The 114,499-nt window shown below is 63.9% G+C and carries 102 protein-coding genes (2 of these 102 running past the window's edge); 45 read left to right on the forward strand and 57 right to left on the reverse strand.

From position 1 onward, the window contains the following. The 5 genes from DYZ14_RS04610 to DYZ14_RS04630 all read right to left on the reverse strand — a co-directional run. Positions 1-241: the beginning of a branched-chain amino acid ABC transporter permease gene (locus DYZ14_RS04610; RefSeq protein ID WP_232365440.1), read on the reverse strand. The gene continues 671 nt to the left of window position 1, outside the view; the window shows 241 of its 912 coding nt (coding positions 1-241); its start codon is at positions 239-241; its stop codon lies off the left edge, out of view. A gap of 91 nt (positions 242-332) precedes the next feature. Further along, a complete protein-coding gene (locus DYZ14_RS04615; RefSeq protein WP_154719603.1) occupies positions 333-1,220 on the reverse strand; it encodes a branched-chain amino acid ABC transporter permease in 888 nt (295 codons plus the stop codon). A 4-nt stretch (positions 1,221-1,224) separates the two neighbouring features. Next, entirely contained in the window at positions 1,225-1,926 is a 702-nt protein-coding gene (locus DYZ14_RS04620) for an ABC transporter ATP-binding protein (protein ID WP_115669877.1), read from the reverse strand. Further along, positions 1,926-2,705 (reverse strand): ABC transporter ATP-binding protein, encoded by a 780-nt coding sequence (locus DYZ14_RS04625; RefSeq protein WP_115669876.1) that lies wholly within the window; start codon positions 2,703-2,705, stop codon positions 1,926-1,928. The genes DYZ14_RS04620 and DYZ14_RS04625 overlap by 1 nt, the downstream gene beginning before the upstream one ends. 25 nt (positions 2,706-2,730) lie before the next feature. Then, positions 2,731-3,933, reverse strand: a complete 1,203-nt coding sequence (locus tag DYZ14_RS04630) for an ABC transporter substrate-binding protein (RefSeq protein ID WP_154719604.1) — start codon at positions 3,931-3,933, stop codon at positions 2,731-2,733. A gap of 169 nt (positions 3,934-4,102) precedes the next feature. Here DYZ14_RS04630 and DYZ14_RS04635 point away from each other — a divergent pair, with 169 nt between their 5' ends. Then, entirely contained in the window at positions 4,103-5,044 is a 942-nt protein-coding gene (locus tag DYZ14_RS04635) for a LysR family transcriptional regulator (protein WP_154719605.1), read from the forward strand. A gap of 4 nt (positions 5,045-5,048) precedes the next feature. Here the strand turns inward: DYZ14_RS04635 and scpA are convergent, their stop codons facing one another. The 6 genes from scpA to DYZ14_RS04665 all read right to left on the reverse strand — a co-directional run bounded on the left by scpA (position 5,049) and on the right by DYZ14_RS04665 (position 12,256). Beyond that, positions 5,049-7,184 carry a methylmalonyl-CoA mutase gene (gene scpA / locus DYZ14_RS04640; RefSeq protein WP_154719606.1) on the reverse strand — a complete coding sequence of 712 codons (2,136 nt, stop codon included), beginning with the start codon at positions 7,182-7,184 and terminating at the stop codon, positions 5,049-5,051. A gap of 245 nt (positions 7,185-7,429) precedes the next feature. Beyond that, positions 7,430-9,436, reverse strand: coding sequence for an acetyl-CoA carboxylase biotin carboxylase subunit (locus DYZ14_RS04645; RefSeq protein WP_154719607.1), 2,007 nt, complete (start codon positions 9,434-9,436; stop codon positions 7,430-7,432). Beyond that, positions 9,433-9,798 (reverse strand): hypothetical protein, encoded by a 366-nt coding sequence (locus tag DYZ14_RS04650; protein ID WP_445292268.1) that lies wholly within the window; start codon positions 9,796-9,798, stop codon positions 9,433-9,435. Before DYZ14_RS04650 ends, DYZ14_RS04645 begins: the two co-directional genes overlap by 4 nt. 22 nt (positions 9,799-9,820) lie before the next feature. After that, positions 9,821-10,198 (reverse strand): hypothetical protein, encoded by a 378-nt coding sequence (locus tag DYZ14_RS04655; protein ID WP_154719609.1) that lies wholly within the window; start codon positions 10,196-10,198, stop codon positions 9,821-9,823. A gap of 103 nt (positions 10,199-10,301) precedes the next feature. Next, positions 10,302-10,673 carry a hypothetical protein gene (locus tag DYZ14_RS04660; RefSeq protein ID WP_154719610.1) on the reverse strand — a complete coding sequence of 124 codons (372 nt, stop codon included), beginning with the start codon at positions 10,671-10,673 and terminating at the stop codon, positions 10,302-10,304. Positions 10,674-10,723: 50 nt separating this feature from the next. Beyond that, positions 10,724-12,256 carry an acyl-CoA carboxylase subunit beta gene (locus DYZ14_RS04665; RefSeq protein WP_154719611.1) on the reverse strand — a complete coding sequence of 511 codons (1,533 nt, stop codon included), beginning with the start codon at positions 12,254-12,256 and terminating at the stop codon, positions 10,724-10,726. A gap of 131 nt (positions 12,257-12,387) precedes the next feature. Here DYZ14_RS04665 and DYZ14_RS04670 point away from each other — a divergent pair, with 131 nt between their 5' ends. Further along, entirely contained in the window at positions 12,388-13,797 is a 1,410-nt protein-coding gene (locus DYZ14_RS04670; protein WP_154719612.1) for a helix-turn-helix domain-containing protein, read from the forward strand. 15 nt (positions 13,798-13,812) lie between these two features. On the opposite strand, the gene DYZ14_RS04675 is transcribed toward DYZ14_RS04670, so the two are convergent. The 4 genes from DYZ14_RS04675 to DYZ14_RS04690 all read right to left on the reverse strand — a co-directional run bounded on the left by DYZ14_RS04675 (position 13,813) and on the right by DYZ14_RS04690 (position 17,818). Continuing rightward, on the reverse strand, positions 13,813-14,886 hold the full coding sequence (locus tag DYZ14_RS04675; protein ID WP_154719613.1) for an enoyl-CoA hydratase/isomerase family protein: 1,074 nt from the start codon (positions 14,884-14,886) through the stop codon (positions 13,813-13,815). A gap of 10 nt (positions 14,887-14,896) precedes the next feature. Further along, the gene (locus DYZ14_RS04680) at positions 14,897-16,036 is read right to left on the reverse strand and encodes an acyl-CoA dehydrogenase family protein (RefSeq protein WP_154719614.1); all 1,140 of its coding nucleotides are present in this window, start codon (positions 16,034-16,036) and stop codon (positions 14,897-14,899) included. 453 nt (positions 16,037-16,489) lie between these two features. Then, positions 16,490-17,446: a D-2-hydroxyacid dehydrogenase gene (locus tag DYZ14_RS04685; RefSeq protein WP_154719615.1), complete on the reverse strand. Its 957-nt coding sequence runs from the start codon at positions 17,444-17,446 to the stop codon at positions 16,490-16,492. 174 nt (positions 17,447-17,620) lie between these two features. Then, positions 17,621-17,818 carry a CsbD family protein gene (locus DYZ14_RS04690; RefSeq protein WP_115669864.1) on the reverse strand — a complete coding sequence of 66 codons (198 nt, stop codon included), beginning with the start codon at positions 17,816-17,818 and terminating at the stop codon, positions 17,621-17,623. Between the two features lie 351 nt (positions 17,819-18,169). Between DYZ14_RS04690 and DYZ14_RS04695 the strand changes: the two genes are divergently transcribed. Together DYZ14_RS04695 and DYZ14_RS04700 are read left to right on the forward strand one after the other, a co-directional pair. Beyond that, the gene (locus DYZ14_RS04695) at positions 18,170-18,538 is read left to right on the forward strand and encodes a DUF883 family protein (protein WP_154719616.1); all 369 of its coding nucleotides are present in this window, start codon (positions 18,170-18,172) and stop codon (positions 18,536-18,538) included. 3 nt (positions 18,539-18,541) lie between these two features. After that, positions 18,542-18,988: a hypothetical protein gene (locus DYZ14_RS04700; RefSeq protein WP_154719617.1), complete on the forward strand. Its 447-nt coding sequence runs from the start codon at positions 18,542-18,544 to the stop codon at positions 18,986-18,988. A 96-nt stretch (positions 18,989-19,084) separates the two neighbouring features. Here the strand turns inward: DYZ14_RS04700 and DYZ14_RS24310 are convergent, their stop codons facing one another. Further along, entirely contained in the window at positions 19,085-19,273 is a 189-nt protein-coding gene (locus DYZ14_RS24310; RefSeq protein ID WP_154719618.1) for a NepR family anti-sigma factor, read from the reverse strand. 154 nt (positions 19,274-19,427) lie between these two features. Here DYZ14_RS24310 and DYZ14_RS04710 point away from each other — a divergent pair, with 154 nt between their 5' ends. The 5 genes from DYZ14_RS04710 (at position 19,428) to DYZ14_RS04730 (ending at position 23,114) form a co-directional block, all read left to right on the forward strand. Further along, entirely contained in the window at positions 19,428-20,222 is a 795-nt protein-coding gene (locus DYZ14_RS04710; protein WP_154719619.1) for a response regulator, read from the forward strand. 97 nt (positions 20,223-20,319) lie between these two features. Beyond that, the gene (locus tag DYZ14_RS04715) at positions 20,320-21,318 is read left to right on the forward strand and encodes a sensor histidine kinase (RefSeq protein WP_154719620.1); all 999 of its coding nucleotides are present in this window, start codon (positions 20,320-20,322) and stop codon (positions 21,316-21,318) included. Between the two features lie 124 nt (positions 21,319-21,442). Next, positions 21,443-22,501 (forward strand): zinc-binding metallopeptidase family protein, encoded by a 1,059-nt coding sequence (locus tag DYZ14_RS04720; protein ID WP_154719621.1) that lies wholly within the window; start codon positions 21,443-21,445, stop codon positions 22,499-22,501. 79 nt (positions 22,502-22,580) lie between these two features. Beyond that, positions 22,581-22,928, forward strand: a complete 348-nt coding sequence (locus tag DYZ14_RS04725; RefSeq protein WP_195949825.1) for a hypothetical protein — start codon at positions 22,581-22,583, stop codon at positions 22,926-22,928. Further along, positions 22,929-23,114 (forward strand): hypothetical protein, encoded by a 186-nt coding sequence (locus DYZ14_RS04730; protein WP_154719622.1) that lies wholly within the window; start codon positions 22,929-22,931, stop codon positions 23,112-23,114. It begins immediately after the preceding gene. Between the two features lie 168 nt (positions 23,115-23,282). Here DYZ14_RS04730 and DYZ14_RS04735 read toward each other — a convergent pair whose 3' ends face one another. Then, positions 23,283-23,450 carry a DUF1328 domain-containing protein gene (locus tag DYZ14_RS04735; RefSeq protein ID WP_028738513.1) on the reverse strand — a complete coding sequence of 56 codons (168 nt, stop codon included), beginning with the start codon at positions 23,448-23,450 and terminating at the stop codon, positions 23,283-23,285. Between the two features lie 246 nt (positions 23,451-23,696). On the opposite strand from DYZ14_RS04735, the gene DYZ14_RS04740 reads away from it, so the two are divergent. After that, the gene (locus tag DYZ14_RS04740; RefSeq protein ID WP_232365433.1) at positions 23,697-23,855 is read left to right on the forward strand and encodes a NepR family anti-sigma factor; all 159 of its coding nucleotides are present in this window, start codon (positions 23,697-23,699) and stop codon (positions 23,853-23,855) included. After that, positions 23,855-24,421, forward strand: coding sequence for an RNA polymerase sigma factor (locus DYZ14_RS04745; protein ID WP_154719624.1), 567 nt, complete (start codon positions 23,855-23,857; stop codon positions 24,419-24,421). Before DYZ14_RS04740 ends, DYZ14_RS04745 begins: the two co-directional genes overlap by 1 nt. A 3-nt stretch (positions 24,422-24,424) precedes the next feature. On the opposite strand, the gene DYZ14_RS04750 is transcribed toward DYZ14_RS04745, so the two are convergent. Next, positions 24,425-24,793 carry a hypothetical protein gene (locus tag DYZ14_RS04750; protein ID WP_154719625.1) on the reverse strand — a complete coding sequence of 123 codons (369 nt, stop codon included), beginning with the start codon at positions 24,791-24,793 and terminating at the stop codon, positions 24,425-24,427. Positions 24,794-24,914: 121 nt separating this feature from the next. On the opposite strand from DYZ14_RS04750, the gene DYZ14_RS04755 reads away from it, so the two are divergent. Beyond that, positions 24,915-25,670: a Crp/Fnr family transcriptional regulator gene (locus DYZ14_RS04755; RefSeq protein WP_154719626.1), complete on the forward strand. Its 756-nt coding sequence runs from the start codon at positions 24,915-24,917 to the stop codon at positions 25,668-25,670. Positions 25,671-25,767: 97 nt separating this feature from the next. Here the strand turns inward: DYZ14_RS04755 and DYZ14_RS04760 are convergent, their stop codons facing one another. Beyond that, complete coding sequence (locus DYZ14_RS04760) at positions 25,768-25,932, reverse strand: DUF1328 domain-containing protein (RefSeq protein WP_115669981.1); 165 nt, start codon at positions 25,930-25,932, stop codon at positions 25,768-25,770. Positions 25,933-26,180: 248 nt separating this feature from the next. Here DYZ14_RS04760 and DYZ14_RS04765 point away from each other — a divergent pair, with 248 nt between their 5' ends. Further along, positions 26,181-27,752, forward strand: coding sequence for a Re/Si-specific NAD(P)(+) transhydrogenase subunit alpha (locus DYZ14_RS04765; protein ID WP_154719627.1), 1,572 nt, complete (start codon positions 26,181-26,183; stop codon positions 27,750-27,752). A 16-nt stretch (positions 27,753-27,768) separates the two neighbouring features. Continuing rightward, positions 27,769-29,214 carry an NAD(P)(+) transhydrogenase (Re/Si-specific) subunit beta gene (locus DYZ14_RS04770; RefSeq protein WP_154719628.1) on the forward strand — a complete coding sequence of 482 codons (1,446 nt, stop codon included), beginning with the start codon at positions 27,769-27,771 and terminating at the stop codon, positions 29,212-29,214. Between the two features lie 136 nt (positions 29,215-29,350). On the opposite strand, the gene DYZ14_RS04775 is transcribed toward DYZ14_RS04770, so the two are convergent. The 8 genes from DYZ14_RS04775 to DYZ14_RS04810 all read right to left on the reverse strand — a co-directional run bounded on the left by DYZ14_RS04775 (position 29,351) and on the right by DYZ14_RS04810 (position 37,628). Beyond that, positions 29,351-30,037: a hypothetical protein gene (locus DYZ14_RS04775; protein WP_154719629.1), complete on the reverse strand. Its 687-nt coding sequence runs from the start codon at positions 30,035-30,037 to the stop codon at positions 29,351-29,353. 64 nt (positions 30,038-30,101) lie between these two features. Then, positions 30,102-30,785: a TetR/AcrR family transcriptional regulator gene (locus DYZ14_RS04780; protein WP_154719630.1), complete on the reverse strand. Its 684-nt coding sequence runs from the start codon at positions 30,783-30,785 to the stop codon at positions 30,102-30,104. Positions 30,786-30,792: 7 nt separating this feature from the next. Next, entirely contained in the window at positions 30,793-32,463 is a 1,671-nt protein-coding gene (locus DYZ14_RS04785; protein WP_154719631.1) for an amidohydrolase, read from the reverse strand. Between the two features lie 35 nt (positions 32,464-32,498). Next, positions 32,499-33,680, reverse strand: a complete 1,182-nt coding sequence (locus tag DYZ14_RS04790; RefSeq protein WP_154719632.1) for a serine hydrolase domain-containing protein — start codon at positions 33,678-33,680, stop codon at positions 32,499-32,501. A gap of 70 nt (positions 33,681-33,750) precedes the next feature. After that, on the reverse strand, positions 33,751-34,785 hold the full coding sequence (locus DYZ14_RS04795) for an ABC transporter substrate-binding protein (RefSeq protein ID WP_154719633.1): 1,035 nt from the start codon (positions 34,783-34,785) through the stop codon (positions 33,751-33,753). Between the two features lie 17 nt (positions 34,786-34,802). Continuing rightward, positions 34,803-35,612: an ABC transporter permease gene (locus DYZ14_RS04800; RefSeq protein WP_154719634.1), complete on the reverse strand. Its 810-nt coding sequence runs from the start codon at positions 35,610-35,612 to the stop codon at positions 34,803-34,805. Continuing rightward, complete coding sequence (locus DYZ14_RS04805) at positions 35,605-36,525, reverse strand: ABC transporter permease (protein ID WP_154719635.1); 921 nt, start codon at positions 36,523-36,525, stop codon at positions 35,605-35,607. The genes DYZ14_RS04800 and DYZ14_RS04805 overlap by 8 nt, the downstream gene beginning before the upstream one ends. A 5-nt stretch (positions 36,526-36,530) precedes the next feature. Next, a complete protein-coding gene (locus DYZ14_RS04810; RefSeq protein WP_154719636.1) occupies positions 36,531-37,628 on the reverse strand; it encodes an ABC transporter ATP-binding protein in 1,098 nt (365 codons plus the stop codon). 587 nt (positions 37,629-38,215) lie between these two features. On the opposite strand from DYZ14_RS04810, the gene DYZ14_RS04815 reads away from it, so the two are divergent. From DYZ14_RS04815 to DYZ14_RS04840, 6 genes are all read left to right on the forward strand, one after another. Next, positions 38,216-39,268: a dipeptidase gene (locus tag DYZ14_RS04815; protein ID WP_154719637.1), complete on the forward strand. Its 1,053-nt coding sequence runs from the start codon at positions 38,216-38,218 to the stop codon at positions 39,266-39,268. Between the two features lie 50 nt (positions 39,269-39,318). Further along, on the forward strand, positions 39,319-40,959 hold the full coding sequence (locus DYZ14_RS04820; protein WP_154719638.1) for an ABC transporter substrate-binding protein: 1,641 nt from the start codon (positions 39,319-39,321) through the stop codon (positions 40,957-40,959). Positions 40,960-41,027: 68 nt separating this feature from the next. After that, positions 41,028-42,032 (forward strand): ABC transporter permease, encoded by a 1,005-nt coding sequence (locus tag DYZ14_RS04825; protein WP_419178283.1) that lies wholly within the window; start codon positions 41,028-41,030, stop codon positions 42,030-42,032. Next, positions 42,029-42,961 (forward strand): ABC transporter permease, encoded by a 933-nt coding sequence (locus DYZ14_RS04830; protein WP_154719639.1) that lies wholly within the window; start codon positions 42,029-42,031, stop codon positions 42,959-42,961. The genes DYZ14_RS04825 and DYZ14_RS04830 overlap by 4 nt, the downstream gene beginning before the upstream one ends. Continuing rightward, the gene (locus DYZ14_RS04835) at positions 42,958-43,791 is read left to right on the forward strand and encodes an ABC transporter ATP-binding protein (protein WP_154719640.1); all 834 of its coding nucleotides are present in this window, start codon (positions 42,958-42,960) and stop codon (positions 43,789-43,791) included. Before DYZ14_RS04830 ends, DYZ14_RS04835 begins: the two co-directional genes overlap by 4 nt. Continuing rightward, the gene (locus DYZ14_RS04840; RefSeq protein WP_154719641.1) at positions 43,788-44,543 is read left to right on the forward strand and encodes an ABC transporter ATP-binding protein; all 756 of its coding nucleotides are present in this window, start codon (positions 43,788-43,790) and stop codon (positions 44,541-44,543) included. Before DYZ14_RS04835 ends, DYZ14_RS04840 begins: the two co-directional genes overlap by 4 nt. A 4-nt stretch (positions 44,544-44,547) precedes the next feature. Here the strand turns inward: DYZ14_RS04840 and DYZ14_RS04845 are convergent, their stop codons facing one another. The 6 genes from DYZ14_RS04845 to DYZ14_RS04870 form a co-directional block, all read right to left on the reverse strand. Beyond that, on the reverse strand, positions 44,548-45,732 hold the full coding sequence (locus DYZ14_RS04845) for an alpha-D-ribose 1-methylphosphonate 5-triphosphate diphosphatase (RefSeq protein WP_154719642.1): 1,185 nt from the start codon (positions 45,730-45,732) through the stop codon (positions 44,548-44,550). A 117-nt stretch (positions 45,733-45,849) separates the two neighbouring features. Then, positions 45,850-46,620: an enoyl-ACP reductase FabI gene (gene fabI, locus DYZ14_RS04850; protein ID WP_154719643.1), complete on the reverse strand. Its 771-nt coding sequence runs from the start codon at positions 46,618-46,620 to the stop codon at positions 45,850-45,852. 4 nt (positions 46,621-46,624) lie between these two features. Beyond that, positions 46,625-47,809, reverse strand: coding sequence for an acetate/propionate family kinase (locus DYZ14_RS04855; RefSeq protein WP_154719644.1), 1,185 nt, complete (start codon positions 47,807-47,809; stop codon positions 46,625-46,627). Then, on the reverse strand, positions 47,806-49,212 hold the full coding sequence (locus tag DYZ14_RS04860; protein ID WP_154719645.1) for a bifunctional enoyl-CoA hydratase/phosphate acetyltransferase: 1,407 nt from the start codon (positions 49,210-49,212) through the stop codon (positions 47,806-47,808). Before DYZ14_RS04860 ends, DYZ14_RS04855 begins: the two co-directional genes overlap by 4 nt. 7 nt (positions 49,213-49,219) lie before the next feature. Next, a complete protein-coding gene (locus DYZ14_RS04865) occupies positions 49,220-51,034 on the reverse strand; it encodes a PHA/PHB synthase family protein (RefSeq protein WP_445292271.1) in 1,815 nt (604 codons plus the stop codon). A 237-nt stretch (positions 51,035-51,271) separates the two neighbouring features. Beyond that, positions 51,272-52,267 carry a P1 family peptidase gene (locus DYZ14_RS04870; RefSeq protein WP_154719646.1) on the reverse strand — a complete coding sequence of 332 codons (996 nt, stop codon included), beginning with the start codon at positions 52,265-52,267 and terminating at the stop codon, positions 51,272-51,274. A gap of 557 nt (positions 52,268-52,824) precedes the next feature. Between DYZ14_RS04870 and DYZ14_RS04875 the strand changes: the two genes are divergently transcribed. From DYZ14_RS04875 to DYZ14_RS04885, 3 genes are all read left to right on the forward strand, one after another. Continuing rightward, positions 52,825-53,391, forward strand: coding sequence for a DJ-1/PfpI family protein (locus tag DYZ14_RS04875; protein ID WP_195949827.1), 567 nt, complete (start codon positions 52,825-52,827; stop codon positions 53,389-53,391). A 97-nt stretch (positions 53,392-53,488) separates the two neighbouring features. Then, positions 53,489-53,839, forward strand: coding sequence for a ribbon-helix-helix domain-containing protein (locus DYZ14_RS04880; RefSeq protein ID WP_154719647.1), 351 nt, complete (start codon positions 53,489-53,491; stop codon positions 53,837-53,839). A 162-nt stretch (positions 53,840-54,001) separates the two neighbouring features. Then, the gene (locus tag DYZ14_RS04885) at positions 54,002-55,333 is read left to right on the forward strand and encodes an NAD(P)/FAD-dependent oxidoreductase (RefSeq protein WP_154719648.1); all 1,332 of its coding nucleotides are present in this window, start codon (positions 54,002-54,004) and stop codon (positions 55,331-55,333) included. A 157-nt stretch (positions 55,334-55,490) separates the two neighbouring features. Here the strand turns inward: DYZ14_RS04885 and DYZ14_RS04890 are convergent, their stop codons facing one another. The 3 genes from DYZ14_RS04890 to DYZ14_RS04900 all read right to left on the reverse strand — a co-directional run bounded on the left by DYZ14_RS04890 (position 55,491) and on the right by DYZ14_RS04900 (position 59,182). Next, positions 55,491-56,399 (reverse strand): ABC transporter permease, encoded by a 909-nt coding sequence (locus DYZ14_RS04890; protein WP_154719649.1) that lies wholly within the window; start codon positions 56,397-56,399, stop codon positions 55,491-55,493. Next, positions 56,392-57,402, reverse strand: a complete 1,011-nt coding sequence (locus DYZ14_RS04895) for an ABC transporter permease (RefSeq protein ID WP_154719650.1) — start codon at positions 57,400-57,402, stop codon at positions 56,392-56,394. Before DYZ14_RS04895 ends, DYZ14_RS04890 begins: the two co-directional genes overlap by 8 nt. Positions 57,403-57,475: 73 nt before the next feature. Beyond that, positions 57,476-59,182, reverse strand: a complete 1,707-nt coding sequence (locus DYZ14_RS04900; RefSeq protein WP_154719651.1) for a peptide ABC transporter substrate-binding protein — start codon at positions 59,180-59,182, stop codon at positions 57,476-57,478. Between the two features lie 324 nt (positions 59,183-59,506). On the opposite strand from DYZ14_RS04900, the gene DYZ14_RS04905 reads away from it, so the two are divergent. The 4 genes from DYZ14_RS04905 to DYZ14_RS04920 all read left to right on the forward strand — a co-directional run bounded on the left by DYZ14_RS04905 (position 59,507) and on the right by DYZ14_RS04920 (position 64,268). Continuing rightward, positions 59,507-60,670, forward strand: coding sequence for a M20 aminoacylase family protein (locus tag DYZ14_RS04905; protein ID WP_154719652.1), 1,164 nt, complete (start codon positions 59,507-59,509; stop codon positions 60,668-60,670). A 57-nt stretch (positions 60,671-60,727) separates the two neighbouring features. Further along, a complete protein-coding gene (locus DYZ14_RS04910) occupies positions 60,728-62,563 on the forward strand; it encodes an ABC transporter ATP-binding protein (RefSeq protein ID WP_154719653.1) in 1,836 nt (611 codons plus the stop codon). Between the two features lie 162 nt (positions 62,564-62,725). Then, positions 62,726-63,385 carry an exopolysaccharide biosynthesis protein gene (locus tag DYZ14_RS04915; protein WP_154719654.1) on the forward strand — a complete coding sequence of 220 codons (660 nt, stop codon included), beginning with the start codon at positions 62,726-62,728 and terminating at the stop codon, positions 63,383-63,385. A 94-nt stretch (positions 63,386-63,479) separates the two neighbouring features. Further along, on the forward strand, positions 63,480-64,268 hold the full coding sequence (locus tag DYZ14_RS04920; protein ID WP_154719655.1) for a carbon-nitrogen hydrolase family protein: 789 nt from the start codon (positions 63,480-63,482) through the stop codon (positions 64,266-64,268). Between the two features lie 25 nt (positions 64,269-64,293). Here the strand turns inward: DYZ14_RS04920 and DYZ14_RS04925 are convergent, their stop codons facing one another. From DYZ14_RS04925 to DYZ14_RS04955, 7 genes are all read right to left on the reverse strand, one after another. Further along, a complete protein-coding gene (locus DYZ14_RS04925) occupies positions 64,294-67,236 on the reverse strand; it encodes a calcium-binding protein (protein ID WP_154719656.1) in 2,943 nt (980 codons plus the stop codon). A 466-nt stretch (positions 67,237-67,702) separates the two neighbouring features. Continuing rightward, positions 67,703-69,127, reverse strand: a complete 1,425-nt coding sequence (locus tag DYZ14_RS04930; RefSeq protein ID WP_154719657.1) for a gamma-aminobutyraldehyde dehydrogenase — start codon at positions 69,125-69,127, stop codon at positions 67,703-67,705. A 36-nt stretch (positions 69,128-69,163) separates the two neighbouring features. Continuing rightward, entirely contained in the window at positions 69,164-69,976 is an 813-nt protein-coding gene (locus DYZ14_RS04935; RefSeq protein WP_154719658.1) for an ABC transporter permease, read from the reverse strand. Next, positions 69,966-70,916, reverse strand: coding sequence for an ABC transporter permease (locus DYZ14_RS04940; protein ID WP_154719659.1), 951 nt, complete (start codon positions 70,914-70,916; stop codon positions 69,966-69,968). The genes DYZ14_RS04935 and DYZ14_RS04940 overlap by 11 nt, the downstream gene beginning before the upstream one ends. Further along, positions 70,913-71,902, reverse strand: a complete 990-nt coding sequence (locus tag DYZ14_RS04945; RefSeq protein WP_154719660.1) for an ABC transporter ATP-binding protein — start codon at positions 71,900-71,902, stop codon at positions 70,913-70,915. The genes DYZ14_RS04940 and DYZ14_RS04945 overlap by 4 nt, the downstream gene beginning before the upstream one ends. A gap of 358 nt (positions 71,903-72,260) precedes the next feature. Next, positions 72,261-73,418 (reverse strand): ABC transporter substrate-binding protein, encoded by a 1,158-nt coding sequence (locus DYZ14_RS04950; RefSeq protein ID WP_154719661.1) that lies wholly within the window; start codon positions 73,416-73,418, stop codon positions 72,261-72,263. A 286-nt stretch (positions 73,419-73,704) separates the two neighbouring features. Continuing rightward, positions 73,705-74,613: a LysR family transcriptional regulator gene (locus tag DYZ14_RS04955; RefSeq protein ID WP_154719662.1), complete on the reverse strand. Its 909-nt coding sequence runs from the start codon at positions 74,611-74,613 to the stop codon at positions 73,705-73,707. 197 nt (positions 74,614-74,810) lie between these two features. On the opposite strand from DYZ14_RS04955, the gene DYZ14_RS04960 reads away from it, so the two are divergent. Together DYZ14_RS04960 and DYZ14_RS04965 are read left to right on the forward strand one after the other, a co-directional pair. After that, complete coding sequence (locus DYZ14_RS04960) at positions 74,811-75,704, forward strand: DMT family transporter (RefSeq protein WP_154719794.1); 894 nt, start codon at positions 74,811-74,813, stop codon at positions 75,702-75,704. Between the two features lie 197 nt (positions 75,705-75,901). Then, positions 75,902-79,375, forward strand: coding sequence for an autotransporter domain-containing protein (locus DYZ14_RS04965; protein WP_154719663.1), 3,474 nt, complete (start codon positions 75,902-75,904; stop codon positions 79,373-79,375). 69 nt (positions 79,376-79,444) lie between these two features. On the opposite strand, the gene arsA is transcribed toward DYZ14_RS04965, so the two are convergent. The 5 genes from arsA to DYZ14_RS04990 form a co-directional block, all read right to left on the reverse strand. Next, positions 79,445-81,211 carry an arsenical pump-driving ATPase gene (gene arsA / locus DYZ14_RS04970; RefSeq protein ID WP_154719664.1) on the reverse strand — a complete coding sequence of 589 codons (1,767 nt, stop codon included), beginning with the start codon at positions 81,209-81,211 and terminating at the stop codon, positions 79,445-79,447. A gap of 84 nt (positions 81,212-81,295) precedes the next feature. After that, positions 81,296-82,156, reverse strand: a complete 861-nt coding sequence (locus DYZ14_RS04975) for a metal ABC transporter permease (RefSeq protein WP_154719665.1) — start codon at positions 82,154-82,156, stop codon at positions 81,296-81,298. After that, positions 82,153-83,013 carry a metal ABC transporter permease gene (locus DYZ14_RS04980; RefSeq protein WP_154719666.1) on the reverse strand — a complete coding sequence of 287 codons (861 nt, stop codon included), beginning with the start codon at positions 83,011-83,013 and terminating at the stop codon, positions 82,153-82,155. Before DYZ14_RS04980 ends, DYZ14_RS04975 begins: the two co-directional genes overlap by 4 nt. Further along, positions 82,994-83,887: a manganese/iron ABC transporter ATP-binding protein gene (locus DYZ14_RS04985; protein ID WP_154719667.1), complete on the reverse strand. Its 894-nt coding sequence runs from the start codon at positions 83,885-83,887 to the stop codon at positions 82,994-82,996. The genes DYZ14_RS04980 and DYZ14_RS04985 overlap by 20 nt, the downstream gene beginning before the upstream one ends. Before the next feature lie 2 nt (positions 83,888-83,889). Further along, on the reverse strand, positions 83,890-84,777 hold the full coding sequence (locus tag DYZ14_RS04990) for a metal ABC transporter substrate-binding protein (protein WP_154719668.1): 888 nt from the start codon (positions 84,775-84,777) through the stop codon (positions 83,890-83,892). 241 nt (positions 84,778-85,018) lie between these two features. Here DYZ14_RS04990 and DYZ14_RS24100 point away from each other — a divergent pair, with 241 nt between their 5' ends. Continuing rightward, a complete protein-coding gene (locus DYZ14_RS24100; protein ID WP_195949829.1) occupies positions 85,019-86,329 on the forward strand; it encodes a hypothetical protein in 1,311 nt (436 codons plus the stop codon). 82 nt (positions 86,330-86,411) lie between these two features. Here DYZ14_RS24100 and lysS read toward each other — a convergent pair whose 3' ends face one another. The 5 genes from lysS to DYZ14_RS05020 form a co-directional block, all read right to left on the reverse strand. After that, on the reverse strand, positions 86,412-87,911 hold the full coding sequence (gene lysS / locus DYZ14_RS05000) for a lysine--tRNA ligase (RefSeq protein WP_154719669.1): 1,500 nt from the start codon (positions 87,909-87,911) through the stop codon (positions 86,412-86,414). Positions 87,912-88,155: 244 nt separating this feature from the next. Beyond that, a complete protein-coding gene (gltX, locus tag DYZ14_RS05005; protein WP_154719670.1) occupies positions 88,156-89,613 on the reverse strand; it encodes a glutamate--tRNA ligase in 1,458 nt (485 codons plus the stop codon). A 533-nt stretch (positions 89,614-90,146) separates the two neighbouring features. Then, positions 90,147-91,922: an SLC13 family permease gene (locus DYZ14_RS05010; protein WP_154719671.1), complete on the reverse strand. Its 1,776-nt coding sequence runs from the start codon at positions 91,920-91,922 to the stop codon at positions 90,147-90,149. Positions 91,923-92,086: 164 nt separating this feature from the next. Continuing rightward, positions 92,087-92,845 (reverse strand): TerC family protein, encoded by a 759-nt coding sequence (locus DYZ14_RS05015; protein ID WP_154719672.1) that lies wholly within the window; start codon positions 92,843-92,845, stop codon positions 92,087-92,089. Positions 92,846-92,955: 110 nt separating this feature from the next. Further along, a complete protein-coding gene (locus DYZ14_RS05020; protein ID WP_154719673.1) occupies positions 92,956-93,657 on the reverse strand; it encodes a TetR/AcrR family transcriptional regulator in 702 nt (233 codons plus the stop codon). Positions 93,658-93,801: 144 nt separating this feature from the next. On the opposite strand from DYZ14_RS05020, the gene DYZ14_RS05025 reads away from it, so the two are divergent. From DYZ14_RS05025 to xylA, 5 genes are all read left to right on the forward strand, one after another. Next, positions 93,802-95,013: an HlyD family secretion protein gene (locus DYZ14_RS05025; protein WP_154719674.1), complete on the forward strand. Its 1,212-nt coding sequence runs from the start codon at positions 93,802-93,804 to the stop codon at positions 95,011-95,013. Between the two features lie 25 nt (positions 95,014-95,038). Then, entirely contained in the window at positions 95,039-96,628 is a 1,590-nt protein-coding gene (locus tag DYZ14_RS05030; RefSeq protein WP_154719675.1) for a DHA2 family efflux MFS transporter permease subunit, read from the forward strand. A gap of 165 nt (positions 96,629-96,793) precedes the next feature. Further along, entirely contained in the window at positions 96,794-97,819 is a 1,026-nt protein-coding gene (locus DYZ14_RS05035; protein WP_154719676.1) for a LacI family DNA-binding transcriptional regulator, read from the forward strand. 23 nt (positions 97,820-97,842) lie between these two features. Next, complete coding sequence (gene xylB / locus DYZ14_RS05040) at positions 97,843-99,297, forward strand: xylulokinase (RefSeq protein ID WP_154719677.1); 1,455 nt, start codon at positions 97,843-97,845, stop codon at positions 99,295-99,297. 166 nt (positions 99,298-99,463) lie between these two features. After that, positions 99,464-100,774, forward strand: coding sequence for a xylose isomerase (xylA, locus tag DYZ14_RS05045; protein WP_154719678.1), 1,311 nt, complete (start codon positions 99,464-99,466; stop codon positions 100,772-100,774). Between the two features lie 69 nt (positions 100,775-100,843). Here the strand turns inward: xylA and DYZ14_RS05050 are convergent, their stop codons facing one another. Further along, positions 100,844-101,863, reverse strand: a complete 1,020-nt coding sequence (locus tag DYZ14_RS05050) for a LacI family DNA-binding transcriptional regulator (protein WP_154719679.1) — start codon at positions 101,861-101,863, stop codon at positions 100,844-100,846. Between the two features lie 179 nt (positions 101,864-102,042). Between DYZ14_RS05050 and DYZ14_RS05055 the strand changes: the two genes are divergently transcribed. The 6 genes from DYZ14_RS05055 (at position 102,043) to DYZ14_RS05080 (ending at position 109,780) form a co-directional block, all read left to right on the forward strand. After that, positions 102,043-103,569: a sugar ABC transporter ATP-binding protein gene (locus DYZ14_RS05055; RefSeq protein WP_154719680.1), complete on the forward strand. Its 1,527-nt coding sequence runs from the start codon at positions 102,043-102,045 to the stop codon at positions 103,567-103,569. 106 nt (positions 103,570-103,675) lie between these two features. Continuing rightward, positions 103,676-104,686: an ABC transporter permease gene (locus DYZ14_RS05060; protein WP_154719681.1), complete on the forward strand. Its 1,011-nt coding sequence runs from the start codon at positions 103,676-103,678 to the stop codon at positions 104,684-104,686. 69 nt (positions 104,687-104,755) lie between these two features. Continuing rightward, complete coding sequence (locus tag DYZ14_RS05065; protein ID WP_154719682.1) at positions 104,756-105,709, forward strand: substrate-binding domain-containing protein; 954 nt, start codon at positions 104,756-104,758, stop codon at positions 105,707-105,709. A 142-nt stretch (positions 105,710-105,851) separates the two neighbouring features. Further along, complete coding sequence (locus tag DYZ14_RS05070; RefSeq protein ID WP_154719683.1) at positions 105,852-106,904, forward strand: sugar phosphate isomerase/epimerase family protein; 1,053 nt, start codon at positions 105,852-105,854, stop codon at positions 106,902-106,904. Between the two features lie 164 nt (positions 106,905-107,068). Continuing rightward, complete coding sequence (locus tag DYZ14_RS05075) at positions 107,069-108,238, forward strand: Gfo/Idh/MocA family protein (RefSeq protein WP_154719684.1); 1,170 nt, start codon at positions 107,069-107,071, stop codon at positions 108,236-108,238. Between the two features lie 168 nt (positions 108,239-108,406). Then, complete coding sequence (locus tag DYZ14_RS05080) at positions 108,407-109,780, forward strand: GH1 family beta-glucosidase (RefSeq protein ID WP_154719685.1); 1,374 nt, start codon at positions 108,407-108,409, stop codon at positions 109,778-109,780. Positions 109,781-109,825: 45 nt separating this feature from the next. Here the strand turns inward: DYZ14_RS05080 and DYZ14_RS05085 are convergent, their stop codons facing one another. After that, positions 109,826-110,224 carry a winged helix-turn-helix transcriptional regulator gene (locus DYZ14_RS05085; protein WP_154719686.1) on the reverse strand — a complete coding sequence of 133 codons (399 nt, stop codon included), beginning with the start codon at positions 110,222-110,224 and terminating at the stop codon, positions 109,826-109,828. 162 nt (positions 110,225-110,386) lie between these two features. Here DYZ14_RS05085 and DYZ14_RS05090 point away from each other — a divergent pair, with 162 nt between their 5' ends. From DYZ14_RS05090 to DYZ14_RS05105, 4 genes are all read left to right on the forward strand, one after another. Further along, positions 110,387-111,019 (forward strand): NAD(P)H-dependent oxidoreductase, encoded by a 633-nt coding sequence (locus DYZ14_RS05090; RefSeq protein WP_154719687.1) that lies wholly within the window; start codon positions 110,387-110,389, stop codon positions 111,017-111,019. Positions 111,020-111,485: 466 nt separating this feature from the next. Then, positions 111,486-112,526, forward strand: a complete 1,041-nt coding sequence (locus DYZ14_RS05095) for a methionine ABC transporter ATP-binding protein (protein ID WP_154719795.1) — start codon at positions 111,486-111,488, stop codon at positions 112,524-112,526. Continuing rightward, positions 112,516-113,184 carry a methionine ABC transporter permease gene (locus DYZ14_RS05100; RefSeq protein ID WP_154719688.1) on the forward strand — a complete coding sequence of 223 codons (669 nt, stop codon included), beginning with the start codon at positions 112,516-112,518 and terminating at the stop codon, positions 113,182-113,184. Before DYZ14_RS05095 ends, DYZ14_RS05100 begins: the two co-directional genes overlap by 11 nt. Before the next feature lie 43 nt (positions 113,185-113,227). Continuing rightward, positions 113,228-114,004: a MetQ/NlpA family ABC transporter substrate-binding protein gene (locus tag DYZ14_RS05105; protein ID WP_154719689.1), complete on the forward strand. Its 777-nt coding sequence runs from the start codon at positions 113,228-113,230 to the stop codon at positions 114,002-114,004. Between the two features lie 235 nt (positions 114,005-114,239). Here the strand turns inward: DYZ14_RS05105 and DYZ14_RS05110 are convergent, their stop codons facing one another. Continuing rightward, positions 114,240-114,476 carry a hypothetical protein gene (locus DYZ14_RS05110; RefSeq protein WP_154719690.1) on the reverse strand — a complete coding sequence of 79 codons (237 nt, stop codon included), beginning with the start codon at positions 114,474-114,476 and terminating at the stop codon, positions 114,240-114,242. Positions 114,477-114,487: 11 nt separating this feature from the next. Further along, positions 114,488-114,499, reverse strand: the 3' portion of a protein-coding gene (gene trhO / locus DYZ14_RS05115; protein ID WP_154719691.1) for an oxygen-dependent tRNA uridine(34) hydroxylase TrhO. 933 nt of this gene lie beyond the right edge of the window; 12 of the gene's 945 nt are visible here — the last part of the coding sequence; its start codon lies beyond the right edge, outside the window — the gene reads right to left on this strand; its stop codon occupies positions 114,488-114,490.

A 114,499-nucleotide genomic window follows, 5' to 3' on the forward strand; every position in this document is an offset into this window, starting at 1 on the left:
CGAGCACGGCCGCGCCGGCCATGCCGATCAGGATGCCGACCTCTGGCGGGACGCCCCACTCCTTGACCGCATGGGCGGTGAAGTAGGCCGCGCCGCCGAAGAATGCGGCATGGCCGAAGGACAGGAGGCCGGTATAGCCGAGCAGCAGGTTGAAGGCGCTGGCGAAGAGGGCGAAGCACAGAAGCTTCATCACGAAGATCGGATAGACGAGGAAGGGCGCCGCCAGCAGCAGGGCCAGCATGACGGCGAGCAGGCCGTAGCGCAGCAGAGAGGCCTGCGGATGGGCGGAGACGGTGTTGGCGTCCGAAACGGCGGGTGCGTGGTGGGACATGTCAGACATCCTTCCCGAACAGGCCTGCCGGACGCAGGATCAGTACGATTGCCATGATGACGAAGATCACGATGTTGGAGGCTTCCGGGTAGAAGACCTTGGTCAAACCCTCGGCAATGCCGAGCATGTAGCCGGTGACGATCGCGCCCATGATCGAGCCCATGCCGCCCACGACGACGACGGCGAAGACGACGATGATGATATTCGTCCCCATCAGCGGCGAGACCTGGTAGATCGGGGCTGCGAGCACGCCGGCAAAGGCGGCAAGGGCGGCGCCGAGCGCATAGGTCAGCGTCAGCAGCAGCGGCACGTTGATGCCGAAGGACTGGACGAGGACTGGGTTCTCGGTCGCGGCGCGCAGATAGGAACCAAGCTTGGTCTTCTCGATCAGCAGCCAGGTGGCCAGGCAGGCGAGCATGGAGAGCACCACGACCCAGCCGCGATAGATCGGCAGCACCATGAAGCCGAGGTTGACGGCGCCCTGAAGCTGCGATGGCGCAGGATAGGGCTGGCCGGAGGCACCGAAGAAATAGCGGAACGTGCCCTCGATCGTCAGCGCCAGGCCGAAGGTGAAGAGCAGGCCGTAGAGATGGTCGAGCTTGTAGAGCCTCGACAGCATGGTCCGTTCGATCGCCGCCGAGACCAGGCCGACGATGATCGGCGAAGCAACCAGCGCCACCCAGTAGCTGGCACCGCCCTTGGTCAGGAGCAGCAGGGCGACGAAGGCGCCGAGCATGTACTGCGCGCCATGGGCGAAGTTGATGACGCGCAACAGGCCGAAGATGACCGCCAGGCCAAGGCTGAGCAGCGCATAGAACGAGCCGTTGATCAAGCCGATGAGAAGCTGGCCCAGGAAGGCGTGCAGGGGAATTCCGAAAATCATCATCATGGTGTCAGACCCCCAGAACCTTGTTGAGCATATCCATGCGCTCGGGCAGAAGGCCAACCGGGAATTCGGCGACCATCTGGCCGTGATCCATGAGGTAGAAGCGGTCGGCGATCTTGGAGGCGAAGCGGAAGTTCTGTTCGACGAGCACGACGGTCATGCCGCGCTCCTTGAGCTTGACCAGGACTTCGCCGATGCGCTGGATGATGACCGGAGCGAGACCCTCGGTCGGCTCGTCGAGCAGCAGGCAGCGGGCGCCGGTGCGCAGAATGCGGGCCATGGCGAGCATCTGCTGTTCGCCGCCGGACAGTTTGGTGCCCGGGCTGTTGCGGCGCTCCTCAAGATTGGGAAAGAGCTCGTAGATTTCTTCGAGGCTCATCCCGCCCTTGGCGACCACCGGCGGCAGCATCAGGTTTTCCTCGACCGAAAGCGTGGCGAAGATGCCGCGCTCTTCCGGCACGAAGCCGAGGCCGGCGCGGGCCGACTTGTGCAGCGGGACCGACATCATGTCCTGGCCGGCGAAGGTGATTTCGCCCGAGCGCTTGCGCAGGATGCCCATGATGGTCCTGAGCGTGGTGGTCTTTCCCATGCCGTTGCGGCCGAGGATGCAGATCATTTCGCCTTCATTGACGTAGAGATCGACGCCATGAAGAACGTGGCTTTCGCCATACCAGGCCTGGAGCCCGGCGACGTTGAGAAGCGGTGCCATTAGTCCTCCGTGCCCATATAGGCGGTGCGCACCCGCGGATCCTGGCTGACGGTGGCGTAGTCGCCTTCGGCGATGATCTCGCCGCGCTGCAGGACGGTGACGTGGTGGCAGATGTCGGCGACGACCGAGAGATTGTGTTCGACCATCAGCACGGCGCGATGACGGGCGACTTCGCGGATGATGTCGGCGACCATGCGGACGTCTTCCTGGCCCATGCCGGCCATCGGCTCGTCGAGCAGCAGGACTTCCGGGTCGAGGGCCAGCGTCGTGGCGATTTCCAGCACGCGCTTGCGGCCATAGGACAGGTCGGCGGCGCGGGTGTCGCGATAGGGGGTGAGCCCCAGTTCGTCGATCAGGACCTCCGCCCGGCCGTTGAGGCGGTCGAGCGAAGAGAGCGGCAGCCAGAACTGTATGGCCAGTTCATTCGGCCGCTGGAGGGCGACGCGGACGTTTTCGAGCACGGTCAGGTGCGGAAAGACGGCCGAAATCTGGAACGACCGCACCATGCCCATGCGCGCGATCTTGTCGGGCTTGGTGTTGGTGATGTCGGTGCCGAGAAGGGTGATCTTTCCCCGGGTGGGCTGCAGGAACTTGGTCAGGAGGTTGAACACCGTCGTCTTGCCGGCGCCGTTCGGCCCGATCAGGGCATGGATACGGGCGTGGTGGACGTCGAGATCGACATTGTTCACGGCGGTGAAGCCGAAGAAATCCTTGCCAAGGCCGCGGGCGGAAAGGACCACCCGCGGCTCGTCCTGCTGGTGCACAGGATCATTGCTCATTTATCTGTCCGCGTTCTTCGGTTGCTTACTTGACCAGGGGGCAGCCGGACTTGGCCGGGTCCATGAAAGCCACGTCGCCGGGGATGGTCGACAGGACGTTGTAATAGTCCCAAGCGACATCGCTTTCGCCCGGCTTCTTCACTTCCATCAGGTAGACGTCGTGGATCATGCGGCCGTTGGCGGCGACCTTGCCGCCCTTGGCGAAGACGTCGTTGATCGGCAGTTCATGAAGCTTGGCGGAAACCGCTTCCGTTTCGTCGGTACCTGCAGCTTCGACGGCCTTCAGGTAGGAGGTGACGGCGGAATAGGTGCCGGCATGGACCATGTTCGGCATGGCGCCGGTGCGCTCGAAGAAGCGCTTGCCGAAGGCGCGGCTTTCGTCGTCGCGATTCCAGTAGAAGGCTTCGGTGAGCGTCAGCCCTTGCGCGGCTTCAAGGCCGATGCCGTGGACTTCGGCAAGCGTGAAGAGAAGCGCCGCCATGCGCTGGCCGCCGGCGACGATGCCGAATTCAGCTGCCTGCTTGATGGCGTTCTGGGTGTCCATGCCGGCATTGGCAAGGCCGATGACCTTGGCGCCCGACGACTGGGCCTGCAGGAGGAACGAGGAATAGTCGGTGGTCGCCAGCGGATGGCGCACGGCGCCGAGCACCTTGCCTCCCTTTTCCTTGACGAAGTTGCCGGTGTTTTCTTCCAGCGAGTAGCCGAAGGCATAGTCGGCGGTCAGGAAGAACCAGCTGTCGCCGCCCTGTTCGACCATGGCGCCGCCGGTGCCGACGGCAAGGGCGTAGGTGTCGTAGGCCCAGTGGAAGCCGTAAGGGGTGCACTGCTTGCCGGTCAGTTCGGTCGAAGCGGCACCGGTGTTGATGGTGATCTTCTTCTTCTCGTTGGACAGCGCCTGGACTGCGAGACCGACCGACGAAGTGGTCAGTTCCATGATGGTGTCGACCTGTTCGGTGTCATACCACTGGCGGGCGATGTTGGACGCGATGTCGGGCTTGTTCTGGTGGTCGGCGGTGACCACTTCGACCGGAACGCCGAGCACCTTGCCGCCGTAATCCTCGACGGCCATCTTGGCGGCCTCGTAGGAGAACTTGCCGCCGAAGTCGGCATAGACGCCGGACTGATCGTTCAGGATGCCGATCTTCACTTTGCCGTCGGACGGCTCGGCGAAGGCCGCCGTGCTCGATGCCAGAACCATGGCCATGGACGCGATGAGCTTGTTGCGCATTTGATCTCCTCCCAGAGTGCAGGTCGCGAACCTGTTCAAAATTGACCAGCTGTCCTCCTCAGAGCAGCATGTCAGGGAGGCATGATCCCGGAAAGCTCCCGTTGACGCAAGCGGAGTTCCTGACTAAATGCAAACAGGCTCTGTTCATTTTTGAACAGACGGGGGCTGCATGAGCAATTTCAATTTCACCTGGGACGACCTGCAATTCTTCCTCGCCGTGGCGAGGACGGGACAGTTGTCGACCGCCGCACGACAGCTTCGTTCGAGCCATGCGACGGTCTCGCGGCGGATCGACCGGCTGGAGTTCGCGCTGAAGGTCAAGCTGTTCGAGCGCAATCCGCGCGGCTACGTGTTGACCGTCATGGGCCAGCGCTTCGTCGAAACGGCGGAGAAGATCGAGCAGGAGACGGAGCGGTTGCAGGCGGATCTCGCGGGCGGGCCGACGGCGCAGCGCGGGGTGGTGCGGCTGTCGGCGCCGGAGGGGTTTTCGAACTTCTTCTTCACGCACATGTTACCGGATTTCACCACTCGGCACCCGAACGTCTCGCTCGAACTGGTGACGATCCAGCAGATCATGGCCTTGTCACGCAAGGAGGCCGACGTCGCAGTGGTCCTCGATCCGCCGAAGGGCGGGCCCTACTTTACCGAGAAGCTCACCGACTATCACCTGAAGATCTATGCGACGCGCGATTACATCGCCAGGCGCGGCGCGCCGAAGAACCGCGACGAACTGCTGGAACATGCCTTCATCGGCTATATCCAGGACATGATCTTCGCGCCGGGACTGGATTATCTGGGCGACATCCATCCGCGCATCCGGCCGCACTTCCAGAGTTCCAGCATCTTCGCCCAGCTGACCGCGACCCGCAGCGGGCTGGGGCTCTGCGTGCTGCCGATCTTCATTGCCGAGCGCTATCCGGAATTACAGGTGGTGCTGGAAGACGAGATCGACCTCTGCCGCCATTACTGGATCGCCTGCCATCACGATCTGAGGCAGGTGGCGCGAGTGCGGACCGTGATCGAATTCCTGCGCGGCGTGGTCAGCGGCCAGGCGGAAGCCTTCACCGGACGCCCCGCCGTCGGGCGTCCGGTCATCGGAGCGGTGGGCTGACGCCTCAGGCGTTGCGCAGGCGCCCCTCGATCAGGTCGAGTACGGTGCGGGCCGCTTCCATGACATTGGTGCCGGGGCCGAAGACGGCCGAGACGCCGTGCTGCATCAAGTAGTCGTAGTCCTGGCGCGGAATGACCCCGCCGACGACGACGATCACGTCCTTGGCGCCCTTGGCTTTCAGCGCCTCGACCAGCTGCGGGGCGAGCGTCTTGTGGCCGGCGGCGAGCGAGGACATGCCGACGACCTGAACCTTCTCCGCGACCGCGAGATCGGCGGCCTCGTCCGGGGTCTGGAACAGCGGACCGGCGACGACCTCGAAGCCGATGTCGCCAAAGGCCGAGGCGATTACCTTGGCACCGCGGTCGTGGCCGTCCTGGCCGAGCTTGGCGACCATGATGCGTGGCTTGCCGGCCTTCTTCGCATAATCGTTCAGGCGGCCGGACAGCATCTGCATTTCCGGATCGCCTTCATAGGCCTTGCCGTAGATGTCGTGCACGACGATGGGGGTCGCGGCATGGTCGCCATAGACGGCGCGCATGGCGTCGGAGATCTCGCCGACGGTGGCGCGGGCCCGGGCAGCCTCGACGGCGGCTTCCAGGAGATTGCCCTGGCCGGTGCGGGCATAATCGGTGATGCGGGCGAGCGCAGTCTCCACCGCCTTGGGGTCTCGCTGGCGGCGGGTCTGCTCGATGCGCTTGATCTGCGAAGTACGCACGGCGGTATTGTCGATGTCGAGGATGTCGATCGGGTCTTCGTTTTCCAGCCGGAACTTGTTGACGCCGACAATGACTTCCTCGCCCTTGTCGACGGCGGCCTGGCGACGGGTCGCGGCCTCCTCGATCAGGCGCTTGGGCAGGCCGGCGTCGACGGCCTTGGTCATGCCGCCCATGGCTTCGACTTCCTCGATCAGGGCCCAGGCCTTTTCCGCCAGCTCATTGGTCAGGCTTTCGACATAGTAGGAGCCGGCGAGCGGGTCGACGACCTTGGTGACGCCTGTTTCGTTCTGCAGGATGAGCTGGGTATTGCGGGCAATGCGGGCGGAGAAATCGGTCGGCAGCGCGATGGCTTCGTCGAGCGCATTGGTATGCAGCGACTGGGTGCCGCCGAGCGCCGCCGACAGTGCCTCATAGGCGGTGCGGATGACGTTGTTGTAGGGATCTTGTTCCTGCAGCGAGACGCCGGAGGTCTGACAGTGGGTGCGCAGCATCAGGGACGATGCCTTCTTAGGCTCGAATTCCTGCATGATGCGGGTCCACAGCAGGCGCGCGGCGCGAAGCTTGGCGGCCTCCATAAAGAAGTTCATGCCGATGGCGAAGAAGAAGGAGAGGCGGCCGGCGAACTCGTCGACGTTGAGGCCCTTTGCAAGCGCGGCGCGCACATATTCGCGGCCGTCGGCGAGCGTAAAGGCGAGCTCCTGCACCAGCGTCGCGCCGGCTTCCTGCATGTGGTAGCCGGAAATCGAGATGGAGTTGAACTTCGGCATTTCCTTCGCCGTGTACTCGATGATGTCGGCGATGATGCGCATCGAGGGGGCCGGCGGGTAGATATAGGTGTTGCGGACCATGAACTCCTTGAGGATGTCGTTCTGGATGGTGCCGGAAAGCTTGTCGCGCGAAACGCCCTGTTCCTCGCCGGTGACGATGAAATTGGCGAGGATCGGGATGACCGCGCCGTTCATGGTCATCGAGACGGAGATGTCCTGAAGCGGGATGCCGTCGAACAGGATCTTCATGTCCTCGACGCTGTCGATCGCCACGCCCGCCTTGCCGACATCGCCGACGACGCGGGGATGGTCGCTGTCATAGCCGCGATGGGTGGCGAGGTCGAAGGCAACCGAGACGCCCTGCTGGCCGGCGGCGAGCGCCTTGCGGTAGAAGGCGTTGCTCTCTTCCGCCGTGGAGAAGCCGGCATATTGGCGGATGGTCCAGGGACGGCCGGCATACATGGTGGCGCGCGGACCGCGGACGAAGGGGGCAAAGCCTGGCAGAGAGCCGAGATGGTCGATGCCGGCGAGGTCGTCCGCCGTGTAGAGCGGCTTGACGTCGATGCCTTCCGGCGTGTGCCAGGTCAGCGTGTCGGCCGGACGCTTCAGTTCCTTCTCGGCCAGTGCTTCCCAGTCCTTGATGGTCTTTTCGGTCATCCGGTTTTCTCCCTGCTCCGTGTGGGCTGTGCGCCGACGGCTAGTGTTACTTTTTGCCCCTCACCCTGCCCTCTCCCCGCGGGCGGGGAGAGGGTGGCGCAAGCCTTGTCGCTTCGGCCTTCTCCCCGTTCACGGGGAGAAGGTGCCGGCAGGCGGATGAGGGGCGAAGCACGGTGCCCGTGGCCCCCTCATCGCCTCGCATTCGCTCGGCACTTCTCCCCGCGGGGGAGAAGTGGACGGGACGGTTATTCGAACTCCATGATCAGGCCGTCGACGGCGAGGCTTTCGCCGGCCTTGACGGCGATCTTCTTCACCACGCTGCGCTTCTCGGCCTTCAGGATGTTTTCCATCTTCATCGCTTCGACGGTGGCGAGCGCCTGGCCGGCTTCGACCTGGTCGCCTTCCTTGACGGCGACCGAGGTGATGACGCCCGGCATCGGGCAGAGCAGCATCTTGGAAGTATCCGGGGGCAGCTTTTCCGGCATCAGCTTGGCGAGTTGTGCGACGCGCGGCGACCGCACGCGGGCGGTGACGTCCATGCCGCGCCAACGCAGGCGAATGGCCGGGCCGAGCAGATTGATCTTCACGCCGACGGCCTCGCCGTCGACATGGAAGACCGAATGCAGCTGGCCGGGTTGCCAGCCGCCGGTGACGGCGCACTTGCCGTCGTCGGCGAAGGCCACGGCCATGCCGTCGACGCCGGTGGACAGCGTGACCGGGAATTCATGGCCGGCGAGCGTGACGACCCAGTCGCGGCCGACCTTGCGCTGGTGATTGCCGATCGTGCCGGAAATTGCGACGGCGCGCTCCTGCAGCGTCTGATTGATGACGGCAGCGATGGCGGCGAGCTTGCGGGCGGAGGCTTCGTCCGGGGCGACGCCGGTGAAGCCGTCCTTGAACTCCTCGGCGATATAGGCGGTGGTGATCTTGCCGGAGCGGAAACGCTCCTGCTGCATCACGGCCGAGAGGAAGGGCAGGTTGTGGCCGATGCCTTCGACCTCGAAATTGTCGAGTGCCTTCGACATGGCGTCGATCGCGGAAAGACGATCCGGCGCCCAGGTGCAGAGCTTGGCGATCATCGGGTCGTAGTACATCGAGATCTCGCCGCCGTCATAGACGCCGGTATCGTTACGCACGATCGTGCCGTCGTCCTGAACACCCTCGACCGGGGGGTGATAGCGGGTGAGGCGGCCGATCGACGGCAGGAAGTTGCGGTAGGGATCTTCGGCATAGAGGCGGCTTTCGATCGCCCAGCCGTTGAGCTTGACGTCGTCCTGGCCGAAGGACAGCTTTTCGCCCGAGGCGACGCGGATCATCTGCTCGACGAGATCGAGGCCGGTGATGAGTTCGGTGACCGGGTGTTCGACCTGCAGGCGGGTGTTCATCTCCAGGAAGTAGAACTTGTTCTGCTTGCCATCGACGATGAATTCGACCGTGCCGGCGGAGTGGTAGCCGACGGCCTTGGCGAGCGCGACGGCCTGCTCGCCCATGGCCTTGCGGGTGGCGGGGTCGAGGAAGGGCGAGGGGGCCTCCTCGATGACCTTCTGGTTGCGGCGCTGGATCGAGCATTCTCGTTCGCCGAGATAGAGCACCGTGCCGTGCTTGTCGCCGAGCACCTGGATCTCGATATGGCGCGGTTCGGTGACGAACTTCTCGATGAAGATGCGGTCGTCGCCGAAGGAATTCTTGGCCTCGTTGCGCGACGACTGGAAGCCTTCGCGGGCCTCCTCGGCGTTCCAGGCGATGCGCATGCCCTTGCCGCCGCCGCCGGCCGACGCCTTGATCATCACCGGATAGCCGATCTGGTCGGAGATCTTCACGGCTTCGTCGGCGTCCTCGATCAGGCCCATATGGCCGGGAACGGTGGAGACGCCGGCTTCGGCAGCGAGCTTCTTCGAGGTGATCTTGTCGCCCATCGCCTGGATGGCATTGACCGGCGGGCCGACGAAGGTGATGCCGGCATTGGCCAGCGCATCGGCGAACACGGCGTTTTCCGAGAGGAAGCCGTAGCCGGGATGGACCGCGTCGGCGCCGGTCTTGGCGATCGCCTCGAGGATCTTCTCGATGACGATATAGGACTGGTTGGACGGCGCCGGACCGATATGAACGGCCTCGTCGGCCATCTTGACGTGCAGCGCGTCGCGATCGGCGTCGGAATAGACGGCGACCGTCTTGATGCCCATCTTCCTAGCGGTCTTGATGACGCGGCAGGCGATTTCGCCACGGTTGGCGATCAGAAGTTTCTTGATCATGGCTTTCCGGCTTCCATTGTGTCTTCGAAGGCTTGCGGGAAGTTCTTCCGCGCCAGGCTTGCATTGAGTTTCAGCAGGGCGAAATACGAGGCGGGGTCGAAGGCCCGTTCCGCCGGCAGCACTTCGCGCCCGAACAAGCGGCAGAGCCGTTCGCCATCCAGGTTTCCGCGCTGGAACGGTTCCGTGCCGAAATGGCGCCAGAGCGCCTGGACGAATTCGATGTCGGCGAGCGCCACGGACTTGTCCATGGTGCGGTGGCGCGGCCAGGCGGTCAGTGGCGTGACCTTGGGGTTGGCCCTTCGGATGGTGAATTGCCATTGGGTGCCGAGCAGTCCGGCCGGAAAGCCTTGATGCTTGGGCATGAGGGGTTCCTTGGCCATGGCATCAGACCTCGAACACGTCTTCGAAGGATTCGGGGAAGCTCTTGCGGGCCACCCGTTCGTCGATGCGCAGCAGGGCCTGATAGGAGGTCGGGTCGAACGGACTTTCCGCCGGCACGACCTCGCGGCCGAACAGGAGGTTGAGCCGCCCGGCGTCGAGATTGCCGCGCTCGAAGGGTTCGTTGCCGAAGTGATGCCAGAGCGCATGCAGGAAGGCGGCGTCGACCTTCTGCTCGATCGTGTTGGGGCGGGCGAGCCGCTGCAGGGGCTTGAGCGGCGTCGCGCCCTTCTCATTGACGCGCCGGATGGTGAAATGATGACCATGGCCGGGCAGGCCCGACGGAAAGCCGCGATGCTTGGTCATTTCGGGGGGCTTGGCCATTAGGTACCCTTTAGGCCCGGTTCGGCATCGAAAGGCACGGCTGTCATAACGATGGCCCTCCAGACAATCTGGTCGAGGTTGGATTTGCGATTCTTGAACTCATTCAGCCGTTCTCGTCTATTCGCAGCATGAGTGCCTCCGCACGACTCATGTCAATTCTGAACTCGGCACTTGCATCGGTATCCGTGTGGGTGCCGCATACTATCAAGATGTCGTCACACCAGAGACGGTTCAGACCTCCCGCATCCAAATTCCATCTGCGAAATACAGTCCCCGGATACAGTGAAATCAGTTGCCGGAGAAAATATACGTCGCGACGACGTTCATCGGTGTCGTTGTCGTTGATCGGGTTCTTTGCATATTGCTTGCCATTTCTCGGCGGAACTGGAGTTGTCGACCTTGTTCGAGTCGTCAGCTTTGTTCTGGATCCTAAGCCCTTGTCGGCAGGAATGAACTCCGGAATTCGATGGCGCACTTGATCGGTCTCCTACATCGAATGGCAACTCGTGGTGATCCCAGTTCCCCTTACAACGGGATCGTGTCGTGCTTCTTCCAGTGCGTGCCGACCTGCTTGTTCCTGAGCGAGGCAAAAGCGCGGGCGATGCGGCGGCGCGAGGAATGCGGCATGATCACCTCGTCGACGAAGCCGCGCTCGGCGGCCTTGAACGGGTTGGCGAAGTTGACTTCGTATTCCCTCGTGCGCTCGGCGATCTTTTCCGCGTCGCCGAGTTCGGAACGGTAGAGGATCTCGGTCGCGCCCTTGGCGCCCATGACGGCGATCTCGGCGGTCGGCCAGGCATAGTTGATGTCGGCGCCGATATGCTTGGAGGCCATGACGTCATAGGCGCCGCCATAGGCCTTGCGGGTGATGAGCGTGACCATCGGCACGGTCGCCTGCGAATAGGCGAACAGCAGCTTGGCGCCGTGCTTGATGACGCCGCCATATTCCTGCGCCGTGCCGGGCAGGAAGCCAGGGACGTCGACCAGCGTCAGGATCGGGATGTTGAAGGCGTCGCAGAAGCGGACGAAACGGGCGGCCTTGCGCGAACTGTCGATATCGAGGCAGCCGGCCAGCACCATCGGCTGGTTGGCGACGACGCCGACCGTCTGGCCTTCCATGCGGATGAAGCCGGTGATGATGTTGCGGGCAAAGGCCTCCTGGATCTCGAAGAAATCGCCCTCGTCGGCCAGCGCGTAGATCAGCTCCTTCATGTCGTAGGGCTTGTTGGAGCTGTCCGGGATCAGCGTGTCGAGGCGGTTCTCGATGCGGGCCGGGTCGTCGTGGAAGGGGCGGACGGGCGGCTTTTCGCGGTTGTTGAGCGGCAGGAAGTCGAACAGCAGGCGGACCTGCTCCAGCGCCTCGATATCGTTCTCATAGGCGCCGTCGGCGACGGAGGATTTCTTCGTGTGGGTCGAGGCGCCGCCGAGTTCCTCGGCCGTGACGATCTCGTTGGTAACGGTCTTCACCACGTCGGGGCCGGTGACGAACATGTAGGATGAATCGCGCACCATGAAGATGAAGTCGGTCATGGCGGGTGAATAGACAGCACCACCGGCACAGGGGCCCATGATGACGGAGATCTGCGGCACGACGCCCGAGGCATCGACATTGCGCTTGAAAACGTCGGCATAGCCGGCGAGCGAGGCGACACCTTCCTGAATGCGGGCGCCGCCGGAATCGTTGAGGCCGATCACCGGAGCGCCGTTCTTCAGCGCCATGTCCATGATCTTGCAGATCTTCTGCGCATGGGTCTCGGACAGCGAGCCGCCGAGCACGGTGAAGTCCTGGGAGAAGACATAGACCTGGCGGCCGTTGATCGTACCCCAGCCGGTGACGACACCGTCGCCGGCGACCTTCTGCTCGGCCATGCCGAAGTCGGTGCAGCGATGCGTCACGTACATGTCGTATTCTTCGAACGAGCCCTCGTCGAGCAGGACTTCAATGCGCTCGCGCGCCGTCAGCTTGCCCTTGGCATGCTGGGCGTCGATGCGGCGCTGGCCTCCGCCGAGATGGGCCTCGGCGCGGCGCGCCTCAAGCTGGTCCAGAATCTGTAGCATGCTTCCTCCCGACAAAATGCAAGGCGCCTCTGTGATTTGTGCCCTTAAACGTGAGGGCTTGCAAAGAAAATGATTGAACAGGTGCAATTGTGGATTTATGAATTTGCAAACAGCGAAATGCGAAATTGCAAATGGCGATCGGCAAGCTTTTCATCGGGCGCAAGGTGCGCGAAATCCGCCAGGCGGGCCATGCCACGCAGGCCCAGTTTGCCGACAAGATCGGCATTTCCACCAGCTATCTCAACCAGATCGAGAACAACCAGCGGCCGGTCTCGGCCTCGGTGCTGCTGGCGCTGGCGGAAAAGTTCGGCATCGACATTACTGAACTTTCGTCGGGTCAGAACGATCGGCTTTTGTCGGCGCTGTCGGAGGCGCTGAGTGACCCCTTGTTCGAGACCTATTCGCCGAGCCTGCAGGAACTGAAGCTCGTCACCCAGAACGCGCCGGGGCTGGCGCATGCGCTGATCACCTGCCACCAGGCCTATCGCCGCAACAGCGAGCAGCTGGTGAGCTATGACGACCGGTTCGGGGCCGCCCCTTCGAACGAGACCACCTCCTATGACGAGGTGCGCGACTTCTTCCACTTCGTCGACAATTATATCCACGACATCGACATCCTGGCGGAAAGCCTCGCCGGCCAGCTGAAGCTCGGGGAGGGGGAGAACTATGCGGCGCTTGCCGGCTTCCTCGAGAACCGCCACGGGGTGCGCGTGGTGCGCGGCGATGCGGGAGAGGAGGCGATCCGCCGCTTCGACCCGGCAAGCCGCATCCTGACGCTCTCGCGTTACGCTTCGGCGCCGACGCGCGATTTCCAGATCGCCATCCAGGTGGCCCAGCTCCATGCCCGCGACACGATCGAGCAGGTGCTCAAGCAGGCGGGCTTCCGCACCGAGGAGGCCGTCGAGGTCTGTCGCATCGGCTTGCACAACTATTTCGCCGGCGCGCTGATCCTGCCCTATCGCAGCTTCCACCAGGCGGCGCGCGAGCTGCGCCACGACATCGAGCTTCTCGCCGCCCGCTTCGGTGCCTCGCTGGAACAGGTCTGTCACCGGCTGTCGACGCTGCAGCGGCCGGGGCTGAAGGGCGTACCGATCTTCTTTGCCCGCATCGACCGCGCCGGCAACATCACCAAGCGGCACAGTGCGGCGCGGCTGCAGTTCGCCCGTTTCGGCGCGGCCTGTCCCTTGTGGAACGCGCACCAGGCCTTCGAGGCGCCGGGGCGGATCATCCGCCAGCTGGCCGAGACGCCGGACGGGGTGCGCTATCTCTGTCTCGCCATGCAGGTCAACAAGGGCACGCTCGGCTTTCGCGCCGCCCAGCCGCGCTATGCCTTGGCGCTCGGCTGCGAGATCTCCTATGCCGATCAGTTCGTCTATGCTGACGATCTCGACCTCTCCAACCGCGCCGCCTTCGACCCGATCGGCATCTCCTGCCGGATCTGCGAAAGGGTCAAATGCACGAGCCGCGCAGTCCCGCCGCTGAAGCGCAAGCTCGTGGTGGACCACAGCGTGCGGAACGCGACGCCTTACGAGATCGAGTGAGGGGGAATACCCTTTTTACCCGAACAGCGGCTGCGGATGGGGCGCGAAAAACGCTTCGACGATGTCCGGGCCGACCGCATCGAGCGTGGCCGGGGACCATTGCGGGTTGCGGTCCTTGTCGATGATGGCGGCGCGGATGCCCTCGTAGAAATCCGGAGTCTTCAACGTTTGCGCGGTCGCGGAAAATTCGCGGGCGAGGCAGGTTTCGAGATCCGGTGAGGCCCGGCCGGCGCGCAGCAGCGCCAGCGTCACCTTGAGGCTGGTCGGGGACTTGGTCAGCATGGTCGCCTTGGCCTTCGCCGCGAAGTCGCTTTCCTCGGCGTCGAGTGCGGCAAGAATCTGCTCGACGCTGTCGAAGGCGAAGCAGCGGTCGATCAGGGCGCGGTTCGCGGCAAACTGTCCCTCCGGCGCCTCCGCTGCGAAGTTCGCGATCAAGTCGGTCACGGCTTGGGCGTCCACGCCAGCGGGCAGGGCGGAGAGGCGTTCCGCAAGGTTCGTCAGGTCCGTGGCAGGAATGAAAACGTCGGCAAAGCCGGCGGCGATGGCGTCGGCCGGACCGATCGGCTCGCCGGTCAGGCCCATATAGGTGCCGAGTTCGCCCGGGGCGTGGGACAGAAGCCAGGTTGCGCCGACATCGGGGAAGAAGCCGATGCCGGTTTCCGGCATGGCGAGCTTCGTCGTATCTGTGGCGATGCGGTGGCTGGCATGGCCGGACAAGCCCACGCCGCCGCCCATGGTGATGCCGTCCATGATGACGACGTAAGGTTTCGGATAGCGGCCGATGCGGCCGTTGAGCCGGTATTCCTCCCGCAGGAATTCTTGCGCGTCCCGACTGCCGGCGCGGCCGCTCTCGTAGAGCATTCGGATGTCGCCGCCGGCGCAGAAGCCGCGCTCGCCTTCGCCGGTGACGAGGACCGCGGCGATCGACGCATCGGTCTCGAAGGTGTCGAGCGCCGTCTCGATCTGGCGGATCATCTCGCGCGACAGGCTGTTGATGACACGGGGGCGGTTCAGCGCGATCAGGCCGAGCGCGCCGGTTCGGCCGGTCAGCACCTCCTCGCCGGTGAGGTCCGTCGTCAGGTATCTCATGGTTCTCTCCTTAAGCGCCGATCACCGAGCGGGCGACGATCACCCGCATGATCTCGTTGGTACCTTCGAGGATCTGGTGGACGCGCAGGTCGCGGACGATCTTCTCGATGCCGTATTCGGCGAGATAGCCATAGCCGCCATGCAACTGCAAGGCGCGGTTGGCGACATCGAAGCAGCGATCGGTGACCAGACGCTTGGCCATGGCGCAGAGCGTCGTGGCGTTGGGCGCCTTGTCGTCCAGCGCGCTTGCGGCGCGCCAAAGGAAGGTGCGGGCCGATTCCAGGTCGGTCGCCATGTCGGCAAGTTCGAACTGCAGCGCCTGGAATTCGGCGATCGGGCGGCCGAAGGCCTTGCGGTCCTTCATGTAGGCGACCGCCTTGTCGAAGGCGAATTGCGCGCCGCCGAGCGAGGCGGCTGCAATGTTGAGGCGTCCGCCGTCGAGCCCGGACATGGCGATCCTGAAGCCGTCGCCCTCGGCACCGAGCCGGTTTTCGGCGGCAACGCGCACGCCGTCCATCATCACGGCGCGGGTCGGCTGGGCGTTCCAGCCCATCTTCTTTTCGTTGGCGCCGAAGGTCAGGCCCTTGGCGTCTCCGGGAACGAGAAAGGCGGAAATGCCCTTCGGGCCGTCTTCGCCGGTGCGGGCCATGACGAGATAGAGGGCGCTGGCGCCCGCGCCGGAGATGAACTGCTTCTGGCCGGTCAGCACATAATCGTCGCCGTCGCGCACGGCGCGGGTCTTCAAGGCGGCCGCATCAGAGCCGCAGCCGGGTTCGGTCAGGCAATAGCTGGCGAGCGCATCCATGGTGGCGAGCGCCGGCAGGTGGGTCTCGCGCTGCTCGGGCGTGCCGTAGCGGTCGATCATCGTCGCGCACATGTTGTGGATCGAGATATAGGCGGCAACCGTCGGGCAACCGGTGGCGAGTGCCTCGATGATCAGCGCCGTGTCGAGCCGGCCGAGCCCGGAGCCGCCGGCGTCGTCGGCGACGCAGATGGCGCCGAGGCCGAGGCTGCCTGCCTTCTTCAGCGTGTCGATGGGAAAATGCTTGCTCTGGTCCCATTCAAGCGCAAAGGGGGCAAGTTCCTCGGCGGCGAAATCGGTCGCCATGTCGACAAAGGCCTGCTGCTGGTCGCTGAGGGTGAAATCCATGGCTCTCCTCCAAGAGATGGGCACCGCCTTGCGTCGGCGCGCCCTTTGTTGCCGCCGGGCTTAACACAGGTTCGCCCCCGCGATCACCCCTGTCGAAAGTCGGGGTTGCGAAAAGGGAGTGTGCTATCTTTCGGGCAGCCGCTCCTGGCTTCCGGCCGGGAGAAGGTGGCGCAGCGCCGCATGACGAGAATGTCCGGAGCGGAAAGCCGGCGATGGGCTTGCTTCCGGCGTTTATTCCTCACCCATTACATTCGTTGATTGCCCCTCACCCTGACCCTCTCCCCGTAAACGGGGAGAGTGGACGGCCAAGGCGGTGCCGCATGGTCCTTCTCCCCGCCTGCGGGGAGAAGGTGCCGGCAGGCGGATGAGGGGCAAACGTCAGGTGATGATGCGGGGCGGACACTTGGAGATCACTTCACGCACGACTCCAGGTCCGGAGCGACCGCCCGGCCGTCAGCCCACCACATTCCTTGGCGTGCCGGCGACGAAGAGTTCGATGTTTTCGATCAGCTGGTCGGCCAGCGACTGGATGGCTTCGCGGCTGGCCCAGGCGACATGCGGGGTGAGGATGACGTTGAGGCGGGCGGCGATGCGCATCATCGGGCTGTCGGCGGCCGGCGGTTCGCCGTCGGTGACGTCGAAGCCGGCAGCGGCGATTTCGCCCTTTTCCAGCGCCTGCTCCAATGCCAGCTCGTCGACCAGTCCGCCGCGGCCGGTGTTGATGATGATCGGCGTCTTCTCCATCAGGGCGAATTCTCGCGTGCTTATGATGCCGCGGGTTTCGGCATTGAGCGGGCAGTGGAGGGTGAGGACATCGGCTCGGCGCATCACCTCGTCGAACGGCGTCTGGCCGGGTTTGACCTGGTCCGTTCCCTTGCGGCCGGCGATCAGCACCTTCATGCCAAAAGCCTCGGCGATGCGGCCGACGGCCTTTCCGAGCGTGCCGTGGCCGATAATGCCGAGCGTGGAGCCGCCGAGGTCGGCGATCGGGTGGTCGAAGAAGCAGAATTGCGCCGCCTCCTGCCAGCGCCCGTCGAGCACCGATTGGCGATAGGGAATGATCGAGCGGCGCAGCGCCAGCATCAGGGCGAAGGTGTGTTCCGGCACGGTATGCTTCGCATAGTTGCGGATGTTGGAGACGGTGATGCCGCGCTCTTTGGCGGCGGCGAGGTCGACGATGTCGGTGCCGGTGGCGGCGACCGCGATCATCTTCAGGCGCGGGGCATGGATCAGGCTTTCACGCCGCAGCGGCACCTTGTTGGAGACGACGATGTCGGCCTTGGCGATCCGTTCGCGGACCTGCTCGGCGGTGGTTCGATCATGAACCACCAGTTCATGGGGAAATCCGGGTGGCCGCAGAATGGTTTCGGGGGAAAGTGTATCGCGGTCGAGAAAGACGATCGTCAACATGGCAGTCGGCACTCCTTGCTCAGGCACGCGCATTAGAAAGAGGGTTCATTGCCATGGCAAGGACGGTTCGGCGGCGAAGAGTACGGTCCGACGCGCTCGCGTTGAGAAGACGCGGTGGGGAAAAAGCGGACGCGAAAAAGCCCGGGACGGTGGTCCCGGGCTCATTGATCCGTGTTAGTGGCGACCGAGCCAGGTGTCGATCTCGCGTTCGGCTTCTTCCTCGGACTTGCCGTAGGCTTCCTGGATCTTGCCCGACAGCTGCTTGCGGTTGCCGGCGATCACGTCCATGTCGTCGCCGGTGATCTTGCCCCACTGTTCCTGGGCCTTGCCCTTGAACTGCTCCCAATTGCCTTCGATCTGGTTCCAATTCATGTCGATCTCCTTCTCGGTTGGTTACGGTAGAGGTCGTTGTCCTCGGCTCAACAACGCGACCGGCGGGGTTAGGTTCCGGCGCTCGGGCCGAAAGATTTTCTGCCTCCGCGCGCGATTCCATTCCGTGGAAACTTCACACGTGAGAGCGCATAGGCACATATGAGAGTGCGTAGGCGGGCGTGGAGCGATGGACTGTCTCAGTGTCGAGGAAGCTTGCGTGCTATCGGGGGAAGGCCTAGAAAAATGAGGAACCGATCGACGGTTGAGACGTTTTCAGCACGAAGCAGATCACGCATACTCATCAGCACCAAGCCGATGACGCGTCCCAAAAAGTTCACAAGGAGATTTCTGATGGCGACTGTATCCATGGCGGACAAGGCGAAGGCCAAGGCGGACAACCTGATCGACGAGGCGGAGGTCGCCACCAGCGCAAGCGCCGGCGACGTCCAGGCGGAACTGGAAAACCTGCGTCGCGACATTGCCGCGCTGACCCAGACGGTCGCCTCCTTCGGCACAGGCAAGCTCAAGGAAGCCAGCATCCGGGCCAGCCAGCTCGGTTCCGAAGCCGCCGACGTCTCCGCCCAGTATGTCGAGAGCGCCCGCGACAGTCTTCGGTCGGCCGAACAGGATCTCCAAGCGCAGATCCGCGCCAAGCCGCTGCAGGCGGTCGCCATTGCGGCCGGCGTCGGCTTTCTCGCCGCTCTCCTGAGCCGGCGCTGATCCATGCGGGGATTGCTCCAGCAGATTGTCGTCCTGGCATTGGGCAATGTCTCGACGACCGTGGTCGAGGTCAAGCGCAGGGCGATCGGCGGGGTAATTGCCAGCGTCTTCTTCCTGACCGCCTATGTGGCCCTGGTGATGGCGCTGGCCTTCTTTGTCGCCTCAGAGGCGGGGCCGGTCGCGGCAAGCCTGGTGGTCGCGGGTGCGGCCATGGCTGCGGCGCTCGTGGTTCTCGCGGTGGTCGCCGTGCTCAACCGGCAGATGGAACGCCGCATGCTGGAACGGCAGGCGGCGCTGGCCGCGCGCGGTCCGGATCCGGTGACGGGCCGGTTGATCGCCGAACTGCCCGTCATGATGCGGGACAGCCCGATCGTCACGACGATCATGGTCGGCAGTCTGGTCTATGTGCTGGCGCGTAGCCGGGGATTTGGACGAGGGCCGCGCTCTTAGCGCCGAACCTATCGCTTTGGGGAGACCTGGTTTCCCCTCAGATCGGCAGCGGGCCGGGGCGCTGGCGGAAGGACGGAACCATGGTGCGGACCGGGTTCAATCCTTTTCGCCGCGCTCCGCTTTGTCGAGGCGCTCGAGAAGATCGAGGAATGCGGGAGGCGTGCCCTCTTCGACGATACTGTCGTAATAGCCGCGCAGCTTTCCGGCGATCATGGCGTTGGCGTCCTTCTTGTTCGACGCGGCGGGCGCAGGCCCCTTGCCCTGATCGGCTTGCTTGTCCGGCATTTTCATCAATCCCCTTTGACCCCTAGGCGCGCATGAAATTAATCTATTAAGTGGGGCAACGGAAAAAAAGTTCCTTACCGGCGGAACTTTTTTTCGGATTGCGCGTTTTGAGCCCAGTCCGCACCCATATTTTATATCCAATTGGAGAAACCGCATGTCTCTTACTGCCCGCGTTGCCGCCCATCTGCCCTACCTCCGGCGATACGCTCGAGCCGTCACGGGCTCCCAGACTTCCGGAGACGCCTACGTCGCGGCGACGCTCGAGGCGCTGATCGCCGACCTCTCGATCTTCCCGAAGGGCGCCAATGATCGCGTTTCTCTCTACAAGCTGTTCGTCACGCTGTTTGATTCCACGCATGTGGAAATCCCGGAAATTTCCACTCCGTTCGCCTGGGAAAAGCGCGCCGCCGCCAATCTCGCCAACGTGCCGACGCGGGCGCGCCATGCGTTCCTGCTGATCACGGTGGAAGGGTTCTCGCCGAGCGAGGCAGCCGAGGTTCTCGGCGTGTCGGAAGCCGAGTTCAATGCCCTGTTCAACGAAGCATCCGCCGAGATTTCGCGCCAGGTGGCGACCGATATCATGATCATCGAGGACGAGCCGCTGATCGCGCTCGACATCGAGCAGATGGTCGAGGATCTCGGCCATCGTGTCACCGGCATCGCCCGCACTCATGCGGAAGCGATCGATCTCTACAAGCGCACGAACCCCAAGATGGTGCTCGCCGACATCCAGCTCGCTGACGGCAGCTCGGGTATCGATGCGGTGAACGACATCCTCAAGGTCGATACCGTGCCGGTGATCTTCATTACGGCCTTCCCCGAGCGACTGCTGACCGGTGAACGACCGGAGCCCGCCTTCCTCGTCACCAAGCCCTTCAACCCAGATATGGTGAAGGCCCTGATCAGCCAGGCGCTGTTCTTCAACGAGCGGGTCGCCGAAAGCGCCTGACTGGGCTCAAGGAGGCCTGCGGATGCTCCACGCGGACGGGGCACCAGAGCCCCGGTGAGGCTCACAGCAGTTTGCCGAACAGCGGCGGAGTGAAAAATTGGTACATCGATTGACATGGTTCGAACCTGAGCGCGGCGACGACAAGTTGCGCGAGTTCCTAATCACCGCGCTGATCGACATGAGTGCCAGCCTGTGCCTTCAGGACAGCGAGGGCCGGTACATCTGCATCACTACGCTGCCTGCGCGTTGGTCGCTGAAGTCGGGGGTAACGCCCAGCGACGAGGCGATCTTCGGCGCGGATATCGGCGCCCGCCTGAAGGAAATGAAAGCCGGGCTGGCAAAGCCCGGCGATCACGCCGAACTCGAGATCGAGGCAGGGGACGACACCTTCTTCGAATTCCGTTGTCGCATGATTGCGATGGCCGATCAGGAGGTCAGCCTGATGACCATTGTCATCGACCGCACCGAGGACCGGCGGCGGGAGCGGTTGCTGAGGGCCCTGCTGCGCGAGGTCAGCCATCGCTCGAAGAACCTGCTTGCGATCATCCAGAGCATCGCATCGCAGACGGCGCGCTATTCCGGGACGCTCGAGACCTTCCTCACGAAGTTCCGCGGCCGGCTGCATGCCTTGTCGCAATCCCAGGACCTGATCACCGATTCGAGCTGGCGCGGGGCCTATTTCCGCGACCTGCTCAAGCAGCAGGTCGATCGCTACGTCCAGGAGAACGCCGACCTGGTGAAGGTTTCGGGAGAGGACGTTCTCTTGACCCCGAACGCCTCGCTGCATATCGGGCTGGCACTGCATGAACTGGTGGTCAACGCGGTCAGCCATGGCGATTTCCTGTCGCGCCGCCGACGGATCGAGGTCAGTTGCGAGCGGATCGAGACCGATGCAGGGCCGCAGATCCGCGTTTTGTGGGTCGAACCCGTGGGCAGCCTCGACAGCGAGGCGCTGAAGGCGGCAAGGACGGCCCGATTCGGCAGCACCGTCCTGGAAAGGGTCGTTCCATCCTCGGTCAACGGGCAGGCCAGGCACAGTCTGGAAAAGGACCAGGTCCGTTACGAACTCACTTTCCCGCAGGAAACCTACGAATAGGCGACCCGGCGTCGGAACGATTTTCGATGCGAGTGATTGTAAGCCCGCCGGGTGATCCCACGCTTCGTTTTGTGCGAGCCGCCCAAAATCCGGACCCTTCGTCTCACCGTCACGGGGAACTCGCATGCGTCTGTTCCACTGCTCCAACTGTGCCAATGTCGTCCACTTTGACAATGACGGGTGCGTCAGCTGCGGCCTGCGGCTCGGATATCGTCCCGGCCGGTTCGACATGATCGCCCTTCAACAGGATGGCGATGCCTTCTTCGAGCCGTCCGATCGCCAGACCCCGCTCAAGCCCTGCGCCAATACCGGTATCGGCGCCTGCAACTGGCTGGTGGAGGACGAGCATCCATCGGGCTTCTGTATGGCCTGCCGGCACAATCTGACTATCCCCGATCTGTCGACCCCGGAGAACAGCGAGAACTGGCAGAGGATCGAACTGGCAAAGCGCCATCTGTTCTATTCGCTGATGCGCTTCGGACTGCCGCTGGTCACCCGCATCGAAGATCCGGAAAACGGCCTGGGCTTCGAGTTTCTCGCCGACGACAGCAGCGCCGGCTCGACGGTCATGACCGGTCACGCCAATGGCCTTATCACCCTCAACGTCGCCGAAGCCTCCGATGCGGAGCGCGAGGCGCGCCGCGTTTCGCTTGGAGAATCGTTCCGCACGCTGGTGGGCCACTTCCGGCACGAGGTCGGCCACTACTACTGGGACCGGCTGGTGCGCGACCGGGGCAACCAGGAGACGTTCCGCGCCGTGTTCGGCGACGAAAGCCAGGACTATGGCGTGGCCCTCCAGCATCATTATGCCGAGGGACCGGCACCGGGCTGGGAACAGTCCTTTGTCAGCGCCTATGCGGCGAGCCACCCCTGGGAGGACTTTGCCGAAACCTGGGCGCATTACTTCCACATCGTCGATGCGCTGGATACGGCGGATGCCTTCGGCCTGCGGACCCGTCCGGAGACCGATGCGCCGGAGCTGGCGCTGACGACGACGTTCGACAGCTATCGGGCCGTCGATGCCCGCGTCCTGGTCGATGCCTGGGTCCCGCTCACCATCGCCATCAACAGCATCAACCGCAGCATGGGCCAGCGCGACCTTTACCCGTTCGTCCTGTCCGCGCCGGTGATGGGCAAGCTGCAATACATCCACGAACTGATCCACGCCGCACCCGCGGCCTGACGGCCGGAGCCGGGCGCAGGGCTGCCGGCGGAACCATTAACCCCTGCCGACGTTAACCTTTCAACCAAGGAGAACGTCGATGAATACGCTTGCTGCCCTCATGGTCCTGGTGGCGTGCCATCCCGAGCAGACAACCTGCCTCGAAGAGCCGGTCGCAGTCATTTCCTATGACACGAGCGCCGATTGTCGCGCGGCACTTCCGCGCGAAATGGACAAGGCGCGCCAATTGGCCGGCCTGATCTACGGCGATTGCGTTCCGGTCAACGCCGAACTGCTGGCGGGCCGGCAGATCCGTCAGACGATCGATCCGGTCAAGCTGTCTGCACTTGACGATCAAGCGAGCGAAACCGTGCAGGTCAAGGCGTTTTCCGCCAATGCGGCGCGCCCGGGCCGGACGGCGTTCGATCTGTATGAAGGGAACAAGTAAATGCCGGAGAGCCTGAGCGACAGGGATCGGCGGATCGACCGCCAGACGCGGGATATGGCCCAGCAAGCCAAACTCGACAGCGATCTGGAAAGCATGGTTCCGCCGCGCTGGCGCGCCTCGACGGTCATTGTGGTTCTGTTGATCGTTGCGACTCTGGTCGCTATGCTTGTGTCGATCTTCTTCTGACAACTGCTCCCCGCCCTCCGAAACCATTGAAAATGATCTCCGCCGCCCCGGCGGATTTTTTGTATGCGTGGCAGGTCACGAGCTTGGGGTGGCAAGGGAATGGACAAATGGAAAGAGCCGGGCGTGCCGGCTCTTTCCATGCGTGGAGGGGGTGTTCGTCACGCCTGCTCAGGCGCGACGGCGGAAGAGCTGCGAGACGAGCGAGATCAGGAACAGGACGATGAAGACGAGGAAGAGGATCTTGGCGATACCGGCAGATGCGCCGGCAATGCCGCCGAAGCCGAGGACACCGGCGATGAGCGCGACGACGAGGAAGACGAGAGCATAGTAAAGCATGGCGATTCTCCTTTTTCGATGGCAGAAGAACGGCGCAGCGCTTAAATTGTTCCCCGACGATAGATCGTCTTGTTTCGGCCGGTATTCAGAAGCAGGTCCGCCGGGAAAAAGGGGCTCGTCAAATTGCGGTAAACATCACGGAACCTTCTGGCTTTCCAATCGTTTTGTCGCCACGATAGTCATAACCCCCGTTGGATAAGCATGACCAATTCCCAAAATGACAGACCAGCCGAAGAAAGACAGGAAATGGCTGGCGTGACCCCCGGCATCGCCGAGCAATTGCGCCAGTTCTACCGCGCCGTGCAGGACGAAGCGATTCCCGACCGCTTTCTCAGCCTGCTGGAAAAGCTCGATCAGGCGGAGAAGAACGCCGATCAGACCACCCGCGTCAAGGATTCCGCCTAATGACCGTTGATGCCAACTCCGTCGATCGCTCGTTCAAGCGAGATCTGCTGGCAGCCCTGCCGAACCTGCGAGCCTTTGCCGTTTCGTTGACCGGGCGCCACCACGCCGCCGACGATCTGGTGCAGGACACCATCATGAAGGCGTGGGCCAAGCAGGATCATTTCGAACCCGGCACCAACATGAAGGCCTGGCTGTTCACCATTCTGCGCAATGAGTTCTACTCGCAGATGCGCAAGCGGGGTCGTGAGGTTTCCGATACCGACGGCATCTTCACCTCGCAGCTTTCGACCCATCCGCAGCAGTATGGCTCCCTCGACCTCCAGGATTTCAAGCGCGCCCTGGACCAGTTGCCGAACGATCAGCGCGAAGCCATCATCCTGGTCGGCGCCTCGGGTTTCGCCTATGAAGAGGCGGCCGAGATCTGCGGCTGCGCCGTGGGCACGATCAAGAGCCGCATCAACCGGGCACGCAACAAGCTGCAGGAAATCCTCGGCGTGAGCGGCGAAGGCGATTACGGGCCCGATGCCCACAGTTCGGCGGTGACCAAGCGGGCCTTTGCCGTCTGACGCTCAGGTGGACATGCGCGCCGTCGCCGCAAGCACTGCGCGCATCAGTTCCTCGGCCTGGATCGGCTTTGTAACCGACGGAAAAGCCTCACTGCCGGGCGCCTCCACCAAGGCATCGTCATAGGACGACAGGAAGATCAGCGCGGCCCCGGACTGGGTCACCTGACGGGCACGGTCGCGATTAAGGGCCTCTGTCGGGGCCTTGTCCAAAAGGACGAGGTCGAACTTGCCTTCGCGGAGCTGATCTTTCAGACGGACCAGCGGAACGATCGCAACGGTACAGTCCAGGGCGTCGACAAGGATCTGCTCGACTTCCATCGCGATCAGGTATTGGTTCTCCGCGATGAGAACACGCAGCGATGGGTTGGACATGGCGGTTCCTTTTTTGCCAAAGTGCCTTATCGGCATTCAAGCGCAGGACGTCATTTAAATAAGACATGTGGCATAGTGGCGGCAACGCCATCGTGACGGCGTCGAGACAAGAGGACAGTGCATGGCAAGCGACTTTCGCAAGAACCCGGTGCGTGTCAGCTGTTTCGAATGTCCCTTGCGCCAGAAGAAGCACTTTCGCCCGTTCAGTGCAGACGAGCTTAACTTCGTGTCGCATTTCAAGCGCGGTGAACTGAACGCCGATGCCGGGTCGACCGTGATCGTCGAAGGCTCTCACAGCGCCCATCTTTACACACTACTGGAAGGTTGGGCATTTCGCTACAAGATCCTCGAGGACGGACGGCGCCAGATCCTCAACTACGTCGTTCCGGGCGACATGGTCGGGTTGCAGGGAGCGGTCATGGCCGAGATGCAGCATTCCGTCGAGGCCCTGACGCCGGTGACCCTGTGCGTCTTCGAGCGCAAACGCTTGTTCCAATTGTTCGAGAAGCATTCCGGCCTCGCCTTCGACCTGACTTGGCTGGCAGCGCGCGAGGAGAGCATTCTCGACGAGCACCTGCTCAGTGTCGGTCGGCGCACGGCGACAGAGCGGGCCGCCTATCTGCTGGCTTTCCTGTTCGAGCGAGGTCGCAATGCCGGCCTGCTCGACGAGGAGCGTCGCCATGTGCCGGTGACACAGATGCACGTCGCCGATACGCTCGGCCTGTCGATCGTCCACACCAACAAGACGTTGCGAAAGCTGAGCGAGCGCGGTCTCATCCAGTGGCTCGACCGCGGCTGCGAGGTGCTCGATCCGGAAGGCCTGCAAAACGTGGCGAACTGGAATCCCGGCGATCCGAAGGTCCGTCCGCTGATCTGACGATCGATGCCCGGCCACAAGCCAGGTGCGGTGCCGAATGCGAAAAAACCGCCAGTCGCGAGACCGGCGGTTTTTTCGTTCAATAGCTTCGCTCACATCATGCGACGACGATAATGCCGGCAAACAGGGCGATGATGAAGATCACCAACACGACGAAAATGAGAATTTTGGCGATTCCCGCAGAAGCGCCGGCAACACCGCGAAAGCCGAGAAGGCTGGCGACGGCGGCGATCGCCAGGAAGATCAGGATCCATTGCAGCATGATGCTCTCCGTTCATTTTTTGACCGTCGGATAAACCTGCCGGAGACGATATTGTTCCATGCGGGAGGTGCAGTGAGCGTGCGGCGATTGTCGCACCGGCCGGCATTTGCGAATTATCCGTTGACGGAGCGGCATCATCCGCGCGAAACCCTCACATGAGGGGGAAACTGGGCTGGACAGCGACGTCGCATTCTGCTCGTTTTCATGCCGAAATTGTTCGACTTTAGCCTGATGCGAGGGAGATGGGTTTGAAGATCGGTTCGCCACGGGAGCTGTTTGCGGGAGAGGCACGCGTTGCCATGACCCCCGACAGCGCAATCCAGCTGAAGAAGCTGGGCTATGACTGCATGATCGAAAGTGGGGCGGGTAAGGCCGCCGGCTTTTCCGACGACGCCTATCGCGCCGTCGGCGTCGAGGTTGTCGAGGGCGCCGAAGCGCTCTATGCCGGCGCCGACGTGATCGCCAAGGTGCGTCCGCCGGAGACGGTGGAAGTGGAACGCCTGTCGTCCGGCAAGACGCTGGTTTCCTTCTTCTACCCGGCCCAGAACAAGGAACTTCTGGAACGCGCCAGGGACAAGGGCGCCAATGTCATCGCCATGGACATGGTGCCGCGTATTTCCCGCGCCCAGAAGATGGACGCGCTGTCGTCCATGGCCAATATCGCCGGCTATCGCGCAGTGATCGAGGCCGGCAATAATTTCGGCCGCTTCTTCACCGGCCAGGTGACGGCCGCCGGCAAGGTTCCGCCGGCCAAGGTGCTGGTCATCGGTGCCGGCGTCGCCGGTCTTGCCGCGATCGGCACGGCGACCTCGCTCGGCGCCATCACCTATGCCTTCGACGTGCGTCCGGAAGTGGCCGAGCAGATCGAATCGATGGGCGCCCAGTTCGTCTATCTCGAATTCGAGGCGACGCAGGATGGCGCCGCGACCGGCGGCTATGCCGCACCGTCCTCGCCGGAATTCCGCGAGAAGCAACTGGCCAAGTTCCGCGAACTGGCGCCCGAGATCGACATCGTCATCACCACGGCGCTGATCCCCGGCCGCGACGCGCCGAAGCTGTGGCTCGCCGACATGGTGGCTTCGATGAAGCCCGGCTCGGTGGTCGTCGACCTTGCCGCCGAACGCGGCGGCAATTGCGACCTGACGGTGCCCGACCAGAAGATCGTCTCGGAAAACGGCGTTACCATCATCGGCTATACCGATTTCCCGAGCCGCATGGCGGCCCAGGCCTCGACGCTCTATTCGACCAATATCCGCCACATGATGACGGACCTGACGCCGGCCAAGGACGGCGTAATCGTCCACAACATGGAAGACGACGTCATCCGCGGCGCGACGGTCACCAAGGACGGCGAGATCACCTATCCGCCGCCGCCGCCGAAGATCCAGGCGATCGCGGCTGCCAAGCCGAAGGAAAAGGTCAAGGAACTGACGCCGGAGGAGAAGCGGGCAAAGGAAGTCGCGGCCTTCAAGGCGCAGACCCGCAGCCAGGTCGGCCTTCTGGTGATCGGCGGCTTGCTGATGGCCTTGGTCGGGGCCTATGCGCCGGCCGAGTTCATGAGCCATTTCATCGTTTTCGTGCTTGCCTGCTTCATCGGCTTCTCGGTGATCTGGAATGTCAGCCACTCGCTGCACACGCCGCTGATGGCGGTGACCAACGCGATCTCCGGCATCGTCATCCTTGGCGCATTGCTGCAGATCGGTTCCGGCAACTGGCTGGTCGTCATCCTCGCTTCGCTCTCGGTGCTGATCGCCACGATCAACATCGTCGGCGGCTTCCTCGTCACCCGGCGCATGCTCGCCATGTTCCAGAAGTCCTGAGGGGAGAGGATCAATCATGACGATCGGTATCGTTTCGGCCGCCTACATCGCAGCCGCTGTTCTTTTCATCCTCTCGCTCGGCGGGCTTTCCGGCCAGGAAAGCGCCAAGCGCGCGGTCTGGTATGGCATAGTCGGCATGGCGCTTGCCGTTGCCGCCACGGTCTTCGGGCCGGGCGTCGGCAACTGGTTCATCATCCTGGTGATGATCGCCGGCGGCTCGGTCATGGGCTATTACGTCGCTGCCCGCGTGCAGATGACGGAAATGCCGCAGCTTGTCGCGGCCCTGCACTCCTTCGTCGGCCTGGCCGCCGTGTTCATCGGTTATAATGCCGAAATCGAACTCGGTCGGGTGGCCGGGATGGACGAGGCGGCGCGCCATGCGCTGACCGGCTTTGCCGCCGTTCTAGCGCACAAGCTCGCCGATCCCACCGGGGCTCTGGTGGCGATCCTCAAGGTCGAGGTCTTCCTCGGCGTGTTCATCGGCGCGGTCACGTTTACCGGCTCGGTCGTCGCCTTCGGCAAGCTGGCCGGCAAGGTCGACGGCAAGGCGAAGAAGCTGCCGGGCGGGCACATGCTCAATGCCGGCGCGGCGATCGCCTCGCTGCTGCTGCTGGTGATGTATTTCAACGGCGCCGGCATCTGGACGCTGATCCTGATGACGCTGCTCGCCTTCTTCATCGGCTATCACCTGATCATGGGCATCGGCGGCGCCGACATGCCGGTGGTGGTGTCGATGCTGAACAGCTATTCCGGCTGGGCGGCAGCCGCGATCGGCTTCACGCTCGGCAACGACCTCTTGATCGTCACCGGCGCTCTCGTCGGTTCCTCGGGTGCGATCCTGTCCTACATCATGTGTAAGGCGATGAACCGCTCCTTCATCTCGGTCATCCTCGGCGGCTTCGGCGGCACGACGGGTCCGGCGATGGAGATCGAGGGCGAGCAGGTGGCGATCGACGCCGAGAGCGTGGCCGCGGCGCTCAACGAAGCCGACAGCGTCATCATCGTGCCGGGCTATGGCATGGCGGTGGCGCAGGCCCAGCAGGCGGTCTCGGAACTCACCCGCAAGCTGCGGGCGTCCGGCAAGAGCGTGCGCTTCGCCATCCATCCGGTGGCCGGGCGTCTTCCGGGCCACATGAACGTGCTTTTGGCCGAGGCCAAGGTTCCTTATGACATCGTTCTGGAAATGGACGAGATCAACGAGGACTTCCCCTCGACCGACGTGGCCATCGTCATCGGCTCGAACGACATCGTCAATCCGGCGGCGCAGGAAGACCCGAACTCGCCGATCGCCGGCATGCCGGTTCTCGAGGTGTGGAAGGCCAAGCAGGTCTTCGTCTCCAAGCGCGGCCAGGGCACCGGTTATTCCGGCATCGAGAACCCGCTGTTCTACAAGGAGAACACCCGGATGTTCTACGGCGACGCGAAGAAGTCGGTGAGTGAATTGCTGCCGATGATCAAGTAAGGTCGCACGCAGGTGTGAATGACAGAGGCCGGGCGGAGACGCCCGGCCTTTTCGTTGTGTGGGGCAGTATTGAGCCAACCTCCCCCACAAGGGGGCAGATCACTTTCGGCCGGCCTAGCGTTCCGCCGCCGAGGGATCAGAGCTGCGGCGCTACCGCATAGCCGGCGCGCAGGACGGCAACGAGCGTGGGCGGCGTCAGAACGGTTGCCTCGGTCCGGTCTGGCAAGGTGACCGGCGTGCCATAGCCTGCATGGCTCCACGGATAGGCCTTGCCCTGCCAGAGCAGGAGCGGTGTCTGCGGCGCGGGGTCGGTGGTGAAGAAACTGCCGTCCGGCAGGTGGGCGAGCGTTGCCCGGTGGAGCCGCTTGGTCCTGCCGTCGAGGCGTTCCCGGTGGAGAAGGGCATCGATCTCGTGCGCGGGAACGAACTGGTCGTCCGGGCGGTGCGTCGCGCGATTGAAGTGTCGTTTGAAGCGGAGGAAATCGGTGCGGCGGCATTCGCCGCAGGGGCGGTGGCCGGCGGCGAAGGCAACCGCCTCGTCGAGGAAGAAGAGCGGCGTATAGTGGCCCTTGGTGTCGAAGATGACGCGGCGGCCGTTTTTTTCAGTAAGCGTGCAGCAGATCCAGGCCTTGCCGGCGTGGTGTCTGGTGATCGTGCCGTCAGGGGCATGCAGATCGCCGCGATTGCCCATCAGCGTTCCACGGGCCGACGTGGCTTCCAGATGGCCGAAGGGCGTCACGCGGTTGCGGCGGGGAGGGCGTTGGCCGGCTTCAACGGCATGGGCGATTTGAGCAGTTCGGTCGGTTTGACTGGTTGGGGGCATGGCGTCGCCCTGCTGGCTGTGGACTTTTACGTCATCCTAGCATGGCCGCGGTCGGGACGCGCGTTCAGCCTGCGGCAATCCCGGCTTCGGCCTGCAATCGCCGCACGAGGTCACGCGTGGCGATGATCAGCGTTTCCACGCCGTCATTGGTGTTGCCGTCGTTGTGCAGGGCGAAATTCTGCAGGATCAGCCCGTCGATGCCGATCAGCATGAAGCGGGCGACCGCCGTTCCGATCCGTTTCTTCTCCTCGCTGATCTCGCCCATGCCGTCGAAGATCAGCTTGCTGTAGAAGTCGATATAGGCGTTGTATTGCCGGGCGGCGAGCCAGTCGGCGCCCTGGGTTCTCAGCGCATAGAGCGTCAGTTCCGTCTGGGCGAGCTGTTTGTTGCGGGTGCGCTGGACATAGCGCCACATCGAGCGGATGACGGTCTCGATGCGCTCTTGCGGATCATGCGAGGCGGGGATGTCCGCCTGATAGGCCTCCGCCATGTCGGCGATCAGGTCTTCCAGCACGGCGAGCAGGAGGCTTTCCTTGCTGTCGAAATAATAGTGCAGCGTGGCGAGCCTGACGCCGGCGCTCGCGGCGATCTTGCGCGTGGTCAGCGCCTCCATGCCGCCGTTTTCCAAAGCCTCCAACGCACCCTTGATGATGCGGGCCCGCGTCTCGGAACCCTTGCGGGTGGCGCCGGGCGTCTTGCCCGGATGGGGGGCGCCGTGAAGGCTCGATGGTCGGCGTGGCTCGTCCATGGTGCGGTCAGGCGGTCTCGTGGGTTATACGGCCGTCGCAGATGGTCATGCGCGGGCGGACATCGGCGACCCGGTCGGGTGCGGCCGCCTCGATGTCTTGCGACAAGACAACGATGTCGGCGAGGAAGCCGGGCTTCAGCTTGCCTTTCCGGTCTTCCATGAACTCGACCCAGGCGCCCTCGGCCGTATAGGCATAAAGCGATTCCTGAAGCGTCATGCGCTGGTCCGGATCGCCTTCGCCCCACGGCTTGCGGGTCAGCGCGTTCTGGATGCATTCAAACGGCGAGACCGGCGAGATCGGCCAGTCGGTGGCGAACACCATGCGGGCTCCTGCGTCCTTCAGCGTCCGCCAGGCATAGGCATATTTCCAGCGGTCTTCGCCGAGCCGCGTGACGGTCGGCTCCAGCGGGAAGCAGGAGCCGCCGGGAACGTGGACCGGCTGCATGGAGGCGACGACGCCAAGTTCCCTGAAGCGCGGGATGTCGTCGGGATGGATGATCTCGATGTGCTCGATGCGGTGGCGGCTGTCGCGTTTGCCGTTGGCCTTGATCGCCGCCTCGTAGCCGTCGAGCGTCTGGCGCACGGCGGCGCTGCCGATCGCATGAACGGCAACCTGCAGCCCGAGGCTGTCGGCCTTCGTCGCCACCGCGTCGAAGGCTTCACGGGTGAAAAGCGGCTCGCAGTCGTAGTCGGGACGGTCACCATAGCCGTCCAGCATGTAGGCGGTCTGGCTGTCGATGACGCCGTCCATGAAAACCTTGACGAAATCGCCGCGCACCATGTCGGAGGCGAAGCGCTCTTTCCACTGCGCCGCCTTGTCGAGCATGGAAAGATCCATGAAGTTCTTCATGTGGAAGGGGATGCGAATGCGCACCGGCAGTTCGCCGGCGGCCTCCAGGTCGGCCATCAACTCCAGCTGGTAGAGATTGCCGTCGAAGTTCTGCAGCGAGGTGAGGCCTTCGGAGGCGCAGTATTCGAGGCCGCGCTTTAGGATGGCGCGGTCGACGGCGCGCTGCTCGGGGGTGAGGTTTTCCGGGTCGCCACCGGTGGCGATGCCGAGACCTTCGCGGCCGCCGGTCGAGGCGAGGCGCGCGACCGGCGTGATGGCATTGGTCTCGCGCAGTTCGCCGGTCGCCAGCCCGTCCTCGCCCATCACCACCTCATTGCCGATGCCGACGTCGCGGCCGTTCAGCAGGTCGGCGAGCTTGAGCGCCGCGGTATTGGCCCAGGCCGTGTGGTGGTCCGGCGCATACATCATGAAGGGGCGGTCCGGCAGCATGGCGTCGAGATGGTGACGCGTTGTCGGGCCAAGTTCGCCGAGGATGCCATAGTCGGCGGAATAGGCGAGCAGCACCGGCTCGTCGGGGTTCTTCGCGGCATAGTCGAGAATGGCGCTCTTCATCGCCTCGAAGCCGTGCACGGCGTGCAGGTTGAGCTGAACGAGCGACAGCGAGCCCATGAAGATGTGCATGTGGGCTTCGTTGAAGCCCGGCATCACGGTTGCGCCATCCGCGTCGATCACGCGGGCCGAGGTGCCGGCCAGCGCCATGACCTCGTCGTTCGACCCGACCGCGAGGATGCGGTTGCCGGCGATGGCGACGGCTTCGGCTTTCGGCGCCGCCTCGTCCATGGTGAGCACGCGGGCGTTGCGGATGATGAGGTCTGCGGTCTGCGACATGTCGTGGGTCCCGGAAAAAATAGAGAAGTGGCGATTCAGGCGCTGATGCGGCTCAGCGCGCGGAAAAAGGCGAAATTGTCCTGCTTGAGCTCATCGTCGAGCGGATTGGGCTGGGACGACAGCTTGACGATCACCGTCTCGGTCGACGGGTCGACATAGAGCCACTGGCCGTGGATGCCGATGGCGCAGAAGGCCCCGTCCGGTTCGCCGGTCTGATACCACTTGCTGCGATAGCGGCCGTTCGGGAGCATGGTCGGCTGGCTTGCGGTCCAGGCGCCCGGGTCGCCGGCGGTCTTCATGTCTTCGACCCAGGCTGTGGGCACCACCTGGCGACCGTTGGCGCTACCGCCGTCGAGCAGCATCTGGCCGACGCGGGCAAGGTCACGGGCGGTGACGCAGACGCCGCCGGCCGAACGCGCCGTGCCGGCACCATCGACGCTGACGAGCGCGTGGTTCTTCGCGCCGAGCGGCTTCCACAGGAGATCGGAAAACAGGTCGACATAGCGGCGGCCGGTGGCACGCTCGATCAGGATGCCGAGCAGGTCGGAATTGGGCGAGGCGTAGAAAAATGGACCGCCATGCGGGCGATCGGACTTCTGGATGGTCATCAGGAATTCGGTGAGCGTCTCGACCGGGGCGCCGGCTTCCGACGGGTTCCACAGCGTCGAGCGGCGGTAGCGGGCAAAGGCGCCGTTCTTGTCGAGATAGGCCTCGTCGAAATCGAGGCTGACGCGCATGTCGAGCACGTCGCGATAGCTGCAGTCGCCATAGGCCGAGCCTTCGGCCTCGGGGATCAGGCTGACCACCGGGCAATCCGGATCGATCACGCCCTGTCCTTCGAGGACGGCGGATACCAGCGCGGTCAGCGATTTGCTGATGGAAAAGACGATGTGGCGCGCGTTGACATGGGCATGCGGCGCATAATGTTCGGCGACGATCCGGCCGCCCTTCATCAGGACGAAGGCGTCGGTGTGGGCATAGTCGAGGAAGGCACGGGCATTTGTCGTGCCGGCAAGCCCGGTTTCGAGGGGAGTGTCGAGCAGCGGCGAGGAGGAAAGGGCCGCGTCCGGCTCCTCGGCCCCGGCGCGGATTTCCGCTGTCGGAACCATTTCGCGCAGGTTCTGGAACGACCAGCGGCTATAGGGGGCGGTACGCCAGTTGGCGATCGTCACGTCGCTGCGCGCGAAGCCGTGGGCTGTCTCGAATTCGGTTGTCATTGATATATTCCCTTGGAACGGGAGAGCCCTCAGGGCTCCCCCGTCGTCATGCAGGTTCGGATCTGGCCGGTTATTTCTGAATCTCGGTCCAGATCTTGGTGTAGATTTCCTGGACTTCCGGCTTGCAGGCGAGGTTGAACTTGCCGGCGGCCTTGGCCGATTCCGGTATGTTCACTTCCGGAGCGGTCTTCATGTCTTCCGGCATGAAGGCTTCCGAACCCTTGATGCCGTTGGCATAGCGGGCGAAGGCTGAGATCAGGGCGGCGTTTTCCGGGGCCATGATGAAGTTCAGGAACAGCTTGGCGTTATCGACGTTCTTGGCGTCTTTCAGGATCGAAGCATTGTCCATCCAGATCGGATAGCCTTCCTTCGGATAGCCGTAGACGATGTTGGGGTTGGCCAGGCGGCCGCGGAAGGTTGCACCGTTCCAGTCGACGGAAGCGGCAAGGTCGCCCTTGGTGTATTTCTCGACCGTGCCGTAATCCATCGAGATCCACTTCGGCTTGGCGGCCACCAGCAGGTCGCGGACCTTCTTCAGCACTTCCATATCGCCGGTGCAGGGTTCGCCGCCGGCATAGGTGATCGCGAGGTGCATGACGTCCGACATTTCCGGCACGACATTGACCTTGCCGACCAGTTCGGCCGGCGGGTCGAGGAAGATCGCCGAGGTGTTCGGATCACCGGAATAGACCGACTTGTCGACGGCGACGCCTGTCGTGCCCCACTGCCACGGAACGGAATATTTGCGGCCCGGATCGAAGGGCACGTCGACCCATTTCGGGTCCATGTTCTTGAAGTTTTCCATCTGGTCCGGGCGCGATTCCAAGAGCAGGCCTTCGCCGATGAAGACCGGCATGGCCGAGGCGGACGGCACGACGATGTCGAAGCCATGGCCGCCCTGGCGGATCTTGGCGAGCGCGGTGTCGTTGGAATCATAGTCGGTGAGCGTCACCTTGACCTTGTAGGTCTCCTCGAACTTCTTGATCAGTTCGGGATTGGTGTAATTGCCCCAGTTGAAGATGTTCAGTTCGCCTTCGGCATGGGCGAAGGCGCACGACGCCAGCAGGGCTGCTGCTGCGGTTGCGAGTCTCAAGGTCTTTTTCATGGTTCCCACTCCTGTTTCTACTCGGTTTTCTCGTTGGATCTGCTGAGGAAGAAGAAGATCGTGACAACCGCCAGCGACAGCAGCAGAAAGACTGTCGAGATGGCATTCATCTCCGGCGTGATGGCACGGCGCAACTGGCCGAGCATGTAGGTCGGGAGCGTGTCCTGACCGCCGGATTTCACGAATTCGGTGATCACCACGTCGTCGAGCGAGATGACGAAGGCCAGCATCAGGCCGGCAAGGATGCCGGGCCACAGCAGCGGCAGGGTGACATGGCGGAATACCTTGAACGGCGGCGCGTAAAGGTCGGCCGCGGCACGCTCCAGCGCCAGGTCCATGCTCTCCAGACGAGCGCGGATCGGCAGGTAGGCGAACGGGATGCAGAAGGCCGTGTGGGCCAGGATCAGATAGCCGAGTCCGGAATAGCCGGTCCAGACCTTGACGCGCGAGAAGAAGATCAGCAGCGCAACGGCGGTGACGATTTCCGGCACCATCAGCGGCATGTTGAGGAAGGAATATTTGAAGGTCAGGCCGCGATAGGGGGCGGTGCGGGTCGTGGCAATGGCCGCGAGGGTGGCCACCGCAGTTGCGATCACGGCGGCGACGGCGGCAATCTTCACCGAGCGGATCGAGGCTTCGATGACCTGTTGGTTATTCCACGCCGCGGCGAACCAGCGCAGCGAGAAGCCCTCCCAGAGCGCGATCGAGGTGCCGGAATTGAAGGCGAAGACGACCAGGGTGGCAATCGGCAGGTAGAGGATGAAGAAGCACAGCATGGCGATCGTGGCGAAGCCCGTCTGCGTGCGGATGTTGAAGCCCTTATGCATGGCCGCCTCCGGTCTTTCCGGCATTCTTCACATAGTAGAGCATGGCGGCGAGCACGATGATCACCAGGGTGATCGACAGCGCGGCCCCGAGCGGCCAGTTGCGACCCTGGCCGAACTGCAGCTCGATCAGGTTGCCGATCATCAGGTTCTTGCCGCCGCCGAGGATGCGCGGGATGACGTAGGACGACAGCGCTGGGATGAAGACCAGGATCGAGCCGGCAATGATGCCGGGTTTCACCAGCGGCACGATGATGCGGCGAAGCACCTGGAAGCGGGTGGCATAAAGATCGTAGCCGGCCTCGACCAGGCGGAAGTCGAGCTTTTCCATGCTGGCATAAAGCGGCAGCACCATCAGCGGCAGGTGGACATAGGCCATGCCGAGCAGGATGGCGAAATCGGTGTAGAGCATCTGGATCGGCGCTGAGATGACGCCGAGCTTCATCAGGACGGTGTTGGCGAGCCCCTCGTTGCGGATCACCTCCTGGATGGCGAAGGCGCGGATCAGCATGTTGGTCCAGAAGGGGATGGTGATCAGGAACAGCCAGACCGAGCGGATATGGGACGGTCGGCTGGCGATGAAATAGGCCGTGGGGAAGCCGAAGATCAGCGAAATGATGGTGGTGGCGACGGCCAGCTTGATCGAGCGCCAGAGGATCGAGACATGGGCGTCGGCGATCGAGATCGTGTCGTCGAAGATGTCGCGCGACAGGAAGACGTTGAACCAGGCCTCCGTCGAGAATTCCCATTTCACGTCGCCATAGGGGCCCGGCGCGAGGAAGGAATAGATCAGCACGATCAGCAGCGGGCCGACGCTGGCCAGTGCAATGAGGAGCAGGGCGGGGGCGCTGAGCAGCCAGCGATCGCGGATGTCCTTGGCTTTTGCCGCGGTGGCGGCTTCGGCGGCGGTGCTCATGGCCTCTACCCCTTGAGGATCTGCGCGGCCTGTGGGCCGAGACGGACAGCGACGCGCGCACCCTTCTCATGCGCCACGGTGCTGTTGCGCATGTTCTGTTCACGCACGATGAAGCTGTCGCCGCTGTTGAGCAGGATGTGGAAATGCGTGTCGGTGCCGAAATAGATGGCGTCGGCGAGCACGCCGTCGAAACTGCCGGCGCCGGGCTCGGCGAGCGAGGCATGTTCGGGGCGCACGACGATGGTGACCTGGCCGGACGGGCGCATGTCTCCCGGAAGCGAGGCTTCGATGACGGTACCGGCGGTCAGCCGGACGGTGGCCGTGCTTTCACCGAGATCGACCACATCGCCGGCGAGGAAGTTCGACTCGCCGATGAAGTCGGCGACGAAGCGGTCGGCGGGGCGCTCGTAGATTTCGTGGGCCGAGCCGACCTGGCGCACCTCGCCGTTCGACATGACGGCGATGCGGTCGGACATGGTGAGCGCCTCTTCCTGGTCGTGCGTGACGAAGATGAAGGTGATGCCGGTCTCGGCCTGGACCCGCTTCAGCTCGATCTGCATCTCCTTGCGCAGCTTGTAGTCCAGCGCCGAGAGCGGTTCGTCGAGCAGCAGGACCTTCGGCTTCGGCGCCAGCGCGCGGGCAAGCGCGACGCGCTGTTGCTGGCCGCCGGAGATCTGGGCGACCGAGCGGTCGCGCATCGATTCCATATGGACGAGGGCCAGCATCTCGTCGACGCGCGCCTTGACCTCGGCCGCGGGCTTGCCGAGCATATTCAGGCCGAAGCCGATGTTCTCGGAAACCGTCATGTGCGGGAAGAGGGCATAGGACTGGAACACGGTGTTGACCGGCCTCTTGAACGGCGGCAGCGGAGCGATGTCCTCGCCGTTCAGCAGGATCTCGCCGTTCGTCGGAAAGTCGAAACCGGCGATCAGCCGTAAAAGCGTGGTCTTGCCGCAGCCGGATGGGCCGAGCAGGGTGAAGAATTCGTTCTCGCGGATCGTCAGGTTGATACGGTCGAGCGCGGTGACCTGACCGGCGCCGGCGCCATAGACGCGGCCGACGTCCCGGATTTCGATTGCGGCCTTCTTCGATGTCGAACTCAAGAAATATCCCCAGGTTTGAAATGGATCTTTTCCGGCAACAGGTCGCGTTCCGGCATGGCCGGCCTGCTGTCGCGCCCGGTCGGCTCGTCGATCATGGCGACGCAATAAGCGTGCCACGCGCTATGATGTGACTATCTCCTCCTCGTCTCCTCCCGATCGGAGCCTGCGCGCCCTCTGAACCCGCTGAAATTCAGCGATGCGCAAAGGCGTTGCTCCACTGCGGGCTCCTCCAAGCCCGATCCCGCGCAGGGCGGAATTTTGGTATCGTGCCGCAAATTTGGTCGCTTGACCATTTTTATTTCGCCATGCGGAGCAAATTTTGAGCGACCCTCGCCGGGCGGCCGAAAGGTCCGCAATCGTGCCCGATGAAACAGGGAGCCCCGGTTGCGCGGGGCGGAGGCGGGCCTGCTACTCCTGCGCGCATCGCCTTGTTCGCAATCGCTTTTTTTTGGCTTGAACCGGCGCGCGATTTAGTTCTACGTTAGTTCAACAAGCGGTCTCGGCCGCTGTGCCTATCGTGCCGGGAACGTCTGTGCAGTCGTTCCGGGACAATCATCTTCGCTCTTGGACGGCAGGAATTTCTCTTCATGGAACGGGTTTTCGACGGTCACAACGACGTCCTGCTTCGGCTCTGGCGGGGACGGGCGAACGGGGTCGATCCGGTCGTAGAGTTCGTCGATGGTACGAGGGAAGGCCATATCGACGGGCCGCGCGCCAAGGCGGGCGGGCTGGCCGGTGGGCTTTGTGCCATCTACATTCCCTCCGACGGCGACTTCTCGTTGAAGGAGCCCGACGCCGAGGGGCATTATTCCACGCCGCTCGAAGAACCGCTCGAGCGCCAGCCGTCGCTTGACATCGCTCTCGGCATGGCCTCGATCGCCCTTCGGCTCGACCGGGCTGGCGCCTGGCGGCTGTGCCGTTCGACCGGCGAGATCCGCAAGGCGATGGACGACGGCATTTTCGCCGCGGTCATGCACATGGAGGGCTGCGAGGCGATCGGTGAGGATCTCGACGCGCTAGAGACCTTCCATGCGGCCGGATTGCGGTCGCTCGGGCCGGTGTGGAGCCGCAACAACATCTTCGGCCATGGCGTGCCGTTCGCCTATCCCGCATCGCCCGATGCCGGGCCGGGCCTCACGGATGCCGGCTTCGAACTGGTGAAGGCCTGCAATCGGCTCGGCATCCTGGTCGACCTTGCCCACATCACGGAAAAGGGCTTCTGGGACGTGGCCAAGACCAGCGACCAGCCGCTGGTCGCCAGCCATTCCAATGTCCATGCGCTGACGCCGGTGGCGCGCAACCTCACGGACAAGCAGTTCGACGCGATCAAGGAAAGCGCCGGCCTGGTCGGCCTCAACTATGCCGTGACCATGCTGCGCGACGATGCGAGGGACGATGCGGATACGCCGATCAGCGCCATGGTGCGCCATGTCGACTACATGGTCGAGCGCATGGGGATCGACTGCGTGGCGCTCGGTTCCGACTTCGACGGCGCGACGATTCCGGCCGAAATAGCCGATGCGGGCGGCAATCAGAAACTGGTTGCGGCCCTGAAAGCCGCCGGATACGCTGATCAGGACCTTGCCAAGATATGCCGGGAGAACTGGCTGAGAGTTCTGGCGTCCGCCTGGCACGAATAGGCTGCGGGCGCTTTGAAAAAGACCAATCGGAAAAACAGGGGAACGACAAAATGATACATTCCTTCAACAAGTCCATGCGTCTGCTGACCACCAGCGCGGCCATGGCGCTGCTCATGGCTGCCGCGCCGCAGGCCTTCGCCGCGACGCCGGCCGACACGCTGGTGCAGGGCTGGGCCTTCGACGACATCATCACACTCGATCCGGGCGAAGCCTTCGAGATCTCGACCGCCGAGGTGACCGCCAACACCTATAGCAAGCTCGTCAATCTCGACATGAACCACACGTCGAAGGTCGTCGGCGAACTGGCCGAGAGCTGGACGATCTCCGAAGACGGCATGACCTATACGTTCAAGCTGAAGCCGGGCCTGAAATTCGCCTCGGGCAATCCGATCACCGCCGAAGACGTCGCCTTCTCCTTCGAGCGCGCCGTCAAGCTCGACAAGTCGCCGGCCTTCCTGCTTACCCAGTTCGGCCTCAACGGCGACAATGTCGCGGACAAGGCCAAGGCCGCCGACGAGACGACCTTCGTTTTGTCCGTCGACAAGGCCTATGCGCCGAGCTTCGTGCTCAACGTGCTGACCTCCACTGTGACCTCCGTCCTCGACAAGAAGGTCGTGATGGACAACGCCAAGGCCGTGACGCCGACCGCCGAATACAAATATGATACCGATTTCGGCAACGAGTTCCTCAAGACCGGCTATGCCGGCTCCGGCCCGTACAAGATCCGCGAATGGCGCGCCAATGAGGTTGTCGTGCTGGAGCGCAACGACAATTACTTCGGCGAGAAGCCGGCCCTTGCCCGCGTGATCTACCGCCACATGAAGGAAAGCGCCGGCCAGCGCCTGGCGCTGGAGAACGGTGATGTCGACGTGGCCCGCAACCTCGAGCCGGGCGATGTCGATGCGGTTTCCAAGAAGGAGGGCATCGCTCTTACCTCGGCTCCGAAGGGCACGCTCTACTATTTCAGCCTCAACCAGAAGAACGAGAACCTGGCCAAGCCGGAAGTGGTCGAAGCCTTCAAGTACCTGGTCGACTATGACGCGATCGGCGAGACCCTGATCAAGGGCATCGGCACGATCCACCAGACCTTCCTGCCGGCCGGCCAGCTCGGCGCCCTCGACGACAAGCCCTACAAGCTCGACGTCGCCAAGGCCAAGGAACTGCTGGCCAAGGCCGGTCTGGCCGACGGCTTCACCGTCAGCATGGACGTGCGCAACACCCAGCCGGTCACCGGCATTGCCGAAAATGTCCAGCAGACGCTCGCCCAGGCCGGCATCAAGCTGGAAATCATCCCCGGCGACGGCAAGCAGACGCTGACCAAGTATCGCGCCCGCCAGCACGACATCTATATCGGCCAGTGGGGCTCGGACTATTTCGACCCGAACTCCAATGCCGAGACCTTCACCTACAACCCCGACAATTCGGACGAAGGCAAGACCAAGACGCTCGCCTGGCGCAATGCCTGGGACGTTCCGGAACTGACGAAGAAGACCCAGGCCGCGCTTCTGGAGAAGGATTCGGCCGCGCGCGCCGCGATCTATGAAGACCTGCAGAAGCAGGTGCTGACGACCGGTCCGTTCGTCGTCATCTTCCAGCAGACGGAAGTGGCCGGCTATTCGGACAAGCTGAAGGGCTACAAGCTCGGCCCGAGCTTCGACACCAACTTCGTCTACACCGTATCCAAGGACTGAGGTTCTTGGCCCTTCTCGAGACAAAAACCGAGGCGCGGCGCTCCGGCGCCGGCGCCTCGGCCTTCGCCATGTCGTTGCTGCGGTTCCTCGTGACCGTGGTGACGACCTATCTCGGCCTTCTGGCCGTGACCTTCTTCATCGGCCGCGTCGTTCCGATCGATCCGGCGCTCGCCATTGTCGGCGACCGGGCGCCCGCCCATGTCGTCGAGCGCGTGCGCGAGGAACTCGGCCTCAACCTGCCGCTCTACCAGCAGTTTTTCATCTATGTCCGACAGGCGCTTTCCGGCGACTTCGGAACTTCGGTGCTGACCACCAATCCGGTGATGACCGACATTCTCCGGGTATTTCCGGCGACCATCGAGCTTGCCAGCGTGGGCACGCTGATCGGTGCCGTCTTCGGCATACCGCTCGGCGTGCTCGCCGCGGTCAAGCGCGGCTCGATCGCCGACCAGATCGTCCGCGTCATCGGGCTTATCGGCTATTCCGTGCCGATCTTCTGGCTCGGTCTTCTGGCGCTGGTATTCTTCTATGCCAAGCTCAACTGGGTCGCCTATCCGGGACGCGTGGACATCGTCTACGAATACTCGTTCACGCCGGTCACCGGCTTCTTCCTTCTCGATGCCGCCTGGCAACGCCAGTGGGACGTGGTGTGGGACCTGTTCCGTCACATCATCCTGCCCGGATCGCTGCTCGGCTATTTCTCGCTCGCCTATATCAGCCGGATGACCCGTTCCTTCATGCTGAACGAGCTCAGCCAGGAATATATCGTCGCGGCGCGGGCCAAGGGCCTGTCGGAGACGCGGATCATCTGGTTCCACGCGCTGCGCAATGCCGCCGTGCCGCTGGTGACCGTGATCGCGCTCTCCTATGCCGGCCTGCTCGAGGGCTCGGTGCTGACCGAGACGATCTTCTCCTGGCCGGGGCTTGGCCTCTACATCACCAATTCGCTGCAGAATGCCGACATGAATGCCGTCCTGGGCGGCACCATGGTCATCGGCGCCGTGTTCATCGGCATCAACCTTCTGACCGATATCCTCTATCGGACACTCGACCCGAGGACGCGCAGCCGATGAGCCAGACCGACATCCAAACCAAACAGAGCCTGCGCGACTGGCTGCTCTCCGACCGTCCGCAATCGCGCCGGCAGGCCCGGCTCGGCCGGCTCTACATCATCTGGCGGCGCTTTTCCGAGAACCGTCTGGCGGTGCTCGGCCTGCTGATCCTGATCGGCCTGCTGTTCGTCGCCGCCTTCGCCGACGTGCTGGCGCCGCATTCGCCAGTACAGGGGGACCTGCGCAATGCCCGGCTTTTGCCGCCCGGCACGGTCGGCTACCTGCTCGGCACCGACGACCAGGGCCGCGACATTCTCTCGCGGCTGATATACGGCTCGCGGTTGACGCTCTTCGTCATCTTTCTGGTGGCGATCATTGCCGCGCCGATCGGGCTGATCGTCGGCACGGTGTCCGGCTATGCCGGAGGCTGGGTCGATGCCGTGCTGATGCGCATCACCGACATCTTCCTCGCCTTCCCGAAGCTCGTGCTGGCGCTGGCGCTGGTTGCGGCGCTGGGGCCGGGCATCGAGAACGCGGTGCTTGCCATCGCGATCACGTCATGGCCTCCTTACGCGCGCATCGCGCGGGCCGAGACGCTGACCTTCCGCAATTCGGATTTCATCGCCGCGGTCAAGCTGATGGGCGCATCGCCGCTGCGCATCGTCATCTCGCACATCATGCCGCTGTGCATGTCGTCGTTGATCGTCCGCGTCACGCTCGACATGGCCGGCATCATCCTGACTGCGGCGGGCCTCGGCTTTCTCGGTCTCGGCGCCCAGCCGCCGCTGCCGGAATGGGGCGCGATGATCGCGTCGGGCCGCCGCTTCATCCTCGACCAGTGGTGGGTCGCGGCCATGCCGGGCTTTGCCATCCTGATCGTCTCGCTCGGCTTCAACCTGCTGGGCGACGGGCTGCGCGACGCGCTCGATCCGAAGGAGGCCGGCCAATGACGCCGCTCCTCACCGTTCAAAACCTGAAAGTCAGCTTCCCGACCCGCACTGGCCTCATCGAGGCCGTGCGCGGCGTCAATTTCACCCTTGGCAAGGAGCGGCTCGGCATCGTCGGCGAGAGCGGTTCCGGCAAGTCGCAGACCGGGCGCGCCATCATGGGGCTTACCCCCGGCCATGCGAGGATCACCGCCGACACGCTTTCCTTTGGCGACACCGATCTCCTGTCGATCTCGAAGCGCGAGCGGCGTTCGTTGCGCGGCAAGAAGATCGCCATGATCCTGCAGGACCCGAAATATTCGTTGAACCCGGTCATGCAGATCGGCCGGCAGATCATGGAAACCCTGCATACCCATGAACGCCTTTCCAACGCCGAGACCCGCCAGCGGGCGCTTGCCATGCTGGAAGCGGTGCAGATCAGCGATCCGGAACGCGTTTTCGGGCTCTATCCGCATGAAGTCTCGGGCGGCATGGGCCAGCGCATCATGATCGCCATGATGCTGGTCTGCGGCCCTGAACTGCTGATCGCCGACGAGCCGACGTCGGCGCTCGACGTCACCGTACAGCTCGAAATCCTGGCGATCCTCGACAAGCTGGTGTCCGAGCGCGGTATGGGGCTGATCTTCATCAGCCACGACCTGCGGCTCGTCTCGTCCTTCTGCGACCGGGTGCTGGTCATGTATGCCGGCCGCGTGGTCGAGGAGCTGCCGGCGTCGCGGCTGTCCGAGGCGCAGCATCCTTATACGCGCGGTCTGCTGAACTGCCTACCGCAGATCCATGCGGACCGGCATCCGCTGCCCGTCCTCGAACGCCAGGCGGAGTGGGCGCTATGACCGTACCGGCCCTTTCCATCCGCGACATGCTCGTCACTTTCAGCGGCTTTCGGGCGCTCGACGAGGTGAGCCTCGACATCGCCGCGGGCGAGTCCTTCGGCATTGTCGGCGAATCCGGCTCGGGCAAGTCGACGCTGCTGCGCGCCGTTGCCGGCCTCAACCGTTTCGACAGTGGCACGCTGACCGTCAATGGCCGCAGTTTCACCGGTCACAAGCGCGACCATGAGTTCTATCGCACGGTGCAGATGGTGTTCCAGGACCCCTATGGTTCGCTGCATCCGCGCCAGACGGTCGACCGGCTGCTGCTGGAGCCGCTGGCCATTCACGGCTTCACCGATACCGAGACGCGCATCGCGCGGGCGCTGGACGAAGTGGGGCTGGGCTCCGGCTTCCGCTTTCGTTTCTCGCACCAGCTGTCCGGCGGCCAGCGGCAACGCATCGCCGTTGCGAGGGCACTGATCGTCGAACCGAAGGTGTTGCTGCTCGACGAGCCGACCTCGGCGCTCGACGCCTCGATCCAGGCCGAAATCCTCAACCTGCTCGAACAGGCGCGCCGCGATCGTGGCCTGACCTTTGTCATGGTCAGCCATGACCTGGCGGTGATCAGCCATATGTGCGAGCGGCTGGCGGTGATGAAGACCGGCAAGGTGGTGGAGGCACTCGACGTGGCGCAATTGCGCTCGCGGGAGTTTTCCACCGACTATACGCGCCAGCTGTTGACCGCCAGCGAGGGGTTCGTGCGGGAAGCCTGAGCGATCAGGCGACCCGGTGCCCCTTGCGCCACACGGCTTTCAGGTACGGATGGCCGTCATGCTCGCCGACACGGATCAGGTCGGCGCGCTTGCCCGCGGCGATCTCGCCGCGGTCGGCAAGGCCTGCGGCTTCGGCGGGCGCCTTGGTCACCATGCGCACGGCTGCGGCCAGGTCGTAGTCGAGGGCCGGGTCGCTGGCGATCAGGAAGGCGGCATCGAGCATCGAGCGCGGCACGTAATCCGAGGCGAGGATGTCGATGAGCCTTTCCTCCAGCAGGTCGCGCACCGCGACATTCCCGGACTGCGAACCGCCGCGCACAATGTTGGGCGCACCGCCGACGATCAGCATGGACCGGGCGCGGGCCTCGCGGGCCGCTTCCAGCGTGCAGGGAAATTCGGAGATCGCCACGCCCTCGTCGGCCGCGAGATCGACATGTTCGATGTCGGTGTCGTCATGGCTCAAGAGCGGCAGGCCGCGGGCGCGGGCGAGCGCCACGACCTCGGGGCGGACCGTGCGGCCGATGTCCGATTTCTCGGCCACCATCTGGGCGATGCGGTCGCGGATGATCGCCTCGCTTTCGCCCCCTGCCTTCTGCAGGCGGTTGACGTAGGCGTCCATGTCGCGGCTCTGGCGGATGCCGGGCAGATGCTCCATCACCGAGACGACGCGCACCAGCGGCCGGTCGATATTGGCGGCCGTGAGTTCCGGCGTGCGCGGGTCGACGACCTCGCAGCGCAGGTGGACGAAATGCTCGGCGCGTAGCATGCCGGCGGCCTGGGCGCGCTCCAGCACGTCGATCATGGGCCCGAGGATCGCCGCCCGCTCGCTGTCCTCCGAGGAGACGCCGACGCAAAGGCTGTCGAACACGGTGGTGACGCCGCCGCCGATGATCTGGGCATCGTGGGAAAGGGCGGCGCGCATATAATCCCAGCGGACGTGCGGGCGGGGAAAGACGTGCTTTTCGAAATGGTCGGTATGGATGTCGACGAGGCCGGGCAGCAGGTAGTCGCCAGAGAAATCCAGTGCACCGGCGACAGGCGAGCCGGCTTCGACGGAAACGATCCGGCCATCCTCTACCACGACCGTGCCATGGACGACCTCATCGGCCAGCACGATCCGCGCATTGCCGATGACGAGCGGGACTTTCTCGCCCGGTTCACGGCTTTCAGACACGACATTCATCAGCATCGTCCGAACTTCCTTCTGGATGGGGCGTAGCGGCGGCGGTCCGCCGACTCGCGTGCACCTGTTCGAGGACCGTGCTTAGACGCGCTCCGTGAAGGTTCTGTGTCGGGTTGGCACTGTTCAGGCGACCGTGTGGAAGCCTCCATCGGCATAGATCACCGAACCGGTCATCGGCGCGCCGGCGTCGCTGGCGAGAAAGGCGGCGATCTGGCCGATCTCGTCGATTCCGACGAGGCGATGGGCGGGCGTGCGTTCGCGCACCTTGTCGAGCAGCGCATCGAAGCGGTCGATGCCGGAGGCTGCGCGAGTCTTAACCGGGCCGGCCGAGATCGCATAGGCGCGTATTCGGCTTTCGGCGAGGTCGGCGGCGAGATAGCGCACGCTCGATTCCAGCGCGGCCTTGACCGGGCCCATCATGTTGTAGTTCTCGACCACCCGGTCGGCGCCGTAGAAGCTCACCGTCATGAGGCTGCCGCCATCCTTCATCAGCGGAACGGCGAGTTTGGCCATGCGGATGAACGAATGGCAGGAGACATCCATCGCCATGGCGAAGCCTTCGGCCGAGCAGTTGACGACGCTGGTGTGCAGATCCTCGCGCGGGGCAAAGGCGATGGAATGCAGGACGAAGTCGAGCTTGCCCCATTCGCGTTCGATCCGGTCGAACACCGCTTCCATCTGGCCGGGAATGCGCACGTCGAGTGGAACGAGCAGGGCCGCACCGAGCTTTTCGGCGACCGGCCGGACGAAGGGCTCGGCCTTTTCGTTGAGATAGGTAACGGCAAGTTCGGCGCCGGCAGCGCGAAAGGCCTCGGCGCAGCCCGCGGCGATGCTCATCTCGTTGGCGATGCCGACCACAAGGCCGCGTTTTCCTGCAAGGTTCGTCAAGGACATGCGTTCATTGCTCCTGCTGAAGGACCGACAGCGCTTCGTCCGCGATCACCTGTTCCTCGTCGGTTTCGATCACCATCACCCGCACACTTGAGCTGGTGGCCGAAATGGTCGGGGCATTGGCGGCGTTGGCGCTCTCGTCCAGTTCGACGCCGAGAAAGGCGAGGCGTTCGCACACGGCGCGGCGGACCGGCGGCTGGTTCTCGCCGATGCCGGCGGTGAAGACCAGGGTGTCGAGCCCTCCGATGGTGGCGGACAGCCTTGCGACCTCGCCGGCGATGCGGAAGGTAAACACGTCGATCGCTTCGGCGGCCTCCGCGGCGCTGCTCTCGAGCAGCACGCGGCTGTCGGCGCTGATGCCGGAGAGGCCGATCAGACCCGACTTGTGGTAGACGATGTCCTCCACCTCTTCGCGCGTCAGACCCAGGCGCGCCATGAAGTGGAAGATCACGCCTGGATCGAGCGCGCCGGAGCGGGTCGCCATCGGGATGCCGTCGATGGTCGAGAAGCCCATGGAACTGTCGCGGCTCAAGCCGTCCTTGATCGCGCAAATGCTGGCGCCGCTGCCGAGATGGGCGACGACGGTTCGCGCCCTGGCGAGATCCGGGCCGAACTTCGACAGGGCCCCGGCGATGTACTTGTAGGACAGACCGTGGAAGCCGTAGCGCTTGATGCCCTGGTCGAAATATTGGCGCGGAATGGCGAAGCGCTGCACGGTCGCAGACTGGGTGCGGTGGAAGGCGGTGTCGAAGGAGGCAGTCTGCGGCAGATGCGGCTTCAGGTGGCGGACTGCCTCGATCAGGCGCAGGTTCTGCGGCTGGTGGAGCGGCGCGAGCGGGGTGAGCGCGGCGATTTCGGCGAGTGCTGAATCATCGATCAGTACCGGGCCGGAAAAGCCGTCGCCGCCGTGCACGACGCGGTGGCCGACGGCGGTAACGGCATCGATGTCGAAATGGTCGGCGAGCCAGCCGAAGGTTTCGTCCAGCACCTCATGCAGCACGTCACCGCCTTCGGCCTCGAGCGGTACGTCGAACACTTCCGGTCCTTCGACCAGGTGGAAGGTCAGCGGCTTGTGGCGGAAGTCGATCATGCCCTTGCCGATACGCTGCGCCTTGCCGTCCACACGCTGGAAGAGGCCGATCTTCACCGTCGAGGAGCCGGCATTGAAGGTGAGGAGCAGCTTTTCCTTCATTGGGCCGGCAGCCCTTGCGCCGCGCGCTTGGCGGCGACGAGCTTGGCAAGCGCGGCCGAGGCGATGCGGACCTTGAGGCTGTCGGAGCGGCTGGTGAGGATGATCGGCACGCGGGCGCCGAGCACGAGGCCGGCGGCATCGGCGCCGGCGAAATAGAGCAATTGCTTGGCCAGCATGTTGCCGGCTTCGAGATCCGGCACGAGCAGGATGTCGGCCTGGCCGGCGACCGGCGAGACGATGCCCTTGGTGCGGGCGGCTTCGAAGCTGATGGCATTGTCGAAGGCAAGCGGCCCGTCGACGCTGCCGCCGGTGATCTGGCCGCGCGCTGCCATGACGGTCAGCGCTGCCGCGTCGAGCGTCGCCTGCATCTTGTCGTTGACCGTCTCGACTGCGGCGAGCACGGCGACCTTCGGATTGGGATTGCCGAGCAGTCGCAAAAGGTCGATGGCGTTCTGGCAGATGTCGCGCTTGTGGTCGAGGGTAGGGGCGATATTGATCGCCGCGTCGGTCACCACCAGCAGCTTTTCGTAGGCCGGCACGTCCATGGCATAGACATGGCTGATGCGTCGTTCGGTCTTGAGCCCCGAGCCGGCCGCGACGATGGCGCCCAGCAGTTCGTCGGAATGGAGACTGCCCTTCATCAGGGTCGAGACCTTGCCGGCGACCGCCAACTCCACCGCCTTCTCGGCTGCGGCATGGCTGTGCTCGACCGAAATGATCTCGAAGCCGTCCAGCGAGGCGCCGGCCTTTTCGGCGGCGGCGCGGATCTTGGCTTCCGGACCGATCAGGACCGGGTCGAGCAGGTTCTCGTCGCGGATCTCGAGCGCCGCCTGGATTGCCTCGGGCGAGCAGGGGTGGACGAGCGCTGTCCTGACAAGGGGCAAGGCGCGCGCCTCGGCGATGATGTCCTCGAAGCGGTCGTGGTGCTGCGCCACGGCGGCCGGAAGGGCGACCTGCGGCCACTCAACCCGCTCGAAGGGGGCAATCACAGTTGCCTGGCCGCTCAGCACATCCTCGCCGTGCTGGTTGATGCAGCGCGTGTCGAACACGACGATGCGCTTGTCGACACGCTTCTCGGTCACCGTGACGGTGGCGGTGATCGTGTCGCCCGGGAAGACCGGCTTCTGGAAACGCAGTTCCTGGCCGAGATAGATCGTGCCGGGGCCGGGCAGCTTGGTGCCGAGCACGGCCGAGACCATGGCCGCCGTCCACATGCCGTGGGCGATGATGTGGCCGAAGAAGTCCTTCTCGGCGAATTTGGGGTCGACATGGGCGGGATTGAAATCGCCGGAGGCGAGCGCGAACAGCTCAATGTCTTCGCGACCGATGGTGCGCGCGATCGTGGCGCTGTCGCCGACCTTCAGCTCGTCGAAGGTGCGGTTCGTAAGCAGGGACTGGTTCATGGCTACTCTATCTCTGATGGACGTAGGTGCCGGGGGCGGCTTCCTTTGCGACGTAACCGTTTTCGCTCGATCCCATAGACGGCGGAGCGACCTTATCCGCTGACGAATGGGATGCAAGCCAGGCCGACCAAGCCGGCCACCAGGAACCCTCCTGCGACGAGCATTCGGCCATCCATTCCTCGGCGCTGACGCAAGGGTCGACGGCCTTCTTCGTCGTCATGCGGAAGTGGCGATGCGGATGGCCCGGTTCGCTGACGATACCGGCATTGTGGCCACCGCTGGTCAGCACGAAAGTCACGTCTGTGTCGGTCAGGTAGTGGATCTTGTAGACCGATTTCCAGGGCGCCACATGGTCGCGCTCGGTGCCGACGGCAAAGACCGGCGCGCGAATGTTCTGCAGCGCGGCCGGACGCTCGTCGACCATGAAGCGGCCAGAGGCAAGTTCGTTGTCGAGGTAGAGCCGCTGGAGATATTCCGCGTGCATGCGGAAGGGCATGCGGGTGGTGTCGGCATTCCAGGCCATCAGGTCGTTGAGCGGCGTGCGTTCGCCCATCAGGTAGTCGTGCACAATGCGCGACCAGACGAGATCGTTGGAGCGCAGAAGCTGGAAGGCCCCGGCCATCTGGTCGGCGGAGAGGAAGCCGCGATTCCACATCACGCTTTCGAGGAAATGCAGCTGGCTGTGGTCGATGAAGAGGGCGAGCTCGCCCGGTTCGCTGAAATCCGTCTGGGCGGCAAACAGCGTCACAGATGCCAGCCGGTCGTCCTTCGCCCGCGCCATGGCGGCCGCGGCGATCGACATCAGCGTGCCGCCGAGGCAATAGCCGGTGGCATGCACCTTGCGGTCCGGCACGATGGCGTTGATCGCGTCGATTGCGGCCATGACGCCGAGCCGGCGATAGTCGTCCAGGCTCAAGTCGCGGTCGGCGGCGGTCGGATTGTGCCAGGATATGCAGAATACGGTATGGCTCTGGGAAACCAGGTAGCGGATCAACGAGTTTTCCGGCGAGAGGTCGAGGATGTAGTATTTCATGATCCAGGCGGGAACGATCAGGATCGGTTCGGCATGGACCGTGTCGGTTGCCGGGGAATACTGGATGAGTTCGATCAGGCGGTTGCGGTAGACGACGCGGCCCGGAGTGATGGCGACCGTCTTGCCCGGCTGGAAGGCCTCGGTTCCGGCGACGGGTTGCTGCGTCAGCTGGCGGTTGGTGTCCTCGACGAAATTGCTGATACCCTGGAGAAAGTTCATCCCGCCTGTCTCGGCAGCCCGCTTCAGTACCACGGGATTGGTTAGCGGGTAGTTCGAGGGTGAGAACATGTCGAGAATCTGGCGCGTGGCGAACGAGATCACGTCTTCATGATGCGGCGCGACGCCCGGCACATCCTTGGTGACATTGTGCCACCATTGCTGGTTCAGCAGGAAGCACTGCGCCAAGACATTGTAGGGAAAGTGCTGCCATTCCTCGCCGTTGAACCGGTCGTCGCCGGGCAGGGGCTCGATGCAGGGCGGCGTCTGGGGGTCGACGGCGGCGGCCGCCAGATGGGCCGCAAGGCGGTTGCCCTTGCGCACGGCCTTTTGCGCCAGTTCCAGCCGCTTGCCCGGCGCCATGCCGAGATGGACCGCCCAGTCATAGACGGCAAGCGACAGGGCAGCCGGCGAAATGCCGCCGGTGAACGGCGCGATCAGCGCCTCGTTCATCCGTGTCAGAGCTTCGAAACCGGCGGCCTGTGAGCCGTCGTCGAAACCGAGAGCGTCGAGTGCCGTGTCCATGTTGGCATGGGTAGGATCGGCGGCCCTGATCATGCTCGATATCGACATGTGATCGTCTCCAGTCCGCATTCTGCGTTTCGGTTGCAACGGATAACCCGGCTTTGTAACGGGTATGCGACCGTGCCAGGGGGGCTCGCGCGGCGCAGCAAGGTTTGCTGCAATGCAATATAATCACTCACGGGCGGGATTCAATCAAAGCCGTGTCGCAGCCTTAATGCCGCCTTGCGGGCGCCACCTCTGCCACCTGTCAATTGCCCGCCAAGGCCATGGGGGACACCCCTTGGTTCAACCGTAGCGGTCGCGCCAGGAAGCCTGCGCTCCCTCCACGGGCAGGGAGGTCGCCTCGAAGACGCCGCGGGCGATGGCGCGGGCCATGACGAGGGTGGCGAGGTGGCAGAGCTCCATGAAATCGGCGGAACTGGCGAGCGGCCGGCGATTGGTCGCGGCGGAGAAGATCGTGTCGCCGTCGGCCGGAAGGTGGGCAGGCAGCACGGCGCGGGCAAGCCCGTCATGGGCCATGATCGACAGGCGGTGGGTCTGCGCCTTGGTCAGCGCCGCGTCGGTGACGACGGCGCCGATCGTGGTGGCGGTGAGGTTGATGCCCTTGGCGCGCAGGATAGTATCGGGCGAGGAGAAATTGGCCGGCAGGCCGATACCGCCGAACTCGTCGTCCAGTTCGAAGGGGGCTGCCCAGAAGAACGGGCCGTCGCCGATCGTCGCCGAGCCCATGGCATTGACCGCGGCAAGCGCGGCGATGGTATGGCCGCCGCTGGTCATGGCGCTGGCCGAGCCGAGACCGCCCTTGAAGGTGGCCGTCGTCGCACCGGTGCCGGCGCCGACGCTGCCGAGCTCGAACGGACCGTGCCTTGCCGCCATGAAGGCGTCATAGCCCATGTCGCGATAGGGCGAATGCAGGCCCCAGTCCTTGTTGCCGCCGTTGAGCAGGTCCATCAGGATCGCCTGCGGCACGATCGGCACGCGGACATCGCCGACCGGGAAGCCCCGGCCGATGGCGCGGAGCCCCGCCTGTACGCCGCCGGCGGCATCGAGGCCGAAGGCCGATCCACCCGACAGCACGAAGGCATCGACCGCTTCCACCGTCATCGCAGGATCGAGCAGTGCCGTCTCGCGCCCGCCTGGCGCCCCGCCGAGCACGCTGCCCGAGGCCGTGGCCGGCCGGTCGAAGACGATCACGGTCACGCCCGAGCCGAGCTTCAGGTCGGTCGCATGGCCGACGGCAACGCCCTCGACATCGGTGAGAAGATTGAGTTGGGACGTCACGTCGCTCCTCTTATGCACTTCGGTTCGATGGGAAGCACCTATGGCCCTGAAAATATGCGCGGAGATTGGCCTCGTCCGTGATCGGAATCAAGCGGCTTCATGGTCAGCAGCAGGGCAATCACATATGGACTGTGAGCGGTGCGCGAAGCGGGCTCCCTCTTCTCCCCGCCGGGGGTGAGGAATGGTCGGCGCAGCCGGCGAAACGATCCAGTGAATCGTTTCGAATGACGAACGCCCTGAGCTTGGGCGAAGGGCCGGCAGAGGTGGCCCGCAGGGCCGGATGAGGGGGGCGCGAAGCGCAAAAGGCGTCGCGGGCAGCTCCCTCATCGCCTCGCATACGCTCCGCACTTCTCCCCGAGGAGAGAAGACGAAAGGCCGGAGCCGCCACAGGTGTTTTCATATGGGATTACCCTGCGGTCAGCAGCAGGTCAAGCGGGCTACGTTTTGACCCGTTCTACGCAGTCGGCAGCAAAATATACGCTGTAGTATGGCGATAATACCCGCCGCTGCCGTCGCTTTGCTAGCGTGCTCCCGACATTCCAGAACGGGAGGATGACATGTCGAAGAAGATCCTGATGATTGTCGGCGACTTTGCCGAAGACTACGAGACCATGGTGCCGTTCCAGACGCTCTTGGCCTGCGGTTACGTCGTGCATGCCGTCTGCCCCGGCAAGAAGGCCGGCCAGACGATTGCCACCTCGATCCATGATTTCGAAGGCGACCAGACCTATACGGAAAAGCGCGGCCACAATTTCGCGCTCAACGCCACCTTCGCGGACGTCAAGGCATCGGACTATGACGCGCTGCTCATTCCGGGCGGCCGGGCGCCGGAATATCTGCGCCTCGATCCCGAGGTGATCGCCGCCGTGAAGCACTTCTTCGAGGCCGACAAGCCGGTTGCCGCCGTCTGCCATGGCGCGCAGATCCTGGCGGCCGCCCGCGTGCTCGAAGGCCGCACCTGCTCGGCCTATCCGGCCTGCCGTCCCGAAGTGGAACTCGCCGGTGGCACCTATGCGGAGATCGCCATCGATGCGGCCTTCACCGACGGCAAGCTGGTGACCGCGCCCGCCTGGCCGGCCCATCCGGCGTGGCTGAAGCAGTTCATGGCGGTGCTTTCCGCCTGATCCTCGACCTTTTGCCGAAACGGCGGGGCTTTGCGCGTTCCGCCGTTTCGCGATAGGGTCGCATCCACGTCGAGGACCGCACATTCGGGAGGAAACCATGTGCAAGCTCTTCATCCAGGCCGATCCGGCCCTCTGGGAAAGCCAGACGAAGTCGCTCCGGATCGACGGCATGGTGACCAGCGTGCGGCTGGAGAACTTCTTCTGGATGACGCTGGAGGAGGTTGGCCGCCGCGACGGCATGACCGTGATCCAGCTGATCGCCAAGCTCTATCATGAATCGATCGACGCCGGACATGATCTCGGCAATTTCACCTCGTTCCTGCGCGTCTGCTGCGGCCGCTATCTGGCACTGCAGCTGTCCGGTGACATACCGGCCAATACCGACCTGCCAATCGCGGCGCTCGATGCGGACCATATCCTGACGGTCGAGAAGGCAAAGTATCACTAAGGGACAAGACAGGGACTGTCCTGTCGCCTTTGGAACGCGTCATGTCACCGGCTGGCGTGACGAAGCGATCCGCCGGTGCTATAGCTTGACCATTGCACCGGCAGCCAACTGACGTCCTTCCCCGCCTGCCGGACCCTTTTGTCTTCCAGGAGTTCATTCCCCATGCCCGGTCCCAAGGTCGTTCCCGTTCAAGGTGACGCGCATATGCCTGCCCGCGTCGACGTCGTCGTCATCGGTGGCGGCATTATCGGCGTGTCGACGGCGCTGGAGCTGGCCGAACGCGGGGTGTCGGTGGCGCTGTGCGAAAAGGGCGGCATCGGCGAGGAACAGTCGAGCCGAAACTGGGGCTGGGTGCGCATTTCCTGGCGCGATCCGCGCGAAGTGCCGCTGATGGCCGAGGCGATCCGCATCTGGCAGGGGCTCGACCAACGCATCGGGCGCGACACCGGCTACAAGCAATGCGGCATCGTCTTTGCCTCGATGGACGAGAAGTACGAAGCCAAGAACGCCGAATGGCCGGACATTCTCAGCGACTACCAGATGAAGTCGCGGATGATCGACGGACCGGAATTCAGCGGGCTCTATCCGGGCATGAAGCACGACTTCAAGAGTGCGCTCTATACCCCGTCCGACGGCCGCGCGGAGCCCCAGAAGGCCGCACCGGCGATCGCCGAGGCCGCACGCGACAAGGGCGCGCATATCCTGACGAACTGCGCGGTGCGCGGCATCGAGACCTCGGGCGGAAAGATCGCCGGTGTGGTGACCGAGCGCGGCTCGATCGCCTGCAGTTCAGTCGTGCTCGCCGGCGGCGCCTGGTCGAGCCTGTTTGCCCGCAATGCCGGGATCGACCTGCCGCAGCTGAAGGTGATGAACACCGTCATCCGCACCAAGCCGATCGAAGGCGGGCCGGAACAGACGCTCTATGGCCGCGACTTCGCCTTCCGCAAGCGCCAGGACGGCGGCTATACCATCGCCTCGCGCTACGATAACATCGTCGAAGTCGTGCCGGACAGCTTCCGCTACATGCTGAAGTTCCTGCCGGCGCTGAAGAGCGAATGGCGCTCGCTGCGCTTCCGCGTTTCCGGCCGCTTCCTGGAAGAAGGCCGCATGGCCCAGCGCTGGCGCATGGACGAGGAAACGCCGTTCGAGCGCTGCCGGGTGCTCGATCCGAAGCCCTCGGACAAGTGGACCAATCATGCGCTGGCCCAGTTGAAAAAGGACTACCCGGTCTTCGCCAAGGCGGAGATCGAGCAGCGCTGGGCGGGTTATATCGACGTGTCGCCGGATGCCGTTCCGGTGATTTCGCCGGTCGAGGAAGTTCCCGGCTTCTTCATCGCCACCGGCTTCTCCGGCCACGGTTTTGGCATCGGCCCAGGTGCCGGACGCCTGATGGCCGACCTGGTGACGGGGCATACGCCTTGCGTCGACCCGACGTCGTTCCGGCTGTCGCGGTTCTTCGATGGCTCGAAGATCGAGGTCATCAGCGGGGTTTGAGCGGGCTCCCTCTTCTCCCCGGCGGGGAGAAGTGCCGAGCGCCCTTCGATGCGCTCAGGACGAGGCGATGAGGGGGCCATGCGCACTGAGATCGGTTGGCTTCGCCCCCCTCATCCGGCCCTTCGGGCCACCTTCTCCCCGTCGGGGAGAAGGGAGTTCAGCGTTTCATCATCCGCGGATCGAGCGCATCGCGGATCGCGTCGCCGATATAGTTGACGCTGAGGACCGTGAGCGAGATGGCCAGGCCCGGCCAGAGCACGCGTGACGGGTTGATCTGCAGGAAGTTGGCGCCGTCGAACAAGAGACGACCCCAGGTCGGGAAGTCCGAGGGGAAGCCTAGGCCGAGGAAGGACAGCGCCGATTCCGTGATGATGGCCGAGGCGATGCCGAGGGTTGCAGAGACCATGATCGAGCTCATGACGTTCGGCAGGATATGCTTGAGGATCACCCGGTATTCCCACATGCCGCTCGCCTTGGCGGCCAGAACGAATTCCTGGCTTTTGACGGCCAGCACGTCGCCACGCACGATGCGGGCGGTGTGCATCCAGCTGGTGATGCCGATGACGAAGACGATCAGGATGAAGATCCCGCTCTCCGGGCCGAAAGCGGCGCGCAGCGTATCGCGAAACAGCATGATGATGACCAGCAGCAGCGGCAAGAGCGGCAGGGCGAGGAACAGGTCGGTGATCCGCATCAAGAACCCGTCGATCCTCTTGAAGTAGCCGGACAGCACCCCGACCAGCGTGCCGAGCAGCAGGGCCAAAAGCATGGCCGTGATGCCGACGGCCAGCGAGATCTGCCCGCCGGCCAGCACCTGGGCCAGCATGTCGTGGCCGAGATTGTCGGTGCCGAACGGGTGGGCCCATGATGGCCCCTGGTTCTTCGCCTTGATGTCGATCTTGTTCGGGTCGATCGTGTGGATGAACGGCCCGAAATAGACCGCGGTGACGATGAAGGCGAAGACGATCAGGCCCGCGACGCCGCCCGGATGGGCCCTGAACTGGTGCCAGAGATCGCCGGCAAACGAGCGGCCAGGCTTTTCGATGGTGGCGAGGGCGTCAGTCATAGCGAATCCTCGGGTCGAGAATGCCGTAAAGCACGTCGGCAATCAGGTTGAAGAGGACGATCAGCACCGCGAAGATGAAGGTGAGCGTCTGTACCAGCGGGATGTCGGCGCCCTGGATGGCGGTGATCAGCAATTGGCCGAGCCCGTTCACCCGGAAGATCTGCTCGGTGATGATGGCCCCGGAAAAGATGGTCGGCACGCCGAGCGCGATGACCGTCACCACCGGGATCAGGCTGTTGCGCAGCACGTGGACCAGAAGCACGACCTTTTCCTTCACCCCCTTGGCGCGCGCGGTGCGGACATAGTCCTGATGCAGGTTGTCGAGCATGGAGGCACGGACGAAGCGGCTGATCTGCGAGGTGTTGTAGAGGGTGAGCACCAGCACCGGCAGGAACATTTGCCTGATTTGCGCGACGAAGCTCGACCAGTCGTTGACGACGAGATTGGTGTCGTAGATCGACGGGAACCACTGCAGATAGGAGCTGAAGATGACGATCAGCAGCACGCCGGTGAAGAAGGTCGGGACCGAATAGCCGACCATCGAGACGAAGGTGCCGATCTGGTCGAAGACCGAATACTGCTTGTAGGCGGAGATGACGCCGATCGGGATCGCCAGCAAGACGCCGAAGACATAGGACAGACCGACGACCCAGAGCGTCTGCGGCAGGCGCTGGACGATCAGGTCGACGACCGGGCTGCGGGTGGCCCAGGACAGAACGCGCAGGCGCTCGCCGCTGCCGACGGTGATCCCGGTGATCTGTTCGAAGATGTTCAGCGGTTCGTTGATGAAGAACTGCTGCAGCCATTTGAGGAAGCGGATGAAGAATGGTTGATCCAGGCCCAGTGCTGCTCGCATCTGTTCGCGAACTTCGGGCGGAATGGTCAGGGGGAGGTCGCCAAGGGGATCGTTGGGAGCGAGATCCAGCAGAGCGAAGATAATGAAGCTGATAATCAGCAGAGTCGGGATTGCAAACAGCAATCGCCGCAGAGTGTAGGTGAACATCGGAGGGGTCCCTGACTGTCACGAAGAGGGCGGTCGCCGGGCCGGCGGGAATGCAGGCCCGGCGAAACGGCACTTACTTCTTGCGCTTCCAGTCAGCGACGTTCCACAATTCGCTGTCCCAGGCATTCATGCGCACGCCCTCGAGGGTGACGGAATGGGACGAGACGTTGCCGCGATGGATGAGCGGGATCTGCGCCACGTCGTTGGTCAGCATGTCGTTCAACTTCTTGGCGATGACGGCGCGGTCCTCGATCTTGGCGGTCTTGCCGAGTTCGACAACCAGCTTGTCGTATTCCGGGTTGCAGTAGCGGACGATGTTCTCACCCTGCCACCCGGTCGCGGGGCTCGGGATCTTGTCGCACATCCAGCCGGCCATGTACTTCTCGGGATCGGTGCCGTCGAAGTTGTTGGTGTACATCTGTACGTCGGCATAGAACTTCTGGAAGGTATCCGGGGATGCCGGGTCGCCGCCGAAGAAGACGTTGGCGGCAATGTTGCGCAATTCGGTCTCCACGCCGATCTGCGACCACATGTCCTTGATCAGCGCCTGAGCGGCCTGGCGGACCGAATTGGTCGAGGTCTGGAAGAGGAAGGAAAGCTTCGCGCCGTCCTTGGCACGGATGCCGTCGGGACCCTTTGCCCAGCCGGCATCGTCGAGCAGCTTGTTGGCGGCATCGATGTCCTGCTTCAGGCACCAGTCGACGTCGGTCGACTTGTAGATATCCGGGGCCGGCAGGATGTTGCAGGTCGGCTGGCCCGATTCGCCGTAGCCGGCCTCGTCGATGATGTCGCGGTCGATAGCGAGCGACAGGGCCTTCTTCACGGCCGGGTCAGAAAGAGCCGGATGCGGGCCTGCCTCCTTGGTGGAGCGCTTGTCTCCGAGCGAGGAATCGACGGCAAAGGGGTTCACGTCGATGCGCTCTACCTGGGTACCGAAGGCGGTGACGAGCGTTCCCTTGCCGGCTGCCATCATCGTGGCGAGGATTTCCGGTTCCACCTGCATGTTCCAGGCATAGTCGAATTCGCCGGTTTCGAGCACGGCGCGGGCGGCCGATGCCGCATCACCGCCGCCCTTGAGCGTCACGGTGGCGAAAGCGGGCTTGGCCGGGTCGCGATAGTTCGGATTGGCCTCGAAGGTGATGACGTCGCTCGGCTTGAATTCCTTGACGACGAAGGGGCCGGTGCCGATCGGGCCGAAATTGGCGGCGGTGCATTCCGGAGCCTTGGCACCGAGGCAATCCTTGAACTGGGCCGCCTGGATGATCGGCGACTGGGCGCCGACGAAGGCGCTGTAGGGATAGGGCTTGGCCTCGGAGAAGGAGATCTTGATGGTGGAGGCATCGACCGCCTCGACATTGGTCACGCCTTCGTAATAGGCGGCCTGGGCGCAGCCGCCATCCGGCGCCGTGCAGTATTTCCAGGTGAAGATGGCATCGTCTGCGGTGACTGGCGTGCCATCCGACCACTTGAGGTCCGGTTTCAGCTTCCAGGTGATGCTCTTCAGGTCGGCGGCGACGCCGCCGTTCTCAACCGTCGGGATTTCCGCGGCGAGCATGGGCACGAGCGTGCCGGTCTCGTCATAGCGTGCCAGCGGCTCGATCACCATGGACGCACTGTAGACCTCCTTGGTGCCGCCGGAGAGGTAAGGATTGAGCGTCGATACGGCCTGCCAGAAGAGGATCTTGAGCTCACCGTCCGAGCCGCGTTCGGCTAGCGCCGGCGCTGCCTGGAAGGCCAGCGCCGCAGCCGATGCTGCCAATAGAATACGGAATTTATGCATGTCGTCATTCCCCTGTTTTTATCGTTGGAGTTGTGAACGTCAGTGCTGCCTGAAGGAGAGTTCCCGTTCTCCCGGCAATCAAGGCCAATCCCAGTTATCTTGCTGGCCCTGTTCGCTAATTTTGATTTCCTGGCCTCCGTTTGAAGTGCTTTCCCGCTCGGAAAATCGGTCCGTAACCCGCAGGACTGATCAAAATTTGAGCCATCTAAGCATAGGCCTATTTTCCGTTCAAGGCGGAAAATTGCGGCTTGCAAAAGCGCTTTGAGGCAGCGCAGTATGGCGCAACAAGAGTGGGAACGACAAGAAAAACCGAGGATCGAACACATGCCTGTGTTGAACCGTGCCAGCGAATTGCAGGGCGAGGTGGCTGCCTGGCGCCGCCATCTTCACGAGAACCCCGAACTCCTGTTCGACGTCTACGAGACGGCCGAATTCGTTGCGGACAAGCTGACCTCCTTCGGGTGTGACGTCGTCGAGACCGGCATCGGCCGGACCGGCGTCGTCGCCATCATCAAGGGCAATCGTGGCGACGGGCCGGTCGTCGGGTTTCGCGCCGACATGGATGCGCTGCCGATCTACGAGACGAGCGGCAAGGAATGGGCGTCGAAGACGCCGGGCAAGATGCATGCCTGTGGTCATGACGGGCATACCGCCATGCTGCTGGGGGCCGCGAAGTATCTCGCCGAGACCCGCAATTTCCGCGGCTCGGTCGCGGTGATCTTCCAGCCGGCCGAAGAGGGCGGCGGCGGTGGCCGCGAAATGGTCGAGGACGGCATGATGGAGACCTTCGGGATTTCCCAGGTCTACGGCATGCACAATCATCCCGGCATTCCGGTCGGCCACTTCGCCACCCGCAAGGGCTCGGTGATGGCGGCGGCCGACGAGTTCGAGATCATCGTGCACGGGCGCGGCGGGCATGCGGCCCAGCCGCACAAGACCATCGACCCGGTGCTGGTTTCCTCCCACATCGTCATTGCACTCCAGGCGATCGCCTCCCGCGAGGTCGATCCGCTGCAATCCGTGGTCGTGACGGTGGCGACGGTGCATGGCGGCGAGGCGTCGAACGTGATCCCCAATACGGTGAAGCTGACCGGCACGGTGCGCACGCTCCTGCCTGAGACCCGCGACTATGCCGAGCGTCGCCTGAGCGAAGTGGCGAACGGCATTGCGGCCAGTTTCGCAGCGCGGGTCGATGTGCATTATCGACGCGGCTATCCGGTGACCTTCAACCATCCCCACGAGACGGAGTTCGCGCTCGGCGTGATGCGGCGGATTTCCGGAGAGCGGGCCGTCGAAGGCGAGATAGCGCCGATGATGGGGGCGGAGGACTTCTCCTACATGCTGGAGGCTCGTCCCGGCAGCTTCGTCTTCATCGGCAACGGCGACAGCGCCAATCTTCACCATTCCGCCTACGACTTCAACGACGAGGCGATCCCCTACGGCATCAGCTATTGGGTAACGCTCGCGGAGACGGCGCTCGCGGCGTAAGGCCGCGCCCCCCCCCAAGCAGTTGTCGGAAATCGCAGGCTTCAAGGGACGTGTCGGATGGTGGAAATTTCGAATGGCAATCTTCAGGGCGAGGCCCCGGTCCTCTCGGTCAAGGACCTGACGACCTCGTTCAAGGTCGGCGACGAATGGCGGTCGGTGGTCAAGGGCGTGAGCTTCGATGTCGCGCCACGCGAAACCGTGGCGATCGTCGGCGAATCCGGCTCTGGCAAGAGCGTCACCTCGCTGTCGATCATGCGGCTGCTGCCGCAAAATTCGAGCCGCATCGAGGGCAGCGTCAAGTTGAACGGGCGCGAACTGCTGGCGCTCGGTTCAGAAGAGATGCGCAAGGTGCGCGGCAACGAGATCGCCATGATCTTCCAGGAGCCGATGACCTCGCTCAATCCGATCTTCCCGATCGGCAAGCAGATCGCCGAAGCGATCACCTGCCATCGCGACGTCTCCACAGCCGAGGCGAAGGCCGAGGTCCTGCGTCTGCTGGACAAGGTCCGTATCCCGAATGCCAAGAGCCGTTTCAACGACTATCCGCATCAGTTTTCCGGCGGCATGCGCCAGCGCGTGATGATCGCCATGGCGCTCGCCAGCCGACCAAAGCTCCTGATCGCCGACGAACCGACGACGGCGCTCGACGTCACCATCCAGGGCCAGATCCTCGACCTGATCAAGGTGCTGCAGGACGAGGAGGGGATGGCGGTTCTGTTCATCACCCACGACATGGGCGTGGTGGCGGAAGTCTCCGACCGGACGATCGTGATGTTCCGCGGCGAGGCGGTCGAAACCGGCTCCACCGACGATATCTTCAATCGCGGCAAACATCCCTATACGAGGGCGCTGCTCTCGGCCGTGCCGAAGCTCGGCTCGATGGGTGGGCGCGAACGGCCGATGCGCTTTCCGGTCATCGACATCGTCACCGGCGAAACCCGGATTCCGGAGACGGAAGCCGGCGGCGTCGACGGCGCCAGACGGCCGGTGCTGGAGGTGAAGAACCTGACCACGCGCTTCGACATCCATTCCGGCCTGCTCGGCCGCAAGAGCGGCGCGGTCCACGCGGTGGAGAATGTTTCCTTCGATCTGCGGGAAGGCGAGACGCTGGCGCTGGTCGGGGAATCCGGTTGCGGCAAGTCGACGACGGGACGCTCGATCACCCGGCTGGTCGAGCCGACCGCCGGCGCGATCTCGCTCGACGGCTATGATGTCATCAACCTTGACCGGACTTCGCTGCGCAAGATGCGGCGCAGCATCCAGATGGTGTTCCAGGACCCGTTCGCCAGTCTCGATCCGCGCATGAGCGTCGGCAGCGCCGTGATGGAACCGTTTGTCGAGCATGGGCTGGGACCGAAGGCGCAGGCGCGCGACAAGGCTGCCGACCTGCTCGAGCGGGTGGGGCTGAAGGCCGACATGATGCGGCGCTATCCGCACGAATTCTCCGGCGGCCAGCGCCAGCGCATCGCGATTGCCCGCTCACTGATGCTCGACCCGAAGGTGATCGTCGCCGACGAGGCGGTTTCGGCGCTCGACGTGTCGATCAAGGCGCAGGTCTGCAATCTGCTGCTCGACCTGCAGCAGAGCTTCAATCTCGCCTACCTTTTCATTTCTCACGACATGGCCGTGGTCGAGCGGGTGAGCCACCGGGTTGCGGTGATGTATCTCGGCGAGATCGTCGAGATCGGCCCGCGCCAGGCGGTGTTCGACAATCCGCAGCACGCCTATACGAAGAAGCTGATGGCCGCCGTGCCGATTCCCGATCCGGCCCGGCGTAGCCTCAAGCGCAATGTTTCGACCGAGGAGATCAAAAGCCCGATCCGCCCGGTCGGCTATGTGCCGCCGGTGCGGCAGTATCGCGAAGTCTCGGCCGGACATCTGGTCCAGGTGTGAGGCAGGCTCTGAAGGCGGGACGGGGCGGCGCTTTCGTCGGCGGCCGCTTCCGCTTTCCGATCGCCTTCGCTCGTTGAACTTCATCCGCCCTTAAACAAACATCCGTCATTGTCTTCGGCTAGGCCAGTGTGTGATCGTGGCCGAGCATTGGCGGGGAGTGGCATGGCAGATACGGATGGGGCGCATGCGGACGATGCCGGGGCGACCGGCGCCCGCCGGCATGGTGGCAGGCTTTCCGACATCCTGACGAGCATTGCCGGCGACGAAACTCGCGATCGCGTCTCCGTCGCGGACATTTTCCAGGCCATGGGCGACCGCGCCTTCGGTGCGCTGATCCTGATCTTTGCGCTGCCGAACGTCATCCCGACACCGCCGGGAACCTCGGCGCTGACCGGTGCACCCCTGGTGTTCTTGTCGGCGCAACTGATGCTCGGCCAGTCGCCATGGCTGCCGAGGATCATCGCCGACCGTTCCATGACGCGAAGCGATTTCGCCTCGATCGTCAGCCGGATTTCGCCCTGGCTGGCGCGCGGCGAGCGCATGCTGCGGCCCAGGCTCAGTTTCTTGATCTATCCGCCGGCCGAATATGTCATCGGCCTGCTCTGTCTTATCCTGGCGATCATCCTCACCCTGCCGGTGCCGCTCGGCAATATCCTGCCGGCAATCGCCATCTGCCTGTTTTCCTGCGGTATTCTCGAGCGTGACGGTGTCTTCATCCTGCTCGGCACGGCGATATTTACGGTGGCGGTGAGCGTCGTCGCGGGCGTGCTCTACGCGTTGCTCAAGGGGTTCATCCTGCTTATCAACGCCGTCGTGGTGTGATCGACCGAAATAGGGGGTTTCGCCGGCTTGTCCTTTGCAAAGCAGGACTGTCGGCCTATCCTGTCGACATCGATCGTTTCGCGCAGGACATGCCATGTTGATCTCACTCTACCAGATGCAGCCGATTTCGGGCGATGCCGCGGCCAATCTTTCCAAGATCGCTCAAGCCGCGGCGGCGGCCTCGGACATGGGGGCGGACCTTCTGGTCACCCCGGAGCTTTCCACCACCGGCTATGCCTTGAGCCCGGACCAGTTCGCCGAGATCGCCGAGGGCCGCGACGGAGACATTGTGGGAGCGCTCAGCGAGATCGCCGCCGAATTCGAGATTGCCATCTGCGCCGGTTTTGCCGAGCGGGACGGGGAGGCGGTCTATAACAGCGCCGTCCTCGTGCGCCCCGACGGGGCCAGCGAATTCTATCGCAAGGGCCATCTCTACGGCGAGGCCGAACGGGCCGCCTTTGCGCCGGGCGGCGATCTGCCACATGTCTTCGATTTCGCCGGCATCCGCACCGGCATGCTGATCTGCTACGACGTCGAGTTTCCCGAATATGTCCGCACGCTGGCGCTGGCCGGCGCCGAACTTGTCCTGGTGCCGACGGCCTTGCCGGCCGGACCGATCAGCCGGCGCGTGGCGGACATGGTGGTGCCTACCCGTGCCTTCGAGAACGGCATGTTCATCGTCTATGCCGACCTGTGCGGCGAGGAGGGCGCGCTCTCCTACAGCGGCCGCTCCGTCATCGTCGGCCCGGACGGCGACGAACTGGCCCGCGCCGGCACGCGCGAAACGTTGCTCGTCGCGGAAATCGAGCTATCCGCCTATGACGACTGCCGCAAGCAGAACCCCTATCTCAGCGACCGCCGTCCGACACTCTATCGCCTGTGATGGAGCGCTGCGGTTCTCTGCCGGTCTAGATCACCGTGAAGTCGAGGTTGGTCAGCAGCAGCGCCGGATCGAGTACGGCGATCAGGACGCTCCCGCCGGCGGCGCTGCCATTGCTGTCGAAGAAGAGGTTCCCGGTGTCGCTCTCGTAAATTATCCGATCGCTGGCATCCTGCGCCAAGCCTGTCGTATTGCGGACAAAGGCTGCTGCGGCAAGGGTGCCCACTGCGCCGATCGTGGTGAACACGCTGTTTTCCAGGGAGATCGTGTCGTCGGCGACGGAGAAATCGGTAATCGTATCCACATTGGTCACGGCGTTTGGCGTCGAGTGGAAAACGAAGAAATCCGCACCGGTTCCGCCGGTAAGGGTGTCGTTGCCGATGTTGCCGAAGAGCCTGTCGGCACCGGCACCCCCATTGATGGTGTCACTGCCGGCGCCGCCGTTGATGATGTTGTTGGCGCCGTTTCCGGTCATCAGGTTATTGAGCCCGTTGCCGCTGCCGTTGATGTTGCCCGCACCGATTAGCGTCAGGCGCTCGATCGCCGCAAAGTCCGCCAACGTGCGGCTAATCGTCGAGGTGATCAGGTCATTGCCGCCACTGTCGATGACTGTGTCATTCTCCGCCCCCAACACGTATACGTCATTTCCCAAGCCGCCATCCAGTGTGTCGAGGCCGGCGCCGCCGTCGAGCACGTTGATACCCGAGTTGCCTGTGATGATGTTGATCAGGGCATTCCCGGTGCCGTTGATGTTCGCGGCGCCAAGCAGTGTCAGGCGTTCGATCGATGCGTGGGCCGCGAGCGAGCGGGAGATCGTCGAGGTGATCAGGTCGTTGCCACCGGTGTCGATGACGGTATCGTTTTCTGCCCCCAGCATATAGGCGTCATTGCCGAGGCCGCCGATCAACGTGTCGAGGCCCGCATTGCCATTCAGCACATTGACGCCGGAATTGCCGGTGATGATATTGGCGAGGCCATTGCCGGTGCCGTTGATATTGCCGGCGCCGAGCAAAGTCAGGTTTTCGATCGCCGCCAGGGTTGCGATAGAGCGCGTGATCGTCGACGTGACCGTATCGGTGCCACCGGTGTCGGTCACTGTATCGTTTTCGTCACCCAGCACATAGGTGTCGTTGCCGAGGCCGCCGTTGAGGGTGTCAGCCCCTGCCGCCCCGTTGAGAATGTTGTTTCCCGAATTGCCATTGATGACATTGGCCAAGGCATTTCCGACGCCGTTGATGTTGGCCGCACCGAGCAGTGTGAGGTTCTCGACATTCGCTACCAGGGTCAAACTGACCGCAGTCTGCAGCGTATCGGTTCCCTCGCCGACACCCTCGGTGACCTGGTCGCCGATCGAATCGACGACATAGGTGTCGTTGCCGTTGCGGCCCTGCATGATGTCGCTACCGCCAAGCCCATTGATCAGGTCGTCGCCGGCGCTGCCCCGGAGGGTGTCCGCATCGCCATTGCCGGTGAAGGTCCTCGTCGTCGACGTGATGGTGCCAAGCACATTGACGACACCGCCCTGATTTCCGTCGTCTCCGGCCAGGTCGACCAAGATATTCACATCGCCGGCCGTGATCGTGGTTCCGCCAAGCTGGAACACGTCGTCGCCCGCCCGGACGGTCAGCAGGCCGGAGGTGGTGAAACCTGCAACGAAGTTGACGGATTCTCCTGTGCGCAGGGTCACGTTGGGGGCGCCCCCAGTCGAGACAAGGGCACTGACCAGAACCGATCCGGCATTGTCGTTACCGATCGTCAATATGCCGGAGGTGAAGATGCGGTTCAGTTCGGTGTCGGAAAGCTCGAGGGCGGCCGCTACGTCCGTCAGGCTGCCGAGGATGATCGCGCGTCCGTCGGTCACGGGGCGCAAAATGACATCGCCGCCTGCAGTGATGCCGGATGTGGCGGCGATCGTCACGCGATCCGCGTTGACGACCACGTCGCCCCCCGAGGAAACCGTAGCGGAGAAAGGGGCCTCCAGATTGAGTAGCCCATTGGCTCCGGTGGTGAGAATAACCGAACCGGTTCCGAAGGTACTAAGGCCGGCGTCGGTGCCGGTATCGTCAAGGATGCTGATGTTTCGGCCAACATCGACTATGAGATTTCCGCCGGTCGTGCCAGACTGGCTGTCCGCGACCATGTCGGCAAAGCCGCTGATCACGACATCACGACCGGCGTCGAACGTGATGCTTCCATTGGCGCGTACGTCGTTGTCGAAATCGGCGCCCGCTGTCCCGAACGCAATGTCGCGGCCCACGGTCAGCGTGATGTCTCCGCCCGTCGCGGCGATGGCGTCCCGGTCCACGGCGGACGTGATGTCGGAATCGAAGCCGATGGCCGTGAGGTTCACGTCGCCCGAAGTCGACCCGCCGCGGATGGATTCAGAGCCGGTCACGTCGGTCAGCGTGATCGTGCCGAGATTGGTGAAGTCGATGTCGCCGGAGGTGACGACATTGAGACCGGCGACGGCATCGGTCAATCCGCCGATCTGGACTGCTCCGACGTTACCGATGGCAATGCCGCCCGTGTTCGTCTCCGCCTCGATCGCGCCGGTTTGGGTTTCAATGGCATTGCCCGGAGCCCCAACTCCCGTCCCGGCGCTCAAAACGACCGAGGCTGCTTGAATGTCGACCGACGAATCGGAACCGGCCTCGGTAATGCTGCCGTTGGCGACGAGCGTGACGCCGTTGAATGTTGAGATGTTGTCGACCACTATCGAGTCCGGCGACAGTCCCGGATCCGCCAGATCGCCGATCTGCAAGCTGCCGGTGCCGAGCGAGTCGGTAATGTCGAGCGTGATGTTCACGCCCGGGACAGAGGCCTGGATGATCAGTGAGTCCGCCGGGTGAGCGACGATTGCGAGCACCGTGCCGTCGCTGTCTCGGGTGATCACGGATGTCGCGTTGCCGGGCGTGCCATCGTCCTCGATGGTGTAGCTGCCTGCCTCGGTTATGACGAATGTGGTCGGCATGGGATACTCCTCGGCGCGCTGACGGCGGAAACCATTATCCGTCGTGACTGAAGGCGAATTCGATATCGAAAATTTCGGAGTGGTGCATTTATACGTCCAGGCGCGAATATTGGCAAGGAATGTTACTCTGCCGCGCAAGAACAACCTGCGCGGGTGCAAGGTTCTTTTATACAGTGTGCGCACCGGCCGGCTTCGGTGAAAGAAGTTCGGATGTCGGACCGGGAATGTTTCATCCGCGCACCAGCCACGTCTTGGCGGCTGTCGGGTTTAGTCCTCCCGTTCTCGCGTCAATCCTCAAGGTCAGGAACGGCGCTCGGCACTTCTCCTCGCGCGGGAGAAGAGGGTGTCCCAGGGCGGCACCCCAATGCCAGGCAAGGGGCCGGCGCGTGAAGGGCCGGGGGAGGTTGGCCTTAAAATCCGGCGTGGCCGAAGCCGCGCCGGTTTGATTGTCATCCGCGAACGGTACTCAGTGCGCGATCATCACGTGGCGGACGGCGGTGTAGTCCTCCAGCGCATAGACCGACATGTCCTTGCCGTAGCCGGACTGTTTCAGGCCGCCATGGGGCATTTCGTTGCACAGCATGAAGTGGGTGTTGATCCAGGTGCAGCCGTAGCGTAGCCGCGCGGCGGTCTTCATGGCGCGGGAAATGTCCTTGGTCCAGACCGAGGAGGCAAGGCCGTAGTCGCTGTCATTCGCCCAGGCGATCGCATCGTCTGTCTCGGAGAAGCGGGTAACCGAGACGACCGGGCCGAACACTTCGCGGCGCACGATCTCGTCGTCCTGCAGCGCGCCGGCGACGACGGTCGGGGCGTAGAAGAAGCCCTTTTCGCCCGATACCTTGCCGCCGGTGACGATTTCCATGTGGGCATGCTCGGAGGCGCGGGTGACGAAGCTTTCGACGCGGTCGCGCTGGCGCCTGGAGATCAGCGGGCCGATCTCGTTTTCGGTGTCGTCGGCCTGGTTGAACTTCAGCGTCGAGACAGCCGAGGCGAGGTCGGCGACGAAATTGTCGTAGATCTTGTCGGAGGCATAGATGCGGCAGGCGGCGGTGCAGTCCTGGCCGGCATTGTAGAAGCCGAAGGTGCGGATGCCGGCGACAACGGCCTCGATATCGGCATCGTCATAGACGATGACCGGGGCCTTGCCACCGAGTTCCAGATGGGTGCGCTTGACCGTCTTGGCCGCCGCCGCCAGCACCTTCTTGCCGGTGGCGATGTCGCCGGTGATCGACACCATGTTGACCTTGGCATGGTTGATGATGGCATTGCCGACACTCTCGCCGCGGCCGAGAACGACATTGACGACGCCTTCGGGGAGAATGTCGGCGAGGAGTTTCGCCATCTTGAGCGCGGTCAGCGGGGTCTGTTCGGACGGCTTGAAGACCACCGTGTTGCCGCCGGCGATCGCCGGGGCAAGCTTCCAGGCCATCATCATCAGCGGATAGTTCCACGGCGCGATCGAGCCGACGATGCCGACCGGATCGCGGCGGATCATCGAGGTGTGGCCGGGCAGGTATTCGCCGGCGACCGGCGCATGCAGCGAGCGGATCGCGCCGGCGAAGAAACGCCAGCAATCGACAATGGCCGGGATCTCGTCATTGCGCACCGCGTTGATCGGCTTGCCGCAGTTCAAGGATTCGAGCGCTGCGAAGCCGTCGGCATCCTTCTCGATGGCGTCGGCGATCTTCAGGAGATAGGCCGAACGTTCCGACGGCGTGGTGGCCGACCAGCTGTCGAAGGCCTTTTCGGCGGCATCGACGGCGGCGTCGACCTGAGCGAGCGAGGCCTCGGGCAGGTCGAGAATGGTTTCCCCGGTCTTCGGGTTCAGAACCCTTTCCTCGGTCTCGGTGCCGGCCTCGAACTTAGAGCCGATCAGCATTTGCGTGTCCATGTCGTTCTCCCTCAACGTATCGAGTTGTCTTTGATGTTATTTGCCGCTGCCCGAGATCTGGTCGGTGTCGCGGGTCAGGTAATAGGCGGCGAGGATCGGCAGGAGCGTGACGATCACCACCAGCATGGCGACCACATTGGTGACGGGTCGCTGGCGCGGGCGGATCAGTTCTTCGAGCATCCAGATCGGCAGGGTCGACTGCTGGCCGGCGGTGAAGGTCGTGACGATGACCTCGTCGAAGGACAGCGCGAAGGCGAGCATGCCGCCGGCGAGAAGGGCCGTGGCGATATTCGGCAGCACCACGTAGCGGAAGGTCTGGAAGCCGTCGGCGCCGAGATCCATCGAGGCCTCGATTAGCGACCCCGAGGTGCGGCGGAAGCGGGCGACGGCGTTGTTGTAGACCACGACGACGCAGAACGTGGCGTGGCCGAGAATGATCGTCCACATCGAGAACGGGATCTCGGCCAGCGAAAAGGCCGAGCGCAGCGCGATGCCGGTGATGATGCCGGGCAGCGCGATCGGCAGGATGACCAGCAGCGAGATCACCTCGCGACCGAAGAACTTGGTGCGCGACACGGCGGCGGCGGCCAGCGTGCCGAGCAGCAGCGCGACGGCGGTGGCGATCGAGGCCACCTTGACCGACAGCGTCAGCGCTTCCCAGACATCCGGCCGGTTCCAGGTGACGGCGAACCACTTGGTGGTGAAACCCGGCGGCGGCCACTGGAAGCTCTTTTCCTCCGTGGTGAAGGCATAGACGAAGATCAGGAGGATCGGCAGGTGCAGGAACAGGAGCCCGCCGGCGGCCGCGAGTTTGAGCGGCCATCCGGCCGAGGAACGATCAGAGCGCATCGAAAGCCCCCATGCGTTTGGCGGCCCACAGATAGACGCCCATGATGACGATCGGCACGACCGAGAAGGCGGCGGCAAGTGGCACGTTGCCGGCCGTGCCCTGCTGGGCATAGACGGCCTGGCCGATGAACAGGCGCGAGGAGCCGACGATCTGCGGGATGATGTAGTCGCCAAGCGTCAGCGAGAAGGTGAAGATCGAGCCGGCGATGATGCCGGGCAGCGCCAGCGGCAGAAGCACATGGCGGAAGGTCTGGTTCGGCCGGGCGCCAAGATCGCCCGATGCCTCGATCAGATTGCCGGGTACGCGCTCAAGCGCTGCCTGGACCGGCAGGATCATGAAGGGCAGCCAGACATAGACGAAGACGAGGAAGGTGCCGATATAGCTGATCGACAGCGAATTGCCGCCGATCACCGGGATCGCCAGGATGGCGTCGAGCAGCCAGGTGAGGTGCAGCTTGTCGAAGGCCCATGTGAGGATACCTTCCTTGGCGAGGATCAGCTTCCAGGCATAGACCTTCACCAGATAGCTCGACCAGAGCGGCAGCATGACGCCGAGATAGAAGAAGGCCTTCCATTTGCCGGTGGCGTAGCGCGCGGCGTAGTAGGCGATCGGGAAGGCGAGCACGGCGGAGGCGAGCGTGACGACGGCGGCCATCAGCACGGTACGGACGATGATGTCGAAATTGGCCGGGTTGAGCAGCTGGCCATAGGTTGAGAGCGTCAGCTCGTAATTGATCATCCCGGAGAATTCGTCGATCGAGAAGAAGCTCTGCAGCAAAAGCGCGATCAGCGAGCCGATATAGATGATGCCGAGCCACAGCACCGGCGGCACCAGCATCAGCAGGAGCAGAAGGTTCGGGCGGCGCCAGAACAGGTCCGACAGGCGCCCCATGACGCCGCCGCGTCCCGGCAGGATGGATGTGGTGGCGACCTCGCTCATGCCGCGTCGTCCATGTAGTGCAGGTCGGACGGCTGCCAGGACAGCCGGGCCATGGCGCCGATCTCCGGCACCGGCTGGCCGGCCGGCACCATCACCGACAGGGCGAGATCGCCGGCCGAAACCGTAAGCCTTGTCGCCGCGCCGAGAAAGCTTCGGGAGCGCACAGTCGCCGAAACGCCGCCATCGGCGCCAAGCCGGATCGCCTCGGGCCGCAGGCTGGCCCATTTGGCTTCGCCGCCGAGCGCCTTCACGTCGGCGGGCGAGATCACATTGGACGAGCCGACGAAATCGGCGACGAAGCGGGTCTTCGGGCGGTTGTAGATTTCCTCCGGCGTGCCGGCCTGAACGATCTTGCCGTCGTTGAACACGGCGACGCGGTCGGCCATGGACAGGGCCTCGCCCTGGTCGTGGGTGACGAAGATGAAGGTGATGCCGAGCGAGCGCTGCAGGGTCTTCAGCTCCTCCTGCATCTGCTCGCGCAGCTTGAGGTCGAGCGCGCCGAGCGGTTCGTCGAGGAGCAGCACCTTCGGCTTGTTGACGAGCGCGCGGGCCAGCGCCACGCGCTGGCGCTGGCCGCCGGAGAGCTGGCTGGGTTTGCGCGCGCCATAGCCGGGCAGCTTGACGAGGTCGAGCGCCTGCTCGGCGAGCTGCAGCCGTTCGGATTTGTCGACGCCCTTGACCATCAGCCCATAGGCGACGTTGTTCAGGATGTCGAGATGGGGGAAGAGGGCATAGTCCTGGAACACGGTGTTGACGTGGCGCCGATAGGGCGGCACGCCCTCGGCGGTCTCACCGAAGATTTCGATATGACCGGAGGTCGGCTGTTCGAAGCCGGCGATCAGGCGCAGGCAGGTCGTCTTGCCGGAACCGGACGGGCCGAGCATGGCGAAGAACTCGCCCGGCGCGATCGTCAGGTCGACGGCATCGACGGCTTTGACGGCGCCGAAATGGCGCGACACCTGCGAGAAGGAAACAGCTGCGGTCATGGGGACTCCGGTCGATGTTTTGGACTTCTCTCCCTTTGTGGGAGAGAAAGCGATTTCAGCATCTTAGCCTTGGCTAAGTGCTAGAAATCGCAAGTGAGGGGGTGGGTACGGAGGGGACCCCCTCACTTGCAGAAATCTAACGTTTAGCACTCGCTACGCTCGGCTAGATCGTTGATTTTGCTTTCTCCCCCACCCAGGCAAGGTTATCACATATGGGATACCGGTGGCGGCTCCGGGGCTCCCTCTTCTCCCCAGCGGGGTGAAGTGCCGAGCGTATGCGAGGCGATGAGGGGGGCGGCACGCTCGGCCCCCTCATCCGCCCTTCGGGCACCTTCTCCCCGCCGGGGAGAAGGGGACTTTAGCGTCCGCCGATCACGCCGATATAGTCCGACACCCAGCGGTGGTACGGCACGCACTCGCCCTGGCTTTCGCACTTCGAGGTCGGCGTCTTCCAGAAGCTGATCTTCTCGAAATTGTCGTAGCCGTTGGCCGTGCAGCCTTCGTCGGTCAAGAGTTCATTGCCCTTGCAGGCGGCGGGAACCGACGGAACCGTGCCGAACCAGGCGGAGACGTCGCCCTGGACCTTGGGGGAGAGCGAATGTTCCATCCACATATAGGCGCAGTTCGGGTGCTCGCTGTCGGCGTGCAGCATGGTCGTGTCGGCCCAGCCGGTCACGCCTTCTTCCGGGAAGGTGGAGGCGATCTTGGCGCCTTCGGCCTTCATCAGGTTGACCTGGAACGGCCAGGAACCGGACGCGACGACGCCTTCGTTCTTGAAGTCGTCGATCTGGATCATGGCGTCGTGCCAGTAGCGGCCGACCAGCGTGCGCTGGACGCGCAGCAGGTCGAGGGCTGCCTTGTACTGGTCATCGTTCAGTTCGTAGGGGTCCTTGATGCCGAGTTCCGGCTTGTGCTTCATCAGGTAGAGCGCTGCATCGGCGACATAGATCGGGCCGTCATAGGCCTGGACGCGGCCCTTGTTGGACTTGCCGTCGGCGAGCGTCATTTCCTCGAACACGACCTTCCAGCTGGTCGGCGCTTCCTTGAAGGCTTCGGTGTTGTACATCAGCACGTTCGGGCCCCAGACATAGGGCGTGCCGTAGTGGACGCCGTTCACCGTGTGCCACGGGGCGTTCTGCAGGCGCTCGTCAATGGTCTTCCACGACGGGATGAGATCGGTGTTGATCGGCTGGACGCGTTTTCCCGCGACGAGGCGCAGCGACGCGTCGCCCGAGGCGGTGACGAGGTCGAAGCCGCCTTCGTTCATCAGGGCGACCATTTCGTCCGAGGTCGCGGCGGTCTTGACGGTCACCTTGCAGCCGGTATCGGCTTCGAACTTGGTGACCCAGTCGTAATTCTTGTCGGTCTCGCCGCGCTCGATATAGCCGGCCCAGGCGACGATGGAGAGCGCGCCCTCACCCTTGCCGAGTTCCTTCAGCGGCTCCTGGGCGACGGCATTGGTGGCGAAGCTGGCGACGGCAATGATTGCGGTGCACGACTGCAATAATTTCTTCATGGCAATTTCTCCCGGTTGGGGGCCGCCTTGTCGCGGCGTTTGTTCCCGAGGATGAAGGTGACGCGGAATCGCCGCATTCGCAAATTCATTTGTCAGAACGGCGCTATCGGTTTTTCCGAAAGGCGAGGGGTGAAGACCCCTCCCCAACCCCTCCCCACAAGGGTGAGGGGCTTTTCCGCGAAAGCTGTGGCAGGTTCAGGGCAGAAACGGTCCAACGCGTGTTCTCCCCCTTGTGGGGGAGATGGCCTGCAGGCCAGAGGGGGGGAGTCCACCAAGAGTATGAGATTTAACGTCCCCGCCCGCTGCGCAACGCCTCGGCGATGCCGACGAAGTCGCGGGCCGATTGCGGCAGGCTCGATCCTTTGCGCCAGACCATGCCCACCTGGACAACGGGCAGGGCGCCGGAGACGTCGCGGCTTTCGATGCGGTCGCCTTCCAGCGACCAGGGGCGATAGACGAGATCGGGAAGCAGCGCCACGCCGGCGCCGGTCGCCACCAGGCTGCGCACCGCTTCGACCGAGCGGGTGCGGAAGGCAACGTGCGGACGGGCGCCGAGGGCCGAAAGGAGCTTGCCGGTATTCTCCTCGATTTCGTCGACGGTGAGCATGATCAACGGTTCGCGGGCGATGTCGGCGACCGAGATGATGTCGGCGGAGACGAGCGGATGGCCCATGGGCAGCCACAGGCGATAGGGAGAGGTTTCCAGGATCTCGGCCTGCAGCGCCATGCGGTCACGCAGGTTGGAGATGACCATGACGGCCACGTCCAGTTCGCCGCCGATCAAAAGGTGCTCGAGATAGGAGCCGTTGTCCTCGATCGCCGAAACCTCGACGCCAGGGCAGGCACGGCGATAGCGGGCCAGCAGGTCCGACAGTACATAGCCGGCGACGAGCGAGGTGACGCCGATATTGAGCGTGCCGCCGGTGTTTTCCTGGGTCTCGGAAAAGGCGTTGCGGGCATCCGAGACGGTCGACAGGATCTTCGTGGCATGGCGCAGGAACTGATGGCCGTTATGGGTGATCGACAGGCCGCGCGGATGGCGCTCGAACAGTTCGACGCCGAGATCACCCTCGAGTTCCTTGATCGCCTCGGTGACCGACGACTGCGAAATCGACAGGTTCTGCGCCGCGCGCGTGACGGAACCCTGCTCGGCGACGGCGATGAAATACTGCAACTGGCGAAGCGTGAAGGCCATGGCCGGTTAGAGCATGGCGGTGGGCGAAAGGGCAAGCGGCGCTGCCGACCACGATTGGACGCGGGAAGGCTGCTCAGGCGCCGCAAGGCAGCTGTGCAAAGTTTCAGACTTTGCAAATGCCAAGAGACGTATACGATCGATTCGCTTCCTTTCCCTGCGAAGGAGCCATGTCTGCTCCTTCCACGTCAGTCGGTTTCATGAAATCCACGCCGCTCGGCTATGCCTTCGCCATCATCGCCTTCACCATATTTTCGGTGCAGGACGCCGTGTCGAAGCATCTCGGCATGAACTATCCGCCGGTGCTGGTGGCAATGTTCCGCTATTGGGCGTTTGCCGCCTTTGCCATTCTTCTGGCGATGCGGGCGCGCGGCGGCTTGCGGGCAGCGGTCGCCACCAAGCGCCCCGTGTTGCAGATCGCGCGGGGGCTAATACTGGCGGCGCAGATCCCGATTGCCATTTCAGCCTTCGCCAAGGTCGGGCTTGCCCAGTCGCAGGCGATCTTTGCCGCCGGTCCGCTGATCGTCGCGCTTCTGTCGGTGCCGATCCTCGGCGAAAAGGTCGGATGGCGACGCTGGACGGCGATCGGCGTGGGCTTGTGCGGTGTTCTGCTGATCCTGTCGCCGAGCGGGGACCAGTTCAGCCCGCTGGTCATCTTGCCGATTGCAACGGCGGTGATGGGCGCTCTCTATGGCTTGATGACGCGGCTGGTGAGCCGTGTAGACGGTCCGATGACGAGTTTCTTCTATATCGGCACTGTCGGGGCGGTGGCGCTCTCGATTGCCGGGCCCTTCTTCTGGACAGAGATTTCCACCGCGGACTGGAAGTGGATGATCCTGCTCTGCTGCACCGGCATTGCCGGGCATTATCTGCTGATCAAGGCCTATGACAATCTCGATGCCGTCGCCGTTCAGCCGATCACCTATCTGCAACTCGTGCTCGCCTCGGGTATCGCCGTCGTGGTCTTCGGCGAGGTGCTGAGGGTCAATATGGTGATCGGCGCGGCCATCGTCGTCGGCGCCGGCCTTTTTACCGTCTGGCGGGAGAATGTGCTGGCAAGGCGCAACGCGCTCAACGCATCCGTCGATCCGTGACACCGACTGCCGACCGCTGGCGTGTGGCGTGCATGCCGCTATCCGCGACCATTTTCGGGTGTATCGGCAAGGTACGTGTGCTTTCCATTGACGGGTTTGTTCCCGGCTTGTGAAAAGGATCGGATCGATTCTTTAAACAATTTGGGGTTGCCGGGACGGCTGGCTTGGCCGTCGCGGTGTCTCCGGGAGACCTTTTCATGAAGCCCGACCGTATTGCGCGTCGTACCCGTCTTTTGTCGACAAGTGCGATGGCACTGTGCCTTGCCGCTGGATTTTCCGGCGCGGCGCGTGCCGATTCCGTCTACTGGAACGGCGGCACCAATGACTGGTTTCTCGACAGCAACTGGGTTTGGGACGGGCACACGCCCAATGCCGGCGACAGCGCCCGCATCGATTCGACCGGCGTTGTGATCGACGGAGCCGGCGCCCAAGTCGGCACGCTCTTCCTTGGTCTCGGCGGAGCAGCGGACCTGACGATAGAGGACGACCTGACGTCGGACTCGGTTTCACTGGGATGGAACAGCGGCTCGACGGGTTCGGCGACCATTACCGGAGCCGGCAATGACTGGGCCAATTCCGGGGCGATCTATGTCGGCAATGGCGGAGGCGGGGTCATCAGTATCCTGAACAGTGCGGCTGTCAGCACCGGGGAAATGAACATCGCGTCCGGCACGACATCGACCGGCACGGTGAACCTCCAGGACAATGCCAGCCTCACCACCTCCGGCTTTCTCTATGTCGGCTTCGGCGGCGACGCCTCCAGCGGCGGCCACGGCTATCTCAACATCCTGTCCGGCTCCGCCGTGACGAGCGCCGACGGCATCATCGCCAACGGCACCAATACGATCGGCGATGCCCTGGTCAGCGGGACCGGCTCGACCTGGACCACGACGGGTGGCCTCCTCGTCGGCGGCGGCGGGGTGGGTACGCTGGACGTGATCAATGAAAGCTATGTCCAAAGCGGCACCGCGACCATAGCCAATCTGGCCTCCGCCTCGGGCAGCAGCGTCAATGTCGACGGCGTCGGCAGCGGATGGTTGGTGCTCGGCGATCTCTATCTCGGCGCGAGCGGCTCCGGCACTCTCAATGTCACGGATAATGCCAACGTCGACCTTGGCGCGGCCTATCTGGGTTACACCGCCGCCGGCAGCGGTGCGGCCGTCGTCGACCACGCGACCCTTTCCATCGCCGACCGCATCGGCATCGGCTACAACGGCATCGGGTCGCTGGCGATCCGCAACGGCGCATTCGTGCGTTCTGATGGCGCGATTCTCGGCTGGAACGCGGCCTCGACCGGCACAGCCACTGTGACCGGCGCCCACAGCTTTTGGCACAATACCGGCACGCTCTACGTCGGCAATCTGGGCGACGGTTTCTTGACCATTGCCAGTAACGGAGACGTCTCGAGCACCGATGGTTATGTGGGCACCGAGGCCGGTTCCGACAGTGAGCTTCTGGTAACGGGCTCGGGGTCCAGCTGGTCTTTGAGCGGGGCCTTCATCGTCGGCCACAACAGTGGCGCGGAAGGGACGGTCACCATCGCCAACGGCGGCTACGTCGGCGGCACGCAGGGCATTCTCGGCGACCTCGCCGGCTCGGTGGGCACCATGACGGTGACCGGTACGTGGTCGCAGTGGTTGGCGACGGGCAATCCCGCCGAGCTCTATTCCGGCGATCTGAATGTCGGTCGTCATGGGACGGGTTACCTTTCCGTTCTCAACGGCGGCTTGGTCTTCGGCAACCGCCTGCATATCGGCAATGAAGTCGGCTCGTCCGGCACGGTCATCGTCTCTGGCCCCGGCTCCACCGTGGAGTCGTACGACCGCTTGTCGATCGGCATCGAGGGTGACGGCGAACTGACCGTCGCCAATGGTGCAACAGTAAGCGCCGATCGCATCGTCATCGCAGACGATGCAGGTTCCACCGGTATCCTCAACATCGGTGCGGCAGCCGGCGAATCTGCGGCCACCGCCGGCGTCATCGACACCGAGACGGTGACCTTCGGCGACGGCGACGGCGAGATCGTCTTCAACCACACGGCTAATGACTATGTCTTCGGAGCAGATGTGGCAGGCACCGGCACGCTGTCCTTCCTGTCCGGCATCACCGAACTGACAGGCGACTACTGGGCCTTCACCGGCGACCTGTCGATCGAGGGCGGGCTGGTATCGGTCAACGCCGAAAGGCTTTCGGTCGTGGCCAGCGTGCTCGACGGCGGAACGCTCGGCGGCACCGGCACGCTCGGCAATGTCGCGGTGGCGAGCGGCGGCACTGTCGCGCCGGGCAACTCCATCGGCACGATCAGCGTCGGCGACATTACCTTTGCCTCCGGTTCGATCTATTCGGTCGAGGTCGACGATTTCGGCAACAGTGACCTGATCGATGCCTCCGGAACGGCCACCATCGACAGCGGCGCAAGCGTGACCGTCGGGCCGGAGAACGGCACCGACGACGGTTCGACCTACACGTTCGGCACCGTCTACACGATCCTCAGCGCCGCCGGCGGCGTGAACGGCACTTTCGGTACGCTGACCGACAGCTTCGCCTTTCTCGACGGTCGGCTGACCTATGATGCCGACAATGTCTTCCTGACCCTGCTGCGCAACGACATCGCCTTTTCCAGCCTCGCCGAGACGCGCAACCAGGTCGCCGTCGGCACCGCGCTGGAATCGCTCGCCATCGGGGACCCGCTCTACGACGCTGTGGTGGGTCTGGGCGCCGCCGAGGTCCTTGGCGCCTTCGACGACCTGTCTGGCGACATCCACGCTTCGACCAAGGGCATGCTGGTCGACGACAGCCACTATGTGCGCGATGCGTTCAACGCCCGGCTGCTCGGCGACGCATCGCAAGGCCACGGTTTCTGGACCTCGGCCTTCGGCGCGTGGGCGCGCTCCGAAAACGACGGCAATGCCGGGTCGCTCGCCCATTCGACGGGGGGCTTTGCCGGCGGTGCGGACACCGTTCTCGCCGACGACTGGCGGATGGGTTTTGCCGGCGCCTACAGCCAGACGGCGTTCGACGAGGCATCGCGCGGCGCCTCGGGCACGTCCGACAACGCTTCGCTCGGCCTCTACGGCGGTCGCTCCTTCGGTGCGCTCGACCTCAGGTTTGGCGCGGCCTATACCTGGCACCAGATTTCCACCGAACGCACGGTCGATGCCGGCAGCCTCGACGACCGCAACGAAGCGGATTACGACGCCCGCACCGCCCAGCTGTTCGGCGAGGCGAGCTATGACATCGACACCAGCCTCGGCACAATCTCGCCCTTTGCCGGTCTCGCCTATGTGCATCTGCGCTCCGACGGTTTTACCGAAACGGGCGGCGTGACGGCCGTCTCGGCGGCGGCGGACAGCTATGACACGACCTATGGCACGCTCGGACTGCGCGGCGAGGCGCCGCTCGCCCTTGGCGACACCAAGGCCGTGCTGCACGGTATGGTCGGCTGGCGCCACGATTTCGGCGACGGTCTTGCGGATACGCGACTGGCCTTTGCCGGCAGCGACAGCTTCACCATCTACGGCGTGCCTTCGGCCCGCGACGTCGCGGTGATGGAAGCCGGGTTCTCTGTTCCCGTCAGCGAAAACGCGCTGCTCGGCCTGAGCTATGCGGGCCAGGCCGGCGAAGGCGAGTGGGAACAGCAGGTCAAGGGGCGCCTGGACGTTCGCTTCTGATCTGCAGGATGCCGGGCAAGGGTCGCTGCGGTGACCTTCGCCCCTCCTGTGCTCCAGAGGTCGCGCGCATCACGCCGGATCGGCGATCTTGCGCAGTTCGGAAAGCCCAACCGGTGCGACCGAGCGGAAATCGAGACCGTAGACGCGGCGGGCGAAATCCCGCTTCACCCGCTCGATCTGGGCGGCCTCGCCCTTGATCCGGGCGCGCAAGAGCGGGTCGCGCGTGCCCGTGATCGCCATCGACTTGTTGACCACCCAGCCATAGGGCTCGATCTTGGCGCGGCGGAGATCGTCTTGCAACGCACCGGCCTCGGAGACCGGTGTGGTTTCCGGCAGGGTGACCAGAAGCACGCGGGTATAGGCCGGATCTTGCAGGCGCATCAGCGGCGTGATCATGCGGCCGGGGGCGGTTTCGTCGAGGTGCCGAGTCATCTGGCGGTGGTAGGCGCCGGTGGCGTCGAGCAGCAGCAGCGTATGGCCGGTCGGCGCCGTGTCGATGACGACGAAGCTGCTCCTTGCCTCGCCGACGACGCGGGAAAAGGCGTGGAAGACGGCGACTTCTTCGGTGCAGGGGGAGGCCAGGTCCTCGCGCAGCAGCGCCTTGCCGTCCTCGTCGAGATCGCGGCCCTTGGTCGTCATGATCTTCTCGATATAACGCTCCGTCTCTGCCTCCGGGTCGATGCGGTCGACGGTCAGGCCCGGCATGGCGTCCGAGCCGACGACGAAGGACAAGTGGGCCGCCGGATCGGTGGTCGTCAGGTGCACGGAATGGCCGCGGGCGGCCAGCCCGACCGCCACGGCGGCGGCCACCGTCGTCTTACCGACGCCGCCCTTGCCCAAGACCATCACCAGGCCCCTGCCGCCCGCTGCGATGTCGTCGACCAGCGTCGAGAGACGCGGCAGGTCGGTAACGGCGGGCAGGGCGCCAGTGTCGGAACCGTCGAGATCGTCGTTCGGGGCGAAGAGGGCGCGCAGGGCTTTGAGCCCGACCATGTCGAAGGATTTCAGCGGCACCTCGTCGCGCGGCAGCGAGGCGAGGGAGGCGGGCAGTTCGGCGAGTGCTGCCGTCTGCTCGGCAGCAAAGGCGGCCGCGACCGTGTCGCGTGGATCGGAGGGCGTGAAGCGGCCGTTGACCGCGAGCATCTGGTTGGAGAGGCCGAGTTCTGCGAGCTCTCCTGCGGTGCGTGCAGCCTCGCGGATCGCGCCGCGCTCGGCGCGGGTGACCAGCACGATGGTGGTGCGGGCCGGGTCTCCCAGGCAGTCGAGCGCCTCGCGGAAGCGATCTTCCTGCATCTTCAGGCCCGAATGCGGTCCAAGGCAGGAGGCGCCGCGCTCGTTGGCTTCGAGGAAACCGGTCCAGGCCTTGGGCAGGCTGAGGAGCCTGAGCGTGTGGCCGGTCGGCGCGGTGTCGAAGATGATGTGGTTGAATTGCGGATTGTCGTCGGCGAGCAGGCCGACGAACTCGTCGAAGGCGGCGATCTCGGTGGTGCAGGCGCCGGACAGCTGTTCGCGCACGGTCGCCTTGTCCTTGTCGGTGGCATCCGGCCCCATCTGGTCCAGCACACGGACGCGGTAGTCCTCGGCCGCCGTCTCCGGGTCGATGTTCATGGCGAAGAGGCCGGACACGCCCGGCACAGGAGTCGGATCGCTGCCGAGCGCCACGCCAAGCATCTCGTCGAGATTGGAGGCCGGGTCGGTGCTGACCAGCAGGACCTTCAGCCCTTTGTCGGCGAGCGCGATCGCGGTCGCGCAACTGATCGAGGTCTTGCCGACGCCGCCCTTGCCGGTGAAGAACAGGTGGCGGTTCGGTTTGCAAAGCAGCGTCATCGGTGTCATCGGGCTTGGTCCTCGCTCGGGCGTGACGCTAACCCTAGACGGTCGCCAATGGAAGCGACTTGACCCAAAGCAAATCCTGCGCGGCTAGGCTTCGGTCTCCGACGCCGGATGCCTGCGCATGTCGCGGGCCTTCCACACGGTACGCAGGAAGGCGAGGATGAACATGGCCGTCATCAGCAGGACAATGGTCGGCGCCGGCGCGCTGTCGATCAGGAAGCTCAGATAGATGCCGAGTACGGTTGCTGTGACCGCGACGATGACGGCGGCGAGCAGCATGGTCTGGAACCGGCGGGTGATGAGGAAGGCGATGGCGCCGGGGGCGACCAGCATGGCGACCGACAGGATGATGCCGACGGCCTTCAGCGCGCCGACGACAGTCAGCGACAGCACGGCGAGCAGGCCGTAGTGTAAGAGCCTGACCGGCAGGCCGATGGCGCGGGTATGTTGCGGGTCGAAGGCGTGGGCGAGAAGATCCTTGCGCAGGATCACCAGGAAGGCGGTCGCGGCAAAGGCGATCAGGCCGGTCTCGACGAGATCGGAGGGCAGGATGCCGAGCATGTCGCCGAACAGGATATGGTCGAGGTGGACGTCGGACTCGACCTTGACGAACAATACGAGGCCGAGGCCGAACATGCCGGAGAAGACGATGCCGAGCACCGTGTCCTCCTTGATGCGGCTGTTTTCCTTCACATAACCGGTGGCGAGCGCGCAGACCATGCCGGCGACGAAGGCGCCGACGGCAAAGGGCAGGCCGACCATATAGGCGATCACGACGCCCGGCAGCACGGCATGGGACACCGCGTCGCCCATCAGCGACCAGCCCTTGAGCACCAGAAAGCAGGAGAGCAGCGCCATCGGCACGGCGATCATCAGGGTGACGGCGAAGGCCGACTGCATGAAGGGAAGCTGGAACGGGAGAAGCAGAAACGCGAGGGTGTCGTTCATGGCGTCGGCTCCAGGGCTTGCGCCGCACGCCGGCGGGCGGCCAGCATGCCGTGCTTCGGGGCGAAGACGAAGGCCATGAGGAAGAGTACGGTCTGTAGCACGACGATGACGCCGCCGGTCGCTCCGTCGAGGAAATAGCTCGCATAGGCGCCGACGAAACTCGTTCCGGCGCCGATGAGGAAGGCGAGCACGATCAGCCGCTGGAAGCGGTCGGTGAGCAGGTAGGCGGTCGCGCCTGGGGTTACCACCATGGCAACGACGAGGAAGGCGCCGACCGTCTGGAGGGCGGCGACCGTCGAGCCGGCGAGCAGGGTGAAGAAGACGATCTTCAGCAGGTCGGGCCGCAGGCCGATCGAACGGGCATGGTTCTCGTCGAAGAAGGCGACCATGAAGTCCTTCCACTTGACGGTCAGCACGACGAGGCTGACGCCGCCGATCAGCACGAGCTGCAGGGTGTCCGCCGGGGTGATGGCGAGAATATTGCCGAGCACGATGGTCTGGATGTTCACCGAGACCGGCGACAGCGACACCATGAACAGGCCAAGGCCGAAGAAGGAGGTGAAGATCAGGCCGATGATCGCATCTTCCTTGAGGCGCGTGCGCTGGTTGAGGAAAAGCATGGCGGCGGCGGCGAGCCCCCCCGACAGGAAGGCGCCGAAGGCAAAGGGCAGGCCGAGCATGTAGGCGCCGGCGACGCCCGGGACGATAGCGTGCGAGAGCGCATCGCCGATCAGCGACCAGCCCTTGAGCATCAGATAGGCGGAGAGGAAGCCGCAGACTCCGCCGACGAGCGCACTCACCAGGATGGCGTTGCGCATATAGTCATAGGTGAAGGGTTCAAGCAGCAGGTTTGTCATCGGCATCTTCCGGGGCTTTTTCCGTCTGCGGCTTGCCGTAAATGACGAAGGGACGTTCGTCGTCGGTGATGACCTTGAGCTGGCGCGCATCGGCGTCGTCATGCAGGTCGGCGCCGCCGAGAACGAAGTGGCGGAGCGCCCCGCCGAAGGCGACCTTCAGGTTCTCCTCGGTGAAGGTTTCCGCGGTCGGACCGGACGCGATCACCGTGCCCTTGACGAAGATGGTGCGATCGCAGAATTCCGGCACGCTGCCGAGATTGTGGGTCGAGACCAGCATGACGCGGCCTTCGGCGCGCAGGTCCCGCATCAATGCGACGATCTGTTCCTCGGTGTTGACGTCGACGCCAGTGAAGGGTTCGTCGAGCAGGATCACCTGTCCTTCCTGGGCCAGAGCGCGGGCGAGGAAGACGCGCTTGCGCTGGCCGCCGGAAAGCTCGCCGATCTGTCGCTTGCGGAAATCGCTCATTCCGACCCGCGCCAGCGCATCGGCGACCATCTTGTGGTCGTTGCGCGAGGGAATGCGGAAGAAGTTCATGTGGCCGTAGCGGCCCATCATCACCACGTCCTCGACGAGGACCGGGAAATCCCAGTCGACCTCCTCGGCCTGGGGCACGTAGGCGATGAGGTTCTGGCGCAGTGCCTGATGCACGCTCATGCCGAGCACGCTGATCTCGCCCGCGGCGAGCGGCACGAAGCCCATGATCGCCTTGAACAGCGTCGACTTGCCGGCGCCATTGACGCCCACCAGGGCGGTGATCGTGCCCTTCGGGATCGAGAAGCTTGCGGCTTTAAGCGCGGTCAGGCCGTTGCGGTAGGTGACCGTCACGTTCTTGGCCGTCAGGCCCTCGGGCCGTGTTCTGGTGCTTGGCCCCATGATCACGATGCCAGCCCCTCTGCAATCGTCGAGACGGTGACCTTCAGCAGGTCGAGATAGGTCGGGACCGGGCCGCCGTCTTCGCTCAGCGAGTCGACATAGAGCACGCCGCCATAGGCCGCCCCGGTTTCCTCGGCGACCTGGCGGGCGGGCTTGTCGGAGATCGTGCTCTCGGAAAAGATCACATGGACCTGATACTCCCGCATCGCGTCGATGACCGCGCGCACCTGCTGCGGCGTGCCCTGCGCGTCGGCATTGACCGGCCAGAGGAAGAGTTCCTTCAGGCCGAGGTCGCGGGCGAGATAGGAGAAAGCGCCCTCGCTGGTGACCAGCCAGCGCTTTTCGGAGGGCAGGGCGGCGATCTGCGCCTTCAGCGGTCCGATCTCGGCGCGGATCTTGTCGGAATAGGCCTTGGCATTGGCGGCGTAGGCCTCGGCATTGTCGGGATCGACTTGCGTCAGCGCCTTGCGGATGTTCTCGACATAGATCAGCGCATTGTCCGGTGACATCCAGGCATGCGGGTTGGGCTTGCCTTCATAGCCGCCGCCGGAAATGTCGATCGGCTCGACGCCATCGCTGATGACGGCGGCCGGCACGGGGCCGAGATTGGCGAGGAACTTTTCGAACCAGCGTTCCAGGTTGAGACCGTTCCACAGCACGAGATCGGCGTCGCGTGCCTTCAGGATGTCGCGGGGCGTCGGCTGGTAGTTGTGGATCTCGGCGCCTGGCTTGGTGATGCTGTCGACCTCGGCCCGGTCGCCGGCGACATTGCGGGCAATGTCGGCGATGACGGTGAAGGTCGTGATGACCTTCGGCTTCTCGGCAGCCGTCGCGCCAAGCGGCAGAAGCATGACGGCGGCAGCGATAAGGCCTGCAAGGCGGGACGGCATGGGAACTCCTAGGCTTGTTGCGAATAGTTCTCATTAAAAGTTAAGGCCGAAAATCCGATTGTCAATGCTTTTTGCGAACGGCTCGCAAAAAGACTCGCCTTCCGGCGTCCCGCCGGTGAAGGCGGGGGTATGTTCCGCGGATTGTCTCGACCGGATTAAACCTTCCTCAAGACCGATGTGGCAAGTATCGAGCGAAGTATTGCGTGAACAGTGGAGCGAGTTCGATGGCGGAGTTCATGGCGTGAAGGGTCTTCTGGGCAAGATCCGGATCTCTCGCAAGATCGTTCTCGCCTTCGGTGGGGTGTTGGTTCTGTGCGGCGCCACGGGCGCTGCCGCGGTCTTCATCGGCGCCGACAAGATCCTCGGTCCGTCCTATTCGGACCGGAACGGCCTCGAATGCACCGAAGTCCAGACCGTCACGATCAAGAAGAAGGACCGCTTCTGGGTCCGCAAGTACATTACCACCGACAAGCCCGGCGACGGCATGACGCGGGTCAGGACCGCGCTTCGGGTCGCCGGCGCGGTCTACGCTTCGCAGAAGCCGGATCTCGTGCAGGTGGTCGTGCTCGACAAGAGCGGACCGACCGACCGTTCGGCGATGCGCGGGCGGGCCGTCGGCGCCGACGTCATCTACATTGCCGACCCCAGTCGGGTGCCGGAAGAGGCGAACGGACAGGTGTTTACCGCGCGTTATGTCGACAAGCTCGCGAATGCCGACGGATTGTTTTATGGCGAGAAGATCGCCCTGCCTGAGGCGGAGATCGAAAGGCTGGTCGCCCGGCTGGATGACAAGACCGATTGCATCAAGCCTGAAGTGGTCGTTCCCGAGGGTCAGGGCGCGCCAGCCGAACATGGGGCGCCTGCCAAGCAAGGCGCGCCGGCAGGCCATGGAGAGGCCGCACCCGCCGAGGGGCATGGCGAGGCGGCACCCGCCGAGGGCCACGGAGCGGAGGCGCCAGCCGCGGAGCCCGCGGATGGCCATGGCGCAGCAACCGTCGAAGCCGATGCGCATGGCGCGGATGCCGGCCATGCCGCCGAAGCGGCTCCCGCCCACGAAATTCCGGCTGGCGAAGGCGCGCAGGACGAGGCTGTGGCCCCGCCGGCTGCGGAGGCCGACGCCCATGCCAAGGCGACCGAACCGGCCGCAGCACCGGCCGAGAGCGGCGGCTGGTTCTCGTCGCTGAAGGGCATGGTGCTCGGTAGCGATCAGGAAGCGCCCGCGCCTGCGGCGACGGAAGACGCCGCTGCCGGCCACGATGCCGAGCCGGCCGAAACGGTCGCGCCGGAAGAGGCGGCTGCACCTGCGGAGCATGACGCCGCACCGGCCGAAGATGCCGCGGCCGCGGGCCACGAAGCCCAGCCCGAGCCGGCTGCGGAAGGCAAGGCGAAATCTGCCGGCGCCGCATGGCTCGAGAAACTGAGGTCGCAGCCGCTCGAGGGCACGAGCGCCGCGCCTGCCGAGAGCGGGATACCGGCCGAGGATTCCGACATCCTGCCGCCGAAGGCAAGCGCCAAGGCCGACGCCGAAAAGCACGCCGAGGCAAGCGACTGAGGCAGGACTGAGTTACAACGAAAAATCCCGGCGCAGGAGGCTGCGCCGGGATTTTTCCGTTTATGCGAATGTCCTGACCGGTTCAGTCGCCCTTGTGGCGGCGGGCCGGGAAGAGGATGACGTCGCGGATCGACGGCGCGTTGGTCAGCACCATGATCAGGCGGTCGACGCCGATGCCCAGCCCACCGGCCGGCGGCATGCCCTGGTCCATGGCGTCGAGAAAGTCCTCGTCGAGGGCCTTTTCCTTTTCGCCGCGGGCATGGGCCTGCGTCAGCTGTTCGACCATGCGGGCGCGCTGTTCTTCCGGATCGTTGAGCTCGGAGAAGGCGTTGCCGAGCTCCCAGCCGTTGACATAGGTCTCGAAACGCTCGACCAGGCGCGGCTCGCCCGGCACTTCCTTGGCGAAGGGCGAGATGTCCTTCGGGAAGTGGATGACGTGGACCGGCTGGATGAGGTCGCCCTCGACGGTTTCCTCGAAGACGAAGGCGAGGCATTCGCCCCAGGTTGCGTCCTTCTCGACCTCGAAGCCGGCATGGCGGGCGGCGGCGCGCGCCTCCTCGTCGGTCTTGATGGCGAGGAAGTCGATGCCGGTCTTTTCCTTGACGGCGCCTGGCATGGAGATGCGGCGGAACGGGCCCTTGAAGGACAGGACCTTGTCGCCATAGGGCACTTCCGTGGTGCCATGGATGGTCATCGCCAGCTCCGAGAACATGCGCTCGACGAGGTCCATGATGTCCTCGTAATCCGCATAGGCCCAGTAGCACTCCATCATGGTGAATTCCGGATTGTGCCGGGTGGAGACGCCTTCGTTGCGGAAGTTGCGGTTGATCTCGAAGACCTTGTCCGAGAGGCCCGAAACCAGCGTGCGCTTGAGATAGAGTTCCGGCGCGATGCGCAGGTACATGTCCATCTTCAGCGTGTTGTGATGGGTCTTGAACGGCTCGGCGGTCGCACCGCCGTAGATCGTCTGCAGCATGGGCGTCTCGACTTCCATGAAGCCGTCGTTTTCCATGAAGCGGCGCACGCCCGAGATGATCTTCGAACGCTGCTGGAAGCGCAGCTTCGATTCCTCGTTGGTCAACAGGTCGAGATGGCGCTTGCGGTAGCGCGTCTCGATGTCGGCGAGGCCGTGATACTTTTCCGGCATCGGCAGCAGCGACTTGGTGAGCATGGTGATCTCATGCGCATTGATCGTCAGCTCGCCGCGCTTGGTGCGGCGCACAGCGCCGGTCACGCCGATGATGTCGCCGAGGTCGATCATCGGCAGAAGCGCACGGGCTTCCTCCGGGGTCGTGTCCTTGTGGGAGAAGATCTGGATCTTGCCCGAGGCGTCATGGATGTCCATGAACATGCCGGAATTGCGCGACGAGTAGACACGGCCGGCGACGGTGACGATGTCGCCGGATTCGGTGTCGAGCTCCAGGTCGGCATATTTCTCGGCAAGCTCCGCATTGGTGATCGTGCGGTGGAAATGGGCCGGATAGACGTCGCCGACCTGCTGGCGCAGGAGGGCGAGCTTCTGGGCGCGGACTTCGGTCACGTCGGAGGAGAGGGCGGGTGCTGCGGTCTTCTGTTCGGTCATCGTGTATCGCCTTCAGCGGCTGTTTCGTTTCGGTCACCCCCTCTGCCCTGCCGGGCATCTCCCCCACAAGGGGGGAGATCGGTTGGGGGACGCTTGTCGTTCCACCTCTGAGGTCAAAACCGGCGGTCAACGAGGGCTTGGGGCAACAGGCCGGCCACTCGCTGATCTCCCCCCTTGTGGGGGAGATGCCCGGCAGGGCAGAGGGGGTAGCTTAATGCGCCGCCGGTCGAGCGACGCTGCATCGTCAGTTCGCAGCACCCACCATGGACGTCAGTACCTGGCTCGCCACCTTCAGCCGCTGGCGCACGACCGAGCGGCCGAGCAGCGCCATCGAGTCGAACAGCGGTAGCGAGCGGGACGAGCCGGCCATGGCGACGAAGAGCGGGGGCGTGACCACGCGCAGCTTCTTGCCGAGGCGGTCGGCGATGTCGCGCAGTTCCTGCTCGATCGTCTCGACATTCCATTCGAGGATCTTCTCGAGGTCGAAGGCCACCGTGTTGACGATTTCCAGCGTCTCGGCCGGCGAGGTCTTGAGGCCGGCAAACGAGGCAGGCGTCAGGCTCACGTCGTTGGCAAGCAGGAAGCCGGCAAGCTGCGGCAGTTCGCCGAGCTTGGAAATGCGGCTCTGGGCGAGCTTCAGGCCTTCGGTCAGGCGCTGGTTTTCCGAGGCCCAGTCGAAGACGCGGGCGAGGAACTCGTCCGGCATCAGCTTCTCGCGCATCCAGCGGCCGTTCAGCCAGTCGAGCTTCTGCACGTCGAAGATAGCCCCGGCCTTGGACAGGTTGTCGGGATCGAACTTCTCCGCCAGTTCTTCCATCGTCAGAAGTTCCTCGCCTTCGGCGATCTGGATGAAGAACAGGCCGAGGAAGTTCATCAGCGCTTCCGGCAGGTAACCGAGCGCAGAGTAGTAGGAGATCGAGGTCGGGTTCTTGCGCTTCGACAGTTTCGACTTGTCGGCATTGCGCATCAGCGACAGGTGCATGAACTTCGGCGGTTCGAGGCCGAGATACTTGTAGATCAGGATGTGCTTCGGCACCGAGGCCAGCCATTCCTCGCCGCGCGCCACATGGGTGATCCGCATCAGGTGGTCATCGACGACGTTCGCCATGTGATAGGTCGGCATGCCGTCGGCCTTCAAGAGCACCTGCATGTCGACGGCGTCCCACGGAATAGAGACGTCACCATAGACGCCGTCATGGAAATCGCAGGAGCCCTCGGTCGGGATCTTCATGCGCACGACGGAGGGTTCGCCCTCTTCCATGCGCTCGGTGACTTCCTCGGCCGTGAGGTTGAGGCAGTGGCCGTCATATTTCGGCGGCAGGCCCTTGGCGCGCTGCGCGTCGCGCATCATTTCCAGGCGCTCCGGGGTGCAGAAGCAGCGGAAGGCATGGCCGTCGCGCACCATCTGCTCGACGAAGGGACGGTAGATGTCCTTGCGCTCGGACTGGCGGTAGGGACCATAGGGGCCGCCGATATCGGGGCCTTCCGACCAGGTGAGGCCAGTCCATTTCAGCGCGTCGAGCACTTTCTGTTCGAATTCCGGGGTCGAGCGGGTGGCGTCGGTGTCCTCGATACGCAGGATGAACTCGCCGCCCATCTTCTTGGCGAAGAGATAATTGAACAGCGCGATGTAGACGGTGCCGACATGGGGCTCGCCGGTCGGGGAGGGTGCGATGCGGACGCGGACGCCGGAAGTGCTCATGGACTCTTGCTCGTGGTAGCGTGCGGGGTGATCGCGCGGATGCCGCGGGATCAGCGAAAACGGGAAAACGATCGGGTGGAAAGACGGGAAAAGGCCTGATATGCGCGCTGATCCTGTCAATTCCGCCGGCTGGCCTTAGGCCATATTCAGCCGCAGGCGTCAAGGAAAACTGCGGGCGGGGGCGGCATGGCAGCCCTGCTCGAACGCCGGTTCGGAGAAAATCTGCGACCTTGGGAACCAATCGCTGCAGGCGACGTTTCATAGACAGAACGCGGGTCGTGCCAACCGGACGCGACGGGAATTGGGGAATACGGAGCTTTTTCCGGTTTCTCTCCGTAGCCAACGAAACGGCAGACGAGCCCCTTACCCGTCCGACCCGCGTTCATTCCTAGTCCCCCGCCCCAAGGAAAGCCTGCATCCCGCCGATGCAGGCTTTTCCTTTTTGCCTCGCAGGCGATGACAATCTGTCCGCTGAAACGAAAGCGGCCCGGTTTGAGACCGGGCCGGGCACATCGTTGGCGCAGCGAGGGCTGTTACTGGACTGGCCAGACCATAAGCAGCATGGGGATGGACACCAGGACGATGATGATCGACAGCGGCAGGCCGAGGCGTGGATAGTCACTGAAGCGATAGCCGCCGGGACCCATGACCAGCGTGTTGCACTGGTGGCCGATCGGGGTGAGGAAGTCGGAGCCGGCGCCGATCGCCACCGCCATGAGGAAGGCGTCCGGCTTGTAGCCGAGACCGGCGGCAAAGCTCGCGGCGATCGGTGCCATGACCAGCACGGTTGCGGCATTGTTGAGGAAGGGCGTGACCGCCATGGCGGTGACCAGAATGAGGGCGAGCGCGCCATAGGCGGGCAGCCCGTCCGCGGCGGCCCCCAGCCAGCCGGCGATCAGTTCGCTGGCACCGGTGCTGCGCAGCGTGTCGCTGACCGGGATGAGGGCGGCGAGCATGACGAGGATCGGCCCGTCCACCGCACGGTAGATCTCGCTGAGCGGGATGACCTTGAGGATGACCATGGCCAGCGCCGCCGCAAAGAACGCGACCGCGACCGGGGCCAGGCCAAGAGCGGTGGCGCCCATGGCGGCGACGAGGATTGCCAGGGGCACGATGGCGCTGCGGCTGGTGCCGAGCAGGATTTCCCGTTCGGCCAGCGGAAGGCAGCCGAGCTCCAGAAGCAGGCCGGGCAAGGCCTGCCGCTGTCCCTGCAGAACGACCACATCGCCAGGCCGCAGCGTCAGTTCGCCGAGACGTTCGCGGATGCGCTTGCCCTTGCGGCTGACGGCCAAGAGGTTGACACCATAGGTATTGTAGAGCGACAACTCGCGTGCGGAGAGGCCGATCAACGCGGAATCGCGGCTGACCACCGCCTCGATCGCGGCGATCTCGCCGCTCGGCTTGGTCTCGCCTTCTCCGATCGGCTTGCCCGAAAGGGAAAGCTTGGCCTGGGAGACGATCCGGTCCAGCGGTTCGGATGCGCCTTCGAGCAGCAGCGCGTCGTTTTCCTTGAGCACGATGTCGGGGAAGGGGGAAATGCGGGTGTGGCCGCGCAGGATCGCAGTGGCGATCACTTCGCCGGGCGCGATCGACAGAAGCTCATTGAGCGACTTGCCGAGGAAGGGCGACTGCTTGCCGACGGTCGCCTCGGTGGCGAAGGTCGAGTTCTCCAGCGCTTCCTGGACGGAGGGGGTCTGGTTCTCGCGCTTCGGCACCAGCCAGTAGAAGAACATCAGGAAGATTGTGCCGGCGAGCGCGAGCGTGGCGCCGACCGGGGTGAAGTCGAACATGGTGAAGGCTTCGCCGGTGATTTCGGCGCGCAGGCGCGAGACGACGATGTTCGGCGAGGTGCCGATCTGCGTCATCAGGCCGCCGAGCAGCGCGCCGAACGCCATGGGCATGAGGAAGGCCGAGGCCGGCGTGCCGGAGCGGCGGGCGAACTGGAAGGCGACCGGCATCATGATCGCCAGCGCGCCGATGTTCTTGATGAAGGCCGACAGCAAGGTGACGCTCACCACCAGCAACAGCATCTGGCCGCGGATCGAGGTGAGCGAGGGGAAGAATTTCTTGATGGCGAGATCGACGATGCCGGAGCGCGCGACCCCGGCACTGACCACCAGGGCGCTGCCGACGATGATGACGATATCGTCGCTGAAACCGTCGAAGGCCTTTTCGGCGGGAACGAGGCCGAGGGCTACGGCGACGATCAGCGTGACGCAGGCAACCACGTCATAGCGCAGGCGGTCCCAGAGAAAGGCGGCCATCATCGCGCCTATGACAGCGAAGGCAAGGATTTGCTCGGTGGTCATGGGACTCCGGATATGTTGTGTCGAGAGAATATACAGGGCAGGCAGTCGCTATCAATGCCGCCGGATCGGCTTTGTTCCGCGCGGCGGAGCAAGCCGTTAAAATAGCAGGCCCGCGACGAGGTCGCGGGCCCTGGGCAGATGGGCGGTAGGCGCTGATCGCCTGATCAGTGCAGCTTGGCTTTGGCTGCCCTCTCGGCCTGGCGCTTGCGCCGCGCGAACATGTTGAGCACCTCGACGAGGCCGGAAAAGGCCATTGCCGCATAGACGTAACCCTTGGGCACGTGGAAGCCCATGCCCTCGGCGATCAGCGTCGTGCCGATCATCAGCAGGAAGCCGAGAGCCAGCATGACGATGGTCGGGTTCTTTTCGATGAAGTTGGCAAGCGGCGTGGCCGCGACCAGCATGACCGCGACGGCGATGATCACGGCGACGACCATGATCGGCAGATGCGGGGTCATGCCGACGGCGGTGATGATGCTGTCCACCGAGAAGACCAGGTCGAGCAGGAGGATCTGGCCGATGGCGGCCGCGAAAGTCTGTGTGGCGGACGAGGCGATGAAATCCTCCTCATGGTCCACCGGATCGACATTGTGGTGGATTTCCTTGGTCGCTTTCCACACCAGGAACAGGCCGCCGGCAATCAGGATCAGGTCCTTCCACGAGAAGCCGTGGCCGAAGGCCTCGAAGATCGGCGTGGTCAGCTTGACGATCCAGGCGACGGTGCCCAGCAGCGCCAGGCGCAGGACAAGGGCCAGGCCGATGCCGATCCGGCGTGCCCTTTCGCGCTGGTCGGCCGGAAGCTTGTTGGTCAGGATGGAGATGAAGACGAGGTTGTCGATGCCGAGGACGACTTCCATGACCACGAGCGTGATCAGAGCGATCCAGGCGGCGGGATCCTGAAGGAGAACGAGGATTTCCTGCATATTTTTCTTCCGGTTTGCGAGGGCGGGTCGATGCAACAAATGGAGCAAGGCCTGCACGAGGGCAAGAGCCGGGATTAACGCGCGAGAAAAAAGACCGTTCCCGGAATTTATCAGCGAGGCTTGGAACAGGATCCGGTGCCATAGGCGCAAAGGAAAACGCTGACCGCGCTGTCGATGACGCGGTCGCGGTCTTCGCGCGTCGGTGTTTCGATCATCTCGCCGAACAGGCGCTGCTTGAAAAACGTTCCGGTCGCCAGATCGATGAACTGTCGGGCGGCAAGGTCCGGATCCTCGGTCTTCAGTACGCCCTTGTCGACCTGTTGGCGGATGAAGGCCTCCAGCACGCTGCGGGCGTTGGACGGGGCATTCGACAGGAAACGTCGACACAGGCCGGGCATGCGGTCGACGACGCCGAGCAAGGTGCGCATGGCGGGGATCATGTCGGTCTCGATGATCTGGCGGACGAAGGCATGGGCGAAGCGGCGCAGCCCCTCCTCAATGTCGTGGCTGTCGGCGAGGATGTCGCGCAGGGCTTCGGTGAAGAGACCCTTTTCCCGCTCGATGAGGGCGGCGAACAGGTCTTCCTTGCTCTGGAAATAGACGTAGATCGTGCCCTTGGACACGCCGGCTTCGCGCGTCACGTCATTCATGCTGGCTGCGTCGAAGCCCATCTTCATGAAGACCTGCTTGGCGCCGTCGAGGATCTGGCCGCGCTTGACGGGGTCTTCGCCGGCGGGGAAACGGCTTGGGACGACCGGGTAGGCGAACTCGGTCGTCACGGTCTCCTGACTATTTCTGGGCGGGCGGTTCATGGGTCTTCCAATTGTTAACTGCATTCGAGCCAGAAAGGAAAGTGCTGGCTTTCTACGTCTTGATATGTGGTAGAAAAGCCTCTATGTCAATCGAACCGAACGGTTCAGTTCGATCAGCTTACATCGCCAGCGAATGGTTTGAACATGTCACTATCCCAAAGGACGGGTGCCGTCCGCTCCGCCCATGCTGCCGATGCGCGGCCGGCCGACAATGAGATCGCGGTTCTCGAGGCGCATCCCGGCGCCGCAACCGATCACACGCAGGGCCCGGCCGCCTTGGCGGAACCGGCCACCGCCAAGAAGCGCCGCAGCCTGGTTCTGCCGGTCATCCTTGCCGCGCTCTTCGCCGGCGCGGCCTGGTATGGTTATGGCTGGTGGACCGAGGGCCGGTTCATGGTCTCGACCGAGGACGCCTATATCGAAGGCGACATCGCGATCATCTCGCCCAAGGTCTCCGGCTATGTGAAGTCGGTGGAGGTTGCCGGCAACCAGCGCGTCAAGGCCGGCGATCCGCTGGTGACGCTCGACGACGGCGACTATCGCATCGCCGCCGAGCAGGCCGAGGCGCAGATCGTCGTGCAGCGTTTGACGCTCGAGCGGATCGATGCGCAGATCAGGGGCGGGGACGCCGCGCTGGCCCAGGCCGTGGCCCAGAAGCAGTCGGCGCAGGCGACTCTCGGCCTCGCCGAACTCTCTCTCACGCGCGTCAGCGGCCTGCAGGAGCAGAAGGTGGTGTCCACCGCCGATCTCGACAGCGCCAAGACGCAGCTTGAGCAGGCCAGGGCGAGCCTTGCCGCCGCAGACGCCAATATTGCCGCCGCCGAAGCCAGTATCGCCGTTCTCAAGGCGCAGCGCGCCGAGGCCGATGCCGGCATGCGATCGGCCGAACTGGCGCTCGAAAAGGCCGAGCGTGACCTCGCCTTCACGGTGCTGAGAGCGCCCTATGACGGGATCGTCGGCAATCTTTCCGTCCAGACCGGCGACCTCGTCTCGGTCGGCAAGCGTCTGGCCGCGCTGGTTCCGGTCGAACAGCTCTACATCGAGGCCAATTTCAAGGAGACGCAGATCGCCGACCTGGTCCCCGGCTCGAAGGTTGCCATCCATGTCGACGCCTATGGCGACGAGACGATCGAGGGGACCGTGACGTCGATCGCACCGGCCTCCGGCTCGGTCTTTTCCATGCTGCCGGCGGAAAATGCCACGGGCAATTTCACCAAGGTCGTGCAACGCGTTCCCGTCCGCATCGAGATTCCGAAGAATGTGCTCGAGGCCGGGCACTTGCGCGCCGGCCTGAGCGTCGTCGTCGACGTCGATACCCGCACCGCGCCGCAGGGTGCGGCGCTCGCGGCCAACTGAGGCGGTCCTGCCAGGGAAAAGCACGATGGCCGAATCCGCAAACACAGCGGCAGGCGCGGTCCCGCTGCCGGGCGCCGAGGAGCGCATGGACCCGAAGCGGCTCATCGCCTTCTTCGCGATGGTGTTCGGCATGTTCATGTCGATCCTCGACATCCAGATCGTGTCGGCTTCGCTTGCCGAGATCCAGGCCGGCCTTGGCGCCGGGTCCGACGAGATCGCCTGGGTGCAGACCTCCTATCTGATCGCCGAAGTGATCATGATCCCGCTGTCGGGGGCACTGGCGCGCATCGTGTCGACGCGCATCCTCTTTTCCTTCTCCGCCGCGGGCTTCACCATCGCCAGCGCGCTGGCCGCGACGGCGACCAATATCGACCAGATGATCGTCTACCGGGCGATCCAGGGCTTTATCGGTGGCGGCATGATCCCCTCGGTATTCGCCGCAGCCTTCACCATCTTCCCGCCGTCCAAGCGCAACATCGTCTCGCCGATCGTCGGTCTGGTGGCGACGCTTGCGCCGACCATCGGCCCGACCATCGGCGGCTATATCAGCCATGCCATGTCCTGGCACTGGCTGTTCCTGATCAACGTCATCCCCGGCATCATCGTCACCGCGGTGACCTTCAGCCTGATCGATTTCGACAAGCCCGACTTCAAGCTCTTCAAGAAGTTCGACTGGTGGGGCCTGTTCTGGATGGCGCTGTTCCTCGGCATGATGGAATTCGTGCTGGAAGAGGGCAACAACAAGGACTGGTTCAACGACGAGCACATCGTCATGGGCACGGTCGTCATGGTAATCGGCGGCTTCTTCTTCTTCCACCGGGTGTTCCGGGTGGATTTTCCGGTCGTCGACCTGCGCGCCTTTGGCAATCGCAACTTCGCCTTCGGCTCGCTGTTTTCCTTCGTCATGGGGGTCGGGCTTTACGGGCTGACCTATCTCTATCCGGTCTATCTGGGGCGTATCCGCGGCTATGACTCGATGATGATCGGCGAAACCATGTTCGTCTCGGGGGCCGCAATGTTCCTCACCGCGCCGGTTGCCGGCGCGCTGTCGAGCAAGCTCGATCCGCGGGTGATGATGATGATCGGCTTTGCCGGCTTCGCCGCCGGTACCTACAGCATGACCTTCATGACCGCTGACTGGGATTTCTACGAATTGCTCGTGCCGCAGATCCTGCGCGGCTGCTCTTTGATGCTGTGCATGGTGCCGATCAACAATATTGCGCTGGGTACGCTTGCGCCGGACCGGATGAAGAATGCCTCCGGCCTGTTCAACCTGACCCGCAATCTCGGCGGTGCTGTCGGGCTCGCGGTGATCAACACCATGCTGACGCAGCGCTCGGACGAGCATTATGGCCGGCTTGCCGAACAGGCTCATTGGGGCAATGCCGCTGCCCTCGACTGGCTGGCGAGCGTCGGCGCCAATTATGATGCCTATGGCCTCGACGGCACGGCGGTGGCGCTCAGGAAACTCTCGGGCGTCATCACCCAGCAGTCCTGGATGCTGTCTTTCATCGACGTGTTCATGGGGCTGACCGTGCTGTTTTTCGGGCTGGTCTTCCTCGCGCTTCTGATCAAGAAGCCAAGTGCGGCTCCGCTGCCCGGAGCCGGACACTGAGCCTCGGCTCGGGGCTCAATCCCATTTCGCAAATCCACCGCAGCGCGTAGGACCGTTTCCCCACCGGGGAGACGGTCCTTCTCTTTGAGCAGGCTATGATGTACGTACCTCAAAAAGTGATTTACGTACCTCAGAACGTGCGCTAAGACTTCGGTCGGAGGAAACATGAAGCCGACAGTTCACGATATTGCCGCAGCCGCAGGCGTCAGCCTCGCCACCGTGGACCGGGTGCTCAACCGCCGGGCCGGTGTCAGCGCACGCACCCGCGACAAGGTGGAGGGCGCTGTGGCCGCGCTCGGTTTCGTGCGCGACGTGGCGGCGGCCAATCTGGCCAAGGGCCGCGTCTATCCTCTGACCTTCGTCCTGCCGGCCAACGACAATTCCTTCATGCGCGAACTGGAAGCGGCGGTGCGCGATGCCGCGACACGTTCGCCCTCGGAGCGCACCGACATCCGCATCCTCAAGGTGCCGCCCTTCGATGCGGCGGCGCTTGTCGAGGCGCTTGACGCGCTCTTGGCCGATCGGCCAGCCGGCGTGGCGCTGGTCGCGGTCGATGCGCCGGAGGTGGCCGGTGCCGTCGACCGACTGGTCGATGCGGGCATCCCGGTCGTGACCCTGGTCTCCGATCTGCCGGCGTCGCTAAGGGTCCACTATGCCGGCATCGACAACCTGGCGGCCGGCCGCACCGCCGCGAGCCTGCTCGGCCGCTTCGTCGGTGATCGGCGCGGCACGATCGCCGTCCTGGCCGGCTCCATGCTGGTGCGCGACCACCGCGAGCGTCTGGAGGGCTTTTGCTCGATCATGGCGAATGGTTATCCGCATCTGGCCCTGCTCGACGTGATCGAGGGGCGGGACGATCCGGCGCTGGTCGAGCGCTTGCTTTCGGATCTGTTTCGCCAACGCGACGACATTCTCGGCATCTACAGCCTGGGCGCCGGCAATCGTGGTCTGGTCGCAGCGCTTCGCAAGGCCGAGCTCCGCCGCCGGCCGGCAGTGATCGCCCATGAACTGACCGGCACGACGCGCGATGCGCTCAAGGACGGGCTGGTCGACGCGGTGCTCAACCAGGATGCCGGACACGAGGTCAGGAGCGCCATCCGAGTGCTGAAGGCTAAGGCCGACGGCCTGCCGGTGCTGGCCGCGCAAGAGCGCATCCGCATCGACATTTTCTTGAAGGACAACCTGCCGTGAAGGGCAGGGGATAGGGAGAAAACATGTATCTCGGGCTTGATCTGGGCACTTCCGGTGTGAAGGCTATGCTGATCGACGGCGATCAGGCGGTGATTGGCGTGGGCCATGCGGCCCTCGATGTGTCGCGGCCGCATCCCGGCTGGTCGGAGCAGGATCCGCTCGACTGGATCCGCGCGACCCGCGAGGCGGTGGGGGCTCTGAAGGCCACGCATGGCGCGGCGCTTTCGGCGGTGAAGGGCATCGGCCTGTCAGGTCACATGCATGGCGCGACGCTGATCGACGCCGCCGACCAGGTGCTGCGGCCCTGCATCCTCTGGAACGATACACGCAGCCATGTGGAGGCGGCGGCCATTGATGCCGATCCGCGCTTTCGTGCGATCACCGGCAATATCGTCTTTCCCGGCTTTACCGCACCGAAGCTCGCCTGGGTGGCGAAGAATGAGCCGGAGATCTTCTCCAGGGTGGCCAAGGTGCTGCTGCCGAAGGATTTCATCAGGCTCTGGCTGAGCGGCGAATATCTGTCCGACATGTCGGATTCGGCCGGAACCGCCTGGCTCGATACGGGCGCGCGCCGCTGGTCTGCGGAACTGCTGGAAGCGACCGGGCTTTCGGAGCGGCAGATGCCGGGGCTCGTCGAGGGTACCGATCCGGCCGGCACGCTGCGCGATCAGCTGGCCGCCGAATGGGGCATGGCGAGCGGCGTGACCATCGCCGGCGGGGCAGGGGACAATGCGGCTTCCGCCTGCGGCATGGGCACGGTCGCCGAGGGCCAGGCCTTCGTCTCGCTCGGAACCTCGGGCGTTCTCTTTGCCGCCAACGGCTCCTATCTGCCGAAGCCGGAGAGTGCCGTCCATGCCTTCTGCCATGCGTTGCCGAACACCTGGCACCAGATGGGCGTCATTCTCTCGGCGACCGATGCGCTGAACTGGCTGAGCGGCATCACCGGCAAGGCGGCCGGCGAACTGACCGGTGAGCTCGGCAGCGATCTGAAGGCGCCGGGCAGCGTCACCTTCCTGCCCTATCTCTCCGGCGAGCGCACCCCGCACAACGACGCAAAGATCCGCGGCTCCTTCATCGGTCTTGGCCATGAAAGTTCGCGCGCGGTGCTGACGCAGGCCGTGCTCGAGGGCGTCAGCTTCGCCATCCGCGACAATCTCGAAGCGCTGAAATCGGCGGGCACCCATATCTCCCGGGTGACGGCGATCGGCGGCGGTTCGCGCTCGCGCTACTGGCTGGCCTCGATCGCAACGGCGCTCGGGCTTCCGGTCGACATTCCGGCCGACGGGGATTTCGGCGCGGCCTTTGGCGCGGCACGGCTCGGGCTGATCGCAGCGACGGGTGCGGACCCGCTTTCCGTCTGCACGGCGCCGAAGACTGCCGAGACGATCGAACCCGTCACGGCGCTCACCGGTGCCTACGAGGAGGCCTACGGGCGCTATCGGGCGCTTTATCCGGCGATCAAATTGCTTGCTCATTGACACAGGCCCCCCCTCATCCGCCTGCCGGCACCTTCTCCCCGATGGGGAGAAGAGATCTGCGGCAGCGCTTAGGCCCTCCTCTCCCCACCGGGGAGAGGGCAGGGTGAGGGGGGAGCCAGAAATGCGACTTTCACAGCATTCGAACATGAACCAGGAGGAACGACCCATGACGACAGGCTTCTTCGGCGATATCGCCAAAGTGAAATATGAAGGCCCGGACAGCAGCAATCCGCTCGCCTTCCGCCATTACAATCCCGACGAAGTGGTGCTCGGCAAGCGTCTGGAAGACCATCTGCGGTTCGCCGTGGCCTATTGGCACAGCTTCACCTGGCCGGGTGGCGATCCGTTCGGCGGGCAGACCTTCGAGCGGCCGTGGTTCTCCGACACGATGGAGGCGGCGAAGATGAAGGCCGATGTCGCCTTCGAATTCTACCAGCTGCTTGGCGTGCCCTATTACTGCTTCCATGATGCCGACGTGCGGCCGGAGGGGAACAACTTCGCCGAGAACACGAAGAACCTCAACGCGATCGTCGACTATTTCGGGAAGAAGCAGGCCGAGACGGGCGTCAAGCTCTTGTGGGGTACGGCGAACCTGTTCTCCAACCGTCGCTTCATGTCGGGGGCTGCCACCAATCCCGACCCGGAGGTCTTTGCCTTCTCGGCGGCAACCGTGAAGACCTGCATGGATGCGACGCAACGGCTCGGCGGCGAGAACTACGTGCTGTGGGGCGGACGCGAGGGCTATGAAACCCTGCTCAACACCGACCTGAAGCGCGAGTTGAACCAGCTCGGCCGCTTCCTCAACCTCGTCGTCGAGTACAAGTACAAGACCGGTTTCAAGGGCACGATCCTGATCGAGCCGAAGCCGCAGGAGCCGACCAAGCATCAGTACGACTACGACGTCGCCACGGTCTACGCCTTCCTGCAGAAGAACGGGCTGGAAAACGAGGTGAAGGTCAATATCGAGCAGGGCCACGCGATCCTGGCCGGTCATTCCTTCGAGCACGAGATCGCCATGGCCAATGCCTTCGGCATCTTCGGCTCGATCGACATGAACCGCAACGACTACCAGTCCGGCTGGGACACCGACCAGTTCCCCAACAACGTGCCGGAAATGGCGCTGGCCTTCTACCACATCCTGTCCGGCGGCGGCTTCACCACGGGCGGCACGAACTTCGACGCCAAACTGCGCCGCCAGTCGCTCGACCCGGTCGATCTCCTCCATGGCCATATCGGCGGCATGGATTGCTGCGCCCGCGGGCTCAAGGCAGCGGCCAAGATGATCGAGGACGGGGCGCTGTCGAAGCCGCTGGAGGAGCGTTACGCCAAGTGGGACAGCCCCGAGGCACAACGCATGCTGCGCGGCGAACTGTCGCTGGAAGCAATCACCAGTATGGTCGAAGACGGCGACATCAACCCCGAGCCGAAGTCGGGCCGGCAGGAGTATCTGGAGAACGTGGTCAACCGGTACGTCTGATCGCTGATTGACGAGGCCGGAACGGTCCGGGGCGTGCAAACGCCGCGGCCTCCAATCGGCGAAAGGCCTTCAGCGTTTGGCTGGTCCGGTCACCGAACCGCGCACGATCAAATCCGGCATCAGCAGGATTTCCCGGCGCTCGGTCGGGCGCTCGGCGAGCTGGGCGAGAAGCAGTGCCATGGCCTGTTTGCCGATTGCGGTGCGGGGCTGGCGGATGGTGGTGAGCGCCGGGTTGAGATAGGTTGCCTGCGGCACGTCGTCGAAGCCGATGACGGAGAAATCGTGGGGCAGGTCGTAGCCGCGCGCATTGAGCCCGTTAATCACGCCGATGGCGGTGGCGTCGTTGACGCACATGAAGGCGGTCGGCAGCGTGTCGCGCATGAAGAGCTGTTCGACCGCGAGACGGCCGCTCTCGATCGTGCCTTCGCCCTCGAGCACGATGCGGTTTTCCGGGGCAATGCGGGCCGCGTCGAGGGCCAGATCGTAACCCTGGCGGCGGCGCTGGTGGCCGAGACGGGTCCGGCTGTCGCCGATGAAGGCGATGCGGCGATGGCCGGCGGAGAGCAGGTGTTCAGCGGCCTTCCGGGCGCCGGCGACGTCATCGACGCCGACATAGGAGATCTTCGAGCCGAAAACAGGCTCGAACACCGCGACCGTGGGCGGCAGCCGAGTGCCGGCCACCTGGTGGCCGAAGGGTTCATGGCCGGTAAACAGCACGAGGCCGGTCGCCTGGCCGGAGCTCAGGAACTTCAGGTACTCCAGGCCGCGCTCGGGGTCGTTCTGGGTGTGGCCGATGAGAACGCCGTAGCCGTGGGCGCGCGCCTCGTTCTCCAGCCCGATCAGGGTCGAGGAGAAGTTCGGGTCGCCAATGTCCGGCGCCAGGATGAGGATCATGTTCGACCGGCCCATGCGCAGCGAGCGTGCCATGGCATTGGTCGTATAGCCGGTGATCGCGATCGCCTGGTTCACCCGCTGGCGCGTCGACTTGGCGACCTTGTCGGGCGTGTGGATTGCACGGCTCACCGTCGCGATCGACACCTCCGCCAGGCGCGCAACATCCTCGATCGTCGCTGGTGCTGAATTCTGCACGCGGACACCATCCCCCTATCCGTCTGGAATCGCTGGAGAGACTATCTTTTGTGTTGCGACTGCGAAAGCTGAGGACGTCGCATTTGTCCCCATGATGCGAGGATGTAAACCTTTACATCGGCGATGTAAAGGTTTACACAAATCCACAGGAGCGGTTGAGGAGCCGCGGGGAGGCTTGCATGACATCAGTCGGGGACTCAGCGCGCGCACCCGTGCTCGCCGCGGAGCGGATCTCGAAATCTTTCGGCGACGTCCAGGTGCTGTTCAGCGTGGATCTCGACGTGCTTCCGGGCGAGGTCCATGCGCTGATGGGCGAGAATGGCGCGGGCAAGTCGACCCTGGTCAAGATCCTGTCGGGCTTCGAACAGGCAAGCTCGGGGACCATCCTGCTCGACGGCGAGCCCGTTATCCTGCCGCCGAACGGCGCGGCCGAGGCGCTCGGCATTGTGCTCATCCACCAGGAATTCAACCTTGCCGACCACCTGACCGTCACCGAAAGCCTGTTCCTTGGGCGCGAGGTCACCCGTTTTGGCATGCTCGACCGCAAGCACATGCGGGCCGAGGCGCGCCGTGTGCTCGACCAACTCGGCTCGCGGATCGACGAGAACGCGCTGATCAGCTCGCTCGCCGTGGCCGACAAGCAGATGGTCGAGATCGCCAAGGCGATCAGCCGCCGGGCGCGGATCGTGTTCATGGACGAGCCGACGGCCGTGCTGTCGCGCGAGGAGACCGAGGTGCTGTTCGACCAGGTGCGCAAGCTTCGGGCTGGTGGCACCAGCTTCGTCTTCGTCTCCCACAAGCTCGATGAAGTCATGGAGCTGACCGACCGGGTGACCGTGTTGCGCGACGGACAGTGGGTGAAGACCGCGCCGACCTCTGCGCTGGACGGCGAGGCGATCGCCCAACTGATGGTCGGGCGCGAGCTGTCGAGCCTCTATCCCAACAAGCACGAGCCGGATGTCGACGAAGAGGTCGTGCTGTCGGTGAAGGGTCTCTCCACCGGCTTCGTTAAGAATGCGAGCTTCGAATTGAGGCGCGGCGAGGTGCTGGGCTTTTCCGGCCTGATCGGATCGGGCCGCACGGAATTGATGGAGGCGGTCGCCGGCCTGCGTCCGCGCCTGTCTGGGGAGGTGTGGTTGAAGGGTGCCGTGCTCGAGCCGCAGGATTTCCGCGAGGCGAACCGCCGCGGGCTCGCCTACATGACCAAGGACCGCAAGGGCAAGGGGCTGCTGCTCGGCGAGGGGATGACCGCCAACCTGACGCTGCAATCCATGGAGCGGCACCTGCGCTATGTCTATCTCGATCCGGCGAGCGAGGCCAAGGCCATGGCCAGGGCCAAGCGCCGCTTCGACATCCGGGTGCGCGATGACAGGATCAAGGTCGGACGGATGTCGGGGGGCAACCAGCAGAAGCTGCTGCTCGCCAAGATCATGGAGATCGAGCCGCAGGTGATCGTCATCGACGAGCCCACGCGCGGCATCGATGTCGGCACCAAGCAGCAGATCTACCATTTCATCGCAGCACTTGCCCGCGAGGGCCGTTCGATCATCGTCATCTCCTCGGAGATGCCGGAGGTGATCGGGCTGTGCACCCGAGTGGCCGTCATGCGCGAAGGTCGCATGGTCGGCATGCTGGAAGGCGAGGAAATCAACGAGCAGACCATCATGCGCTACGCCGCGGGCCTGAAACGCCAGATGGCGAGCTGACAGAAGGTTTCCGCGACCAAGGCCCGGCGGCAAGACCGGGTTTTGACAAGAGACATGGGAGGCGCAGCCGCCGACTTGGGATGGCTGCCGGAGGAGACGAGAGACAATGACGACCGAGACCGAGAGCGCAACCGACATCCGTGGCCGCCGCACCTGGCGGGACGTGGACTTGAGAGCGGTCGCGCCCTTTGCCGCCCTGCTCCTGCTTTTGATCATCGGGGCGATGGTCAATCCGAATTTCATCGGTCTCACCAATCTCGCCAATGTCGCCACCCGCTCGGCCTTCATCGCCATCATCGCGGTCGGCGCGACCTTCGTCATCTCGTCCGGCGACCTCGATCTGTCCGTCGGCTCGATGGTGGCCTTTGTCGCCAGCCTGATGATCCTCTTCATGAATTCCGGCGTGATCGCCGATCCCGGCATGATGATCGCCGTCGCCATGCTTCTCACCGTCGTCATCGGATCGCTCTGCGGGCTGGTGAACGGCCTGATCACCACGGTCGGCAAGATCGAGCCCTTCATCGCCACCCTTGGCACCATGGGGATCTATCGCGGCCTGACGACCTGGCTCAGCCAAGGCGGAGCGATCACGCTGCGCGATCCGGCCCAGCAGGAAATGTATCGGCCGGTTTATTTCGGCTCGATCCTCGGCCTGCCGGTGCCGATCTTCATCATCCTCGTCGTGACGGCGATCGCCGCCTTCGTGCTCTACCGCATGCGGTTTGGCCGGCATGTCGTCGCCGTCGGCTCCAATCGCGACGTCGCGCGTTATTCCGGCATCGCGGTCGACCGGGTGCGCACCATCGCCTTCATCATCCAGGGGTTTTGCGTGGCGATCGCCGTGCTGCTCTACGTGCCGCGGCTCGGCTCGACCTCGGCGACCACCGGCATCCTGTGGGAATTGCAGGCGATCACCGCGGTCGTCGTCGGCGGCACGGCGCTGAAGGGCGGCGCCGGCCGGGTGTGGGGCACGATCTGCGGCGCCTTCATCCTGGAGCTGGTCGGCAACATCATGCTGCTCTCCAACTTCATCTCCGAATATCTGATCGGCGCCATTCAGGGCACGATCATCATCATCGCGATGCTCGTCCAGCGGTCGCTGGCGCGCAAGGCGTGAACCGCGGCCGGGCAGGAGGGTCGCCCGGTCCGTGCATCATTGAGACCCTGGCATCTTGGGAGGAAACCAATGCACAAGAAACTGCTCGGGCTTGCCGTCGCCATGACGGCACTGGCGTCGATCTTCACCGCGGCTGAGGCGCAGGAGACGAAGACGATCGGCGTCTCCATTCCGGCCGCCGACCACGGCTGGACCGCCGGCGTTGTCTACCATGCCAACCGCGTCGCCGAACTGCTGATGAAGGAGCATCCCGGCCTCAACGTCATCGTCAAGACCTCGGCCGATCCTGCGACCCAGGCGAATGCCGTGCAGGACCTCGAGATCCAGGGCATCGACGCACTCGTCATCCTGCCGACCGATCCGGACCCGCTGGTCAACGCGATCAAGGAAGTGAAGAACAAGGGCACGTTCGTCTCGATCGTCGACCGCGCGCCGTCGGTCAACGACAACACCGTGCGTGACCTCTATGTCGCCGGCAACAATCCGGCGCTCGGGGAAGTCGCAGGCCAGTATATCGCCAAGAATACGCCGGATGCCGAAGTGGTCGTCATCCGTGGCATGCCGATCCCGATCGACCAGCAGCGCCAGGACGGCTTCGACAAGGGCATTGCCGGCTCGAACGTCAAGATCCTCGACCGCCAATTCGGTAACTGGAATCGCGACGACGCCTTCAAGGTCATGCAGGATTACCTCACCAAGTACCCGAAGATCGACGTGGTCTGGTGCCAGGACGACGACATGGCGGTCGGCGTGTTGCAGGCCATCGAACAGGCCAAGCGCACCGACATCCAGTACATCATCGGCGGCGCGGGTTCGAAGGACATGATCAAGAAGGTCATGGACGGCGACAAGATGGTGCCGGTCAACGTGCTCTATCCGCCGTCGATGGTCGGCACCGCGATGGAGCTGACCGCCGCTGCGATCTACGACCAGGTTCCGGTCCACGGCACCTATACGCTCGACGCGACGCTGATCACCGCCGACAATGCCAAGAACTACTACTTCCCGGACTCGCCGTTCTGATCGGCGGCATCCACCAGAAGCAGGCCTCTGCCCGGGGTTTCCCGGGCAGATCTTCGCCGCCGCCATTATCGCCGTTGTATCGATTTTGCATCTCCTGTATTCGTGACTGAAACGTTGCAGGAAGACTTTGGGAGGAGAATCCATGAAAACGATCAAGGGGCCGGCGATCTTTCTCGGCCAGTTTGCCGGCGATGCCGCACCGTTCAATTCCTGGGATGCGATCACCAAATGGGCGGCTGACAAGGGCTATCTGGGCGTGCAGGTGCCGACCTGGGCCGGCCAGCTGATCGACCTGAGACAAGCCGCCGAATCCAAGGATTATTGCGACGAGCTGGCCGGTGTGGCGCAGGCGAACGGCGTCGAGATCACCGAACTTTCGACCCATCTGCAGGGCCAGCTGGTCGCCGTGCATCCCGCCTATGACGAAGCCTTCGACGGCTTTGCCGCTCCCGAAGTGCGCGGCAATCCGAAGGCGCGGCAGGAATGGGCCGTACAACAGGTGAAATATGCGCTGAAGGCGTCCAAGCATCTCGGCATCAAGGCGCATGCGACCTTTTCCGGTGCGCTCGCCTGGCCTTACATCTATCCTTGGCCGCAGCGCCCGGCCGGTCTGGTCGAAGCCGCCTTTGACGAGCTGGCCCGTCGCTGGACGCCGATCCTGGATTATGCCGACGAGCAGGGTGTGGACGTTTGTTACGAGATCCATCCGGGCGAGGACCTGCATGACGGCGTCACGTTCGAGATGTTCCTCGAGCGGGTGAAGAACCATCCTCGCGCCAACATGCTCTATGACCCGTCGCACTATGTGCTGCAATGCCTCGACTATCTCGACAACATCGACATCTACAAGGACCGGATCAAGATGTTCCACGTCAAGGACGCGGAGTTCAATCCGACCGGACGGCAGGGCGTTTATGGCGGCTACCAGGGCTGGGTGAACCGGGCCGGACGTTTCCGTTCGCTTGGCGACGGACAGGTCAACTTCGGCGCGATCTTCTCCAAAATGGCGGCCAATGATTTCGACGGCTGGGCCGTGGTCGAATGGGAATGCGCGCTGAAGCATCCGGAAGACGGGGCCAGGGAGGGCGCCGCCTTCGTTCGGTCGCATATCATCCGGGTGACCGAACACGCATTCGACGATTTTGCCTCGGGCGGGACGGACGATACGGCGAACCGGCGGATGCTGGGACTTTAAGACGAATTCCCCTCCCCAACCCGTCCCCACAAGGGGGAGGGGCTTTGCCGCCGACCCGGTGCCTGCTCCAAGCGGGGAAGTGGGCGAGGAACGCTCTCCCCCCTTGTGGGGGAGATGGCGGCAGTCAGAGGGGGCCGCCAGAGACAACAAGGGAGACGATTTTCATGACGATCGAAGGAAAGACCGAAGCGCGGAAGCAGAAGATTCGTCTCGGCATGGTGGGCGGCGGATCGGGCGCCTTTATCGGCGCGGTGCACCGCATGGCGGCGCGGATCGACGATCATTTCGATCTCGTGGCCGGGGCGCTGTCGTCGACGGCGGAGAAGTCGCTCGCCTCGGGCCGGGAGCTCGGGCTCGATCCGGAGCGCTGCTACGGCTCGTTCGAGGAGATGGCCAAGAAGGAGGCCGGGCGGCCGGACGGCATCGAGGCGGTGTCGATCGTCACGCCGAACCATGTGCACTATCCGGCGGCCAAGGCCTTTCTCGAGCGCGGCATTCATGTCATTTGCGACAAGCCGCTGACTTCCAACCTCGAAGACGCGAAGAGGCTGAAGGCGGTCGCCGACAGCTCGAACGCGCTGTTCATCCTGACGCACAATTACACCGGTTATCCGATGGTGCGCCAGGCGCGCGAAATGGTCGCCGAGGGTCTGCTCGGCACGCTGCGCGTGGTGCAGGTCGAATATGCGCAGGACTGGCTGACCGAGGCAGTGGAGCAGACCGGCGCCAAGCAGGCGGTGTGGCGAACGGACCCGAAGCAGTCGGGCGTCGGCGGCGCGACCGGCGATATCGGGACCCATGCCTTCAATCTCGCCTCCTTCGTCACCGGCCTGACGCTCGACAGTCTTGCAGCCGACCTCGACAGCTTTGTCGACGGGCGGCGGGTCGACGACAACGGCCATGTGCTGCTGCGCTTCGAGGGCGGGGCCAAGGGCATGCTGTGGTGCAGCCAGGTGGCGCCGGGCAATGAGAATGCCCTGAAGGTCAGGGTCTATGGCACCAGAGGCGGGCTCGAATGGGAGCAGGAGAACCCCAACTACCTGTGGTTCACGCCGTTTGGCGAACAGAAGCGGTTGGTCACCCGCAACGGTGCCGGCGCCGGCGCCTCTGCCGCCCGCGTCAGCCGCATTCCCGGCGGCCATCCGGAGGGTTATCTCGAAGCCTTTGCGACGATCTACACGGAGGCGGCGGCGGCGATCAACGCGGCCAAGGCCGGCACGGCCGTCGATCCGGCGGTGACCTATCCGACGATCGACGACGGCGTGCGCGGTGTTGCCTTCGTCGAGGCTTGCGTGGCGTCGTCGAGGAAGGACGGGGCCTGGGTGAAGGTGTGAGGTTGGATCAAGGGGTGCCGGTCTTCAGGCCCGGCTGGAGGCAACGAGAGCCGGTTCGACCCTGTATCGTTGCAGATTCTCATCGTCCGGTCCTGTACAAGCCCTGCTGGCTTGGATAAATCGCGATTTCCCGGCGGCCAAGGGCCGCTCAACCTTTTCGGCTATACCATGATCGATCCCAAGCTACTCGCATCCCGCTTTCCCGACGATTTCACCTTCGGTGTGGCCACCGCCTCCTACCAGATCGAAGGGGCGTCCAAGGCCGATGGGCGCAAGCCGTCGATCTGGGATGCGTTTTCCAACATGCCGGGCCGGGTCTATGGCCGGCACAATGGCGATGTCGCCTGCGACCACTACAATCGCTGGGAGGACGATCTCGACCTGATCAAGGACATGGGCGTGTCGGCCTATCGCTTCTCGATCGCCTGGCCGCGCATCATTCCCGACGGCACGGGTCCGATCAACGAGAAGGGTCTCGACTTTTACGACAGGCTGATCGATGGCTTGAAGGCGCGCGGCATCAAGGCCTTCGCCACGCTCTACCATTGGGACCTGCCGCTGACGCTGATGGGCGACGGCGGCTGGACGGCGCGTTCGACGGCCTATGCCTTCCAGCGCTATGCCAAGGTGGTGATGGCGCGACTGGGTGACCGGATGGATGCGGTCGCGACCTTCAATGAGCCGTGGTGCTCGGTCTGGCTGTCGCATCTTTACGGCGTGCATGCGCCGGGAGAGCGGAACATGGATGCGGCGCTGCATGCGCTGCACTATACCAATCTGGCCCATGGCCTCGGCATCGACGCGATCCGCCAGGTGGCGCCGCAGGTGCCGGCCGGTCTGGTGCTGAACGCGCATGAAGTCATCCCCGGATCCGACGGCCAAGCCGACCGGGCGGCGGCGGAACGGGCCTTCCAGTTCCACAACGGCGTGTTCTTCGATCCGGTATTCAAGGGCGAATATCCGGCCGATTTCCTCTCGGCGCTCGGAACCCGCATGCCGAAGATCGAAGCGGGCGACCTGGAGGTCATCAGCCAGAAGACTGATTGGTGGGGGCTCAACTACTACACGCCGATGCGGGTGGCAGACGATCCGACACCGGGCGCGGAGTTTCCGGCGACGGTCGCCGCGCCGCCGGTTTCCACGGTCAGGACCGATATCGGCTGGGAGGTCTACGCGCCGGCGCTGAAGTCGCTGGTGGAGGGGCTCTATCAGCGCTACGAACTGCCGGTCTGCTACATCACCGAGAATGGTGCCTGCTACAACATCGAGGTCGAAAACGGCGCGGTCGACGACCAGCCGCGCCTCGACTACTACGCCGAGCACCTGAACGTCGTCGCCGACCTGATCAAGGACGGCTATCCGATGCGCGGCTATTTCGCCTGGAGCCTGATGGACAATTTCGAATGGGCGGAAGGCTATCGCATGCGCTTCGGACTGGTCCATGTCGATTACGACACCCAGGTGCGCACGGTGAAGAAGAGCGGAAAATGGTTTGGCGAACTGGCCGCCCAGTTTCCGAAGGGCAATCACAAGGTCGGGTGAGACCCTGGACGCTCCTTCGATGTGAAGGCTATCGATCCCGGGTCTTCAGCCCAGCTTGACGATGTTCTGATCGGTGCGCTCGGCGTCGTTCCGCCTGTCGAACTCGGCGCGGGCCGCGTGAATCTTGTCGTGATTGGCAAAGACCCAGCCGCCCATGGCCTGGATCGGCTCGCGCAATGACTGGCCAAGCGCGGTCAGTTCGTATTCGACGCGCGGCGGCACCGTCGGATAAACGGTCCGCTTGACCAGTCCATCGCGCTCCAGGGCCCGAAGCGTCAGCGTCAGCATGCGCTGCGAGACGCCGACGACGGCGCGCTTGAGATCGCTGAAGCGGGCCGGGCCGTCGCCCAGCATCATGATGACCAGCACGCTCCACTTGTCACCGATGCGCGACAGCATTTCGCTCACCGTCTGGCATTTCGCCGGGTCATAGTGTTTCGGCATCCTGCTTCTCCCTGTTGGTAACAAAAATGTGCCTTCTTGTCGGAGATTTCAAGTTCTCTATTTAGGCTTGGTTACTAATAAATACCGAGTGCTTCGCCGTGCAACGACCAGTCCCAAGGGGCGTGAGCGGCGCGCGCGGTCAACCAGGAAAGCAGTGTTTCCATGCTCATCGAAAAGCTCAACTGGCGCTATGCCACCAAGAAGATGGACCCCGCCAAGCCGGTGTCCGAAGACAAGATCGACCGCATCCTTGAAGCGGCGCGGCTGGCCCCGACCTCCAGCGGTCTGCAGCCCTTCGAGATCATCGTGGTCAAGGACAAGCAGACGCGGGAAAAGATCCAGGCGATCGCCTGGAACCAGGCCCAGGTCACCGAAGCTTCGCATCTGCTCGTCTTCGCCGCCTGGGACAATTACACGCCGGAGCGGATCAACGGCATGTTCGACCTGGTCAATGCCGAGCGCGGCTTCACCAACGAGGGCTGGGAAAACTATCGCCAGATGCTGCTCGACACCTATCCGCCGCGCGATCCGCAGGTGAATTTCGAGCATGCGGCGCGCCAGGCCTATATCGGCTTTGGCCTTGCGCTGACGGCGGCGGCCTTCGAAGGCGTCGATTCCACCCCGATGGAGGGTTTCGATGCGGCGAAGCTCGACGAGATCCTGAAGCTTCGCGAGCGCGGCTTGCGTTCGGTGACGATCCTGCCGATCGGCTACCGCGCCGCGGACGGCGACTGGCTGGTCAACCTCAAGAAGGTTCGCCGCGCCAGGGAAGACTTCGTCACCGTCGTGGAGTGAGTGATGGGGCGTGTCGGGCTTTGCTGCTCGGCACGCTTACCGCCTTCGAGCGCGTCGTTTCTCCGCGGCCCCCGTCCGGGGTCGTCGTTTTCTTCGAGCCAGTCGCCCCTTCTCGGCTCTTTCCATGCAATCCGATGTTTGGACGAATTTTCCGCCTTTTGCCGGATAGGGCGGAAAATCGTCTCTGGTCGGTTGCGAGTTGAGGGTGGCATAAGGAGTGCAGATTACCGCCGCGCAAGACAGACATGCGTTCGGCGAGTTTGAAAAGGTGAATGCAAAGATGCTAGAGCGGCGCCTTACCGTCCGAATGTGTATGTCGAGATAGACCATCCGGCAGACCATCATCTTTGCCGCTTCAAGCGGTGTTCACCGAAGAGACTTGCATGACCCATCGATCCATCCCGCGCGACGCCTCCCATGGGGGCTTGCGATGAGCGTTCCCGCAAATCAGCAGAGTTCGCGCCCCATGGTCGCCTTCGAAGGCGTGACCAAGCGTTTCGGCGGCACCAGGGGCCAACCGGCCTTCACCGCACTGGCGGGCGTCGACTACAGCGTACCCAAGGGTTCGATCACCGGCATCATCGGCCGTTCCGGCGCGGGAAAGTCGACCATGATCCGACTGGTCAACGGGCTTGAACTGCCGTCTTCCGGCAAGGTGCTGGTCGACGGCGTCGATGTCGGCGCGCTGGATGACGCAGCGCTTCGCACGCTGCGCCGAGAGATCGGCATGATCTTCCAGCACTTCAATCTCCTGTCGTCGCGCACGGTGTTCGACAATATCGCGCTGCCGCTGGAGATCGCCGGTACCGACAGTCAAACCATCGAGGCGCGGGTGCGACCGCTGATGGAACTGGTGGGGCTTTCCGACAAGGCCGGCCGATATCCGGCGGAACTGTCCGGCGGCCAGAAGCAGCGCGTCGGCATTGCCCGGGCGCTCGCCACCGAGCCCAAGCTGCTGCTCTCGGACGAGGCGACCTCCGCGCTCGATCCGGAAACGACGCAGTCGATCCTCGAACTGCTGAAGACCATCAACCGCGATCTGGGCCTGACCGTTCTCCTGATCACCCACGAAATGGAAGTGGTGAAGACCATCGCCTCGCAGGTGGCGGTGATCGATCGGGGCCTGATCGTCGAGCATGGTCGGACCTTCGACGTATTCACGGCGCCCCAACACGAGACGACCCGGGCGCTTTTGTCGGCCTCGATCGGCGCGAAGCTGCCCGACTGGATCCGCTCCGACCTGAAGACCGAGCCGTCGCCCGGTGATCGCGCGCTCGTGCGGCTGATCTTCTTCGGCGACACGGCGTTCCAGCCGCTGACAGCGCGGCTCGTCGCGGAACTTGGCGCGGACGTCAACATCCTGGCAGGGGCCATCGACGAGATCGCCGGCGAGCCCTTCGGGTCGCTCGTCGTTTCCTATCCGGCCGATCCGGCTACGCTGGACAAGGCGCAACGCTTCTACCTTGAAACAGGTCTTGCCACGGAGGTGATCGGCTATGGCGTATGACATGCTCATCGGACTCCTGGCCAAGGCGCTCTGGCAGACGATGCAGATGGTGGTCGCTGCCGGCGTGATCGGCACGATCATCGGGCTGCCGATCGGGGTTTTCCTGGCAACCAGCGGCAAGGGCGAGCTTTTTCCCGCCCCGACCGTCAACCGCATCGTCGGGCTGGTCGTCAACGCGGCGCGGTCCACGCCGTTCATCATTCTCGTCGTGGCGATCATCCCGTTCACCCGGCTGGTCACCGGAACGTCGATCGGCACGGCGGCGGCCATCGTGCCGTTGACCGTCGCCACGATCCCGTTCATCGCCCGGCTGATCGAATCGGCGATCCGCGAGGTCGACAAGGGCCTGATCGAGGCGGCGCGCGCCATGGGTGCCACCCCGTTGCAGATCGTCACCAAGGTCCTGCTCGCGGAAGCCAAGCCCGGCATTGCCATGGCGCTGACGCTGACGGCGGTCAGCCTGATCGGCTATTCCGCCATGGTCGGTGCTGTCGGCGGCGGCGGTCTCGGCGATCTCGGCATTCGCTACGGCTACCAGCGCTTCATGCCGGACGTCATGCTGGCGGTGGTGGTGGTGCTGATCGTTCTGGTGCAGGCGGTGCAGAGCGCCGGCGACCACGTGGCGCGGCGCTTCGACAAGCGCAGCCGCAGCAACTGAATTCCCTTCGTCGGGAAAAATTGGAAAACCAAGGAGCATACCCATGAAGAAACTGATCGTCGCCGCCGCTGTCGCGGCACTCCTCTCCACCGCGGCTGTCGCGGAAGACATCAAGGTCGGGGTGACCGCCGGCGAGCACGCCCAGATCATGGAAAAGGTTGCGGAAATCGCCGCGAAAAAGGGCCTGAACATCGAGATCCTCGAGTTCTCCGACTATGTCGTGCCGAACCAGGCGCTGGCCGATGGTGACCTCAACGCCAATTCCTTCCAGCACCAGCCGTATCTCGACAACCAGATCGCCGATCGCGGCTTCGACATCGTCAGTGTCGGCACCACCATCACCACGCCGATGGGCGTCTACTCCAAGAAGGTCAAGAGCCTCGACGAGCTGACGGACGGCGCGACCGTCGCCATTCCGAACGACCCGACCAATGGCGGTCGCGCGCTTCTGGTCCTGGCTTCCAAGGGCCTGATCAAGGTCGATGGCGCCAAGGGCCTGAAGGTTGGTCCGGCCGACGTGACGGAGAACCCGAAGAACATTCAGTTCGCCGAGCTCGACGCCGCCCAGCTGCCGCGCTCGCTCGACGACGTCGATGCCGCCGTCATCAACACCAATTATGCGCTGGAAGCCGGCCTGCATCCGAAGACGGACGCGATCGCCATCGAAGGCGAAAAGTCGCCCTATGCCAACGTGATTGCCGTGCGTTCCGCCGACAAGGATGCAGCCTGGGTCAAGACGCTGGTTGAATCCTACCACGACGACAGCATCAAGGCCTTCATCAACGAAGAGTTCAAGGGCGCGCTTATCCCCTCGTTCTGATCGGGCTTGCTTCTGCTCACCTCCGGGCTCGTTCCGGGGGTGAGGCGGAAACGGAAGCCGATCGTGCCGCTGAAATGACAAGGCCCGCCGGAAGGCGGGCCTTGTCATTTCAGGCGAACTTACTCGCCGGGATGCAATTTCGTTCGATCGTCGTGACGTTCTTCCAAGCGGACGGCAATGTAGCCCAGCGCAACGACGACGAGGGGAGTGATGACGAAAGCCAGTGTCCAGGTGCTCATGGAACCAACCCTTTCAGAACACGTCTTGCCAATAAATGTAGTGCAATTGCGGAAAAAAGCCAGAGCCCTATGCCGACCATGAGGCGTCCGCCCGTGATCACCATTCCGAAATTGCCGATATTGTAAAGATAGCCGGCGACAGGCGTGGCGATCCCGACCGTGAAACATGCGGTGGACGCCCGGTCGAGCGCATTGGCGAGCAGCTTCTTCTGTTCGTTGCGCACCTGTGTCATCCGCTCACCGCTCAGCTGCCGAT

Source organism: Ciceribacter sp. T2.26MG-112.2 (assembly GCF_900492205.1).
Taxonomy (GTDB): domain Bacteria; phylum Pseudomonadota; class Alphaproteobacteria; order Rhizobiales; family Rhizobiaceae; genus Allorhizobium; species Allorhizobium naphthalenivorans_A.

Coding starts and splice junctions, on each gene's coding strand:
- DYZ14_RS04975 (WP_154719665.1), bottom strand. CDS start 82,156: ATGAACGACACCCTCGCGTTTCTGCTTCTCCCGTTCCAGCTTCCCTTC.
- DYZ14_RS04805 (WP_154719635.1), bottom strand. CDS start 36,525: ATGAGCACCGCCGCCGAAGCCGCCACCGCGGCAAAAGCCAAGGACATC.
- DYZ14_RS04750 (WP_154719625.1), bottom strand. CDS start 24,793: ATGTCCAACCCATCGCTGCGTGTTCTCATCGCGGAGAACCAATACCTG.
- DYZ14_RS04770 (WP_154719628.1), top strand. CDS start 27,769: ATGACGATCGGTATCGTTTCGGCCGCCTACATCGCAGCCGCTGTTCTT.
- DYZ14_RS04675 (WP_154719613.1), bottom strand. CDS start 14,886: ATGAGATACCTGACGACGGACCTCACCGGCGAGGAGGTGCTGACCGGC.
- DYZ14_RS04760 (WP_115669981.1), bottom strand. CDS start 25,932: ATGCTGCAATGGATCCTGATCTTCCTGGCGATCGCCGCCGTCGCCAGC.
- DYZ14_RS04950 (WP_154719661.1), bottom strand. CDS start 73,418: ATGAAGAAATTATTGCAGTCGTGCACCGCAATCATTGCCGTCGCCAGC.
- DYZ14_RS04615 (WP_154719603.1), bottom strand. CDS start 1,220: ATGATGATGATTTTCGGAATTCCCCTGCACGCCTTCCTGGGCCAGCTT.
- DYZ14_RS04835 (WP_154719640.1), top strand. CDS start 42,958: ATGACGCCGCTCCTCACCGTTCAAAACCTGAAAGTCAGCTTCCCGACC.
- DYZ14_RS04650 (WP_445292268.1), bottom strand. CDS start 9,798: ATGCCCAAGCATCAAGGCTTTCCGGCCGGACTGCTCGGCACCCAATGG.
- DYZ14_RS04710 (WP_154719619.1), top strand. CDS start 19,428: ATGTCTCTTACTGCCCGCGTTGCCGCCCATCTGCCCTACCTCCGGCGA.
- DYZ14_RS05025 (WP_154719674.1), top strand. CDS start 93,802: ATGTCACTATCCCAAAGGACGGGTGCCGTCCGCTCCGCCCATGCTGCC.
- DYZ14_RS04880 (WP_154719647.1), top strand. CDS start 53,489: ATGTGCAAGCTCTTCATCCAGGCCGATCCGGCCCTCTGGGAAAGCCAG.
- DYZ14_RS05055 (WP_154719680.1), top strand. CDS start 102,043: ATGACATCAGTCGGGGACTCAGCGCGCGCACCCGTGCTCGCCGCGGAG.
- DYZ14_RS05100 (WP_154719688.1), top strand. CDS start 112,516: ATGGCGTATGACATGCTCATCGGACTCCTGGCCAAGGCGCTCTGGCAG.
- DYZ14_RS04815 (WP_154719637.1), top strand. CDS start 38,216: ATGGAACGGGTTTTCGACGGTCACAACGACGTCCTGCTTCGGCTCTGG.
- DYZ14_RS04790 (WP_154719632.1), bottom strand. CDS start 33,680: ATGACAACCGAATTCGAGACAGCCCACGGCTTCGCGCGCAGCGACGTG.
- DYZ14_RS04685 (WP_154719615.1), bottom strand. CDS start 17,446: ATGTTGACGATCGTCTTTCTCGACCGCGATACACTTTCCCCCGAAACC.
- DYZ14_RS05035 (WP_154719676.1), top strand. CDS start 96,794: ATGAAGCCGACAGTTCACGATATTGCCGCAGCCGCAGGCGTCAGCCTC.
- DYZ14_RS05030 (WP_154719675.1), top strand. CDS start 95,039: ATGGCCGAATCCGCAAACACAGCGGCAGGCGCGGTCCCGCTGCCGGGC.
- DYZ14_RS04720 (WP_154719621.1), top strand. CDS start 21,443: ATGCGTCTGTTCCACTGCTCCAACTGTGCCAATGTCGTCCACTTTGAC.
- DYZ14_RS04830 (WP_154719639.1), top strand. CDS start 42,029: ATGAGCCAGACCGACATCCAAACCAAACAGAGCCTGCGCGACTGGCTG.
- arsA (WP_154719664.1), bottom strand. CDS start 81,211: ATGACACCGATGACGCTGCTTTGCAAACCGAACCGCCACCTGTTCTTC.
- DYZ14_RS04875 (WP_195949827.1), top strand. CDS start 52,825: ATGTCGAAGAAGATCCTGATGATTGTCGGCGACTTTGCCGAAGACTAC.
- DYZ14_RS24310 (WP_154719618.1), bottom strand. CDS start 19,273: ATGCCGGACAAGCAAGCCGATCAGGGCAAGGGGCCTGCGCCCGCCGCG.
- DYZ14_RS04695 (WP_154719616.1), top strand. CDS start 18,170: ATGGCGACTGTATCCATGGCGGACAAGGCGAAGGCCAAGGCGGACAAC.
- DYZ14_RS04855 (WP_154719644.1), bottom strand. CDS start 47,809: ATGAAGGAAAAGCTGCTCCTCACCTTCAATGCCGGCTCCTCGACGGTG.
- xylB (WP_154719677.1), top strand. CDS start 97,843: ATGTATCTCGGGCTTGATCTGGGCACTTCCGGTGTGAAGGCTATGCTG.
- DYZ14_RS04690 (WP_115669864.1), bottom strand. CDS start 17,818: ATGAATTGGAACCAGATCGAAGGCAATTGGGAGCAGTTCAAGGGCAAG.
- DYZ14_RS04915 (WP_154719654.1), top strand. CDS start 62,726: ATGGCAGATACGGATGGGGCGCATGCGGACGATGCCGGGGCGACCGGC.
- DYZ14_RS05110 (WP_154719690.1), bottom strand. CDS start 114,476: ATGACACAGGTGCGCAACGAACAGAAGAAGCTGCTCGCCAATGCGCTC.
- DYZ14_RS04905 (WP_154719652.1), top strand. CDS start 59,507: ATGCCTGTGTTGAACCGTGCCAGCGAATTGCAGGGCGAGGTGGCTGCC.
- DYZ14_RS04670 (WP_154719612.1), top strand. CDS start 12,388: ATGGCGATCGGCAAGCTTTTCATCGGGCGCAAGGTGCGCGAAATCCGC.
- DYZ14_RS04755 (WP_154719626.1), top strand. CDS start 24,915: ATGGCAAGCGACTTTCGCAAGAACCCGGTGCGTGTCAGCTGTTTCGAA.
- DYZ14_RS04885 (WP_154719648.1), top strand. CDS start 54,002: ATGCCCGGTCCCAAGGTCGTTCCCGTTCAAGGTGACGCGCATATGCCT.
- DYZ14_RS04700 (WP_154719617.1), top strand. CDS start 18,542: ATGCGGGGATTGCTCCAGCAGATTGTCGTCCTGGCATTGGGCAATGTC.
- DYZ14_RS05095 (WP_154719795.1), top strand. CDS start 111,486: ATGGTCGCCTTCGAAGGCGTGACCAAGCGTTTCGGCGGCACCAGGGGC.
- DYZ14_RS04730 (WP_154719622.1), top strand. CDS start 22,929: ATGCCGGAGAGCCTGAGCGACAGGGATCGGCGGATCGACCGCCAGACG.
- DYZ14_RS04910 (WP_154719653.1), top strand. CDS start 60,728: ATGGTGGAAATTTCGAATGGCAATCTTCAGGGCGAGGCCCCGGTCCTC.
- gltX (WP_154719670.1), bottom strand. CDS start 89,613: ATGAGCACTTCCGGCGTCCGCGTCCGCATCGCACCCTCCCCGACCGGC.
- DYZ14_RS04990 (WP_154719668.1), bottom strand. CDS start 84,777: ATGCCGTCCCGCCTTGCAGGCCTTATCGCTGCCGCCGTCATGCTTCTG.
- DYZ14_RS04630 (WP_154719604.1), bottom strand. CDS start 3,933: ATGCGCAACAAGCTCATCGCGTCCATGGCCATGGTTCTGGCATCGAGC.
- DYZ14_RS04890 (WP_154719649.1), bottom strand. CDS start 56,399: ATGACTGACGCCCTCGCCACCATCGAAAAGCCTGGCCGCTCGTTTGCC.
- DYZ14_RS05085 (WP_154719686.1), bottom strand. CDS start 110,224: ATGCCGAAACACTATGACCCGGCGAAATGCCAGACGGTGAGCGAAATG.
- DYZ14_RS04980 (WP_154719666.1), bottom strand. CDS start 83,013: ATGACAAACCTGCTGCTTGAACCCTTCACCTATGACTATATGCGCAAC.
- DYZ14_RS05010 (WP_154719671.1), bottom strand. CDS start 91,922: ATGACCACCGAGCAAATCCTTGCCTTCGCTGTCATAGGCGCGATGATG.
- scpA (WP_154719606.1), bottom strand. CDS start 7,184: ATGACCGAAAAGACCATCAAGGACTGGGAAGCACTGGCCGAGAAGGAA.
- DYZ14_RS04965 (WP_154719663.1), top strand. CDS start 75,902: ATGAAGCCCGACCGTATTGCGCGTCGTACCCGTCTTTTGTCGACAAGT.
- DYZ14_RS04925 (WP_154719656.1), bottom strand. CDS start 67,236: ATGCCGACCACATTCGTCATAACCGAGGCAGGCAGCTACACCATCGAG.
- DYZ14_RS04625 (WP_115669876.1), bottom strand. CDS start 2,705: ATGAGCAATGATCCTGTGCACCAGCAGGACGAGCCGCGGGTGGTCCTT.
- DYZ14_RS04820 (WP_154719638.1), top strand. CDS start 39,319: ATGATACATTCCTTCAACAAGTCCATGCGTCTGCTGACCACCAGCGCG.
- DYZ14_RS04785 (WP_154719631.1), bottom strand. CDS start 32,463: ATGTCGCAGACCGCAGACCTCATCATCCGCAACGCCCGCGTGCTCACC.
- DYZ14_RS04960 (WP_154719794.1), top strand. CDS start 74,811: ATGAAATCCACGCCGCTCGGCTATGCCTTCGCCATCATCGCCTTCACC.
- DYZ14_RS04825 (WP_419178283.1), top strand. CDS start 41,028: ATGTCGTTGCTGCGGTTCCTCGTGACCGTGGTGACGACCTATCTCGGC.
- DYZ14_RS04735 (WP_028738513.1), bottom strand. CDS start 23,450: ATGCTTTACTATGCTCTCGTCTTCCTCGTCGTCGCGCTCATCGCCGGT.
- DYZ14_RS04865 (WP_445292271.1), bottom strand. CDS start 51,034: ATGTCGATATCGAGCATGATCAGGGCCGCCGATCCTACCCATGCCAAC.
- DYZ14_RS04635 (WP_154719605.1), top strand. CDS start 4,103: ATGAGCAATTTCAATTTCACCTGGGACGACCTGCAATTCTTCCTCGCC.
- DYZ14_RS04800 (WP_154719634.1), bottom strand. CDS start 35,612: ATGCATAAGGGCTTCAACATCCGCACGCAGACGGGCTTCGCCACGATC.
- DYZ14_RS05105 (WP_154719689.1), top strand. CDS start 113,228: ATGAAGAAACTGATCGTCGCCGCCGCTGTCGCGGCACTCCTCTCCACC.
- DYZ14_RS04955 (WP_154719662.1), bottom strand. CDS start 74,613: ATGGCCTTCACGCTTCGCCAGTTGCAGTATTTCATCGCCGTCGCCGAG.
- DYZ14_RS05065 (WP_154719682.1), top strand. CDS start 104,756: ATGCACAAGAAACTGCTCGGGCTTGCCGTCGCCATGACGGCACTGGCG.
- xylA (WP_154719678.1), top strand. CDS start 99,464: ATGACGACAGGCTTCTTCGGCGATATCGCCAAAGTGAAATATGAAGGC.
- DYZ14_RS04860 (WP_154719645.1), bottom strand. CDS start 49,212: ATGAACCAGTCCCTGCTTACGAACCGCACCTTCGACGAGCTGAAGGTC.
- DYZ14_RS05060 (WP_154719681.1), top strand. CDS start 103,676: ATGACGACCGAGACCGAGAGCGCAACCGACATCCGTGGCCGCCGCACC.
- fabI (WP_154719643.1), bottom strand. CDS start 46,620: ATGTCCTTGACGAACCTTGCAGGAAAACGCGGCCTTGTGGTCGGCATC.
- DYZ14_RS04920 (WP_154719655.1), top strand. CDS start 63,480: ATGTTGATCTCACTCTACCAGATGCAGCCGATTTCGGGCGATGCCGCG.
- lysS (WP_154719669.1), bottom strand. CDS start 87,911: ATGACCGAACAGAAGACCGCAGCACCCGCCCTCTCCTCCGACGTGACC.
- DYZ14_RS04935 (WP_154719658.1), bottom strand. CDS start 69,976: ATGCGCTCTGATCGTTCCTCGGCCGGATGGCCGCTCAAACTCGCGGCC.
- DYZ14_RS04665 (WP_154719611.1), bottom strand. CDS start 12,256: ATGCTACAGATTCTGGACCAGCTTGAGGCGCGCCGCGCCGAGGCCCAT.
- DYZ14_RS04745 (WP_154719624.1), top strand. CDS start 23,855: ATGACCGTTGATGCCAACTCCGTCGATCGCTCGTTCAAGCGAGATCTG.
- DYZ14_RS05080 (WP_154719685.1), top strand. CDS start 108,407: ATGATCGATCCCAAGCTACTCGCATCCCGCTTTCCCGACGATTTCACC.
- DYZ14_RS04840 (WP_154719641.1), top strand. CDS start 43,788: ATGACCGTACCGGCCCTTTCCATCCGCGACATGCTCGTCACTTTCAGC.
- DYZ14_RS04940 (WP_154719659.1), bottom strand. CDS start 70,916: ATGAGCGAGGTCGCCACCACATCCATCCTGCCGGGACGCGGCGGCGTC.
- DYZ14_RS04945 (WP_154719660.1), bottom strand. CDS start 71,902: ATGACCGCAGCTGTTTCCTTCTCGCAGGTGTCGCGCCATTTCGGCGCC.
- DYZ14_RS05070 (WP_154719683.1), top strand. CDS start 105,852: ATGAAAACGATCAAGGGGCCGGCGATCTTTCTCGGCCAGTTTGCCGGC.
- DYZ14_RS04930 (WP_154719657.1), bottom strand. CDS start 69,127: ATGGACACGCAAATGCTGATCGGCTCTAAGTTCGAGGCCGGCACCGAG.
- DYZ14_RS04655 (WP_154719609.1), bottom strand. CDS start 10,198: ATGGCCAAGCCCCCCGAAATGACCAAGCATCGCGGCTTTCCGTCGGGC.
- DYZ14_RS04895 (WP_154719650.1), bottom strand. CDS start 57,402: ATGTTCACCTACACTCTGCGGCGATTGCTGTTTGCAATCCCGACTCTG.
- DYZ14_RS04795 (WP_154719633.1), bottom strand. CDS start 34,785: ATGAAAAAGACCTTGAGACTCGCAACCGCAGCAGCAGCCCTGCTGGCG.
- DYZ14_RS04780 (WP_154719630.1), bottom strand. CDS start 30,785: ATGGACGAGCCACGCCGACCATCGAGCCTTCACGGCGCCCCCCATCCG.
- DYZ14_RS05020 (WP_154719673.1), bottom strand. CDS start 93,657: ATGAACCGCCCGCCCAGAAATAGTCAGGAGACCGTGACGACCGAGTTC.
- DYZ14_RS04845 (WP_154719642.1), bottom strand. CDS start 45,732: ATGCTGATGAATGTCGTGTCTGAAAGCCGTGAACCGGGCGAGAAAGTC.
- DYZ14_RS04900 (WP_154719651.1), bottom strand. CDS start 59,182: ATGCATAAATTCCGTATTCTATTGGCAGCATCGGCTGCGGCGCTGGCC.
- DYZ14_RS04740 (WP_232365433.1), top strand. CDS start 23,697: ATGGCTGGCGTGACCCCCGGCATCGCCGAGCAATTGCGCCAGTTCTAC.
- DYZ14_RS04645 (WP_154719607.1), bottom strand. CDS start 9,436: ATGATCAAGAAACTTCTGATCGCCAACCGTGGCGAAATCGCCTGCCGC.
- DYZ14_RS05090 (WP_154719687.1), top strand. CDS start 110,387: ATGCTCATCGAAAAGCTCAACTGGCGCTATGCCACCAAGAAGATGGAC.
- DYZ14_RS05015 (WP_154719672.1), bottom strand. CDS start 92,845: ATGCAGGAAATCCTCGTTCTCCTTCAGGATCCCGCCGCCTGGATCGCT.
- DYZ14_RS04775 (WP_154719629.1), bottom strand. CDS start 30,037: ATGCCCCCAACCAGTCAAACCGACCGAACTGCTCAAATCGCCCATGCC.
- DYZ14_RS04680 (WP_154719614.1), bottom strand. CDS start 16,036: ATGGATTTCACCCTCAGCGACCAGCAGCAGGCCTTTGTCGACATGGCG.
- DYZ14_RS05075 (WP_154719684.1), top strand. CDS start 107,069: ATGACGATCGAAGGAAAGACCGAAGCGCGGAAGCAGAAGATTCGTCTC.
- DYZ14_RS04620 (WP_115669877.1), bottom strand. CDS start 1,926: ATGGCACCGCTTCTCAACGTCGCCGGGCTCCAGGCCTGGTATGGCGAA.
- DYZ14_RS04725 (WP_195949825.1), top strand. CDS start 22,581: ATGAATACGCTTGCTGCCCTCATGGTCCTGGTGGCGTGCCATCCCGAG.
- DYZ14_RS04985 (WP_154719667.1), bottom strand. CDS start 83,887: ATGGGGCCAAGCACCAGAACACGGCCCGAGGGCCTGACGGCCAAGAAC.